The 115,343-nt window shown below is 38.9% G+C and carries 104 protein-coding genes (1 of these 104 running past the window's edge); 36 read left to right on the top strand and 68 right to left on the bottom strand.

From position 1 onward, the window contains the following. The 4 genes from mrcB to WNY98_RS10935 form a co-directional block, all read right to left on the bottom strand. A protein-coding gene (gene mrcB / locus WNY98_RS10950) for a penicillin-binding protein 1B (protein WP_197185383.1) crosses the window boundary here: on the bottom strand, positions 1-831 show its 5' end (the start). Its footprint begins 1,512 nt before the window's first position; only the first 831 of its 2,343 coding nucleotides appear in the window; it begins with the start codon at positions 829-831; its stop codon lies off the left edge, out of view. Between the two features lie 150 nt (positions 832-981). Next, the gene (locus WNY98_RS10945; RefSeq protein ID WP_024598297.1) at positions 982-2,211 is read right to left on the bottom strand and encodes an ammonium transporter; all 1,230 of its coding nucleotides are present in this window, start codon (positions 2,209-2,211) and stop codon (positions 982-984) included. 9 nt (positions 2,212-2,220) lie between these two features. Further along, positions 2,221-2,559 carry a P-II family nitrogen regulator gene (locus tag WNY98_RS10940; RefSeq protein WP_004587162.1) on the bottom strand — a complete coding sequence of 113 codons (339 nt, stop codon included), beginning with the start codon at positions 2,557-2,559 and terminating at the stop codon, positions 2,221-2,223. A gap of 219 nt (positions 2,560-2,778) precedes the next feature. Continuing rightward, positions 2,779-4,002, bottom strand: coding sequence for a response regulator (locus tag WNY98_RS10935; RefSeq protein WP_024598298.1), 1,224 nt, complete (start codon positions 4,000-4,002; stop codon positions 2,779-2,781). A 364-nt stretch (positions 4,003-4,366) separates the two neighbouring features. On the opposite strand from WNY98_RS10935, the gene WNY98_RS10930 reads away from it, so the two are divergent. Continuing rightward, complete coding sequence (locus WNY98_RS10930; protein WP_342877905.1) at positions 4,367-5,884, top strand: carboxypeptidase; 1,518 nt, start codon at positions 4,367-4,369, stop codon at positions 5,882-5,884. Positions 5,885-5,925: 41 nt separating this feature from the next. Here WNY98_RS10930 and WNY98_RS10925 read toward each other — a convergent pair whose 3' ends face one another. The 4 genes from WNY98_RS10925 to WNY98_RS10910 form a co-directional block, all read right to left on the bottom strand. After that, positions 5,926-8,157 carry an ATP-binding protein gene (locus WNY98_RS10925; protein ID WP_342877904.1) on the bottom strand — a complete coding sequence of 744 codons (2,232 nt, stop codon included), beginning with the start codon at positions 8,155-8,157 and terminating at the stop codon, positions 5,926-5,928. Further along, positions 8,144-8,953 carry a phosphate/phosphite/phosphonate ABC transporter substrate-binding protein gene (locus WNY98_RS10920; RefSeq protein ID WP_294123082.1) on the bottom strand — a complete coding sequence of 270 codons (810 nt, stop codon included), beginning with the start codon at positions 8,951-8,953 and terminating at the stop codon, positions 8,144-8,146. The genes WNY98_RS10925 and WNY98_RS10920 overlap by 14 nt, the downstream gene beginning before the upstream one ends. An 87-nt stretch (positions 8,954-9,040) precedes the next feature. Continuing rightward, positions 9,041-9,706, bottom strand: coding sequence for an START domain-containing protein (locus WNY98_RS10915; RefSeq protein WP_342877903.1), 666 nt, complete (start codon positions 9,704-9,706; stop codon positions 9,041-9,043). Continuing rightward, positions 9,707-11,230, bottom strand: coding sequence for a CYTH domain-containing protein (locus tag WNY98_RS10910; RefSeq protein ID WP_342877902.1), 1,524 nt, complete (start codon positions 11,228-11,230; stop codon positions 9,707-9,709). A gap of 213 nt (positions 11,231-11,443) precedes the next feature. On the opposite strand from WNY98_RS10910, the gene WNY98_RS10905 reads away from it, so the two are divergent. Next, on the top strand, positions 11,444-12,049 hold the full coding sequence (locus WNY98_RS10905) for a TIGR04211 family SH3 domain-containing protein (RefSeq protein ID WP_342877901.1): 606 nt from the start codon (positions 11,444-11,446) through the stop codon (positions 12,047-12,049). A 32-nt stretch (positions 12,050-12,081) separates the two neighbouring features. On the opposite strand, the gene WNY98_RS10900 is transcribed toward WNY98_RS10905, so the two are convergent. From WNY98_RS10900 to WNY98_RS10880, 5 genes are all read right to left on the bottom strand, one after another. Continuing rightward, the gene (locus WNY98_RS10900) at positions 12,082-13,143 is read right to left on the bottom strand and encodes a CNNM domain-containing protein (RefSeq protein ID WP_076925166.1); all 1,062 of its coding nucleotides are present in this window, start codon (positions 13,141-13,143) and stop codon (positions 12,082-12,084) included. Positions 13,144-13,198: 55 nt separating this feature from the next. Beyond that, entirely contained in the window at positions 13,199-14,551 is a 1,353-nt protein-coding gene (locus tag WNY98_RS10895; protein ID WP_342877900.1) for a magnesium transporter, read from the bottom strand. A 313-nt stretch (positions 14,552-14,864) separates the two neighbouring features. Then, positions 14,865-15,614, bottom strand: coding sequence for a serine/threonine protein kinase (locus tag WNY98_RS10890; protein ID WP_294122314.1), 750 nt, complete (start codon positions 15,612-15,614; stop codon positions 14,865-14,867). A 133-nt stretch (positions 15,615-15,747) separates the two neighbouring features. Beyond that, positions 15,748-16,236: a MarR family transcriptional regulator gene (locus WNY98_RS10885; protein WP_342877899.1), complete on the bottom strand. Its 489-nt coding sequence runs from the start codon at positions 16,234-16,236 to the stop codon at positions 15,748-15,750. Positions 16,237-16,387: 151 nt separating this feature from the next. Beyond that, on the bottom strand, positions 16,388-18,055 hold the full coding sequence (locus WNY98_RS10880) for a methyl-accepting chemotaxis protein (protein ID WP_342877898.1): 1,668 nt from the start codon (positions 18,053-18,055) through the stop codon (positions 16,388-16,390). Between the two features lie 491 nt (positions 18,056-18,546). Between WNY98_RS10880 and WNY98_RS10875 the strand changes: the two genes are divergently transcribed. From WNY98_RS10875 to WNY98_RS10840, 8 genes are all read left to right on the top strand, one after another. Then, complete coding sequence (locus tag WNY98_RS10875) at positions 18,547-21,255, top strand: endo alpha-1,4 polygalactosaminidase (protein WP_342877897.1); 2,709 nt, start codon at positions 18,547-18,549, stop codon at positions 21,253-21,255. Then, positions 21,255-24,536, top strand: a complete 3,282-nt coding sequence (locus WNY98_RS10870) for a tetratricopeptide repeat protein (RefSeq protein WP_342877896.1) — start codon at positions 21,255-21,257, stop codon at positions 24,534-24,536. The genes WNY98_RS10875 and WNY98_RS10870 overlap by 1 nt, the downstream gene beginning before the upstream one ends. Positions 24,537-24,550: 14 nt before the next feature. Further along, positions 24,551-25,066, top strand: coding sequence for a protein PelC (locus tag WNY98_RS10865; protein WP_170071993.1), 516 nt, complete (start codon positions 24,551-24,553; stop codon positions 25,064-25,066). Beyond that, entirely contained in the window at positions 25,063-26,361 is a 1,299-nt protein-coding gene (locus tag WNY98_RS10860) for a PelD GGDEF domain-containing protein (protein WP_170071992.1), read from the top strand. Before WNY98_RS10865 ends, WNY98_RS10860 begins: the two co-directional genes overlap by 4 nt. Beyond that, complete coding sequence (locus WNY98_RS10855) at positions 26,358-27,341, top strand: protein PelE (RefSeq protein WP_170071991.1); 984 nt, start codon at positions 26,358-26,360, stop codon at positions 27,339-27,341. Before WNY98_RS10860 ends, WNY98_RS10855 begins: the two co-directional genes overlap by 4 nt. Next, entirely contained in the window at positions 27,334-28,851 is a 1,518-nt protein-coding gene (gene pelF / locus WNY98_RS10850; RefSeq protein WP_342877895.1) for a GT4 family glycosyltransferase PelF, read from the top strand. The genes WNY98_RS10855 and pelF overlap by 8 nt, the downstream gene beginning before the upstream one ends. Continuing rightward, entirely contained in the window at positions 28,839-30,203 is a 1,365-nt protein-coding gene (pelG, locus tag WNY98_RS10845; RefSeq protein WP_342877894.1) for an exopolysaccharide Pel transporter PelG, read from the top strand. Before pelF ends, pelG begins: the two co-directional genes overlap by 13 nt. 86 nt (positions 30,204-30,289) lie before the next feature. Then, a complete protein-coding gene (locus WNY98_RS10840; RefSeq protein WP_294122351.1) occupies positions 30,290-30,607 on the top strand; it encodes a hypothetical protein in 318 nt (105 codons plus the stop codon). Positions 30,608-30,717: 110 nt separating this feature from the next. On the opposite strand, the gene WNY98_RS10835 is transcribed toward WNY98_RS10840, so the two are convergent. From WNY98_RS10835 to WNY98_RS10825, 3 genes are all read right to left on the bottom strand, one after another. Further along, positions 30,718-31,719, bottom strand: coding sequence for a D-Ala-D-Ala carboxypeptidase family metallohydrolase (locus WNY98_RS10835; RefSeq protein ID WP_342877893.1), 1,002 nt, complete (start codon positions 31,717-31,719; stop codon positions 30,718-30,720). 11 nt (positions 31,720-31,730) lie between these two features. Then, positions 31,731-33,056 (bottom strand): L,D-transpeptidase family protein, encoded by a 1,326-nt coding sequence (locus tag WNY98_RS10830; protein WP_342877892.1) that lies wholly within the window; start codon positions 33,054-33,056, stop codon positions 31,731-31,733. Between the two features lie 210 nt (positions 33,057-33,266). Beyond that, positions 33,267-34,244: a DNA topoisomerase IB gene (locus WNY98_RS10825; protein ID WP_342877891.1), complete on the bottom strand. Its 978-nt coding sequence runs from the start codon at positions 34,242-34,244 to the stop codon at positions 33,267-33,269. A gap of 313 nt (positions 34,245-34,557) precedes the next feature. Between WNY98_RS10825 and WNY98_RS10820 the strand changes: the two genes are divergently transcribed. After that, entirely contained in the window at positions 34,558-36,444 is a 1,887-nt protein-coding gene (locus tag WNY98_RS10820; protein ID WP_342877890.1) for a hypothetical protein, read from the top strand. Between the two features lie 205 nt (positions 36,445-36,649). Next, positions 36,650-37,480, top strand: coding sequence for a formyltetrahydrofolate deformylase (gene purU / locus WNY98_RS10815; protein ID WP_342876461.1), 831 nt, complete (start codon positions 36,650-36,652; stop codon positions 37,478-37,480). Positions 37,481-37,568: 88 nt separating this feature from the next. Here the strand turns inward: purU and WNY98_RS10810 are convergent, their stop codons facing one another. Further along, positions 37,569-38,219, bottom strand: a complete 651-nt coding sequence (locus tag WNY98_RS10810) for a response regulator transcription factor (RefSeq protein WP_007584799.1) — start codon at positions 38,217-38,219, stop codon at positions 37,569-37,571. Positions 38,220-38,323: 104 nt separating this feature from the next. Further along, positions 38,324-40,264, bottom strand: coding sequence for an acetate--CoA ligase (gene acs, locus WNY98_RS10805; RefSeq protein ID WP_342877889.1), 1,941 nt, complete (start codon positions 40,262-40,264; stop codon positions 38,324-38,326). A 440-nt stretch (positions 40,265-40,704) separates the two neighbouring features. Here acs and WNY98_RS10800 point away from each other — a divergent pair, with 440 nt between their 5' ends. Both WNY98_RS10800 and WNY98_RS10795 read left to right on the top strand, forming a co-directional pair. Continuing rightward, the gene (locus tag WNY98_RS10800; RefSeq protein WP_010554447.1) at positions 40,705-41,871 is read left to right on the top strand and encodes a DcaP family trimeric outer membrane transporter; all 1,167 of its coding nucleotides are present in this window, start codon (positions 40,705-40,707) and stop codon (positions 41,869-41,871) included. Between the two features lie 223 nt (positions 41,872-42,094). After that, a complete protein-coding gene (locus tag WNY98_RS10795) occupies positions 42,095-44,218 on the top strand; it encodes a TonB-dependent siderophore receptor (RefSeq protein ID WP_342877888.1) in 2,124 nt (707 codons plus the stop codon). A 376-nt stretch (positions 44,219-44,594) separates the two neighbouring features. Here the strand turns inward: WNY98_RS10795 and recA are convergent, their stop codons facing one another. Both recA and WNY98_RS10785 read right to left on the bottom strand, forming a co-directional pair. Further along, positions 44,595-45,638 (bottom strand): recombinase RecA, encoded by a 1,044-nt coding sequence (gene recA, locus WNY98_RS10790; protein WP_076925188.1) that lies wholly within the window; start codon positions 45,636-45,638, stop codon positions 44,595-44,597. A gap of 68 nt (positions 45,639-45,706) precedes the next feature. Further along, positions 45,707-46,195 carry a nicotinamide-nucleotide amidohydrolase family protein gene (locus tag WNY98_RS10785; protein ID WP_076925189.1) on the bottom strand — a complete coding sequence of 163 codons (489 nt, stop codon included), beginning with the start codon at positions 46,193-46,195 and terminating at the stop codon, positions 45,707-45,709. 21 nt (positions 46,196-46,216) lie between these two features. Here WNY98_RS10785 and mutS point away from each other — a divergent pair, with 21 nt between their 5' ends. Further along, positions 46,217-48,802 (top strand): DNA mismatch repair protein MutS, encoded by a 2,586-nt coding sequence (gene mutS, locus WNY98_RS10780; RefSeq protein WP_342877887.1) that lies wholly within the window; start codon positions 46,217-46,219, stop codon positions 48,800-48,802. Between the two features lie 290 nt (positions 48,803-49,092). Here mutS and rpoS read toward each other — a convergent pair whose 3' ends face one another. The 11 genes from rpoS to WNY98_RS10725 all read right to left on the bottom strand — a co-directional run bounded on the left by rpoS (position 49,093) and on the right by WNY98_RS10725 (position 56,679). Then, a complete protein-coding gene (gene rpoS, locus WNY98_RS10775) occupies positions 49,093-50,067 on the bottom strand; it encodes an RNA polymerase sigma factor RpoS (RefSeq protein ID WP_002958955.1) in 975 nt (324 codons plus the stop codon). 35 nt (positions 50,068-50,102) lie between these two features. Beyond that, the gene (locus tag WNY98_RS10770; RefSeq protein ID WP_342877886.1) at positions 50,103-50,927 is read right to left on the bottom strand and encodes a peptidoglycan DD-metalloendopeptidase family protein; all 825 of its coding nucleotides are present in this window, start codon (positions 50,925-50,927) and stop codon (positions 50,103-50,105) included. A 41-nt stretch (positions 50,928-50,968) separates the two neighbouring features. Further along, the gene (locus tag WNY98_RS10765) at positions 50,969-51,547 is read right to left on the bottom strand and encodes a YqaA family protein (protein WP_002958957.1); all 579 of its coding nucleotides are present in this window, start codon (positions 51,545-51,547) and stop codon (positions 50,969-50,971) included. A 9-nt stretch (positions 51,548-51,556) separates the two neighbouring features. Beyond that, positions 51,557-52,195, bottom strand: coding sequence for a protein-L-isoaspartate(D-aspartate) O-methyltransferase (locus tag WNY98_RS10760; protein ID WP_002958958.1), 639 nt, complete (start codon positions 52,193-52,195; stop codon positions 51,557-51,559). Next, positions 52,185-52,949, bottom strand: a complete 765-nt coding sequence (gene surE, locus WNY98_RS10755; RefSeq protein ID WP_342877885.1) for a 5'/3'-nucleotidase SurE — start codon at positions 52,947-52,949, stop codon at positions 52,185-52,187. The genes WNY98_RS10760 and surE overlap by 11 nt, the downstream gene beginning before the upstream one ends. Beyond that, the gene (locus WNY98_RS10750; protein ID WP_342877884.1) at positions 52,930-53,982 is read right to left on the bottom strand and encodes a tRNA pseudouridine(13) synthase TruD; all 1,053 of its coding nucleotides are present in this window, start codon (positions 53,980-53,982) and stop codon (positions 52,930-52,932) included. Before WNY98_RS10750 ends, surE begins: the two co-directional genes overlap by 20 nt. Next, entirely contained in the window at positions 53,979-54,476 is a 498-nt protein-coding gene (ispF, locus tag WNY98_RS10745; RefSeq protein ID WP_024604077.1) for a 2-C-methyl-D-erythritol 2,4-cyclodiphosphate synthase, read from the bottom strand. The genes WNY98_RS10750 and ispF overlap by 4 nt, the downstream gene beginning before the upstream one ends. Next, positions 54,473-55,174 (bottom strand): 2-C-methyl-D-erythritol 4-phosphate cytidylyltransferase, encoded by a 702-nt coding sequence (gene ispD, locus WNY98_RS10740; protein ID WP_342877883.1) that lies wholly within the window; start codon positions 55,172-55,174, stop codon positions 54,473-54,475. Before ispD ends, ispF begins: the two co-directional genes overlap by 4 nt. After that, positions 55,164-55,451, bottom strand: coding sequence for a cell division protein FtsB (gene ftsB / locus WNY98_RS10735; protein WP_024596337.1), 288 nt, complete (start codon positions 55,449-55,451; stop codon positions 55,164-55,166). Before ftsB ends, ispD begins: the two co-directional genes overlap by 11 nt. Before the next feature lie 37 nt (positions 55,452-55,488). Then, the gene (locus WNY98_RS10730) at positions 55,489-56,124 is read right to left on the bottom strand and encodes a hypothetical protein (protein ID WP_342877882.1); all 636 of its coding nucleotides are present in this window, start codon (positions 56,122-56,124) and stop codon (positions 55,489-55,491) included. Positions 56,125-56,199: 75 nt separating this feature from the next. Beyond that, the gene (locus WNY98_RS10725) at positions 56,200-56,679 is read right to left on the bottom strand and encodes a DUF2947 domain-containing protein (RefSeq protein ID WP_002958965.1); all 480 of its coding nucleotides are present in this window, start codon (positions 56,677-56,679) and stop codon (positions 56,200-56,202) included. Positions 56,680-56,739: 60 nt separating this feature from the next. Here WNY98_RS10725 and WNY98_RS10720 point away from each other — a divergent pair, with 60 nt between their 5' ends. The 3 genes from WNY98_RS10720 (at position 56,740) to WNY98_RS10710 (ending at position 59,313) form a co-directional block, all read left to right on the top strand. Then, a complete protein-coding gene (locus WNY98_RS10720) occupies positions 56,740-56,979 on the top strand; it encodes a DUF1653 domain-containing protein (protein WP_342877881.1) in 240 nt (79 codons plus the stop codon). A 53-nt stretch (positions 56,980-57,032) separates the two neighbouring features. Next, positions 57,033-57,881 (top strand): MoxR family ATPase, encoded by an 849-nt coding sequence (locus tag WNY98_RS10715; protein WP_024600605.1) that lies wholly within the window; start codon positions 57,033-57,035, stop codon positions 57,879-57,881. 244 nt (positions 57,882-58,125) lie between these two features. Further along, complete coding sequence (locus tag WNY98_RS10710; RefSeq protein ID WP_342877880.1) at positions 58,126-59,313, top strand: VWA domain-containing protein; 1,188 nt, start codon at positions 58,126-58,128, stop codon at positions 59,311-59,313. Positions 59,314-59,447: 134 nt separating this feature from the next. Here WNY98_RS10710 and WNY98_RS10705 read toward each other — a convergent pair whose 3' ends face one another. The 7 genes from WNY98_RS10705 to tkt form a co-directional block, all read right to left on the bottom strand. Next, the gene (locus WNY98_RS10705) at positions 59,448-61,316 is read right to left on the bottom strand and encodes an NACHT domain-containing protein (protein ID WP_342877879.1); all 1,869 of its coding nucleotides are present in this window, start codon (positions 61,314-61,316) and stop codon (positions 59,448-59,450) included. A 307-nt stretch (positions 61,317-61,623) separates the two neighbouring features. Beyond that, entirely contained in the window at positions 61,624-61,770 is a 147-nt protein-coding gene (locus WNY98_RS10700; protein WP_342877878.1) for a hypothetical protein, read from the bottom strand. Positions 61,771-61,860: 90 nt separating this feature from the next. Next, positions 61,861-62,316, bottom strand: a complete 456-nt coding sequence (locus WNY98_RS10695; protein ID WP_342877877.1) for a GNAT family N-acetyltransferase — start codon at positions 62,314-62,316, stop codon at positions 61,861-61,863. Positions 62,317-62,387: 71 nt separating this feature from the next. Beyond that, a complete protein-coding gene (locus WNY98_RS10690; protein WP_342877915.1) occupies positions 62,388-63,563 on the bottom strand; it encodes a divalent metal cation transporter in 1,176 nt (391 codons plus the stop codon). Between the two features lie 202 nt (positions 63,564-63,765). After that, positions 63,766-64,122, bottom strand: a complete 357-nt coding sequence (raiA, locus tag WNY98_RS10685; RefSeq protein ID WP_007376058.1) for a ribosome-associated translation inhibitor RaiA — start codon at positions 64,120-64,122, stop codon at positions 63,766-63,768. A 177-nt stretch (positions 64,123-64,299) separates the two neighbouring features. After that, a complete protein-coding gene (locus WNY98_RS10680) occupies positions 64,300-64,614 on the bottom strand; it encodes a pyrimidine/purine nucleoside phosphorylase (RefSeq protein WP_182720484.1) in 315 nt (104 codons plus the stop codon). 184 nt (positions 64,615-64,798) lie between these two features. Continuing rightward, positions 64,799-66,790, bottom strand: coding sequence for a transketolase (tkt, locus tag WNY98_RS10675; protein ID WP_170071969.1), 1,992 nt, complete (start codon positions 66,788-66,790; stop codon positions 64,799-64,801). 303 nt (positions 66,791-67,093) lie between these two features. Here tkt and metK point away from each other — a divergent pair, with 303 nt between their 5' ends. The 5 genes from metK (at position 67,094) to serA (ending at position 71,530) form a co-directional block, all read left to right on the top strand. Beyond that, positions 67,094-68,245, top strand: a complete 1,152-nt coding sequence (gene metK, locus WNY98_RS10670) for a methionine adenosyltransferase (protein WP_024600601.1) — start codon at positions 67,094-67,096, stop codon at positions 68,243-68,245. A gap of 175 nt (positions 68,246-68,420) precedes the next feature. Further along, positions 68,421-68,969: a hypothetical protein gene (locus WNY98_RS10665; protein ID WP_024595234.1), complete on the top strand. Its 549-nt coding sequence runs from the start codon at positions 68,421-68,423 to the stop codon at positions 68,967-68,969. A gap of 18 nt (positions 68,970-68,987) precedes the next feature. Then, positions 68,988-69,584, top strand: a complete 597-nt coding sequence (locus WNY98_RS10660) for a 5-formyltetrahydrofolate cyclo-ligase (RefSeq protein ID WP_342877876.1) — start codon at positions 68,988-68,990, stop codon at positions 69,582-69,584. A gap of 53 nt (positions 69,585-69,637) precedes the next feature. Next, complete coding sequence (gene rpiA, locus WNY98_RS10655) at positions 69,638-70,291, top strand: ribose-5-phosphate isomerase RpiA (RefSeq protein ID WP_342877875.1); 654 nt, start codon at positions 69,638-69,640, stop codon at positions 70,289-70,291. Positions 70,292-70,300: 9 nt separating this feature from the next. After that, positions 70,301-71,530, top strand: a complete 1,230-nt coding sequence (gene serA, locus WNY98_RS10650) for a phosphoglycerate dehydrogenase (protein WP_024600597.1) — start codon at positions 70,301-70,303, stop codon at positions 71,528-71,530. 65 nt (positions 71,531-71,595) lie between these two features. Here serA and panP read toward each other — a convergent pair whose 3' ends face one another. After that, on the bottom strand, positions 71,596-73,221 hold the full coding sequence (gene panP, locus WNY98_RS10645) for a pyridoxal-dependent aspartate 1-decarboxylase PanP (RefSeq protein ID WP_024594075.1): 1,626 nt from the start codon (positions 73,219-73,221) through the stop codon (positions 71,596-71,598). A 264-nt stretch (positions 73,222-73,485) separates the two neighbouring features. Between panP and WNY98_RS10640 the strand changes: the two genes are divergently transcribed. After that, complete coding sequence (locus WNY98_RS10640) at positions 73,486-75,366, top strand: GGDEF domain-containing protein (RefSeq protein WP_342877874.1); 1,881 nt, start codon at positions 73,486-73,488, stop codon at positions 75,364-75,366. A gap of 6 nt (positions 75,367-75,372) precedes the next feature. Here WNY98_RS10640 and WNY98_RS10635 read toward each other — a convergent pair whose 3' ends face one another. The 8 genes from WNY98_RS10635 to folB form a co-directional block, all read right to left on the bottom strand. Further along, on the bottom strand, positions 75,373-76,044 hold the full coding sequence (locus WNY98_RS10635) for an SAM-dependent methyltransferase (RefSeq protein WP_170071966.1): 672 nt from the start codon (positions 76,042-76,044) through the stop codon (positions 75,373-75,375). Beyond that, positions 76,044-76,811 carry an ABC transporter permease gene (locus WNY98_RS10630; RefSeq protein ID WP_007584748.1) on the bottom strand — a complete coding sequence of 256 codons (768 nt, stop codon included), beginning with the start codon at positions 76,809-76,811 and terminating at the stop codon, positions 76,044-76,046. Before WNY98_RS10630 ends, WNY98_RS10635 begins: the two co-directional genes overlap by 1 nt. Further along, positions 76,812-77,741 carry an ABC transporter ATP-binding protein gene (locus WNY98_RS10625; RefSeq protein ID WP_182196679.1) on the bottom strand — a complete coding sequence of 310 codons (930 nt, stop codon included), beginning with the start codon at positions 77,739-77,741 and terminating at the stop codon, positions 76,812-76,814. Continuing rightward, on the bottom strand, positions 77,741-78,361 hold the full coding sequence (locus WNY98_RS10620) for a flavin prenyltransferase UbiX (protein ID WP_024600592.1): 621 nt from the start codon (positions 78,359-78,361) through the stop codon (positions 77,741-77,743). Before WNY98_RS10620 ends, WNY98_RS10625 begins: the two co-directional genes overlap by 1 nt. Before the next feature lies 1 nt (position 78,362). Then, positions 78,363-79,718 carry a UDP-N-acetylmuramate:L-alanyl-gamma-D-glutamyl-meso-diaminopimelate ligase gene (gene mpl, locus WNY98_RS10615; RefSeq protein ID WP_342877873.1) on the bottom strand — a complete coding sequence of 452 codons (1,356 nt, stop codon included), beginning with the start codon at positions 79,716-79,718 and terminating at the stop codon, positions 78,363-78,365. A gap of 175 nt (positions 79,719-79,893) precedes the next feature. Beyond that, positions 79,894-80,694 (bottom strand): undecaprenyl-diphosphate phosphatase, encoded by an 801-nt coding sequence (locus tag WNY98_RS10610; RefSeq protein WP_182670780.1) that lies wholly within the window; start codon positions 80,692-80,694, stop codon positions 79,894-79,896. After that, positions 80,691-81,179, bottom strand: coding sequence for a 2-amino-4-hydroxy-6-hydroxymethyldihydropteridine diphosphokinase (gene folK, locus WNY98_RS10605; protein ID WP_024595488.1), 489 nt, complete (start codon positions 81,177-81,179; stop codon positions 80,691-80,693). Before folK ends, WNY98_RS10610 begins: the two co-directional genes overlap by 4 nt. Beyond that, on the bottom strand, positions 81,180-81,539 hold the full coding sequence (gene folB / locus WNY98_RS10600) for a dihydroneopterin aldolase (protein WP_342877872.1): 360 nt from the start codon (positions 81,537-81,539) through the stop codon (positions 81,180-81,182). It lies immediately after the preceding gene. A gap of 230 nt (positions 81,540-81,769) precedes the next feature. Here folB and plsY point away from each other — a divergent pair, with 230 nt between their 5' ends. After that, the gene (gene plsY, locus WNY98_RS10595; protein WP_002961038.1) at positions 81,770-82,381 is read left to right on the top strand and encodes a glycerol-3-phosphate 1-O-acyltransferase PlsY; all 612 of its coding nucleotides are present in this window, start codon (positions 81,770-81,772) and stop codon (positions 82,379-82,381) included. A gap of 11 nt (positions 82,382-82,392) precedes the next feature. Here the strand turns inward: plsY and tsaD are convergent, their stop codons facing one another. From tsaD to WNY98_RS10580, 3 genes are read right to left on the bottom strand one after another with little or no spacing between them, the layout of a single operon-like run. After that, positions 82,393-83,406 carry a tRNA (adenosine(37)-N6)-threonylcarbamoyltransferase complex transferase subunit TsaD gene (gene tsaD / locus WNY98_RS10590; protein WP_342876548.1) on the bottom strand — a complete coding sequence of 338 codons (1,014 nt, stop codon included), beginning with the start codon at positions 83,404-83,406 and terminating at the stop codon, positions 82,393-82,395. Between the two features lie 39 nt (positions 83,407-83,445). Continuing rightward, positions 83,446-84,036 (bottom strand): YjaG family protein, encoded by a 591-nt coding sequence (locus WNY98_RS10585; protein WP_007584732.1) that lies wholly within the window; start codon positions 84,034-84,036, stop codon positions 83,446-83,448. Continuing rightward, entirely contained in the window at positions 84,029-84,382 is a 354-nt protein-coding gene (locus WNY98_RS10580) for a DUF2007 domain-containing protein (protein ID WP_024598941.1), read from the bottom strand. The genes WNY98_RS10585 and WNY98_RS10580 overlap by 8 nt, the downstream gene beginning before the upstream one ends. Positions 84,383-84,457: 75 nt before the next feature. Here WNY98_RS10580 and WNY98_RS10575 point away from each other — a divergent pair, with 75 nt between their 5' ends. The 3 genes from WNY98_RS10575 to WNY98_RS10565 all read left to right on the top strand — a co-directional run bounded on the left by WNY98_RS10575 (position 84,458) and on the right by WNY98_RS10565 (position 86,854). Next, positions 84,458-84,880, top strand: a complete 423-nt coding sequence (locus WNY98_RS10575; protein ID WP_024598942.1) for a DUF2721 domain-containing protein — start codon at positions 84,458-84,460, stop codon at positions 84,878-84,880. A 377-nt stretch (positions 84,881-85,257) separates the two neighbouring features. After that, a complete protein-coding gene (locus tag WNY98_RS10570; RefSeq protein ID WP_342877871.1) occupies positions 85,258-86,142 on the top strand; it encodes a LysR substrate-binding domain-containing protein in 885 nt (294 codons plus the stop codon). Between the two features lie 91 nt (positions 86,143-86,233). Beyond that, entirely contained in the window at positions 86,234-86,854 is a 621-nt protein-coding gene (locus tag WNY98_RS10565) for a 2OG-Fe(II) oxygenase (protein WP_024598944.1), read from the top strand. 37 nt (positions 86,855-86,891) lie between these two features. Here the strand turns inward: WNY98_RS10565 and ubiA are convergent, their stop codons facing one another. After that, positions 86,892-87,770 carry a 4-hydroxybenzoate octaprenyltransferase gene (gene ubiA / locus WNY98_RS10560; RefSeq protein WP_076925215.1) on the bottom strand — a complete coding sequence of 293 codons (879 nt, stop codon included), beginning with the start codon at positions 87,768-87,770 and terminating at the stop codon, positions 86,892-86,894. Then, positions 87,767-88,306 carry a chorismate lyase gene (locus WNY98_RS10555; RefSeq protein WP_342877870.1) on the bottom strand — a complete coding sequence of 180 codons (540 nt, stop codon included), beginning with the start codon at positions 88,304-88,306 and terminating at the stop codon, positions 87,767-87,769. The genes ubiA and WNY98_RS10555 overlap by 4 nt, the downstream gene beginning before the upstream one ends. Positions 88,307-88,460: 154 nt before the next feature. Here WNY98_RS10555 and WNY98_RS10550 point away from each other — a divergent pair, with 154 nt between their 5' ends. Beyond that, positions 88,461-88,859 carry a flagellar basal body-associated protein FliL gene (locus tag WNY98_RS10550; RefSeq protein WP_002961049.1) on the top strand — a complete coding sequence of 133 codons (399 nt, stop codon included), beginning with the start codon at positions 88,461-88,463 and terminating at the stop codon, positions 88,857-88,859. Positions 88,860-88,862: 3 nt separating this feature from the next. Here the strand turns inward: WNY98_RS10550 and glpG are convergent, their stop codons facing one another. From glpG to WNY98_RS10520, 6 genes are all read right to left on the bottom strand, one after another. Beyond that, the gene (glpG, locus tag WNY98_RS10545; RefSeq protein WP_076925217.1) at positions 88,863-89,681 is read right to left on the bottom strand and encodes a rhomboid family intramembrane serine protease GlpG; all 819 of its coding nucleotides are present in this window, start codon (positions 89,679-89,681) and stop codon (positions 88,863-88,865) included. After that, positions 89,678-89,995 (bottom strand): thiosulfate sulfurtransferase GlpE, encoded by a 318-nt coding sequence (gene glpE / locus WNY98_RS10540; RefSeq protein WP_024598948.1) that lies wholly within the window; start codon positions 89,993-89,995, stop codon positions 89,678-89,680. The genes glpG and glpE overlap by 4 nt, the downstream gene beginning before the upstream one ends. A gap of 68 nt (positions 89,996-90,063) precedes the next feature. Beyond that, positions 90,064-91,089, bottom strand: a complete 1,026-nt coding sequence (gene tdh, locus WNY98_RS10535; RefSeq protein WP_024598949.1) for an L-threonine 3-dehydrogenase — start codon at positions 91,087-91,089, stop codon at positions 90,064-90,066. Between the two features lie 50 nt (positions 91,090-91,139). Then, entirely contained in the window at positions 91,140-92,333 is a 1,194-nt protein-coding gene (locus WNY98_RS10530) for a glycine C-acetyltransferase (RefSeq protein WP_342877869.1), read from the bottom strand. 169 nt (positions 92,334-92,502) lie between these two features. Continuing rightward, positions 92,503-93,066, bottom strand: coding sequence for a D-glycero-beta-D-manno-heptose 1,7-bisphosphate 7-phosphatase (gene gmhB, locus WNY98_RS10525; RefSeq protein ID WP_024598950.1), 564 nt, complete (start codon positions 93,064-93,066; stop codon positions 92,503-92,505). After that, on the bottom strand, positions 93,066-94,124 hold the full coding sequence (locus WNY98_RS10520) for a glycosyltransferase family 9 protein (RefSeq protein ID WP_342877868.1): 1,059 nt from the start codon (positions 94,122-94,124) through the stop codon (positions 93,066-93,068). Before WNY98_RS10520 ends, gmhB begins: the two co-directional genes overlap by 1 nt. Before the next feature lie 122 nt (positions 94,125-94,246). Here WNY98_RS10520 and WNY98_RS10515 point away from each other — a divergent pair, with 122 nt between their 5' ends. After that, positions 94,247-94,975, top strand: a complete 729-nt coding sequence (locus tag WNY98_RS10515; protein WP_342877867.1) for a 3-deoxy-D-manno-octulosonic acid kinase — start codon at positions 94,247-94,249, stop codon at positions 94,973-94,975. A 1-nt stretch (position 94,976) separates the two neighbouring features. Here the strand turns inward: WNY98_RS10515 and WNY98_RS10510 are convergent, their stop codons facing one another. Both WNY98_RS10510 and WNY98_RS10505 read right to left on the bottom strand, forming a co-directional pair. After that, on the bottom strand, positions 94,977-96,062 hold the full coding sequence (locus WNY98_RS10510) for a glycosyltransferase (protein ID WP_342877866.1): 1,086 nt from the start codon (positions 96,060-96,062) through the stop codon (positions 94,977-94,979). Beyond that, on the bottom strand, positions 96,062-97,132 hold the full coding sequence (locus WNY98_RS10505; RefSeq protein ID WP_342877865.1) for a glycosyltransferase family 1 protein: 1,071 nt from the start codon (positions 97,130-97,132) through the stop codon (positions 96,062-96,064). The genes WNY98_RS10510 and WNY98_RS10505 overlap by 1 nt, the downstream gene beginning before the upstream one ends. 211 nt (positions 97,133-97,343) lie before the next feature. On the opposite strand from WNY98_RS10505, the gene WNY98_RS10500 reads away from it, so the two are divergent. Further along, the gene (locus tag WNY98_RS10500) at positions 97,344-98,849 is read left to right on the top strand and encodes a capsule assembly Wzi family protein (protein ID WP_342877914.1); all 1,506 of its coding nucleotides are present in this window, start codon (positions 97,344-97,346) and stop codon (positions 98,847-98,849) included. 97 nt (positions 98,850-98,946) lie between these two features. On the opposite strand, the gene hldE is transcribed toward WNY98_RS10500, so the two are convergent. Both hldE and WNY98_RS10490 read right to left on the bottom strand, forming a co-directional pair. Next, positions 98,947-100,386, bottom strand: coding sequence for a bifunctional D-glycero-beta-D-manno-heptose-7-phosphate kinase/D-glycero-beta-D-manno-heptose 1-phosphate adenylyltransferase HldE (gene hldE / locus WNY98_RS10495; RefSeq protein WP_342877864.1), 1,440 nt, complete (start codon positions 100,384-100,386; stop codon positions 98,947-98,949). After that, positions 100,386-100,976: an SIS domain-containing protein gene (locus WNY98_RS10490; RefSeq protein ID WP_002961065.1), complete on the bottom strand. Its 591-nt coding sequence runs from the start codon at positions 100,974-100,976 to the stop codon at positions 100,386-100,388. Before WNY98_RS10490 ends, hldE begins: the two co-directional genes overlap by 1 nt. A 182-nt stretch (positions 100,977-101,158) precedes the next feature. Here WNY98_RS10490 and waaA point away from each other — a divergent pair, with 182 nt between their 5' ends. Further along, the gene (gene waaA, locus WNY98_RS10485; protein WP_342877863.1) at positions 101,159-102,472 is read left to right on the top strand and encodes a lipid IV(A) 3-deoxy-D-manno-octulosonic acid transferase; all 1,314 of its coding nucleotides are present in this window, start codon (positions 101,159-101,161) and stop codon (positions 102,470-102,472) included. Next, positions 102,469-103,017: a DUF1415 domain-containing protein gene (locus tag WNY98_RS10480; protein ID WP_342877862.1), complete on the top strand. Its 549-nt coding sequence runs from the start codon at positions 102,469-102,471 to the stop codon at positions 103,015-103,017. The genes waaA and WNY98_RS10480 overlap by 4 nt, the downstream gene beginning before the upstream one ends. A gap of 67 nt (positions 103,018-103,084) precedes the next feature. On the opposite strand, the gene WNY98_RS10475 is transcribed toward WNY98_RS10480, so the two are convergent. The 4 genes from WNY98_RS10475 to purL form a co-directional block, all read right to left on the bottom strand. Then, the gene (locus tag WNY98_RS10475; protein ID WP_007584701.1) at positions 103,085-103,414 is read right to left on the bottom strand and encodes a YdbL family protein; all 330 of its coding nucleotides are present in this window, start codon (positions 103,412-103,414) and stop codon (positions 103,085-103,087) included. 11 nt (positions 103,415-103,425) lie between these two features. Next, positions 103,426-103,623 carry a YnbE family lipoprotein gene (locus tag WNY98_RS10470; protein WP_024591450.1) on the bottom strand — a complete coding sequence of 66 codons (198 nt, stop codon included), beginning with the start codon at positions 103,621-103,623 and terminating at the stop codon, positions 103,426-103,428. Between the two features lie 2 nt (positions 103,624-103,625). Then, the gene (locus WNY98_RS10465) at positions 103,626-106,076 is read right to left on the bottom strand and encodes a YdbH domain-containing protein (RefSeq protein ID WP_342877861.1); all 2,451 of its coding nucleotides are present in this window, start codon (positions 106,074-106,076) and stop codon (positions 103,626-103,628) included. Positions 106,077-106,205: 129 nt separating this feature from the next. Continuing rightward, on the bottom strand, positions 106,206-110,096 hold the full coding sequence (gene purL / locus WNY98_RS10460; RefSeq protein WP_342877860.1) for a phosphoribosylformylglycinamidine synthase: 3,891 nt from the start codon (positions 110,094-110,096) through the stop codon (positions 106,206-106,208). Between the two features lie 211 nt (positions 110,097-110,307). Between purL and mltF the strand changes: the two genes are divergently transcribed. Beyond that, positions 110,308-111,816 (top strand): membrane-bound lytic murein transglycosylase MltF, encoded by a 1,509-nt coding sequence (gene mltF / locus WNY98_RS10455; protein WP_342877859.1) that lies wholly within the window; start codon positions 110,308-110,310, stop codon positions 111,814-111,816. A 164-nt stretch (positions 111,817-111,980) separates the two neighbouring features. Then, entirely contained in the window at positions 111,981-112,148 is a 168-nt protein-coding gene (locus tag WNY98_RS10450) for a hypothetical protein (RefSeq protein ID WP_002961076.1), read from the top strand. Between the two features lie 2 nt (positions 112,149-112,150). Here WNY98_RS10450 and tadA read toward each other — a convergent pair whose 3' ends face one another. Beyond that, the gene (gene tadA / locus WNY98_RS10445) at positions 112,151-112,666 is read right to left on the bottom strand and encodes a tRNA adenosine(34) deaminase TadA (RefSeq protein ID WP_002961078.1); all 516 of its coding nucleotides are present in this window, start codon (positions 112,664-112,666) and stop codon (positions 112,151-112,153) included. A gap of 178 nt (positions 112,667-112,844) precedes the next feature. Between tadA and WNY98_RS10440 the strand changes: the two genes are divergently transcribed. Then, positions 112,845-114,149 (top strand): inosine/guanosine kinase, encoded by a 1,305-nt coding sequence (locus tag WNY98_RS10440; RefSeq protein WP_033021433.1) that lies wholly within the window; start codon positions 112,845-112,847, stop codon positions 114,147-114,149. Between the two features lie 36 nt (positions 114,150-114,185). Here the strand turns inward: WNY98_RS10440 and glsB are convergent, their stop codons facing one another. Beyond that, positions 114,186-115,109: a glutaminase B gene (gene glsB / locus WNY98_RS10435; RefSeq protein ID WP_342877858.1), complete on the bottom strand. Its 924-nt coding sequence runs from the start codon at positions 115,107-115,109 to the stop codon at positions 114,186-114,188. Between the last annotated feature and the right edge of the window lie 234 nt (positions 115,110-115,343).

The raw sequence follows: 115,343 nt of genomic DNA, 5'->3' as shown, positions 1-115,343 counted from the left end.
AAGCGCAATAAAGGCCTCATTTATTTTTCGTACTAAAGAACGCTCGCGTGTTAGGTAAATATTTTTAGCTAATTGCTGAGTAAGCGTGCTGCCACCTTGAACGGTGCGCCCCGCTTTAATATTAGAATAAAGCGCGCGTAAAATAGAAAACACCGATACACCATGATGTTCGTAAAAATCACGGTCTTCAACGACCAATAGCGTATCTTTTAGCATTGCTGGAAACTTATCTAGTGGTACAAATTCTCTATCTTGTTTAGAGTCATTACCAATACGTGCTATTTGTACAGGCTCTAAACGAGCGGTGTTTAAACGTCTGCCAAACTTATCTTTAATAGTCGCAACTTTTTGTCCTGCAAAGCGAAGTTCAATAATATGTGATTCTTCAAGCCCATCATAAAATTCAAAATCACGACGATAAATCTTAATGCTATCTGCTGTTTTAACAAATTGCCCTGTTCGGCTTAATCTATTAACAGATGAATAATTTAAACGCTCAAGTTCAAACACAACCTCTTCACTTGATAAAAATTGCCCCGGATAAAACGCCATAGAACGAGCATACACTTGCGCAGGGAGCTGCCATTTATTCCCTTCAAATTGACGTGTTATTTTTGAATCTAAATAAATGAAGTACATTGCCATTGCAATAAAAACAGCCAAGCTTAATTTCCAAAACACTGACCATGTTTTTCTCATAAAAGAACGTTTAACAGTAGCTTTCACTGTTTTTTTACTGCCCTTTGAGGTGCTTTTTTTTGTCGTGCTTGACGATTTACTTGCACGTTTAGTTGCAGGTTTACTGGTAGGTGTTTTTTTATTGTCGGCCATTTAAGTGTAATTTATTCCAAGGGTTATTCACGAGTGTGAGCTTAGCATATTGGGCATACCCTAACATCCGAAAAGTTAACCCTCCCTGAAACAAAAAAAGCCCTACCGAAGTAGGGCTTTGTGTAAACATACTATTATTTAAATAAACTATTAGCTATTTCGAACAGAAACAAACTCTGGGTAGGCTTCAATACCACAATCGTGTTGATCCATACCGTTTAGTTCTTCTTCTTCGGTTACTCGTATACCCATTGTTTTGTTAAGCACAGTCCAAACAATAAATGATGCTACAAATACAAAGGCAAGAATACATACTAGACCAATTAACTGATTAACAAAGCTTGCGTCGCCATTTGTTAGCGGTACTAACATAATACCTAATGCGCCACACGTACCGTGAACAGAGATAGCGCCCACTGGATCGTCAATCTTAACTTTATCAAGTGCTATGATACTAAATATAACAAGTGCACCACCAAGTAGACCAAGTAGACATGCCATTAATGGTGATGGTGATAAAGGGTCTGCTGTAATAACAACTAAGCCAGCTAACGCACCATTTAATACCATGGTTAAATCTGATTTACCCCAAAGTACTTTGCACACAAACAGTGCTGCAATAGCACCCATTGCAGCGGCAGCATTAGTATTAAGTAATATTTGGCCTACTGCAGTTGCGTTTTCTTTATCAGAAAGTAGTAATTGAGAACCACCGTTAAAGCCAAACCAACCCATCCATAAAATAAATGTACCTAGTGTAGCAAGTGGTAAGTTTGAACCTGGAATCGGGTATATTTCACCGTTCTTACCGTATTTACCTTTACGAGCACCTAGAATTAACACACCTGCTAATGCAGCTGCTGCGCCTGCGCCATGTACAATTGCAGAACCTGCAAAATCAACAAAGCCCATTTCAGATAAGAAACCACCACCCCATGTCCAGTAACCTTCAATAGGGTAGATAAAACCAGTTAGTACTACAGCAAAACCTAGGAAAGCCCACAGTTTCATACGCTCAGCAACAGCACCCGATACAATCGACATAGCGGTTGCAACAAATACTACTTGGAAGAAAAAGTCAGATTCTAAAGAATGGTCAGCATCGGCAGCTTGCGTACCAATTAAAGCGCCTATTGAAGGAATGAAACCACCTTCGGCATTGTCTACATACATAATGTTGTAGCCAACTAATAAAAACATCGTACATGCAATTGAATATAGCGCGACATTTTTAGTTAAAATTTCAGCTGTGTTTTTAGAGCGAACTAAGCCCGCCTCTAACATGGCAAAACCTGCTGCCATCCACATTACTAATATACCTGATATTAAAAAATAGAAGGTATCGAGTGAAAACTTTAGTTCTATTATTGTATTTTCCATGAGACCCCCTTAAATTGCTTCTTCGTCAAGTTCGCCAGTACGGATACGAACAATTTGATCTAAGTCGTACACGAAAATTTTACCGTCACCAATTTTACCTGTTGATGCAATTTTAGTAATTGCTTCAACAACGCGTTGACAATTTTCAGTACGCGTTGCAATTTCAAGTTTGATCTTAGGAATAAAATCTACTTGGTATTCTGCACCACGATATAACTCAGTATGACCTCGTTGACGTCCAAAACCTTTAACATCAACTACTGTCATCCCCTCAATTCCTAAATCAGCGAGTGCTTCACGCACGTCATCTAATTTAAATGGTTTTATGATTGCACTAATCATTTTCATAGCGGCCCCCTCGGACTCTTTATTGTTATCTTATTGGGTTAAACAATCCAACCTTTGTGCCACTATTTTTATACTTTTAAAAACAACAAGTTAATACAAAACACAAACTCAAGATCAAAAAAAACGCACCAATTAGGTGCGTTAATTTAACAAGTCAGCTACATTGGTGCGTGGTATATCTCTATATATTTATCGCGTACCTAGCTTTATTAAGAAAGGTTATACCACACAGTTTCTGCCTTGGCTTTTAGCTTGATATAATGCTTTGTCAGCAACACGCATTGCCTGCGTTAAACTAGTGTCTTGAAAGTCAGCTAAGCCTATACTCGTGGTAATTTTAATCGATTTATCGCTAATAGAAAAATCGTAACTAGCCATCTTTTTCCTGAATGCTTCAAAGTATTCGCGACCGCGTTCTAACTCTATTTCAGGTAATATTATGGCAAACTCTTCTCCGCCAACGCGTGCAACCGTAAAGTTTGAAAATGTAGATCGTATTAAAGAACCAACCTGCTTTAAGGCCTGGTCGCCGCCTTCATGGCCGAACGTATCATTAATATTTTTGAAAAAATCGATATCAAGCAATGCAAGAGTATTTTTTTGATTTTTACCTTTAAGAAGCTTTTCTGCATATTGATAAAAATAGCGTCGGTTATGAAGCCCTGTTAAATGATCCCTATGTGCACTTTCCTTAATATCTGAAATTAACGACAGCTGCTCCATTGTTTGAAGTACACGACAATGAAACTCCTCATTCATAAATGGCTTTGTTAAAAAGTCATTAGCGCCGTATTTAATAAATCGCGCTGATAGCCCATGTTTCCCAGCGCCCGATAAACCAATAATTGCTAAATCGTCTCGGCCTCTAAAATTACGCACAGCTTTAACCAGCTCAAAACCATCCATAGAGGGCATAGCGTAATCAGTCATTAGTAGCTTTATATCAGGATTAGCTTTTAATATTTCGAGTGCTTGCTGACCGTCATGGGCATCTGTTACATCAAACAATTGCTTTTCAAGCATTTGCTTCATTAACGAGCGACTTAGTAATGAGTCATCTGCTATTAATGCCTTACACCCCTGGTTTCTTAGCAATTGCGCAACGAGTTTAACGGCGTAATGGTAAGAATCGCGGTTATCTTTAATGACATAATCAACCACACCCAATTCAAGCATTTGTTGGCGCTTGTACTCATCTATTTTTGAGGTTAAAACAACGGTAGGAATTTTTTTAGATAAAGTATATTTTGCTACTTCACCGTGCGGAGCATCTGGCAGAGTTAAGTCAACTAAGGCAAGCGTATAATCGTACTTTTCTACATAAGTCGCGCATTCAGCTAAAGACCAAGCAAAATCGACAGCTACATCGAGGTATTGTGCCGTTAAGTGGCGAAGCACCTGCTGCACGACTTTACTGTCTTCAACCACTAATACTCTTTGCATAAAGCTTCTCTTTACCTTTAATTAATTTTGTAATAAAACAAAAATACAATGCTATTACCGTAATAGCATTTATCAATAAACATCCAGTGTAGAGTGCACTTATGTGCTTGAAAGCGTAATCCATTAGGTTTTTTGGTGATAGCTTGTATATAAAATCAATACAAGCAGGCCCGCAATATACCTGAATTTTGTAATTAACTAAATAAAGAAACCCAACCCAAAATAACTATAGAAGTGATTAATACGCATCTACATGTGTATTAAACACTTACTTAACTAGTATTATCGGCCACTAGTCTCAATACTTTTGTTATTTAGCTCATTAATGTCTTTAATGGTGTATCAACAATAATAAGGATACCTAATGAAGCTTAGTCGTATTATCAGTTTACCGATAACCGTTATTGCATTAATAATCAGTACAAGCACGCTTGCCGATAACCAACGTCGTATTGATGTAGACAGCAAAGTTGTTACTCAACATAAAGCTAAAATCAACGGTCAACGTTTTAACTACACTGTTGCTACAGGTACACAACCTGTATGGGATGATAAAGGCGACGCGGTTGCTACACTGCAATACACCTACTACACCCGCGACAAAGTTGACGACAGAACAACCCGCCCATTACTTATTTCTTTTAATGGCGGGCCAGGTTCGGCTTCGGTATGGATGCACCTTGCTTATACAGGGCCTCGTGTATTAAAAATTGATGACGAAGGCTATCCAATTCAACCATACGGGGTAAAAGACAACCCATATTCTGTACTTGATATTGCCGATATTGTTTATGTAAACCCTGTAAATACAGGCTATTCTCGCGTACTTGAAAACGAAAAAGGCGAACTCCTTTCTAAAGCAAAACAAAAAGAAATGTTTTTTGGTGTTAATGCCGATATTAAATACCTTGCTGAGTGGTTAAATACCTTTGTAAATAGAGCTGAGCGCTGGCGCTCGCCTAAGTTTTTAATAGGTGAAAGCTACGGTACAACACGCGTGTCAGGTCTTGCTCATGAGCTTCAAAATAGTCAATGGATGTACATAAACGGTGTTGTACTAGTATCCCCTACCGATATTGGTATTAAACGCGATGGTCCGATTAAAGCCGCTAACCGCTTACCTTACTTTGCAGCCACTGCTTGGTATCACAAAGCACTTAAAGCCGATTTACAAGCTAAAGACCTAGACGAGTTATTACCTGAAGTTGAAGAGTTTACTGTAAACGAGTTAATCCCAGCGCTTGCTAAGGGTGGCTTTATTAATGCTGAAGAAAAACGTCGAATTATTACAAAAATGGCGCACTACGCTGGCTTATCAGAAAAATTTGTTGAACAAAATAACTTAGATGTTCCAACTCAATTTTTCTGGAAAGAGCTACTGCGTGATCGCGGTCAAACTGTGGGGCGCTTAGATTCTCGTTATTTAGGAATGGATAAAAGAGACGCGGGTGAATCCCCAGACTACTGGGCTGAACTTACCTCTTGGTTACACTCTTTCACTCCTGCAATTAATCACTACTTGCGTGAAGAGCTAAACTATAAAACGGATGTAAAATATAATTTATTTGGTAATGTTCACCCATGGGATAGAACCGGTAATAATACGGGCGAAAATCTACGTTTAGCTATGGCGCAAAACCCTTACTTAAACGTGATGATTCAATCAGGATACTTTGATGGTGCAACCAATTACTTTGACGCTAAATATACGTTATGGCAATTAGACCCAAGCGGTAAAATGAAAGACCGTTTGAGCTTTAAAGGCTACAGAAGTGGGCATATGATGTACCTTCGCCACGCTGACTTAGAAAGCTCTAACAACGATTTACGTGACTTTATACAAGACGCTTTACCTAAGGAAGGGGAAGCGGCTAAATACTAAAGTATTTAAAACATAAAGAATGGCTCTTTAGGAGCCATTTTTTATGTGCGTTTTTCATATCGTAAACAATAGCTTTTAAGTTGTGTTACTACATCGTTAAAGCAGAACTCGAGGCTTTGCATTTCATTGTCATCAATAGATTCATTTTCTGCATACGTTTCGATCTGCTGGCATATCTCAGCCAGTCTAATAGCCCCAACCGACTTTGAAGACGACTTTAAGGCATGGGCCTGAAAAGCTAAATCAACATAATTTTTACTCTTAGCATACGCATTAGCTAATTTAATTTGCTCCCCTGCCGTTTGTAAAAACGCATTAAACACCATGCAGTGCACAGTAGGATCATCACCAAGCATTGCTTTTAGCAGCGTAATATCGAGTTGATCAAAACTATCTAAAGCTATATTTTCAGCATCTGATTTTTCGGAACATGTATTAACTATTGTTTGAGAGTGCTCCATTAATAGCGACTTTAACTTAACAAGCTCAATGGGTTTGGTTAAAAAGCCATTCATTCCACAACTGTAACAATTATCTATATTGTTTTTGGTAATATTGGCAGTAATTGCAATTATGATCAGTTTATCAAAACGGGTGTTTTCGCGTATTTTTTTAGCTAACCCTAACCCATCGAGTAAAGGCATTTGAATATCGGTTAGTAAAATATCAAAGTGTTTATTTTGCAGACTTTCCCAAGCTTGTTCGCCATTACTTACAAAAGTAGAACACACTCCAAGCATGGTTAATTGCTGTTTTAATACTTGCTGATTTGTAACCTGATCTTCTGCAACTAAAACCTCAAGCGTAGGAAGAGTTACTGTATCTATGCTTTGCAGTGTTATTTGAGGAGATTGCACTTGTGCTGGCAAGTCAGCTTCATCAAAGCTGTTAAAGTTTAGTGTAAAACAAGAACCTTTGTGCTGCTCACTTTGCGCGCTTAAAGAACCCTGCATGCGCTCTACCAGTTGCTTAGTTATCACTAAACCAATACCCGTGCCATTTACTTTACTGGTTTCAGCTCCTAAACGGTCAAAAGGTTTAAATAAGCGAGAAATATCATCTGGAGCAAATCCACATCCGGTGTCTGTTACATCTATTTCGCATTGTTTATTACTTAACACTCGGCAATTTATATTAATGCTGCCATTTGGTTTGTTGTATTTAATCGCATTTGAAAGCAAGTTAAGCATCACTTGTTTAAAGCGGCGCTGGTCAATATAAACTCTCAACCCTTCTAAGGACTCTAAACCCTGGGTTTGCAGTGTTATTGAGTGCCCTTTAACAAGCTCAGTGACGAGTTCTACTGACTCCTCTAATATGCTTTTAATAGGCACATAAGAAAAACTAAACTGCATATTACCCGACTCAATAGCGGTCAAATCAAGTACATCGTCTATGAGTAATAGTAAATGTTCTCCAGCTTGATAAATGCTTTTCGCGTTTTCTTTTTGTATTTTATTAGCACTTTCATCATATCCATACAATTGGGCTAAGCCTAAAATTGCATTTAACGGGGTTCTTAATTCGTGGCTCATACTGGCCATAAAATCTGACTTTGCTTTACTTGCTGACTCAGCCTGAATTCGTAATACATTTAATTTTTGATGGTTATTAGCAACCTCATCAACCATGTTATTAAATGCACTTATTACGCTGCCTACTTCATTTTGTTGTTGCTTATCTATATGGCAATCAAAGTCACCTTTGGCTAAACGTGAAAACCCCTGTTTTAACGTCCTCAAAGGCGACGTAACCCTGTAATCCACCAGCCAAGCTAAACCTATAAAAACGATAACTAAAATAATAAATTGTATATATATTAGGGTGTAATGAAGTTTTGAAGATTCGTTTATTTCATTCGTAAAATTAACAACCAAGCTAATATTAGCCAGCGGTTTATCTAAAAATACCACCTGCTGAGATAACAGCATGTCACCATTTTCATTTGCTCCAACCCAGTTTTCAAGCGGGTATAATTGGTTATTTGAATCCACATCAACAATTTTAATACTTTTCCAATTAGGGCGAGTTTGTAGTTGGCTGTCTATTTCTTCATACAGCTCTGCATACTGCCTAGTTAACAATGGAGTCGTTATAGAAGTCGATAACTGCGCTAAAGAACGCTGTGCAGCCTTTGAAAGCCCATCGTTTACCCAACGCGCTTGCTCAGGTAAGGCGTAAAACATAAAAAGACAGGCCATAAGCAAGCCGCAAAGCAATACAACAATAAAGCTTTGTGCCCTTAGACTACGAAACCCTCTAATTTTCAACATAAAATGAGCGCAAGCCCCACTGAGTCAACTGCTGATACTCTGCTAAAGTTGCAATACTAGGTTTAATAATTGGGATACCTGCAAGTAAATGTTTATGCTCTGGGCTTTGCCCAATATCTAAAATAGCTTGTTGCACTTTTAACTGTATTGCAGGATCAACCCTAGGGTGGGCTACAATTGGATGGCGACTAATTTCACGCGTTTTATAAAGAATTTTAAGCTTATTTTGTAAGCTTTCTGGTTGCTGTTTAAATGTGCCCATTACACCACCACCCGCCATTGTTGAGTGCAGCGCTACATTTAAATATACCGATGGATGAGTTTGAACATATACAGGCTTTATTGTAAGCCCGTATAACAGTGCTAAATCAGCTCTCATTAATAATGATGCCCCTAATGCATTAGGAGCAGGGAATGCTATTTCGGCGCCCTCTAGTTGGCTTAAATTATCAATATTACTATTTTTATTTACGAGCAAAATACCTTGCAGCTTACGCCCTGCATCTTTTATTAGTGGTAAATATCCCTGTTTTTCGTACGCTACAACACTATGCCATGGGTTCATGTATGCAAAGTCGTACTCGCCTTCAGCAAAGGCTTTTTCAAATACCGGAATAGATTCAACTGTAATTAGCTTTATTGTTACCCCTGTTTGCTTACTTACTTGCTTTAACAAAGGTTGCCAAATAGCATTTAGCTTTTGCGGCTCATATTGCGGCACTACACCAAAGGTATATTCTTGAGCCAATAAGAATGAGCTGTGCATCAAACATAATATAGCCACTAAATACTTCATCAATTCTCCAATTAATAGCGTGTCATTATTGCTTAAGCGTAGTTAAAGACTACTCAACACACCATAAAATTATTATATATTCGATATTTAGCACTGACCGGCTTTGATTACAGGTAGTTTTGGAGTGTATTTTTTATGTGTGAGCATTTGGTGCAAATTCATAAATGTGTTGTAAGTACTTTTCAATCCAACCTTATTGCTTAGCCAAGTAGGTATTGCCCCATCAGGCAAAGCATATACTTGGTATTCAATATCAAGGCGGCCTTTGTCCTCACTGAGTAGCCAGCGTGCATTTAAAGTAGTAATTCTTATAACACCATCATTTTGGGGCAGCTCATTAGGGCGCGCATTAACAAGCAATTGGCTTTTATTTGCAGTTAACTGTGAATAACAAGAATGAGTAATGCTATCTCTATCTCTAACAGGCCAAGGAGAATTAAAATAACTGTACACTAAATTTTCTGATGGGCTTATGTGCTGAATAACCTCTACCTGAGATACATTTTCGAGCCATTGGGGTGCGGCATCGGTATCGCTAAGTAACTCTAAAAACTCATTGGTGGATACACCTTTCACGCTCATCTGCGCTTTCACTTCAAAGGTATTATCACTGTGGCTTTGATAATACACACTTACGCCATTTTTGTTTTTATACAAATGCCATGTTGGCTCAGCGTAAGTGTTAAAACTAACTAATAAAAGAATAACGAATAAGCACTTTTGCAACTGAATTTTATTACAAAAGTGCATCATTTATTTTTGCCAGTAAGGTTCTATATCAAATGAAGCAAGGCGACTTTGCTCCATGGCACTCACCAAATATTCAGACTTTTGCTCAAGCCATGATTGGATTTTAGCAAGCTGTTCGTCTTCTTGCCCTGCACATAGCTGCTTTAAATATTCAAGCGTACTTAACTCATAAATACCATGAGAAATATCAAGCCAAGGCAACCTAAACTCTAGGCGTTCTTCTTTATCAAATAACGATCCTAAGCAGTTACCGCTCAGTAAACTATTTTCAAGTTGAGTGCGCAGGTTTAAATACGAAGCGACATCGAGTGTTTGTTCTTTAGGGAGTAATTCGTGCAGGTTTTTCCAGTCTTTATTAAAAAGCCTACTCGCAATCGACGACACGTTTTGCTCAGCCGCTTGAAGCTCTATTTGCCCCCAATCTTTACGCCACTGTTTATCAATTAACCACGTAGTTAACGACAGTAACAAACGATTATAACGCGCACTATGAAACAGTGCATTTATATCGTCAATGCTTGGCTGTAACTCTTTTAAATCACCAATGACTTGAGTAAGTGCTGGAGCTGCATTAATTTTTTTATAAAAAGCATGGCGTTTAGACGTGTACGTTTTTAATTGAATCGCGTTTTCTACCCACGCTAATTCACTTAATAACCATTTAAGCTCTGTACGTAAATGCTCTGTACTTTCTTTGGATACTATATCGTCATACAACCAAAAAGTATGGCGTATTAGGCTAATGCCATCAGTTACGCGTTTAAGCGTTTTTAAACTTGGCTTATCGAAATAGCATTGCTCGTGCTTTTGCACAAAGCGAATGCCAAAATTCATGGCTTCAACTAAAGCACGTTCTTGGGTAGTCGACTTTGGTAATTGAACAAAACCAATAGATTTGCTTGGTGTTAAAGGTTTTTCATCAGCAAGGCGATAACCACGCGCAGCCTTAGAGTATAATCCTAAACGAATACAGTTTTGGCTAACCAGTACATCTGCAAACGCAAACAACTCATTACGACTGCCCTCAACAAGCTCAATTTCAAGCTCGCTAATAATTTCAATTTTACCCGAAGCCGCAATTTCACCTTTATCGAGTACGACTTCAATTTTAGCGCCACTTTCGGTTTCAATTAACCAAGTACGACGAATAAAGTTAGTACTAAATATTGGATACAAGTTTTTTGAAATGGCGCTTACTTGCATGCCATGAGGCCAAATATCAGCATCAAACGCCATTAAATTAGGGCGGCTTGATTCAATTGGTAAATTGTACTCAGGGCGTTGGTGTAGGCCACCTACAACTTCACCTGCAAGCTTTATAGTTTGCTCGCATTCGCTATCAGAACAACGCGTTCTAAAGCCTATATCAAGCGCTCTTAGCTCTCGACTTGGCGTGTCGTAGTATGCATTTTGTAAACTGCGTGACGGTTTATTCTTCACCGTTTTTGCAAATTGAGTAATTAATGAGGGGATCAGTGGAATAACGGCATCTGATACCAAAAATTTCAGTTCTATCTCAGTATCCATTCGGTTTGCGGATTACCTTTAAAATAAATAAGTGCTCAAAATAAACAAAGCGCCTTAACAATGCAAATTTTTTAGTCTTATTTCTCTTGTCATATCAGGGGCGAGTTACAATATCAGTCTTGCTATTGAGCTATATAATCCATACTATCTAACTACTTATGTAAAATAAAACCACGTTCATAACGGACACAGCTAGATCAACAAGGTAGATAAATGCTAAAACATTGTTTATTAGGGCTACTTTTAACAGCCGCCACATTTATGAGTTATGCACAAGAAGCACAACCTGCAAGTTCAACTAATGCAAACACCGCTTATATTATCGATAATCTATATACTTTTATGCGATCTGGTGCGAGTAAAAATTATCGACTACTCGGCTCTGTAGATGCTGGAACAAAGTTAACCTTGTTATCTGCTGAAGAAAACGGCTTTATAAAAATTAAAGATGATAAAGACCGTGAAGGTTGGATAGAAACTAAGTTTGTTACCAAAACAGCAGGCTTACACCAACAGTACAAAACACTAAGTAGCGAAATGAGCACTATGCAAGAAAACCTGCGCCAAGCTCAAATAGAACTTCCGCAGCTACAAGAGCAAAACCAAACTTTAACTGATCAAAACCTGCAGTTATCGGCCCAAATTACTAAGCTTAAAACAACGCTAGAACAAGAGCGCACCCAAAAAGAAGCTGCTAGCTCAAAAGAGAAACGCCAGCTACTCACTTACGGTGGTGCTATTGCGTTTTTAGGCCTATTTTTAGGTATTATATTAACGATAGTGTTGTCGCGTCGTAAGCGCTACGAAGGTTGGGCATAACCCTCCTTTCTATTGAATACAAAAAAGCCGCTTTATAGCGGCTTTTTATTCTCTGTATTTTCATGCAGTTCGAGTTTTGGTGCACTCATACCTTTGAGTAACCGACCAAATATATCAGCGCCGGTAATAATGCGCTTCACATCACTCCACACTAACACCACATCGTGATCAATGGCCCCATCAAACGATTTATCTAAAGAATGACTAGCCCGTATTTTTAAAATAACTTCACTCAGGCGCATCGCTTCATCAGCAACAATAATAGGTCTATGACAATAATGATAAGGGTCGAACGACTCTGGTTCAAACAAGGCTGAACGTAAAAAGCCGTCAGCATCTACCACTAATAAAGGCCAACCGTCTTCATTGGTAATGATCACCCAGTTATAACCTGACTTATGTAGTTTTCGTAAAAACTCATTATCAGTCGTTAATGTAAGGTCTGGGAAAATAGGTAAATCAAGCTTAGTCGGCAAAGAAATAATAGAGTCTGGGTCAATTATCTCCCCTTCTTTGGTTACGCTTATTTCATCTAAACTAAAAAAGTTAAGTGCGCCAATTCCCTCAACGTGCTGAACATCAGCCTCTTCCGCTTCTATGTGTTTGCGAATAATACCTCTGAGCTCACTTTCAGCAAAGTACGTAATCCCTTCTTTACCTAGCCATGCATCAAGTATTAAAGCCGTTGGCTTAGCAACTATATAAAACAGAATTTGATAAAACTTAATGAGTGGTGAAAGTAGGCTCGCCATTTTAAGTGCATTACGCGAAAAATAAGCTTGCGGCGTAATTTCACCAATAATAGTAATCGCGATAGTTGAGAATAAAAACGAACTAGCGCCCATTAAAACAGAATCAGAAAGTAGCGTAAGCAGTACGTTTATACCTACGTTACCCCATAAAATAGTCGATAATAAAAAGTTAGAGTCGTTTCGAAGTGCCATCACTTTTATGGCAGCTTCGTTCCCTTTTGTGCTTTCCATTTCGAGCTGGAGTCTGCTTAGCGAAAAAAACGCTAAGTTTAAGCCCGAAAATATTGCCGATTGTGAAATACACAAAGCAATTGCACACCAAATCATGACTTCAAAGGTCATTGTATTTTCCTGTAAGTAATACCAATCCGCTTAATTAAGCGAATTGGTATAAGGCTTATAAAAGCAGTAAACTGCCTAAACCTAAAAAGGTAACAAACCCAACAATATCAGTAACAGTAGTTAAAATTACCGAGCCAGATAACGCAGGATCAATTTTCATTTTGTCTAAAATAGACGGAATAACAACACCTGCTAGTGACGCCGCGACTAAATTCAATAAAATGGCTACCGTTATTGTAATGCTGAGCATTAAATCATTAAACCATAAGAATGTAAGCAGACCTATTACAAACGCCCATACCAAGCCATTTACAGCGCCAACACGTAGCTCTTTTTTTAGTAATGCATTACGGTTTGAGTCTGTAACCTGTCCAAGCGCTAAACCACGCACAATAACGGTTAATGTTTGACTACCTGCAATACCCCCCATAGAAGCAACAACTGGCATTAATACAGCTAGTGCTACAACCTGCTCTATAGTTGCGCCAAATAAACCGATGAACCAAGACGCTAAAAAGGCAGTAGCTAAGTTAATACCTAACCATATACCACGGTTTTTAGCACTTTTTCGCACACTTGCGAACAGGTCTTCGTCTTCACGTAAACCACCGGCTTTAGCGGCAGCTTCATCAGCAATTTCTTGGCGTAATTCATACGCTGAGGCAATGGTTAATCGTCCGAGTAATTTATTATCTGCGTTAACCACTGGCAATGCCATTTTTTCACTGTGGATAACCACTTCTGCTGCTTCATATAAATCATCATCAGCATGGAGCGATGAAAAGTCATGATTTGCCAATGTCATTAAGTTATCGGTGTCGCTGGCTTTTATTAAATCATTTACCGCAACCTCACCTATTAAGCTGCCCTTACGGCTTACTAAATAAATAACTTCACTGTATTGCGGTAAACCTTTATGTAGCAATTTTTTAGCGCCACCGGCGGTTAGCTTCTCTGATACTTTTAAAAAGTCAAAACCTAACCAGTGACCAAGCTGCTCTGGCGGGTATTGCTGCGCTAAGTCGTATTGTTTGGTTTGCGCTTCATCGAGTTGCCTTTTTGCATACTCAACAAATCGCTCTGGTATAACTTCTTCAAGTTCCAGTAACTCTTCTACATTCACTTCATCAAGAAGCTTAAAAGCCTCAGTGTCTTCTAGTGTTTGCAGTAACCACAGACAACTGTCGTCACTTAAATTAACAAAAATTTCGTGTTGCGTGTCTTCGTCAAGTAACTGCCAAATTTCAAGTCGCTGTTCTTTTGGTATCGCCTCAAAAAGTAATGACAGGTGCTCTGTAGAAAGCGTCAACTGCGCATCTGCTAATAATTTATTTTTACGTTCTGTTGTATCGCATTGCAATAAATCATTTATGAGTTGTGGAAGTTGGTCTACCGGATACTCAATCATCTTAAAACCTTAAATTTAAAAGCGTACATTACTCACAGTTTACTTGAACAATAAAAAATTGCAGAAAAAACGTGAACTTATTAAGCATGCGCATGCTATTTTTGCGCATTGTATGGGCAAACTAAATGCAGTACTAATATTTATTTTAAAAAATTAAAAAAACAGTAAAAGGAATTATTTTTAAGAGATTAAACGACAAGTAAGCAAACCAAAGGGATTACTTATAATAAAAAAAATCCCATATTAGCCAGGCTAATATGGGCAAAATCACACAATGAATTAGGTGTTTTTAAATTACGGTTTGTGCTTTAAATTAAAGTCTATCGGTAATATTTCGTACTAAATCAGAATCTACAAATTGAGTAATAAGTGCAGCGCCCCAGGCATAGCCACGCTGTATTGGGTAACCTTTAAAAATCCAGCGTTTACGCACGTGATTAAAGCGCTCTAAATAGTCTTGCTTAGATTGTGGCAAAGGTTGCTCGCCCAATTTATTCCATGCTTTATATACACCTGACATGTCAGACCCTCGCATAAAGCGTTGCAACCAGCGCGGAAAACGTGAAAAGCTAATGGTTGACTGAAAGTCGATAAAATAAGGCTTACCGTCTGCACCACATAAAATATTACCCATATTACGCAAATCTAAATGTACGATGCCTTTGCGGTGCATTTTTGCTACTTGACGCTCAAGCTCACTAAAAAAGTTAACAGGTAGAGTTTTGTCTTCATGAATTAAAGAACGCAGTGGCGTGCCTTCAATATAGTTATAAGCCACAGCTATCGGCGATAACCTACAAAAGCGATTAGCAACTGCGTCAAGCTCAGCTAATCGGCTCAATCCTTTATATTCTTGATTTACAGATAGTCGCGCAAATGTTTTGCGAATAAGCCACGGGCTTTGGCTAAAATCTTTTACGATTAAATCAAATTCATCATCTTTATATCGATACACAATCGCGTTAGCAAAACGCCCCTTATGAACAACACTTAAGTGATGTTGCATAAAAGTATGTTCTGGATATTGCTGCTGTAATTGTACTAACAAATTATTTTCAATCATAACAAACCTAACAAGATGATAACACTGATTGCCTAGGCAACTATATTATCAAAGTTAGATTCTACGCACAATCAGATCAGCTAATTTGCACGCTAACTTTCTATTGAAACAGTATCGCTATTTTATTGATAATCTATTTGTGAGGGGCTACTTCGGGTAATGAATCGAGGTTATTTATAGCTTTGAAGAGTAAGTCTATTATTTGGTTTTTTTCAGGTTCTGAAAAACCACTTAATGCTTGAGCATATACTTCATTTACTACTGGCATTATTTCTGGACAAAGGACTTTACCCTTTTCACTTAAACACAAAATAGTTGAGCGCTTATCAAGCTCACATTGTGTTTTAATAATGAGCCCTTTTTCTTCAAGTCGGTTTAGTAAACGGCTCATAGCGCCACGATCATAAACCATATACTCGCAAAGTCCTGCAAGCGTATTAACCGACTCTCTCGCAAGTAGTACTACCACAATATATTGCGCTGACGTTAAATCCATAGGGAGTAATTTAGCATCGACATGAGTGGCTAATCTCGAACGTAAAAAAGACACTAAACGCCCCAAGTCTTGCTCTGGCGCTAACTCTTCTCGAGTGCAGTGTTTAATTGATGGCATATTTTGCATGGCTATTTCACTATAGTAGATATATTTGCATGCAGATAGACCTTAGCACATACAAAAAATTCAATAATTTTTATAAAAATTAAGCAGCTAAAACTAAGCCAAAAAATAAAGCCGCAGTCTGCGGCTTTATTTTATATAGTTTAAAATTTCGCTAAATTTTAAACTGGCCAACAAGCTGGCCTAAGTTTTCACCACGCGCCGCTAAATGCTGACCAACAGTAGACGTGGTTTTACTTGAAATAGTTAACTCATTAACTATTTCTTGAATGGCAAATACATTACGATTTATTTCTTCTGTAACACTACTTTGCTCCAGGGCTGCCGTTGCAATTTGCGTACTCATATCGTTAATTGATCTAACCGAACTTGTTACTGCACCTAAACTTTCTGAAATAGCACGAGACGATTCAACAGAGCGATTACAGCTATTTTGACTCGCTTGCATTGCGGCCACGGCATCTGATACTAAATTATGCAGCTCACTCAACATTTCACTAATCTCTAGCGTACTAACTTGAGTACGACTAGCTAAACTTCTTACTTCATCAGCAACAACTGCAAATCCTCGGCCTTGCTCGCCCGCTCGCGCAGCCTCTATTGCAGCATTGAGTGCAAGTAAGTTTGTTTGTTCGGCTATTCCGCCTATTACACTTAATACGCTATTAATTTTTTTAGATTGATCACTTAGTGAATCAACTTGTTTAGCGGCTAAGTTTATCTCGCCCATTAAGTTAGATACTTCACTGAGTGAAATATCAACACACTCTTGCGCTTTAGCAACTTCTTGCGTTGCCGCTTGGGTTGACTCTGCTACTTGATTCGTATTTTGAGCCACCTCATGAGAAGTAGCCGACATTTCGGTAATTGCCGTCGCAACAAGGTCTGTTTCATGATTGTGATTAAGTAGCTTGTCTTCAATTAATCGTGTTTGTGTATTTATATCACTAGAGGCTGTTTTTACATCGTGTGTTACATCAACCACATTGGCAATAATGCCGTGAAGTTTACTTACAAACATATTAAATGCTTCGCCAAGTTGGCCTATTTCATCGTTAGTATCAATATCTAAACGTTTGGTTAAATCGCCCTCACCCTTTGCAATGTCGTCAAGGCTTTGCGCCATGCGTTGTATTGGTTTTACCATTGTATTTGCAGCAACTAACGCACATATAATTGTTAACACAACCCAAAACAAAGCAATTAGCAACAAGGTCATTACCTTATCATTCATGTGCTCTTGCATTGCCGTTTGGTATTTAAGTAGTTCAGCGTCTATATCATCCATATATGCGCCAGTACCAATCATCCAGTTTGTTCCTGGGATCATTGCTGCATAGCCCATCTTTTCAACTAAGCCTGTGGTATTTGGTTTTTGAAAATGATAGTTAAAAGCGCCGCCGCCATTTCGAGCCTGATCTAGTAAACCCACTATGATTTTTTTACCGTTAGGGTCAGTCATTCCTATTTTGTTTTGCCCTTCAATAGCATCACCTAATAATGCATGAAAAACACTAACGCCATTTGTGTCGTATATAAAAAAGTAACCACCTTGACCAAACGTTAAGTCTCTTAAAGCATTTTTAGCATCTTGCTCAGAGCCATTTGCTATTTGATAGCGAACAATTTTACTGGCAATTTCCACCTCGGTGCTTAGCAACGTTTGTTTGTCACTTATTAGTTTAGTTTGAAATGCTTCAAAATTTTGTTGCTGATTTTTATTCTCTAAATAATAAGAGCTCAGCATCAAGCTAATCAAAAGTAGCATTAAGGGCAATATAGCTAACAACAAAAGTTTGTTTTTCAAGCTTAAATTACTCATTGTTTCTCCGGGGTTTATAAATGCACATATAGCGACAATAGCCAAAAATTAAATTACGACTATTTACATCGTTTTATTGGGGTTTAAAAGCATAGTAATAAAAACAAAATTAGTGGGAGTAAACTCATACCATGTTCAATTAGCGAATATTATAGTCGCAAGGTAGGTATTTTGACACTAAAAACACTGAGACCTTCGTATTAATTAATGTATAATTTCCCACCCTTTAATAAGAGATTTAGAATTCTAACGGCTGTATTGATCTAAACTTAATTTGATGGCGTATTAAAGCGGCTAATTAATCCCTATGTAATGAGTTAGCGCATTACTCATGTTAGTATAGATTTTAGGTTCATATAAATAATGAACATATAGATATTAATATTTTATTAACATATAATAAGCCTATATCACTAATACCAAATAGCTAGAATGAAATCGGAACGCATCACTTTGAGTCACAGTTATAATCTAATAAAAATGAATTATTAATGAAATATATTTTATACCTTGCACTTTTAGTGTCTGCTCATGCATTCTCAGCACCTGTAAATAATAGTATCGCTTTTTACTACTCAGCGCCGATGCCATTAGCCGAAATGACCTTTTATTCTCGCGTTGTAGTCCAGCCTGATCTTGTGACCGAGCACGAGCTTAATTGGTTTAAAAAACGAAACATTGCTGTTTACGCTTATTTAAGTGTGGGTGAATCGTTTAATAAAAGTAAGTCTTCACTTTCAGTTAATCCTAACTGGAATAGCCATATTTCCGATTTAACATCTACGCATTGGCAACAACAAATGCAAGATAGCGCAGTTACTTTAAAAGCACGTGGTTTCAGTGGTTTATTTTTAGATACCCTAGACAGTTATCAACTTTTAGATGACAAGCACAGTAAATCAGATCAACAAGATGGCTTAGTCGCGATTATAAAAAACCTCTCTGATACGTTTAATAAGCATCTTATTCTTAATCGAGGCTTTGAGTTATTACCAAAGTTAACGGGTCTAGCTAATGACTTAGTTGCTGAAGGTTTATATAGCCATTACAACCCAACTAATAACAGCTACAAATTAACTACTGAAAACGATCAAGCTTGGCTAAGCGCACAATTAAAAACAGCACAAAACTTAGGTTTTAAAGTACAAGTTATTGATTATGCACAGCCTGACAACCGCCTTGCTATGGCGCAAAAAATAAAACAAGCTGGCTTTACTCCCTGGGTAACAGATGGGCACTTACAAACATGGGGTACATCAACTATATCACCAGTACCAAGACGCATCCTCATTCCGTACAATAGTAATGTAAAACCACTCATTTACACTACCGTACATTTAAAGCTTGCGACCATGATTGAGTATTTGGGGTACATACCTGATTACATAGATATGGCAAAGCGCGATTTACCTTTGGTTGATCCTAGCTTACATGCTGGTATTATTTCGTGGACATCAAGTGACGCATTTTACACGCCAACACTTACCAATTGGCTTGAAGCTAATTTAGGTGTTGTGCCAGAACTTATTTTAGGCGAGTTACCACAGTCAACTAAATTACTATTTAGCATGGGTATTGAGTCGTTAAACACACTACCTGAAGGTCCATATAAACAAGATAGCTTTGCACCTTGGCTCAAAGGAGAATCCACAACACCTCCCCCTATCGTCAAACCATATTTACTAAAATTAGCAACTGAAGCGACTCCTTTAATTACAATAAAATCATCGGATGACACAATAGTTGTACAAGCGGCTAAAACTAAATATGGCGCAGTCGTGGTTGCTCCTTGGCTAATTGATACCTTTCCGATGGAAGGCAGCAAATGGGTTATTGATCCACGTACACTACTAACTCAGGCTATGGAATTACCACCTATATTAGTGCCAGATACAACCACCGAAAGTGGCAGGCGAATGCTTACGCTGCATATTGATGGCGATGGATTTACAAGTGTTGCCCATTACGAAGGTAAGCCATATTCAGCAGAAGTGATTCGAGATGAAATAATTAAACGCTATAAACTGCCTTTGACGTCATCTGTGATCCAAGCTGACATTGAAGAAGGCGGTATTCACGCTAAACAAAGTGCCAAACTTGAAGGCATTGCACGTAGTATTTTTAAGCTGCCTTACGTAGAAGTTGCTTCACACACCTATAGCCACCCCTATTTTTGGACTGCTCTATCTGGGCGAAAAAAAATAGATGAAGACGACACTGATTACGGTTTTCATCTAGATGTACCTGGCTACAACACCATCAGCCTTAAAAAAGAAATTACAGATTCGATAAAATATATTGATGGAAAACTCACACCTAAAAATAAAAAAACAGTGATGATGTTATGGTCAGGCGATGCAACACCTGGTCCTAAAGCGCTTGAACTGGCTCGTGATGCTGGTGTGCTAAACGTCAATGGCGGCAACACTGATGTAAATTCCGATAACCCTAGCCTTACACATATATCACCTATTGGCCGCCCTGAAAGAGATTTGCTGTATCAAATTTATGCCCCCATATTAAATGAAAATGTTTACACTAACTTATGGCATGGCCCTTATTATGGCTTTAGACGCTTAACTGAAACTTTCGAAATTACAGAAAAGCCATATAGGTTAAAACCTTACACTATTTACTATCACTTTTATTCAGGTGAAGTTCTTGCGGGTTTAGACGCTCTTAAACACAACATAGATTATGTTTTAGCAAGACCAAATACGCCTGTGCATTTAAGCCATTATGCAAAAGTAGCAAAAGATTTTTATTTTTCTGCACTTGCAAAAAACAGTAATAATGAATGGCTATTTAGCTCAAAATACATTCGTACTTTACGAATTCCTACTGATTTTGATATGCCAAACATAGCTCAAAGTGAAGGTGTATCGGGTGTAACTGAAAAAGGTGACTATATACACATTATTAATAACGTAGCTCGTCTTAGCTTTGATCACAGTCAAAATAGTAAAAAACCTTATTTAGCGTCTGCAAATGTTGTTATTGATAACTGGCAAGTTAACGGACCTGTTAGCTTTAAAGCGTGGGTACCTGCTTCACTTGATTTAATAAATGCACGTTCTTGCGAGTTTGTATCTAGTTTGGGAGAGCACTTTAAAGGTATTTCACGCGCTAATGTGACGCACTTTAATCTGCCAAAAGGTCAATTTTATGGCTATCTTAACTGCAATGGAGTCGCTCCATAATGAATGCTAAAAAGCGCCCTCAGTTAATTTCTGTAAAAACAATATTAGCAATATTAGCTGTAAGTTGCTTTGCACTTTATGCATTATTTCCTCACACCTTATTTTTTGAAGATGATGAACTTTCACAAGACTATACCTTTGAGAAGTCTTACCTTAATGCAGCGCTCAATACAGAGCCCGACAACGAAAAGCTACGCGCAAAATTAGTTGAGCTACATATAGGGCTTAGTGAGTATTCACAAGCTACTAACGAGCTTGAAAAGCTACCTAGGGGTGAGCGCAAAGCAACACTTGAAATAAAGCTGCTCTACTCATTATGGCTAGCAAGCGGTGCTAAAGTTGACGACCGCTTTGAAGAACTATCTTTAAAAATTGGTGCTCATAAAAACTGGAACGAACAAATATTAACTATTGCAAAAGCAGTTGGGTTAAATGCAAAAGTTGCTCAGTACTATCAAAAAAATAAACAGCCTCTCCTTGCAGCCGATTACTGGTTAAGTGCAGGCGAACCAGACAAAGCATTCGCTATTTATAAAACAAATATAAATGCTGATATTGCAGCTAAAGCGATTGAAACTGCACTTGGTGCAAATAACCCGATACAAGCTTATGCATGGTGGAAAACCTATGGCGACCAAGCCAATATTAAACGCACACTTTATTTGGCTAACTTAGCAGGCAATACAGAAGATGCGGCTCAAGCCATTGAAAGTTTATTAAAAGCTGAGCCAAATAACACAGAGTACTTAACACAAGCGATGCACCTGCGTTTAGCAAATGCAAATGCAAAAGGGGCAGAGCAATTACTCGCAAAGTTATTACTACAAAGCCCAGCTGACAAAGAGCTACATTTATTAAATTGGAAGATAAAGCGCTGGCAAAACAAGCCTAAAGAAGCACTTCGAGAGTTTAAATGGCTAATGTCTAACAAAGCTGTAACTCCTGCGATGCTTACCGATAGTATTAACGATGCCACCGCTTTATATTTATACCAAGACGCTAATGATATATACGAATATAAAGCCCAAAATAGAAATCTAAAAGGTAATGGCTTTGCTAATTGGATGCAAGCTAACGAATTTATTGGTAACACAAAGCAAGAATTAAATAATATTGAACGCTTTGAGCAAATAAATGGTAAAAGTGCATTATCACAATATTGGAAAGCAAAAGTACTTCACGATACTGGTAATTTAAAAGCATTAAGAGCTTTGTGGCCTACATATAAAGGGCCTAAAAATGAAGAAGATTTACTTTGGATTGCCCGCGCATTTTGGCTAGATGATGACTTTTCTACAGCTCTGCAAGTACTAAAAAACAAACATGAAAGTTCTGACGATGAGTTTTGGAGCGCCAATGTTGACATGGCAATGCGAGTTAAGGACAAAGCTCATGAGGTATATGCATTAGAGAAGTTACAAAAAATAAGTCCTTTGAGCGTAGGCGACATGCTGCACTACCAACAACTGCGCTTTGAAGGTCGGCCTCAGGAGCTTCTTGATTATTTATGGAAAAGTGAGTCGCAAACTGACCGTCAATTGATTCAAATTGCATTATTAAGCACACAAGTAAATGATGCTAAATCAGTTGCACGTATTCATGCTGAACTTGATAAGCAGCGCTACAATAAAGCTCTCTACCCTGCTTGGTTAATTCTTTCAAATTGGTATCAAAACCAAAGTGATTTAAATTCAGCTTATACGACTTTAAACCGCGCCGCTAAATTAAGTGAATATGACTCTGATGTTTTGCTGGCACAAGGTTGGTTAGCGCTGCAAATGCACGACACCGTGATGATTAGCCGCATTTTAGCTCGCTATTCTCAAAGCGACCCTTCCTATGCGTGGACCCAGCTATTAGCAAGCTTATCTATTCACGAAAAGTCATATAACAGTGCTTACTTTTATTTGCGTAAATTAGCCATTGCAGATCCAAGCGATTTAACAACACTGGTTAACTTAGCCGATGTAATGAAGCAACTTGGTTATTATGCAAATGCTGCTGAACTTAATCACTATTTACTGCAACACTTACCTAAAGATAAATATGCATACAGAGGCTTAATGTTCCGCTGGGCGGGCGCGATGGCTGTTCCTCATTTAATGCAATTAAACACAATGGAAGAACTTGCCCCCGACACTATTGGTGAGCCCCAAACAAACTGGTGGTTAGCGCGCAGAGCTGCACAAAAATTAGAGCCATGGCAAAAACTACAACTTTATATGACCAACGGCGAATTTAATAAAGCGAAACAACTTTTAGCAGAAGGCTCACTAAGCAAATTAGATGAACTAAACGCCCTACTCTATCTAAAGCAGCCATACGCAACAATGCAGCGTTGGTATGAAGAACTGACTGGTGAGCTTGACGAATCACAATTGAGCTTACTTAGAAATGCACGTGCATCCTACTTTAGGGCGCTTGAAATTAACCTATCGCCAGAGGCTGGTTTAAACAGTAGCCAGTACGATGTAAACGTTTATTTTCCTTATGCTAATGGGCAATGGAAATTAAGTTTAAGTAATCAGCAAAATCTTGATAACAACGGATTACTGTTTGCGATAGAAGATAAAATGACATTTGGTCGTTGGTATTTTGATGCAAAAATAGATTCTCACCAAGGCAGCTTAGTTAGCCGCCAAGGTCTTAGCTTAGACTCTCGTTATCAATGGGATTCGCGTACACAGATAGGTTTAAAGCTTGAATATAATGTTGAAAACCGCCAATCAGAAGCGCTACTTAGTTATGCTCAACTAGATAAAGCCACGGCCTATGTTAACTACAACATTGATGGTAGACAAAACGTACAACTATCAGCAGCAGCGATGTCTTTTTCTCGAAGAGACGATGGCAGCTCACTCATTAATGGCCAAGAATATTATGCACGTTACCAGTACAGCATTTTAAAAGATCGCCCAATTTGGAACGCTTATTTTAGTGCACAATGGCAAGACTTTGAACGTGTAAATGCATTAATAAATACAGACACAAGACCTCTAAGAGTTGACCTTCAACCATTTAGGCGCTTTGCACTAGGTACCTCATTTGCCTCAACGGGTTCGTTAGAGCCGCCTTATTTAGGCGCAAACCCTTCATGGCTATTCGATATAAGTACTGGCTATCAAACACTTAACGATACAGTAGATGTATCTGTTTCGAGTGGCGCAGGTTGGTCTGTACTAGGCGATGATTTATTTAAATTACAGCTGGGTTACCAAAGTAGTAATAAAGTGGGTAACTCAGATACACAATTACAATTAGGTTATTACGTACATTTTTAATGTTAGGAGAGAGTATGTTTCGTTTAATTATACCGTGTTTGGTATTACTATTATCAGCATGTACCACCAGCAGAGTTGCTGATGATGTAGAGCTTAGCCCTTTAAAAACAGTGGCATTAATGCCACTTGTTAATCATGCTCAAACACCGCTTGCAGGTGAGCGTGCTGAAGATATTTTAGCCAGTATTTGGCAACAAAATAAATTACCAACTCTTATACGCGCACCTCGCGTTAACACCAAAGAGCTTCCACCACTGGACGATCAATACCGCTTAGACAATGCTATGCAGTGGTTAAACACTCAACAAGCTGACTATGTATTAACAGGCAGTATTGAAGAGTGGCGCTACAAAGCTGGCCTTGATGGCGAACCCGTTGTTGCACTTACATTATCACTCACTGTAAATGGACAAACAACACCGATTTGGACCGGTACTATTGCTAAAAGTGGTTGGGGCCGCGATAGCATTGCAGCAACAGCACAAGATGTGATTGCCGATTTAATTTCTTATATAGAGGTTAGTGAGTGAAAACACATTTCCTTAGACCAAGAGACGTTCCTGAGCTACAAATATGGGCTGAGGTATTTATATTTACCGCGCTTGCTTTAGGGCTGCCTGTATTATTTAACGCAGAGGACCCATTTTGGACTGAGGGAGGGTTTTCGTGGCCTGTACTTGGCCCACTTTTAGTTTCTCTACGTTATGGCTTTTCAAAAGGCTTTATTAGTATTTTATGTTTGCTTGTTGGCCAACTTTTTTTACTTCAAGCAAATATTTTATCACCACAAAGCGACTTCAATATTAACGCCATGATTGGCTACATTATTGTAATTATGATCACAGGTGAATTTAGGGATGTGTGGGAGCGCACTAATCAACAACAAAGTATTCAGCTTGAGTACGTAACCGACCGCCTTGAAACATTTACTCGTCAGTATCACTTAATTAATTCATCTCACGATAGAATAGAGCAAATGTTAGCTGGCCATACGTTAAGTTTGCGTGAATCGCTACAAGCAGTAAGAACCTCTATCGGGCTATTAAAAGAAAGAAGACTTGATAGCGCAGCGCAAAAAATAATCGACCTGTTCGTTGAATATGGTTTATTAGAAAGAGCGGGTTTATATAAAGTTGAAAATGACACTGTTTTAGAGCCACCACTTGCCTCTATTGGCAAAATGAGTCAAATAGCTGAAAACGATCCTCTTATATTAGCGATGATTGAAGAAAAAGAATTAGTATCAGTAAAAGACGCAAAAATGGCATCAGGTATAAGTAAATACCATATGGCGATTCCACTTATCGACGTAAATAACACAATTTATGGCGCTATTTTAGTTGAAAGAGTACAATTTTTTGCACTTAAAAATACCACTCTTACACTACTTGCAGTTATGGCTGGGCATATTGGCGACCTACTGCGTCATGAAATAACAAACCCAGTAATGACTTATGAAGAGTATCCATACTTTATTCGCCAAGTTAAACGTGCGAATAAAGAAGCAAAACGATACAACATTCCATCGCAGCTACTAAAAATAAAAGCTAATAATATTACTGATAAATCCACTCAACTTATGAGTTATTTAAGTGAAGCACGCCGTGGTTTAGACATTTATTTGTACGATAATCAAAATCAGGTATTACTGCTATTGATGCCATTAGCTGATGAACTTGAAAAAGCAGGGTTTATCGCCCGAATGAACACTTGGTGTAAAGAGCGCACTGGTAGCACTTTAGCTGAGCTCGATATTGTTATTGAGCAGCAACTTGCACTACCTATAAGCTCAGATGACATAAAGAGATTGGTTTCACTTTCATGATTATAATTATTGTAGCGGCTATATTAGGGTGTATTTGTCAGTACTTTGCACTAATAGAAGTACTGGAAACACCTAATTGGTTTTTAGCTATACTATTGCATGCTATTGCTAGCATCTTTTTTGCTATTGTTAGTTATGTTTTTATACCTAAAAAATACAAAACGACTCCTTATAGCTCTTTGCTACTCATGTTTTTATTATTGCTTACATTACCAGTACTTGGAATTATAGGTGTTGTAGTAGCACTTACATTTGCTCTTTGTAAACCTCTCAAGAATGACGAGATAGAAATAGAGGAGCATAAAATACCTGAGCTTCCTTTTGAAGCCAGAGCAATATCAGCAAATCCAACCTATTCAATTGGCGGACTCAAAGCAATTTTGAAGCACGCTAATGAGCCAAATAAGCGTTTAAGTGCTGTAATGGCGGCTCGTCACATGAGTGACTCACAAGCCATTCCTATTTTAAAGCTAGCACTTAAAGATTTAGAAGATGATATTCGACTACTCGCCTACTCAACCCTTGATGGTAAAGAAACCAAACTTAACGAAAAAATCAGTTTGTATCAGCAAGAAATAGCAGTTACAACTAAGCAGCCAAAATTGAGTCATTTACAAAAACAGCTAGCCGAACTTTATTGGGAACTGAGCTATTTAGGCTTAGCCCAAGGCGCACTGCGTAAATACGTTTTAGAAAAAGCAGAAGCACTTGCATTGCAAAGTATTGAGCACGTAAAAACACCCGCAACTTTTATATTTTTAGGGCGTATATCTTTAGCCTTAGACAAATACGAAATAGCCCATGAGTATCTACTTAAAGCAACTGAGTTTGGTATGGCAAGGCGCCATGTGTTGCCTTATAAAGCCGAAGTTGCCTTTTGTATGAACAAGTTTGACGACTGTAAACGCTACTTAAAAGAACTCCCAGAACAACCTAAGGGCAGTGAATTACGTCATTTGCAGGAGTATTGGCATGAGTAATAAAAATGCAGACATTTTACTGCTTTTAGAAGGCACTTACCCTTATGTACGTGGTGGCGTATCTAGCTGGGTTCATCAAATAATTGAAGGGTTACCTCATTATAACTTTGAGCTTGTTTTTATAGGTGGAGCACCAGAGCATTATGGCGAGATTCAATATACTTTGCCTAAAAATGTTACCAAGCTGCATGTACATTATTTAGTGGAAAATGACACTTCTGAAATAAAAGCCAAGCATGGCGTTAAATATAAAAAAGAACTCTTTGATTTTTGGCAGCAGCTACAAAATTATTTTAGAGATTGTGATGAGCCCATCCCAACTGATTTATTAAAGTTTGCATTTGAGACTTTGGCTAAAAAAGACGGTATTAACGAAGCCGACTTTTTATATAGTGAATCATCGTGGCAAGTACTCACCAATTACTATTCAACTTTTTGTGATGAATCCTCTTTTATTGACTTTTTTTGGTCATACCGCAATTTATATAAACCGCTATTTAAAATAGCCGAAATTGCACGCGGACTTCCAAAAGTTAAACTTATTCACTCAATATCTACCGGGTATGCTGGTATTTTAGGATCTGGTGCCAGTGTAATAAGCGATACTCCCTTTTTGTTGACCGAGCATGGTATTTACACCAAAGAGAGAAAAATAGATCTTATTCAAGCCAGTTGGATCAAAGAGTCTGAGCAAAGCCTAGGTAAAAACTTAAATACCGAAATGGGCTTTATTCGCCGTATGTGGATCAGCTTTTTTGAGCAAATCGGCCGAACAACATACCAAGAAGCAGATAAGGTCATTTCGCTATACGACGGTAACAGGCAGCGCCAAATAAAGGATGGTGCAGCGCCTGAAAAAGCATTTGTTGTACCTAATGGAATTAAAACAGTGCGCTTTATTGAAGCGCTTGAGCAGCGTCCAAAACAGATACCACCGGTTGTTGGATTAATTGGACGTGTAGTGCCTATAAAAGATATTAAAACCTTTATACGTGCGATTAAAGAGGCGCAATCGATGCTGCCTGAAGTAGAAGGCTGGATCATCGGCCCTTATGAAGAAGATCCGCAATATTACAAAGAGTGTGAACTACTTGTAGGCAGTCTTGATTTACAAAGCAGTGTAAAGTTTTTAGGTATGCAAGATATTACCAAAATTTTGCCTAAGCTCGGAATTGTAGCTTTAACCTCGATTTCCGAAGCGCAGCCTTTAGTACTTTTAGAAGCAATGGCGGCCGGTGTGCCTGTACTTGCTAGTGATGTTGGCTCGTGCCGCGAAATAATCGAAGGCGGAACCGATGAAGATAAAGCATTAGGTAAAGCCGGTGAAGTTGTCTCAATTGCTTCACCTAGCGAAACAGCACAACAAATATCAAACATGCTAACAAATGAGCAAGTTTGGCTTGAGTATCAAAAAAGTGGTTTAGACCGCGTACAAAAATTTTATGACGAGAGCCACATGTTTGCCCGTTACGATAAACTTTATAAGGATACAATGGCATGGCCGGAATAGGTTTTGAGATACGAAAAATTCTCAAAAAAAACACCCTGCTCTCAGTTTTTGAAGCATACGGCTACGCGGGCTTAATAGGCTCAGGTCCTTGGCTGCTCTCTATTGTAGCATTAATGCTAATTGGTATTTTAAGTTTAGGCGTTGTATTACCTAAAGTACTTATTATTCAGTTTTTAACGCTTGTTACCTACATGATGGCAGCTTCACTTATTTTAACGGGTGGCTTGCAGTTATTATTAACTCGATTTATTGCCGATTTGTTTTTTCAAAAAGAAGAGGAAAAAGTACTTCCTAATTTACTTGGTGCGCAACTTATAACAACAATAGCCGCATTATTGGTGGGCTTGGCTGTATGGCCTATGCTCCCTATGCCCGTTGTTACTAAGATTATAATTTTAGGTGCCTTTGTCAGCTTATGTAATCAGTGGCTTGGCGCTATTTTTCTATCGGGTATGAAAGAATACCGGTTGATTTTGATTACCATGCTAAGTGGTTACGCCTTTATGGTACTGCTTGCATATTTATTAAGAGACTGGCAGTTAGACGGCTTATTTTTTGCGTTTTTTGCAGGCGAAGCACTGCTCTTTTTTAGCTTTTTATTTATGATTATTCGCCGCTACCCGGGTGAAAAACTTATAAGCTTTGACTTTTTAAGCAATAAAAAAGTGTATTACAGCCTGTTCTTTTGTGGTCTGTTTTACAATATTGGCGTGTGGGCTGATAAAATCATTTTTTGGTATTCTCCAAGCACATCAATCCAAATTATTGGCACGTTAAGAGCCAGCCCAATTTATGACTTACCTATATTTTTGGCCTATTTATCTATTATTCCTGGTATGGCAGTATTTTTAGTAAAAATGGAAACCGACTTTGTAGAAGAGTACGACCGTTTTTACACCGCTATTCGTGGTGGCTCATCTCTTGAAGAGATATACATATTAAAAGACAGTATGATCCAAACTGCACGTGCTGGTTTATACGATATATTTAAAATTCAGGGTATTACCGTTGCCTGCTTATTATTATGGGGTGAGCAAATACTTACCTTTATTGGTATTGATCCAAACTACAAAACGCTGTTATTTATTGATGTAGTTGGTGTAGGTGTACAAGTTATATTTTTGTCTATTTTGAATATTTTGTTTTATTTAGATAAACGCTCAACAGTCCTATTTTTAGCTGGACTATTTTTGGTAATAAATGTGGTTTTAACTTTGCTATCAATAGCTTTTGGGCCGCAGTTTTATGGTTACGGCTTTGCTCTCTCAACTATTATTACCTCTGTTGTTGGCTTATTTTGGCTTTCTAAACAATTTGAAGATTTAGAATACGAAACGTTTATGCTGCAATAGCGCATTGTGCATTTAACGGGAACAATATAGACTAAATTAAGTACAATATCTGTGTAATAAAAACATATTATCAAAGGAAGTATTTTATGGAAAAGGGAATTACAATACATTTTAATATATTAGCAACGATAGCTTTATGGACTATAAGCTTAGTTTTTGCGTTAACTAATTTTGAAGTAGGAAGTACATACGAATCAAAAGCCCTCATAGATACGTATATTGACTCTTTAATTGTAAAAATGACATTACTTTTAGCGACATGGATCGCTAGTGCGTTAGTTTTGTCGAAGTTATTTAACGAAATTTGGAATCGCTTGCTTTCAGATATTTTTAATGTTCGTCAAATTAACTTTAGCGAATCGTACGCATTTAGCATCTTAATGACATGGGCGTTATTATCTTAATACTATTAGCTTTTGCTAAGCTTGTCTCAAAAAGTGTTAGTAATATGAGTTTTACCAACACTTTTTAAACATGCTAATTGATAATTGCGCTAATATATTTATTAATATAACTATTTACTTACCCAACGCGCTTTAAAACCACGCGTATCAACATGTATAAATGCGCCCCTGTGCGACTTAGGGCCATAAATACCTAAACCACCTAGCAAACCTTTAAATGATTCACGTCTAGCTAACGACTCCACTATATCAGCCATAGCTTTAGCGTCACCAATTGAATGGTTCCCGTCATTATTTATGTCATCCATGCGGTAGTTGCCATCGTTATCTATAAAAATATCGGCAGCATCACCAAATACGTGTCGGCTAAGTTTTACATTGCCAATTGATTTATTGTAGTACGGAGTTCGGTAACCGCTCATAACCACCATATTACTGACAGGTATGTTTTTTAAAATGAGCTCTTTGCGTATTTTTTCTAGTTTAAGTAGCAACTTGTTTTGTAAAAATAAATACTTTGGGTGCTTACTTCGCTGCTTACTAACAAACTCTTTTAGTGAAAAGTGAGGTGATATTTTTACGTTTTCATTTTCAGGCGTTACCTCAACAAATCCATCGGGCACTATGTAATGTGCAGTGTCTTTAATCTGTGAAGGCTTAGGGTAGTGGCCAATGTGGTAATACTTGAGCTTTCCTCCTTCAACGTGGTCTGCGGGTACTTTTACAAAAACGTTAATTTTCATACGCTGTTTTTTATCGGGCGACTCAATAATTACCGTTGTTAAACCAGGCTCTTTGGGTGCTTGCCATTGCCAGCGGTTAGTGTCCGTAAGCTCGGACTTTCCTTGAGTATTAATTAAATTGTAGGCTTTTTTTGATTGCGCAAAAAGCACTTCAAACTCAACCTGCTCTTGGGGCATTACAAACACCGAAAACACCGAGTATGGCATAACTATATCGTTAATTTTCAAGCTAAATTCTGCATCTTCAAAGTTAGCTTTATTTTTTATATCAACCACCTGATGCGCAGCTTTTGTGGGCGCTGCAGCAAATACATTATTGCTAAATATAAGTGTGGATATGGCGATAGAAATATAATGAATAAATTGCATAAACCCTCTCATTATTTATTTTTTAACAAAGCGGCAATCACCGATTGTTCATCATTTTTTAATAATGCTTTTTTATCGCGTTGATAAATGTCATCTCTAAAGTTAACCAGCTTATTTTCATCAACCCATGCAGTCCAATAAACTAAATGAATAGGAAGAGGCTCGTCTAAATGAAACGTTTGAGTACTGTTTTGAGTACGTGCGCTGTCTATATGATTGAGTGTTTGTGCCTCTCCTTCGTGCTTAATAATTTCACGCGCTAACGAAAAGGGTTGCTCTATCCTTATACAGCCATGCGATAAAGCACGATTTGATTGGCTAAAACGCTGTTTTGCTGGTGTATCGTGAACATAAATTGCTTCGGCGTTAGGAAATAAATACTTAACCTCTCCTAGAGGGTTTTCTTCACCAGCACGTTTAACTAAAAAGTGATCAAATTGATATGGCTTAATAGAATCCCAATCAATATTACTAGGATTAACAGTTTGTGAGTCTAGGTAGCTGTTTTTTCTAATTTCAATATTATTTTTTACAAGGTAGTCAGGATCCTCGGCTACCTTTGGAGCAATTTCTTTAGTAGCGATTGAGGTGGGTATACGCCATTCAGGGTTAACTACAAACTTTTCTATTTCGTCGCTAAATGCAGGTGTTTCCCAACTTGGTTTACCTACAATTACGTTATTTTTTAATTTTACATCGCCCGCTTTTACAAACCGTAAGCTATATTCAGGAATATTTACATACACATATTGCTCATCACTTGCGCCTTCAAAGTTAGTTATTCTATAAAAGTTAAGTTTTAATTTATCGAGTTTTTGCTTTGCGGGCACATTAAGTGAAGCAAAAGTGCGCTTACCCACTCGTCCATCCACTGTTAAACCATGGCGGCTTTGAAATTGCTTAACAGCTTGCTCTATATGTTTATCAAACGTACATATAGACTCGTCGCACACATTATTTTTTAAGTCACGTTCTTGGTATAAACGCTGTGCAAGTAAGTTTACCTCTTTATTATTGCTGCCTAGTTCAAGCAATTTATCGTTATATAAGTGTGTAAAACCTCCTTTATTAACTATTTCTTGATACCAATTAATGGCCTTTTCTGTACGTTCAATTAACTGCGATGAATATTGATCAAAGTAGTAGCTGTCATCAGCTTGTATGTACTTTTGTGAGTTGTAAGTAGTTAGTGAAGAGTTAGCGAGCACTACACTCTCAAGCTCATTAGCAGCGAGAGTAGGTGCTGAGCATAAGCCGCTCATGCTAATAAACAATGCAGTTTTTAAAGTAAAACGCTTTGCTTTAGTAAACGCTTGATTTGAAAATGACCCCTTCACTGTGTACCTCCTCGCTAAGTATCGTTGATAAATGCTTTTGTACTTACCACTAAGTAGTACACTGGAGGTGCAACGGTGATGCCAAATTAAAATTTCATAGTAAACAATTGAAATTTAATGACTTTTTAAAAAGTCGTTTTTTAAACGTTAATAAATTAGATTAGTGAATATGTAATTAGTATGCTTAAGTGTGTAAAGTTGCTATGGCAATTAATCTTTTAAAAAAGCTAAAAAACCACGTTCATAACGACTCAAGTACTTCGTTTTTCGTGGTAATGAAAGTGACTCTCTCCACGCAGTTTGAGTATCTTCATCTTCTTTGCACAGCGTAATTAAATGGGGATGCACATAAGATTTACGTGCTATAGCTGGAGTATTACCCAGTTGCTGGGAGACACTATCAAGCATACTTTTTAAAGTAAGCGCTCCTTTCGCTTTAGCTAATTGTTTAAATGCAATTACGCTTGCTCGCCAGGTTCTAAAGTGTTTTGCACTAAACTCCTCACCCATTATTTGCTGAATATATTGATTTATTTCACTTGATGTAACATTAGTGCGCTCACCCTCATTTATATACTGAAACAAATGCTGGCCGGGTAAATATTGTAAGTCTTTTATTACATGGCTAAGCACCCTATCGGTTATATTTACTTCACGCTCCTTGCCTGATTTAGCACGATACTTTAGCTGAATGTTTTTACCCGTGAGTTTTGCATGGCGTGTGCGTAATGTTGTAGCACCAAAACTTTTATTTTGCTTTACGTTACGTTCGTTACCTACCCTCAGCGCACCTAAATCCATAAGCCTTACAACTGCCGCTAAAGTACGTTCAATATTAAGCTCATCACCTTGTAAGTCTGTTTCTAAACGTGCTCTTAACAAAGGAAGTTTATTACCAAATACTCCACATGCTTGGTATTTTTTAGCCTCTTGTTGCGCTCTAAATTCAGGATGATAGCGGTATTGTTTTCGCCCTTTACTATCAAACCCTGTCGCTAAAATATGCCCATTTTCTTCTGGGCAAAACCAGGCGTTTTTATAGGCAGGCGGAAATGCCAATCCATTTAAACGATCAATCACATTTTGCTCTTTTATTTGCTTTCCTATTGGATCGAAGTAAAGCCAACTTTTGTGCTTAAGTTTACGAGTGATCCCTGGCAAATTATCGTCTACATAAATTAGTTTCATTTACCCTCCAGTTATATTTAAGCATGCGTCGAAATATAAAATGTATCACTTTAAAATAACCTTAAACTGAACAAGATTATTGATATATAATAAAAAACTAACAACAACTATAAATACTTAATATATATTAATAATTCTATTTAGGTTTTTGTAAAAGTAGGACGCACTTACGCGCAAGCAACAAGTCTATTACGCTTAAACTCAATGCACTTCGCGCTAAAAATAACTACTTGAGATAGATTTATTATCCTAAGTTCAGATTAATTACACTTTTGTCCCCCGTAATTGGGGTGCTGTTTAAATGGAGAATTCAATGGCTTTTGATTATGGATCGATTGATCTTGGACTAAAAAACCCCTTCAAACTGGAAGGTAAAGTAACAGCGCTAAGAGGACTCATTGAGTCTATAGCGGGTATTAGTTTACTTGTTATTGCTGCGGGCTCAGTGAAAGAAGATACAACTGCTGGATGGATTTTAATGGTGTTTGGCATGCTTATTTTAGCATTCGGCATTCGCTCACTTTCAAGTGGTATTTATGCAACTCTTAAGTATTTTGTAGGCAGAAACCACCCTACTTCACTTGCTTATAACTACAGCAAATCACAAGCATCAACCGCTCAAGAAGAACAAAAAGAAGTAGCCTATACAGCGCAATCACTTGAAGAAATGCTGGTTGGTCGTAAAAATAGTACATTTAAAGAGCCTAATGGTTTTTTATCACGTTTACTACACAGTTTAATCCCTAAGTTATTATTCCTACCTTATCCTATTCGTAATGTTGCTCAGCGCTTATTTGGCTCATGGGTAAGTACCCTTGTTGCACTTATTGCTTATGGCCTTGTAGCATTTGTATCTTTATCGGGTTTTACCGGTGAAGCAGGCGAATTAGCATTTCCTGTTTATAGTGCCATATTAATGTTCTACGTGCTTTTTTCGTGGCGCTCTACGGGTAAACCTATTTCTAGAAACGCTGAAAAAAATATTGAAGCACTTGGTACCGGTGCACTCGCTAAAATTATTTCTTTATCTTTTATTCTACCAATCGCTATTGGTCTTTCTATGTCATGGCTGATGAAAGAACAACACATTAGCAAACAAGAAATAGATGGCTGGATTGAGCAACTACCTAGTCTTCATGCTGGCATGTACTTAGTTGCGATTATTGTATTAGCTACTCTGAGCTGCGCAATTGCTTTTATTATGATTAAAGCGCGTTTAAATGCAGTTACACCTTCGGCTGAAGTATCAGAACTACGTGAAAACTGGCAAGAGTCTGTTCATCCTGACGAAATTTTTATAAACCTAGATAACTTAGTAATGGCTAATCGTCGTTATAAAGAGGTACCTAACAGAGTTTACAGAGAATTAGACCCTAAACTTCAAGAACAAATTGAAGGTAAAGGCGGTTTTAAAGGTGAAATGATCCAAGAAATTCAGCCTAAACTGCACTCAATGGATTTAGGTAAAAACTTCTCGTTAGCAAGGCTAATTTCTTTAGTGAGCGGTAACTTACTTTACATTGTAGCGTTGGCGTTTACTGTATTTTTAGCGTATTCGTTTATCAATATTTATCATTACGTTGACGCGGCAAATATTAGTAGCTTTAAACAAGCATTTAATAACCAACATGTTGTTCAATTTAGTGAACTATTAATGACAAGCTTTCACTTATTGCTAATAGTTATACTTATTAAAGCATTTGCGCAATTGCTAACAAACACAGCTCATTTGTTCTTTGCTGAAATGCAGTTTGAATCACTATTGGTATATTTTAAATGTGAAGGCACATTTACTGAGTCTAAAATATCAACTGGTACGGGTATTCATGATAGTACCCGCTCAGAAAATACGTTAGTACGCAGTAGCATAACGCCTTGGATTATTGTTTCTCGTGTTGTTTCTACTACGTTTGCAGCAACAGGCATGAAAAACCTTGAACATCCTCGCCATATTATGGAAATGCATAAAGACGAAGGTCAATTACAAGCAATCAAAAAAGACGTTATCGCGTTCTTGAAAGACCGTGAATCTATCGCCTCAATCACCAGTGAGCGTGATTTAGGTAATGCGTCACAAATACATCAATTAAACCAACAAACGCGCGCGATACCTACTCAGCAAGCGATAGCGAAAGATGACGAAGAAGCTGCTGGGTATTTAAGACAAGAAGAAAACTTATCTCCTGAACCTAAGGGTTAATTAACCTAAACTCTGGATAAGTAGTATTAATGCCACCTTGTTAAATTAGGTGGCATTTTTTTTAACCTCTATTCAATACTTTTTAACTTTATTACCTCTTTTATACTCAACAACATGATTAATATTGGATTAGTCCATAAAGCCCTTGCTTTATATGCCAAAACACAAATAATGAGGTATTAATCACGGGGTAAGAATGAGGACAATGAGCTATATATTAACCACCCAATGTGCTGACGACGTAGGCTTAATAGCTAAAATCACAGGGCTTTGTCATAAAAACAATTTAAACATTACGCGTAACAACGAGTTTGTAGATAAAGACGCGCAGCGATTTTTCATGCGTACAGAGCTTACAGGTGAGCCACAAAGCGACTTTTTAGACCAACTGCGTGCATTGCTACCACAAGGCGCTAAACTTGCTCTGCATTGCGGCGCAAAAACTAAAGTAGTTTTACTGGCAACTAAAGAAGCCCATTGTTTAGGTGGCATGTTATTAAAGCAATTTGAACAAACTCTTAATATTGAAGTATTAGCTGTAATTGCTAACTATGTTGACTTAGAGCCACTAGCTAAAGGGTTTGATGTGCCGTTTCATGTTGTATCGCACGAAGGACTCACTCGCAGCGAGCACGATCAGAAAGTAGGTGATTTAATTGCCAGCTACAACCCTGATATTATTGGCCTTGCCAAATACATGCGTATTTTGAGCCCTGAATTTGTCGGTCGCTTTGAAGGCAAAATAATTAATATTCATCACTCATTTTTACCAGCATTTATTGGTGCTAAACCTTATCATCAAGCATTTGAGCGCGGCGTAAAGATCATTGGCGCCACCGCTCACTTTGTTAATAATGAGCTTGATGAAGGCCCTATTATTTTGCAGGATGTAACCAGCGTTACACATGCCAATACCGCAGAAATAATGGCTAAAATGGGTAAAGATGTTGAGAAAACAGTGTTTTGTAAAGCACTGCAACTTGCCTCAGAGCATAAGCTATTTATTAATGGTAATAAAACCGTAGTGTTTTCTTAGCATTAATTATTCTACACATAAAAATATGCCAGCATTGTTGCTGGCATTTTTTTTGCTCATAAATAAGCAAGTGACTTTTAAATGTAAATTATGCCTGCTCTATTGGCTCGAGTTTTAATTTAGCGGCAATTAAAACGGCTTGAGTACGATTGTACACGCCGAGTTTTCTAAATATGGCTGTAATATGTGCTTTTACTGTCGCTTCTGATATGTGCAGTTCATAAGCAATTTGCTTATTAAGTAAACCTTCGTGCAGGTATTGCAGTACTCGGTATTGTTGAGGTGTTAATGAGGCAACTTGCGCTGCTATTTCTCGGTCTTCACCTTCAATTTCAGCTACTTTGTTTTTTAGCTCTTTTGGTAGCCATGTATCGCCTTCAAGTATTTGGTTAATTGCACTGGCAATATCATCAGACGATGACGATTTAGGAATAAAACCCATAGCGCCGTAACCCATTACTTTTGAAACTATATTAGCGTCTTCACTACCCGAAACAACGGCAATTGGTAAGCTTGGGTATTCTTCTCTAATACGAATAAGACCATATAAATCACCATTACCTGGCATGTGAAGGTCTAGCAGTAATATATCAAGATCCTCTTGCTCGCTTAACACTTGCAGTGTGCTGTCAAAATCGGATGATTCAAAAACCTCTAAACCTTCAAATTTTGCGCTCAATGCGCCCTTTAGTGCTTCACGAAATAACGGATGATCGTCCGCTATTAAAAACTGACTCATGGTTCACTCCTAATAAATTCGGCTGCCAGTTAGGTATAAAACCCTTACTGACAGCCGATATACTACGTTTAGAATCAACTTGTAATCAAGTTTTTAACGCACATTTAACGATTTAATCTGTTCTCGATTAGTTCATCGACAACTGAAGGATCGGCAAGCGTTGACGTATCACCGAGTTGTTGGTGCTCATTTGCAGCGATTTTACGTAAAATACGACGCATAATCTTGCCTGAACGTGTTTTTGGCAAACCCGGTGACCATTGAATCATATCTGGAGATGCAATTGGGCTGAGCTCTTTACGAACCCAATTACGTACCTCTTTAGTTAATTCATCGCTTACAGTTACACCTTCGTTAGGCGTAATGTAAACATAAATACCTTGGCCTTTAATATCATGCGGGTAACCTACAACAGCAGCTTCTGCTACCGCTTCATGCGCAACTAACGCACTTTCAATTTCGGCAGTACCAAGGCGGTGCCCAGACACATTAAGTACATCGTCCACACGGCCTGTGATCCAGTAATAACCATCTTCATCACGACGACAACCATCGCCTGTAAAGTAAACTCCTGGGTAGGCGCTAAAATAAGTTTGTTCAAAACGTTCATGGTCGCCATAAACAGTTCGAGCTTGCGATGGCCAACTATCTAAAATAACTAAATTACCATCTACGGCACCTTCGAGTGTTTTACCTTCAGCATCAAATAATGCAGGCGCAATACCAAAAAATGGATGTGTTGCAGAACCTGGTTTTGTATCAGTAGCGCCCGGAAGTGGTGTGATCATAATGCCACCGGTTTCTGTTTGCCACCATGTATCAACAATCGGACAATTAGATTTACCAATACTCTCGTAATACCACGTCCATGCTTCTGGATTTATTGGCTCACCAACCGAACCTAAAATACGTAAACTATCACGGTTTGATGAAGCAATTGGCTCATCACCTTTCGCCATTAATGCACGAATTGCTGTAGGCGCAGTATATAAAATAGTTACACCGTGTTTATCAACAATTTCACCCATACGCCCGGCTGTTGGGTATGTAGGTACACCTTCAAATAATACTTGTGTACAACCGTTTACTAATGGCCCGTATGCAATGTAACTGTGGCCTGTGATCCAACCTACATCGGCACTACACCAATACACATCGTCTTCTTTTAAATCAAACACGTATTCATGTGTCATTGATGAGTAAACTAAGTAGCCTCCTGTGGTATGCACAACACCCTTCGGCTGACCTGTTGAACCTGATGTATACAAAATAAACAATGGATCTTCAGCATTCATTGGCTCTGGCTCGCACTGCGCTGGTAAATCAGCAACTAAGTCATGCCACCATATATCGTGTTCATTCCAATCAACTTCGCCGCCTGTTAATTGATGTACTATAACGTGTTCAATTGAAGTCACTGTATCTTGTGCAACAGCTTCATCAACGTTTGCTTTTAGTGGTACACAATTACCTGCTCTGCGCCCCTCATCAGAAGTAATTACAATCTTAGCACCCGAATCTCGAATACGATCGGCAATCGCTGAAGGTGAAAAGCCACCAAATACAACTGAATGAATAGCACCAATACGTGCACAGGCCTGCATTGCATACACAGCTTGAGGCGTCATAGGCATATAAATCGCTACGCGATCACCTTTTTGCACACCTAGCTTTTTTAAACCATTGGCAAACTTAGCTACTTCATCATGTAGTTGCTGATAAGTAATATTCTCGCTTTGAGATGGACTATCACCTTCCCAAATAAGCGCAACCTTATCGGCTTTGGTTTTTAGATGACGGTCAATACAATTGTACGAAGCATTAAGGTAGCCATCTTCATACCATTTAATATTTATGTGACCTTTATCAAAAGACGTATTTTTAACTTTGGTATAAGGAGTAGACCAATCAAGACGTTTGCCATGCTCACGCCAAAAACTTTCTGGGTCATCAATAGATTGCTTGTAAAGCGTATTATATTTATTTTTATCAATGAGAGTCGCATCTTTAATATGCGCAGGAACTGGATAGATACTTTGTGACATCTTAGTCTCCATTTAAATTACTTGCCTTAAGCTTTTATCAAGGATTACTCAGCAGTGCTACATTAAGTATTAGACCTTAGTTGTACACCCCTTCAATTTCCTCATTTGTAGTTTATAATCCTTCTGCTTTCAATTTTTTTACATAAATAATACAACGCGTTAAATGTAAGTGAATACAAACTAATCGGTTCTCAAACCTTAGTCTTATAGACCAATAGGTAATTGAGTAAATATTGCACATATTCAACAGTGTTCTCGTACTCTAAATAAAGATATTTTGTTGTACTTACTAAAATGCTTTATTTAACGAATGAAAATAGAAAGTGAATTGAAAGCCAAATTAACAACCCTTTTTATTCGTAAGTAATACTCGTAGCAAGTAATACAACCTTACATGAAAAAAAGTAACAAATAACAAGTAGCCTATAAAGGACACCACAATGAAATTTACCCCATTAAAAACATTGGCAGCAAGCGCTGTACTATGTGCACTATCAAGTACTGCTTATGCAGCGACTGCCGCAAAAATTGGTGATACGGAATTTACTTACGGTGGATACATTAAGCTCGACTCTATGTGGAGTGATTATTCAGCGGGTGCGCCTGCAGGCTCAAACGTAGGTCGTGACTTTTACGTACCAAGTACACTTACAGTTGGCGACGATAACAGCTCAGATGCCGTGTTTGATATGCATGCTCGCGAGTCACGCTTTAACTTTGGCACAGCCACTGTTATGGATAACGGTAAGACCGTTAACACTAAAATTGAGATTGATTTTTTAGCCTCAGCTGCTGGCGGTAATGAACGTGTATCAAACTCTTATGCTCCACGTATTCGCCATGCGTTTGTGACATACGACGGTTGGTTATTTGGTCAAACATGGTCTAACTTTCAAAACGTGGGTGCTCTTGCTGAAACGCTTGATTTTGTAGGCCCAGCTGAAGGCACTATATTTGTTCGCCAATCGCAAATTAAATATACCACTGGCGCATGGTCTTTCTCATTAGAAAACCCAGAAAGTACAATTTCTACTACTAGCGGTATGGTAGTAACTGACGATGCATCATTGCCTGACTTTACAGCTCGTTACACGCATAAAGCTGATTGGGGTAACATTGTTGTTGCAGCGCTTGCTCGCCAACTAACTTATAAAGTAGGCAGTGTTGATGCAGATGAAACATCTTTTGGTATTAGCGCATCAGGTAAAATAAACCTTGGTGAAGACAACCTTAAATTTATGCTTACTCAAGGTAAAGGCTTAGGCCGTTACGTAGGCTTAAACGTTGCTCACGGCGCAGTACTTAATGGCGATGAACTAGATGCCATTGATTCGACTTCTGGTTTTGTTGCTTACCAGCACAAGTGGACAAGCCAATGGCGTTCAACGTTCTTATACTCATTCTTCTCTGCTGATAACAACACTGATCTATTAGCTATTTCTGGCGATCCGACAGAATCAAGCCAAAGCTATAGCGCTAACATTTTATATTCCCCTGTTAAACGCCTAACATTTGGAGCTGAGCTAAAACATGCTGAGCGTGAAACTGAAAGCGGCGTAGATGGCGATTTAGATCGTTTACAGTTCTCTGTTAAATACTCTTTTTAATAACTAAAAAGCTAACTACTTAAAAAAAAGCGGCCTTGGCCGCTTTTTTTATAAGCGATATTAAGTTCTATATAATTCATCAATTCGTACCCATAATCTCTATATATGACGCTAAAATCCAACAAAATAGAATAATAATAGGTAAAAAACACACAACTCAATTGCAAATCGATATCATTTAGATTAAGTTACGCACTTCTTTTTGAACTAACTGGAAAAACTTATGTCGTCCCCTCAAGTTTTGCGTTTATCTAAACTAAGCTTTGCTACTTCTTTAATCCTATCTGGTTATGCACTTGCTGATGAAGCAACTGTAAAAAATGAACCTCTCGAAAAAATTGCGGTATATGGTCAGCATCACAAAAACTACATAACAGAAGAGGCACAATCAGCTACCAAACTTGGTTTAACAATTAAAGAAACACCACAGTCAATCTCGGTAGTATCACGCGCACTCATGGACGACTTTTCATTAGACGATATAAACTCAGTACTTGAGAGCACGCCAGGCGTAACAGTAGAGCAAATAGAAACCGACCGTACTTACTTTAAAGCTCGTGGTTTTGAAATTACGAACTTTCAAGTTGATGGCTTAGGTATTCCACAAAGCTCAGGGTCAATTCAAGGCAGTCTTGATACTTCAATTTACGACCGTGTAGAAATTGTTCGTGGCGCTAATGGCTTAATGACCGGCGCGGGTAATCCTTCTGCAACTGTAAATATGGTTTTAAAGAAACCAACATATAACACACAAGCTAATGCGTCTGTGTCATATGGTTCGTGGAATAAAAAACGATTAGATTTAGATGTATCTACGCCAATAAATGAAGAACACGCCGTACGTGCTGTATTTACAAAACAAAAAGCTGATTCATACTTAGATCGTTACGAAACAGATAAAACAATTATTTACTTAGCCTACGAAGGTAAATTAACGGACAGCACACTATTAAGTGTTAACTACGTTAATCAGCAAAAAGATGCTGACAGCCCGCTTTGGGGAGCGCTGCCTCTTTATTATACTGACGGCACACCAACTGACTACGATGAGTCAACAAGCACGGCTTCTGATTGGTCATACTGGAATAACAGTGCAGAGCAAGTATATGTAACGCTTGAACAAAACTTATCAGCAACATGGGTGGCTAGAGCACGCTATGCTCACATCGAAAACGAGCAAGACTCAGAGTTGTTTTACGTATACGGTACACCAGATAGAGAAACAGAGCTTGGCTTAACCGGTTATGCAAGCCGTTATGACTACGAAGATAAGCACGACTTATTTGATTTGTATGCGAGCGGGAAGTTTGATTTATTTGGCCAAGAGCATGACTTGGCATTTGGTGTTAGCCAAGCAAAAATGGATTACACCGAGCAGTCTCTTTACGATTACACCACAGGCAATGGCTTTCCGGCAATGCCATCACTTAAAACGTGGGATGGGGTAATGCCACAAGCAACACTTGCTGATGGCGTAAATGGAAGCGATATAACGAATGAGCAAAAGTCGGCGTATATATCAACTCGTATCAGATTAAGTGAGCCACTAAGTATACTTGCTGGCGCGCGTTATACGGATTGGGAAACAAAAGGTACAGCGTACGGTGTTGCTCAAACTCGCAATGACTCAGAGCTAATACCTTACATTGGTACTGTATACGACTTTACCGAGTCTTTCTCTGCTTACGCTAGCTACACTGAAACATTTGTCCCGCAAAAAGAACTTGATATAAATGCAAATCAACTCCCGGCAATTACAGGGAAAAGTAGTGAAATAGGGATTAAAGCGCAGCTTCTTGACGATCAACTATTTGTGACATTCGCTTATTTTGATGCAAAACAAGACGGCCTTGCTATTGCTATACCTAACTCATTACCAGATGATACTCGCTACTACGCCGCAGATGGAATTAATAGTGATGGCTTTGAAGTAGAGCTAAGCGGTAAATTTACAGATGATTTAAGTGCAAGTATTAGCTTTAGTAATTTAAATATTGATGGTGATGATTTAGTAAAAGATTACACACCAGAAAACCAACTTAAACTGGCCGCAACCTACCAAGTACCTTTAGTTGATGGTTTATCATTTGGTGCAAACTATCGCTGGCAGGATTCAACTAGCCGAGTCCAAGTCGAAGATGAAAATGGTATTGCAAGCGTAACTACTCACCAAGATGCATACGGTTTACTTGATTTAATGGCCACTTACGAAATTACAGAAAACGTAGGCGTTACATTTAATGTGAATAACACCACCGGTGAAAAATATTTGCACAGCCTATACTGGGCTCAAGGCTACTATGGTGCACCTCGTAACTACGCGCTATCAGTTAACTGGCAACTATAAAATTAATTAAAAAAATTTTAATTAATTTAAAAAACGACACATACTATGTGTCGTTTTTATTTTTATGGCTGTAATACCAACCCGCAATAATACTTTATCAATTAGAAGGGTTAAACCTGACGCTAATTGCGTTAAAGTTTCGAATTTACTAATGCATAGCAGTACAGAAAAAATTGCCGATATTAACTAAATAACGAAGTTTTTCTCTCGTTATCAACAAGGTTTTCTTTTCTTAAAGTAGATTACTTAATTAAGCTGATTGGTATAATTATTATCAACTTAATAAAAGCTTAAAAACAAAAAAGCGCTAATCATTACTGATTAGCGCTTTTTAAAGCTCGGGTCAAATCAAGCTTAAAAACTCATTTTTAGGCTGTTAAAGGTCAGCGTCATCGCCTAACTTATCTTCACCATCTTCTGGTTCAATAGTTGCTTTTAGTAAAAGCATTTCGCGTAACTTGCCTTCAATCTCATCTGCAATTTCTGGATTTTCTTTCAAAAACTTAATTGAGTTAGATTTACCTTGGCCAACTTTGTTGCCACAGTAGCTATACCAAGCACCTGCTTTTTCAACAATTTTGTGCTTAACACCTAAGTCAATTAACTCGCCTTGCTTAGAAATACCTTCACCATACATGATGATAAATTCAGCTTGTTTAAACGGCGGAGCAACTTTGTTTTTAACAATTTTAACGCGAGTTTCGTTACCAACAACCTCGTCACCTTCTTTTACAGAACCAATACGACGAATATCAATACGTACCGATGCGTAAAACTTAAGCGCATTACCACCCGTTGTTGTTTCTGGGTTACCAAACATAACACCAATTTTCATACGGATTTGGTTAATGAAAATACATAACGTGTTAGAGCGTTTAATGTTACCAGTAAGCTTACGTAATGCCTGTGACATTAAACGTGCTTGTAAGCCCATGTGCGAGTCGCCCATGTCGCCTTCAATTTCAGCTTTTGGTGTAAGTGCAGCAACCGAGTCAATAATAACAACGTCTACCGCGCTTGAGCGTACTAACATGTCACAAATTTCTAGTGCTTGCTCACCAGTATCTGGCTGCGATACAAAAAGCTCGTCAATATTAACACCAAGCTTTTGTGCATAAATTGGATCTAGAGCATGCTCAGCATCGATAAAGGCACATGTTTTGCCTTCTTTTTGAGCTTCTGCGATAACTTGTAAAGTAAGTGTTGTTTTACCTGATGATTCAGGACCATACACTTCAACAATACGTCCCATAGGTAAACCACCTATGCCTAAGGCAATATCGATGCCTAATGAACCTGTAGATACAGATTCAATATTTAACGCTTTGTTATCACCCAATTTCATAATTGAGCCTTTACCAAATTGACGTTCAATTTGTGATAGTGCAGCGTCCAACGCCTTTTGTTTGTTATCGTTCATTTTATTCTCCAAATCCAGCTAATGGAACCAAGTATACTGTATGAAATCACAGTATCAAGCTAATTTTTTCATTTTATCTCATCAATTACACTTTTTAATGAAAATACAATAGCTTGCAGTCTAACTTGAGCCCTATCACCGGTAAATACTTGCTTTAAAGCAAGTTGCTTGTCGTTAATTTGTATACCAAACCACACTAAACCAACTGGTTTATCTTCGGTGGCACCACCGGGCCCTGCAATACCCGATATAGCTATAGCTATATTGGCGTTCGCAGCCTTAATTGCACCTAATGCCATTTCGCGCACGGTTTGCTCGCTCACAGCACCAAATTGCGTTAATGTACTGGCACTTACATTTAGCAAATCCTGCTTTGCTTGGTTGCTGTAAGTGACAAATGCACGGTCAATATAAGCAGAGCTTCCAGGGGTATCTGTAAGGGCATAACTCACTCCGCCACCAGTACATGACTCAGCACTAGTGATCCATAAGCATTTATCCGTTAAAATAGCGCCTAATTGCGCAGCAAGTGTTTTAATCTCTTGATGTAATTCCATATTCAGCCTTTGGGTAAATACATGTCGTTTGATCTTTATGCACCACACACTATAAAACAACAAACCCCTATGATGCAGCAGTATCTAAAAATAAAATCAGAGCATCGCGATATTTTATTGTTTTATCGTATGGGCGATTTTTACGAACTTTTTTTTGATGACGCTAAACGCGCCGCTCAATTACTCGATATTTCGCAAACTCATCGCGGCAAAGCCGGTGGCGATCCTATCCCTATGGCGGGCGTACCTTATCATGCAGTAGAAAACTACCTAGCACGTCTAGTTCAAATGGGCGAATCAGTGGCTATTTGTGAACAAGTTGGGGATCCCGCAACGAGTAAAGGTCCTGTCGATCGTAAAGTTGTTCGTATTGTAACGCCAGGTACTATTTCAGATGAAGCCTTGCTACAAGAACGACAAGACAACCTACTTACCAGCGTTTGGCAAAGTAAAAAAGGTTTATACGGTATTGCGTACCTTGATATTAACTCTGGTCGCTTTAACGTTGTAGAGGTTAGCACCGATGAAGCTTTTAGCTCAACTATTCAACGCTTAGCTCCGGCAGAATTGCTATATAGCGAAAGCTTTGAAAACTTCCATTTAATTGAGCATATAAAAGGTGCTCGTCGTCGCCCAGAGTGGGAGTTCGACTTAGATACGGCTCAGCACTTATTATGCGATCAGTTTGGTACTAAAGATTTAGTTGGCTTTGGTGTTGATAAAGCTCACAGCGCACTTGTTGCTGCTGGTTGTTTAATGCAATACGTAAAAGATACACAACGTATTGCACTGCCACATATTCGTGCAATTACACTTGAGCACAACGAACACGCTGTTATTTTAGATGCCGCAACCCGTAAGAATTTAGAACTTACCGTTAATTTATCAGGCGGGTTTGAAAATACACTTGCCCAGGTACTTGATAAAACAGCAACGCCAATGGGTTCTCGTTTACTTAAGCGCCGTATTCATACACCTGTACGTAATAAAGACGAGCTAAATTCACGCTTAAATGCAATTAGTGCCATTTTAGATGTACAACTGTTCGGTGAATTACACGAATCATTAAAAGAGATTGGTGATGTAGAGCGTGTTATTGCACGCCTAGCTTTATGCACAGCTCGCCCGCGCGATTTAACTCGCCTGCGCAGTGCATTACAAGCACTTGCACCACTGCATTCTTTGTTAGGTGATGCTAACGATCCTCGTATAGCGGGTATTATCAAGCACTCGCCTGAGCTCCCTGATTTACAAGAGTTATTAGAACGTGCAGTGATAGAAAACCCACCGGTACTAATTCGTGACGGTGGCGTTATTGCCCCTGGTTACAACAGCGAACTAGATGAGTGGCGTAACTTAAGTAAAGGTGCAACCGACGTACTTGATCAACTAGAGTTGCGTGAACGCGAACGCACGGGTATTAGTACGCTTAAAATTGGTTATAACCGCGTACATGGCTTTTTTATTGAAGTAAGCCGCGCCAATGCTCACTTAGTGCCAGCCGACTACATTCGTCGTCAAACACTTAAAAATAACGAACGCTATATTATTCCTGAGCTTAAAGAGCACGAAGATAAAGTACTTGGTAGCCAATCAAAAGCCTTAGCGCTTGAAAAGCAACTATACGAAGAGTTGTTTAGATTTATTGCTCCACACATAGAGCAACTTCAAATGATGGCAGCAGCACTGGCCGATTTAGACGTGTTAAATAACTTGGCCGAACGTGCACTTGCACTCAATTATGCAAAACCAGAACTGTGCGATAACGACAATATAAGCATTAAGCAAGGTCGTCACCCTGTTGTTGAGCAAGTAATGAAAGAACCATTTATTGCCAACCCTGTTGAATTAAACAGCCAACGTAAAATGTTGATTATTACGGGTCCAAACATGGGCGGTAAATCAACCTATATGCGCCAAACAGCACTTATTGTATTAATGGCTCACATTGGCAGTTATGTACCTGCAGACAGCGCTAAAATAGGCAATATCGATCGCATATTTACACGTATTGGTGCTAGCGATGATTTAGCATCAGGTCGCTCAACCTTCATGGTAGAAATGACCGAAACAGCAACTATTTTAAATAATGCCACGGCGCAGTCTTTAGTGTTAATGGATGAAATTGGTCGCGGTACAAGTACCTACGATGGGCTCTCGCTTGCGTATGCAACAGCCGATCATTTAGCGTCAAAAATATCAGCTAAAACATTATTTGCTACTCACTACTTTGAGTTAACAGAACTTGCTGAACAAACAACAGGTCTTGTAAACGTGCACCTTGATGCAATAGAACATAACGATACAATCGCCTTTATGCATACAGTATTTGATGGCGCAGCAAGTAAGAGCTTTGGCTTACAGGTAGCTGCTCTTGCGGGTGTGCCAAAAGCTGTAATAGCACAAGCAAAGCAAAAACTTAAGTTACTTGAAAATCATCAAAGCGTTACTGCACCAAGTACAGAGCAACAAGCCTTTACTTTTAATAACGAAGCTGCGCAAAGTGCCCCTTCTGAAGTGGAAGAGCAGTTAAGCGCTATTGACCCTGATAATTTATCGCCACGCCAAGCGCACGATTTATTATATAAACTAAAAGCATTGTTGTAATTTATATCATCTAATTTACAAGCATAAAAAAAGCCGAAGAATAAATTCTTCGGCTTTTTAACACACATAGTCTTTTAAGTTATTTAACTAACCTGAACTCTGGATAATAAATCTATCTCAAGCAGCTATTTTCAGCGCTCACTGCGTTGAATTTACTTGCAATAGGCCAGCTATTGACGCGTAAATTCGCCTTGTTTTCACTGAAAATCTCTGGCTAGAGAAAATAAATTTAAATATCACTATAATTCAATACTTTGGTAAATCTCTTAACCAAAGATCAGGTTAACTAGTTACGAAAACTGATTAAACAAGCTATCCGTACTTAAACCTTCTTGTTGCAAAATGTCTTTCAAACGACGTAATGCCTCTACCTGAATTTGTCTTACACGCTCACGTGTTAAGCCTATTTCACGACCTACATCTTCAAGTGTAGATGGCTCATAGCCAAGCAATCCAAATCGACGTGCTAACACTTCACGTTGTTTAGGGTTTAATTCACCTAACCAATCAACAATATGTTTATTAATATCATTATTTTGTACTTCGCCTTCAGGACCAGCACTTTTTTCATCAGGGATGATATCAAGTAGTACACTGTCGTTTTCGCCACCAATAGGCATGTCTACTGATGCAATTCTTTCGTTTAAACGTAGCATTTTAGTAACGTCTTCAACGGGTCTATCTAGGCAAGCTGCAATTTCGTCAGCTGTTGGCTCATGGTCAAGCTTTTGAGTTAATTCACGCGCTGTACGTAAATAAACATTAAGCTCTTTAACTACATGGATAGGTAAGCGAATGGTACGCGTTTGGTTCATAATGGCACGTTCAATTGTTTGACGTATCCACCATGTAGCGTAAGTAGAGAATCTAAATCCACGCTCAGGGTCAAATTTTTCAACTGCGCGAATTAAGCCTAAGTTACCCTCTTCAATTAAATCAAGCAGAGCAAGGCCGCGATTATTATAACGACGTGCTATTTTAACAACCAAACGTAGATTACTTTCAATCATACGTTTACGTGAGGCTTCACACCCTCGAAGTGATTTGCGAGAAAAAAACACTTCTTCTTCAGCACTAAGCAAAGGAGAAAAACCAATTTCGCCTAAATAAAGTTGAGTTGCGTCAAGATTTTTAGTTACTTCTTCTTTAGCAAAGATTTCATCGTCGTCTACTTTATCTAGTAGAGCTGTGCTTTCATCAACATCGATGTCATCGAACTTTTCGTCAGTCGTAGTATGTTTGTCAAGTTTTGCTGCGCTAGCCATAAGCCTTCTCCCGAGCAATTATCAATACCTAAAAATTAGGGTAGGTATTTAGCAGGATTGACAGCTTGCCCTCGGTAGCGGATTTCAAAGCGAAGCGCGGTGACCGGAGATTCTGAATTACCAATTTCTGCTATTTTTTGTCCTGCCTTAACTTTCTGCTTTTCTTTAACAAGTAATTTCGAGTTATGTGCATAAGCACTTAGGTAATCATCATTATGTTTCAATATGATTAAACTACCATAACCTCGAAGGGCGTTACCCGCGTATACCACTGTTCCTTGTGCCGCAGCTAAGACTGAAGCCCCTTTGCGATTAGTAATCTGTAAACCTTTATAACCGTTTTCCTTATTAGAAAAGCGTTTGGTAATTTTGCCCTGTGCAGGCCAAAACCACTTAACTTTACTGCTCGACAAACGTTTAGTATTACTAATTTTGTTACTGGCTTGTTTCTGAACATACTCTCGTTGTTTTGGGGGATCAAGCTCTTTCTTTAAAATTTTGTTATTTTTTTGTAATTTTTTTATAGACTTTTTACTCGAATTCGTATAATTTCCATCCCTTTTTGTTTTTTCGTGCTTAGGGAGTAAGGAGATGTTTTGCCCAGGGAAAATTGTGTAAGGTGATGGAATTGAATTGTTTTTTGCCAACTCCCTAAAGTCTTGCCCAGCACTAAAGGCAATAGAGTAGAGCGTATCTCCTTTTTGTACTTTATAGCTAACCCCATTAATGTTAACAGTATGACCTAAATCATTAACATTATTATTTAAGCTACTAACAGGTGCAGGAACATGGCGAGAAGAGCAACCAAAGAGAAAAATACTAATAAATATAGTTACATACAGTAAACACTGTTTATTCATTGTATTTTTCCCCTAAATTAGAAAATTGATATTTTTAACGCTTAACGCAATAAAAAGTAAGCTAGCGCAATTAATACCACTAATCCCCAACCAAGTATTTCAATATACTGACGTAATTTTCGCTCCATTTGAGCTCCGCCCCACTTCATTAAGGCTGAAACTAAAAAGAATCGCGCACCGCGCCCAATGGCTGATGCTATTAAAAATGGCAAAAATGCCATTTGTAAAACGCCTGCGCCAATCGTAAATACTTTATATGGTATAGGCGAAAAACCGGCTAAAAACACAACCCAAACACCGTAATCTTTAAACCAGTTTAGTGCTATATCAAACTTTTCTTGCCAGTGCATTTGTGCAATCAATGGCTCTACAACGGGTTCAAATAGCCAAAAACCAAGTAAGTAACCAACCACTCCACCAATAACCGATGCTATTGTGGCAAAGCTTGCAAATCGCCATGCTTTGTTTGGTTGCGCAAGCGACATAGGTGCAAGCATTACATCGGGTGGTATCGGGAAAAAAACTGATTCTGCAAAGCTCATAGCAGCTAAGTAACGTTCCGCATGACGGTGTTTTGCCCACACTAGGGCCATATCGTATAACTTGGTAAACAACTTCAAAATGAATTCCTATTCAATATCGCCAGGTACTAACGGCACAAATCTAACGGGAGCAATAACATGCTCTTTATAATTATCGCCTTTGCGGATAACCATTACTAATTTTTGATCGCTCTCACCAATTGGGGCTAATAACACGCCACCATCGGCCAACTGAGCAAGTAAGTCTTGCGGAACTTTAGAGGCCGCAGCAGTCACTATAATACCATCAAACGGCGCTTGTGATTGCCAGCCTTGCCAACCATCGCCATGCTTCATGGTTACATTATATAAATCGAGTTGCTGCAAACGTCTTTTTGCCTGCCACTGAAGTGTTTTAATACGCTCTACCGAGTAAACCTTTGTAAACGTTTTGGCCAATATTGCAGTTTGATACCCAGATCCCGTACCTATTTCTAGCACTTTATTGCGCACACCAGCTAAACGAAGTAGCTCTGTCATGCGCGCTACTATGTAAGGCTGAGAAATTGTTTGCCCTTGCCCAATAGGGAGCGCTGTATTTTCATAGGCTTTGTGTTTTAGCACATCATCTATAAAAATATGGCGCGGAATATCAGCTATAGCACTAAGTACTTGCGTATCTTCAACACCTTCACGCTTTAGTAAGTCAGAAAGCGCTTTAGCACTGCGGGTATAATTAGCGAGCACGATTAATCTCCAAATCGGCTAACCATTCTCCTACTGCCTTTAAGCTATCTTTAGCTGTCATATCAACACTCAGTGGCGTAACTGAGGCATAGCCATTATTGATTGCGTAAAAGTCGGTGCCTTCACCAGCATCGCTTTCGGTGCCAAGCGATCCGTACCAATAAATATCACGGCCCCAAGGATCGGTTTGTTTAGTCATAGTTTCGGCTTTATGACGAGCGCCTAAACGTGTTACTTGCACCCCTTTTAATTCACTTAATGGAACATCTGGCACATTAATATTTATTATTTGATCTTTTGGAAGCGGATGCGAAGCCAAGCCTTTAATAATATTTACGGTAACAGCAGCGGCTGTTTCAAAATGATCGCCATTATGTGAGCAAAGCGATACCGCAATTGCAGGCAGACCTAAATGGCGACCTTCAGTTGCAGCGGCAACAGTACCGGAATAAAGCGTGTCATCACCCAAATTGGCACCATGGTTAATACCTGCAACAACAAGGTCGGGCTTTTCATCAGCTAGCTGATTTACACCTAAATGTACACAATCAGTGGGTGTGCCATTAACTGACATAAAACCATTTTCGAGTGTAGTCGCTCGTAGCGGGTTCATAAGTGTTAAAGAATTACTCGCACCACTACAGTTGCGATCAGGTGCAACAAGGGTTACATCTGCAATTTGTATAAGCGCCTGATATAAAACCGCAATGCCTTTGGCATTTACGCCATCATCGTTACTTAACAGTATCTTCATTTATGCCATTATCCTTTTCTTTGCGCTCTCGAGGGCTAGCATCAGTGTAATCCACCAGCTCACGTAATAATGCGGTTGCAAAACACCCTTTTGGCAAACCAAAGCTTAGTTTTAGTGTGGTTTCATCAAGTGTTTCAACGGTTAAGTTTTGTGGAATTAAGCGCAGCATTCGGCGCTCATTTTTAAGGCCTAACTCACCTAAACCATCACACCATGTTTGGAAAGGTGCAAGCCATATTTTTTCTTGCTCGGTTAAGCCTTTTTCACTTTTACCCACCATAGGTGCCGACATCATAATATCGCCAGTGGCTAATCGCTCTATGTTTTCGTCATTAATTGCATCTTCAAAAAATGCATTGCTGCCGCTAAGCATAAATACTTCACGATGCATTGTTTTAGCTAAACCATGCTCTTTTACACGCAGGCTCACTAACTGATTAAATACATGCGATCGTGCTGCTGAAATAATAATACCGCGCAACTTTTTATCGCGAATACGCTCACCGGCAAACATTTTTTCAGCCATAACTAAGTTATGACCACCATGACCAAAGCGCTGCTCGCCAAAGTAATTAGGCACACCTGCGCGCACGGCATTAATACGGCATAGGATATCAAGAGGCTTGGTTACGTTACGAAGCGTAATAGTAAATTTATTACCTTTGTGGCAGCCCGTACGTAACTTACGGTCGTGGCGCTGTTGCGACACAATAAAAATACTCTCACTATTTAAATCGCTAAAATCGATAGGCTTTTTAATCGGTACTTTTACACTAAACCACTGTGAGCACACGCCGTGGCGATCTTTCATGCCTGCATAGCTTACGTCTCGCGGTGAAACACCCGCACGCTGCGCAATTAGCTTTGCAACGTATTGCGTGTTTTCGCCTTTTTTAACCACCTGCAAACACACGTGTTCGCCACTGCCGGTAAATTCTATACCTAAGTCTTCATCAACCATAAAGTCTTCAGCTGTGGTTTTAAAATCAGCTTTAGAAAGCGGTGCACCGTATAAATAATTTAAATCGCTCATGCGTTTTTTGTACTCGCAAGCTCTTTACTCATAATAACCACCGCATGGCTCGAAATACCTTCTTTGCGCCCTTCAAAGCCTAGCTTTTCGGTAGTAGTGGCTTTAACGTTAATTTGGCTAAGGTCGCAATTTAAATCGCTGGCTAAATTAGCGCGCATAGCTTGAATATGTGGCAACATTTTTGGTGCCTGAGCAACAATAGTCACATCGCCATTACCAAGTACATAACCTTGTTCTTTAGCTAAGCCCACCACATGGCGAAGTAAAATACGGCTATCGATATTTTCATACTCGCTTGCCGTATCGGGAAAGTGCTTACCAATATCACCCATTGCAAGTGAGCCTAAAATAGCATCGCATAATGCATGAATAGCAACATCACCATCTGAGTGCGCTAAAAAGCCCTGTGGGTAATCAATTTTTTCACCACAAATAGTTAACGGGCCTTCGCCGCCAAATTTATGTACGTCAAAACCATGGCCAATTCGTATCATAATCCACTCTCGTTTTGTTGTTTATGTAATAAAAACCCAGCCAAATCTAAATCCTCTGGCGTGGTTATTTTAATATTATCGCTGCGACCTGCTACAAGCTTTACCGGTTTACCCGCCCATTCAATTGCACTTGCTTCGTCTGTAATAGTTACCCCACTTGCTAATGCGTTTTGAAGCGCACTTTTAAGCTCGTTATATTTAAAAAACTGGGGGGTAAGTGCTTGCCATAAATCGTCTCGTGGCACAGTTTGTTCGCTGTACTCGTGGCCACGTTTTATGGTGTCTTTTACTTTGCTAGCTAAAATACCGCCTTCATCAGCGCTTACGCATTCATCAATCAAACGTTCTATATCACTGATATTAACTAGCGGACGGGCAGCATCGTGCACCAATACCCATGTAGGCGGATTAGGCGCTAAAAAAAGTAAACTATTGAGCACAGAATCTGCTCGCTCTTTACCGCCACTGGCTCGCACAATGCGCTTGTCAAGCAGTGGGAGTTCATCAAAATAAGGGTCGCTGTCGCTAAGAGCAACAACAATAGTACGTAATTGAGATAATTGGGAAAGTTTAGCTAAGGTGTGTTCTAAAATGGTTTTACCGGCTAATTGTATATATTGCTTAGGCGCATTGTGCTGCATTCTACTGCCAACACCCGCTGCAGGTACAATTGCTGCAATAGTCTGTTTATTTGTCATATTGTTTGCCCGGTAAAACACGAATAAATGTTTCGTCCGGTTTAATCATTCCCAATTCGTTGCGTGCACGCTCTTCAATGCCTTCTTGGCCAAGCTTTAAGTCTTCAATATCTGCTTTAAGTACTTTATTACGTTTAATGAGCTTTTCGTTAGTTACTTGATGCGACGCTACAGCACCTTTTAGCCGTGTGTAGTCTTGTAAACCATTATGACCAAACCATAATCTGTATTGTACAAACAGTGCTAAGCACAGTAAGCCAACTTGAAAAATACGCATTTAACACTCCTTATTTTAAATTCCAAATACCTTAACTTTAATACGCTAAGGGGCGCTTTAAATTGCGCCAATTAATACTACCCGCTAAAAGCATTTCGCGTAGTGATAAAACCCGTGGCATGCAACGCTTCGAAAATTGCCACTGATGCCCGCAACATGCCCCCGTTAAACTCACTTTACTTGGCTTTATTAGCTGAGCATTTTGCTGCTCTAGCCCATTTCCTAAAAAATCAAACCAACCAAGCTCGTTACAATGCAGCTTATTTTCGCCTAACTGATCGATACTGTCTATTCTAAGACGCACCTGATCGTAGCCATGCAATATAACGGGCACAATAAGCCCCACTTTGGCATACGTTTGATAAAAAAGTTCATTAGCTTGAACATTCACATCGGGTGGGGTCGGTTTTTGCTTTTCAAGCCACGTACCATTTTGTGCATCAAGCGTAAAAGGCGTGTCACCATTGGCAACTAACGTTGCCGCTCGCTCAATATGATAAGGTAGGCTTTTTAACTGGCGGCGCAGTTTATCGGCATTAGGCTCTGCAACTAATCGCTGAACCTCACGCTGATAAAACGCATTGCACAATTGTGCATACAACACTTTTTGTGCATCAGTTTGCCAAATTTCAACTTGCTGTTGAGCACCAAGTGACTGATTTTTAGCGACCAAAAGCTGTACTCAAAAATATTCAGGTAAATGTTTTATAACACAGTATTGAATGTTTTTTAAGCGCAGCGCACTATTTTAAGCGCTTGGCTTTTCACCTAATTTTGCTTTACCTGATTCTAAAAATTGCACAACCGTATTACGCTTTTTACCAATCAATAAACTGCCATCAGCTAAAAACATAAAGTTTTGCCAATTGCGTTTAAATACATCAAACGTCGTTTCGATAATATTATCGCGTGCCATACAAAAATAAACCGTGGTGTTAGCTTCCCAATCTAAAAACGTTAAGATTGCTTCTGGTGGTAACGCATCGCCATTTTCCCACGCATCTTGCCAATCTACTTCTTGGCTAAAGCTTTTTTCTTGACCACACCAATCGGTGTCTTCAAAAAAATCAGGGTGATCAAACTCACGGCTCACCATGGTTGTCCAAAGTACGGCTGCGCGCTCGTCGCTCATAGGCTTTATTTTTGCTGCGTCTTCATCAGATACAGGTAAATCTTTGTGGCGAAAAACCCACGCCTTTTTGTAATCATCTAAAGAAATATAGTTCATAGTATTGGCAAATTAGTTAACATTAAAAGTGCAAAGCCAAATTATACAAGAGATCAAAACATGACTACAGCAATAAAACCACTTTCCCTAAAACCAGGCATATACCAACACTACAAAGGCCCGCAATATAAAGTTATTCATGTTGCCACCCATAGCGAAACCGAGGAACAGCTTGTTATTTATCAGGCTCTTTACGGTGAATTTGGTATTTGGGCACGTCCACTTAGTATGTTTAACGAAACTATAGAAAAAGGCGGCAACACCATACCGCGTTTTGCCTATATTGGTGAAATAGATTAACTATGGCATCATGAATACATTCAATACTGCTCTGACCAGATAGAGGCTAACTCGTGCAATTTAATTCAACCGATAATTACATAGCTAGCAGCTCGCTTAAACAAGCTGTAAATGCTGCCATTATGCTCGAAAAACCACTTTTAATTAAAGGCGAACCCGGCACTGGTAAAACTATGCTGGCTGAAGAACTTGCTAAAAGTTTAGACACCACGCTTATTCAGTGGCATATAAAATCGACCACCAAAGCGCAGCAAGGCTTGTACGAGTACGATGCGGTTTCGCGCCTGCGCGACAGCCAATTAGGTGACGAGCGCGTACATAATATTAGTAACTACATTGTTAAAGGTAAGCTGTGGCAGGCATTTACGTATGCAGAGCTTAACGGTAAACGCCCTGTACTATTAATTGATGAAATAGACAAAGCCGACATAGAGTTCCCAAACGACTTACTGCTTGAGCTCGATAAAATGGAGTTTCATGTTTATGAAACTAATGAGCGTATTGTCGCAAAAGAGCGCCCAATTGTGATCATCACTTCCAATAATGAAAAGGAATTACCGGACGCATTTTTACGCCGCTGCTTTTTTCATTACATTGATTTTCCTAGCAGTGACGAAATGCAGCAAATTATTGACGTGCACTACCCTAACGTTAAACAAGATTTAGTACGCCAAGCACTCGAAGTGTTTTTTAATCTACGCGAAGCTAACGGCCTTAAAAAGAAGCCCTCCACCAGCGAATTGCTTGATTGGCTTAAACTACTTATGGCAGAAGACATAGACGCTAAAACACTGCACGACAAAGCTAAAAAAGGCGGATTAATGCCCATGTTTGGCGCACTGCTTAAAAATGAGCAAGACATAAGCCTAATCGAAAAACTTGCGTTTATGAGCCGTCGCTAGGGCCTGTTGACCTTTCAGGATTAAAATTTGTTCTAACTAGGGACGATTTAATCGTGGCGCGAGGTTTGTAACCTAGTGGGCTAAGTAAAAGCCGAGCAACAAAGAGTTAATCGTCCCTAGAACGAACCTTCAGGCAGCGCGTGTTTGGTATTTATGCTGTGTTATCGCCTATTTATGGGGAATAATGCCTAAATACCAAACACACTGCTGCAAATTTAACCTCGAAAGATAAACAGGCCCTTATATGTTAGTACAGTTTTTCTTCAAACTGCGTGAATACCGCTTACCGGTAAGCCTGCGTGAGTTACTCGATTTAATTAACGCCTTAAAAAAAGGCGTTATATTTGCCGACGTAGACGCGTTTTACCATTTAGCGCGCACCATAATGGTAAAAGACGAAACGCACTTTGACCGTTTCGACAAAGCCTTTAGTGACTACTTTAGCGGTATTGCCGATCTTGATTTGCTCGAGAGTTTAAAGCAACAGCACAACTTACCTGAAGATTGGCTACGTAAAGAGTTTGAAAAAAACCTAAGCGATGAAGAAAAAGCCCAACTTAAAGCCATGGGCGGGCTCGACGAGCTTATGAAAACCCTAAAAGAGCGTTTAGAAGAGCAACAAAAACGCCACGCTGGCGGCAATAAATGGGTGGGCACTGGCGGCACATCACCTTTTGGTGCATACGGCTATAACCCAGAAGGCGTGCGTATAGGTCAAGACGGCAATCGTAACCGCCAAGCTGTAAAAGTGTGGGATAAACGAGAATACAAAAACCTCGACACCGACAGAGAAATTAGTTCGCGCACAGTTAAACTCGCCCTTAAAAAGTTACGAAAGTTTGCCCGCACGGGCGCAAGCGACACGCTTGATTTAAACGAGACTATTCGCGCTACTGCAAAACAAGGCGGCATGCTTGATGTAAAAATGGCACCCGAGCGCCACAATGCAGTAAAAGTACTCATGCTGTTTGATATTGGCGGCTCAATGGATGACTACATTCATACCTGCGAAGAGTTATTTAGCGCCGCCCACAGCGAATTTAAACACTTAGAGTTTTACTACTTTCATAACTGTTTATACGAGCACGTTTGGCAAGACAATGCGCGGCGCCATTCAAATGTAATCGACACCATGACGCTGATTAATAAATTTACCAGCGACTATAAAGTAATATTTGTGGGCGATGCCACTATGGGCCCATACGAAATAGCTTATGCGGGCGGCTCGGTAGAGCACTACAATGAAGAGCCCGGCAGTGCCTGGTTATCACGAGTCACCAACCACTTTGATAAAGTCGCCTGGCTCAACCCACAACCCGTTGAACACTGGCCGTACTATCAATCTATTGGCTTTATAAAAGAGTTAATGAACAATCGCATGTATGCACTGAGTTTAGATGGGATAAGTAAAGCGATAAAAGAGTTGAGTTAGTACCAATAAATTATAATTTCAACTTTGAATCAAAAGATTAAAGTGAAAATAAAAAAAAGAGTTATCCCAATAGCACACAGATAAAATTGAGTGTGCTATTAACATGCTCTAAAATATAAATACATTTCAAAAAATCATGTTAACCTCCTGATTAAACTAGTTATCTTACTCTCTGAATCATTTAGAAAATTAGAACAAAGGCTTTTAACATCAGGTAATTCTTTAATATAATCTTTTGTTGGTAGACTGCCAGCGTAAATCTCTGCAAGCAGGCTAAGACTAAGCCGATATTTACCTTCTTTGCTATAATTTAGATCAGTAAAAGTAAGAAGCTCTAATTCACTCATTTCAATACGCACCTGAATAATAGCTTTTTGGATATCTTGCTGGTAGTTCCAAAAACAAATAGCTGGGTTATCGTTTTCAAATTTTGATTTATCGTAATTAAATACAGCATCGTGGAAAGTTACGTAATCCTCTGCATCTTTATAGTTAATTACTTTTCTTTGCAAATCAATTGGGAGCTCATTTAACTTAATTTTTTGTCTTATATGTCCATACTGCACAACCAAAAAACAGTTTTTTAAGTATTTATCAACTGCAAGCCCCATGTCAGTATTCTCTTTGCAATCCGCAGCTAACATATTTAAAAATAAGATTTTATATAGCGGACATAAATAACTCTCAGCAATATTACTTGAACTAAAGTCCTTGAGCGCGAAAGTTATTATTTGTTTGTTCCAAATGCTGTTTTTAAAGCCATATTTCAAGTTTTCCTTAAAAAATTTCGGTAGCAATCCATTGTCTAAAATATACTTGTAGGCATAGAATTCTTGAATGCTTCTATGAACATAACTATAGGTATCATATTCCGTTTCCATAATTATATTTGTTACATCAACTAGGTCTTCTAAAAAAAGCTCTGGATCGACCGTGCCCCCCTTATCAACTGATTTACTAATATAATCAACAAGTTCGAATCTATTAAATTCTATATCTCTATTAGAAAATGAAAGGAAACTACACTTTCTAAAGATAGTTTCAGCATCTGAATAACTTAGATTTGCTTTAAAAGCTCTCTTAACGCCTCCTTTCCTATCATCGTGATTTCTATACAGCGCAAGAAAAATCCCACCATAAAAATCTATCTCATTTTCAGGAAAAGATTTTTTAGACTTAAAAATCACAAACAGTAAAGCAATCAAGAGAGGATTAACTATTAGTTCGTCAAGATAGCTTATTTTTTCTAACTTTCTATTTATGTCGTAATCAATTTTCGTAGCTAATTTATATTTTTCAATTAACAGCTTTCTTTGAGAGTTGTCTATTCTAAGGATCGAAAACTCGTATGAATACTCCATTTTCGTTATCAATGTATCTGGACGAGTTGTAACAACTAAATTACATTTATTGTTACATGAAATAGAGTAAATATCCTGAGCCACACTATCAATATTATTGGCATTAATTTCATCAAAACCATCTAATAATAAAGTAACACCTTTAAAGTTTAAAAAACCTTTAAGCTCTAAAGAACTAAGTGATATGCCCCATTGTTCTAACTGCCTTACTAAAAAATCTGAAAATAATTCCCCTGTCCGCATTTCTTTTAATGAAATAAAAAAAGGAACTTTACCATGTGTATTAGCAAGAATACTTAACAATCTTTTCAAAGCTGTAGTTTTACCTAAACCAGCCTCACCTACTAATAATTGAAGCCCCTCATATACAAATGGACTTGAGTCATCAAGCTCATAGGTACTCGAACCAATTAAACTCCTAATTTTAGCGGGAACGTATAATTTATCTAATTCAATAGATTGCTTATCTAGGAATGTTTGCAGACGAACATCATTATCAAGCCTTTGAATATATTTTTTAGTGGCTGACTTCAACTTTGCTGTATTAAGAGACTTTTTCACACTGGAAAATACTTTTTCTACAGATTTCCCAACAACTTTTGAAGTGGCAGCTTTTACGGCAATAACACCAAGTATGCTCATGTTTATAACTTCCAACTAAATATACTGAGTATATACTGAACATTCATACCTGTTTTTCCTTAGACAGTGAGTTGCAAATCTATTAAGGGAGTCGGTCTAGTTATTCTTTTTCGTTCGCACTAGTCATCACGTCAATATATGAATTATTGTGGAAAAGCCTAACGATTTCTATCCCATTTCTCTAATTAAAGGACTATAACACAGCTCTATAACTTCGTATTTCAAGATATCGTATACGCTTACTCCGGCTTTCTTGTCGATATAAGTAAACTTCTTTGAATACCAAATCGGACATATTACCTGTTTCTCACACATCCACTATTTCATCAGGTGAGATAGCAAGATCGTTGATATCATTTACTGTATGAGTACGCAATGTAAGCTTATCTTGTGAATGCGCTTTAGCATCATCAAGCGCTGTAGTTAATTCTGAAAATAAATCACGTTTACTCATTGCCCCGTCCCCTAAAAACTTTTTAATTGCTTTTATACTTTGCGACAAATATATCTTTTCGTTTCGCTATAAATAATGAGCGCATACAACTTAAAGCCCTTTACTCATAAACAAGCTGTAAGGATCTAGCTCATAATCACCAAACGGCTCGCACTCTTTAAAACCAAACTGAGTATAGAGCTTTTGTGCGGGCAAGAACGCATCAGCAGTGCCGGTCTCTAAACTTAATTTTTTATAACCTCGCAAGGTCGCTTGCTCAATAATATGCGTGAGTAACTTAGCCGCTATGCCTTGGCGTAAATAGCTGCTTGATGTGCGCATTGATTTAATTTCGCCTTCGGTCGCATTTAGTGCTTTTAAAGCGCCAACACCCGCTAAATTATTATCAATCCATAAGCTATAAAAGGTTATGTTGGGCTGGGTGAGTTTACTCACATCAAGTGCATGTACGCTCTCAACAGGTGAGTGCTTTAGCATATCGTTATGATGCGCCTGTAGTAACTTTATAACGTGTGGGTTTGAAAGCTCACCTACTCGAATATCCATTTATACCTCGTTTAATCCTAGAATTTAATGCTTTAGGGCTTTAATTAAAACCCTAAAGTAAGTGGCTATATTTAGGTTGCTAGTTTCCACACTACAAACGCAACAGCAAAGCCTACTAAATACACTAGCCCTAACCACGTTAAGCTACGTAATAGCACGCTGTGCTTTATAGCAGGCTCTGAGCGCACAAGGCTAAAGTTAAGCCATGCAAAAACAGGTGTTGTAACAAACGAAAGTGTCATTGCAAACGTAAGCATTGGACCAAGGGCTGATTTAAAAAATAAAATAACCGCCATACCGGCAAGTGCTTGTAGTATTAACCAAATATTTAGGCTGTGTTTTGATTGCTTAAAGCCAAGTAGTTTATGAGACTCGTTAAGCGTGCGGGCGTAGCCATCAAGCACGGTGAGTGTGGTGCCAAACATACATAAAAAGGCGATTGCTGATACCAGCGGTCTTGCCCACTCGCCTATTGTTAACGCGTACATATCAATAAGCTGCTTGGCAAACGCGACACCGCCGAGTTCTATACTGCTAGTTTGCCCATACTGTACCAATACACCTAAGCAAAAAAATACCAAGGCTAAGCCAGCTGTAAGCCAGTAACCTACGTTAAAATCGAACAAGCCTTGGCTTTTAGTTACTGTTTGCTGCGCTTGCTTTTCTTTTAGCCATAAAGAACTTAATGCAGATATTTCGATAGGGGCTGGCATCCAGCCCATTAAAGCGACCATAAAGCTAAGCATGGCAAGTTCATACGGTGAAGGACCCAGATAATCAGCAGGTGCCATTGGACCGTTACTAAATGCAATGGCAAGGGCAATCAAAGTAGCGAGCGTAAGCAGCCCCATAATACCTTTGGCAACGTTATCGAGCGCTTTAAAATGCCCTAGTAGCAATATAACTAAACATACACCCAGCAGCATCCAACAAAGCAAGGTTACTTCAATAACAATAGGTAAGGCGTAATGCAGTAAGCTTGCGGTAAGTAGTAGTACGCCGGCGGTATTAACAACGGCGGCTACAATGTTTAAACCAATAAAGCTGTAAAAATAAAACGGGCCTTTGCTTTTATAGCCCTCTACTAAGCTATTTTTAGTGGCAAGTGTGTATTCCATACCAAAACGAAAAAATGGATACTTCAAAACATTAACAACAAGTATTAGCCAAAATAGTTGCCAGCCAAATATTGCTCCAGCCTGTGTAGACGCAACTAAGTGAGAACCGCCAATAGCGGCCGTTGCCATTAAGATCCCAGGCCCAAGCGCACCTAGTCGAGATTTCCATACTGCTTTTGTTTTGTGCATTAATTTCTCAAAATATGTGTGTTGTGTGTTCTTTTTATCAATTTTTATAATCAATAAACTGCAAGAACGCATAACTTACCTAAATTACAGGCAATAAAAAAGAGCCATACGGCTCTTTTTTACAATACTTTGTGACTAAATTTTATTTAAGATCCATCTCTTGGATGATCTCGTGTGCGATTTCAGGTGTTGTACTTACAGGCTTTTCGTGTAGGTTTGCTTTTATCTGCCCTTTTCGATGTTTTAGTGCCGCATCGAGTTTTTTAGCTGCGCTTGCAATGGCTGGGTACATAACTTCGTTTTCCCCTTTTACCGATATGCGCGTGCCTTCGTAATTAGTGCTAATTTCAGCTTGGATTTTATGATGCTCTTTAGACAAAATAATATCGAGTGCAATAAGCGATGGAAAATGGCTCTCGATTTTTGAAAATTTTTCGTTGATGTGCTCTCTAATAGAGTCAGTAACTTCAACATGGTGACCAGAAAGATTAATTTTCATAGGGTATCCTTTTATTTGTTACCTCATAAATAGTATTGGGGGCTATTTAGATTAACACAAGGAAAAAAGAGAGATATTTGAGGTTTATTTGCGGTTTTTGGTGATTTAAATCATGCGTTGCGCAAAGTTTATGCAAAGCCCATAGTGCATGGGCTTTCAGACGTCTAGCTGTACTGATTAATCTGTGTACGAACAACAGTAGTCAGCAAAATCAGATACTTTTACTTTAAAGCTTACATTTGCATCAACATTAAACGATTCACCTGCGTTAAATGTTTTCCACTCACTCGCCTCTGGTAATAAAATATCCCATTGGCCAGCTAAAAGCTCCATGCATTCTTTTTGGTTTGTATCAAAAACAAACTCACCTGGTTGCATAAAGCCTAACGTTTTCGCTTCGCCATCACCTAAAATAACGGTACGGCTTGACACTTTTCCGTCAAAATATACATTGGCTTTTTTTACTACACTTACGTTATCGAACTTTGGCATTTTTAGCTCCTGCTATTAATTTAAGATTATTATTTATAAATTTTATCGCACTACCTTGCCTGATAGCTTACTTTCTTGCAAGGAAAGCAGCGTTGATAAAGGTGAAGTTGCTTCATGTAAGGGCATAAAAAAACCCGCAACATGTGCGGGTTTTTCAATTACTTACTTTATTTAATCAAAGCGATTAAAAAAGTTCGTTTGCTTTGCTTACAATGTTTGCCACTGTAAAACCAAAGTGCTCAAACAGCTCGCCTGCAGGTGCTGACTCACCAAAGGTAGTCATACCTACTACTGCGCCGTTTAGGCCTACGTACTTGTACCAGTAGTCAGCAATACCTGCTTCTACTGCTACGCGGCGTGAAACAGATGCCGGTAATACGCTTTCTTTGTATGCTGCGCTTTGATCTTCAAAGGCATCAGTACATGGCATAGATACAACACGTACCTTTTTACCTTGGCTGCGTAGTTCGCTTGCTGAATCTTGTGCTAGTTGCACTTCAGAACCTGTTGCAATAAAGATAATCTCTGGGTTGCCGTCACAGCTAAGGATGTAACCACCCTTCTTAACATCTGCTAATTGCTTTGCGTCACGGGCTTGTTGCTCAAGACCTTGGCGAGTAAAGATTAACGATGTAGGACCGTCTTTACGCTCAATAGCTTGTTGCCATGCAATTGCCGACTCAACTTGGTCACATGGGCGCCAGTTGTATAAGTTAGGCGTTAAACGCATGCTTGCAATTTGCTCTACTGGTTGGTGAGTTGGACCATCTTCACCTAGGCCGATTGAATCGTGCGTGTATACAAAAATGCTTGGTTGCTTCATTAATGCAGCCATACGTACGGCATTTTTTGCATATTCAACAAACATTAAGAACGTAGCACCGTAAGGAATAAAACCTTTATGAAGGGCAATACCATTCATAATTGCCGACATACCAAACTCACGTACACCGTAGTAAATGTAGTTACCGCTTGCGTCGTCGTGCGTTAAACCTTTAGAGCCATCCCAAATTGTTAAGTTTGAGCCTGCTAAATCGGCTGAGCCACCCATGAATTCTGGTAATAACGGACCAAATGCGTTTAATGCATTTTGCGATGCTTTACGAGACGCTGGGTTTGCAGGGTTTGCTTGAAGTTGCTCAATGTACGCTTGAGATTTTTCAGCCCAATCGCCAGGAAGTTCATTGTTAATACGACGCTTGTATTCTGACGCTAGCTCTGGGTATGCTTTTGCGTATGCTGCAAATTTTTCGTCCCAGCTTGATTCAAGCTGTTGACCTTTTTCTTTGCTATCCCATTGTGCGTAAATATCGTCAGGAATTTCGAACGCATCGCCAGTCCAACCTAAGAATTCGCGAGACGCTTTAATTTCGTCATCACCTAGTGGTGCACCGTGACAATCGTGGCTACCAGATTTATTAGGTGAGCCGTAACCAATAATTGTCTTACAACAAATTAGTGATGGCTTATCGGTAATGCTTTTAGCTTCTGCGATTGCAGCACTTATAGCATCGCTATCGTGGCCATCAACACCACTAATTACATGCCAACCGTATGCTTTAAAGCGAGCTGGCGTATCATCGGTAAACCAACCTTCTACTTCACCATCTATTGAAATGCCGTTGTCATCCCAAAATGCAACAAGTTTACCCAGACCTAATGTGCCTGCAAGTGAACCCGCTTCATGAGAAATACCTTCCATAAGGCAGCCATCGCCCATAAATGCATAGGTAAAGTGATCAACAATATCGTGGCCTTCACGGTTAAACTGCGCAGCAAGTGCTTTTTCGGCAATTGCCATACCTACGGCATTTGTGATCCCTTGACCTAATGGACCCGTAGTAGTTTCGATTCCTGGTGCATAGCCGTATTCTGGATGACCTGGTGTTTTAGAATGCATTTGACGGAAGTTTTTAATTTCGTCTAGTGGTAAGTCGTAACCACTTAGGTGCAATAGAGAATAGATAAGCATTGAACCGTGGCCGTTTGAAAGAATAAATCTGTCACGGTCAGCCCACTCTGGATTCGTTGGGTTATGTTTTAGATAATCGCGCCATAATACTTCTGCGATATCAGCCATGCCCATAGGGGCTCCAGGGTGGCCAGATTTGGCCTTTTGTACTGCGTCCATTGACAAGACGCGAATAGCATTTGCAAGTTCTTTGCGAGATGGCATGAATTCTCCTACCTTATATGTGTATTTGCGCGGGTATTTATGTGTTTGTTTATGTAACCAAATAACTTGGATACTGTTATACATCCATTCTTACTTATTGTGGGGGCGGTGTGCAATTAAAAACCCCAGAAAAGGCAGCATTATGAATTTTTTTTGAGACTAGAACGACATTCGTAATTTTATTTAGACGTCTAGGCGTAAAAAAACTATGCAATGCGTTTTGTTTTCGATAAAATACGCCCCTTAATTTTTTAGCGCTAATACCGACATTTGTGAAGCGCAATATTTGTGAGCAGAAATACAATGGCAAAACATTTATTTACTTCTGAATCTGTTTCTGAAGGTCATCCGGATAAAATCGCCGATCAAATCTCTGATGCGGTACTTGATGCAATCCTAGAGCAAGACTCTCAGGCTCGCGTAGCGTGTGAAACTTACGTTAAAACCGGTATGGTTATGGTTGGTGGTGAAATCACTACTAGCGCATGGGTTGATATCGAAGAAATTACACGTAAAACAATTCGTGACATTGGCTACACAAATTCAGACATGGGCTTTGATGCCGATTCATGTGCAATTTTAAACACTATTGGTAAACAGTCTCCAGACATTAACCAAGGTGTTGACCGTACTAGCCCAGAAGAGCAAGGCGCGGGCGATCAAGGCTTAATGTTTGGTTACGCATGTAACGAAACAGAAGTACTAATGCCTGCTCCAATTACTTACTCACACCGTTTAGTACAGCGCCAAGCGCAAGTGCGTAAGAGCGGCGAGCTTAACTGGTTACGTCCAGATGCAAAATCTCAAGTTACTTTTGCATACGAAAACGGCAAACCAGTAGGTATTGATGCTGTTGTACTTTCTACTCAGCACAGCGAAGACATTTCACAAAAAGATTTAGTAGAAGCTGTGATGGAAACAATCATCAAGCCTGTACTTCCTGCAGAGCTTATTACAAGCGCAACTAAGTTTTTCATTAACCCAACAGGTCGTTTTGTAATTGGCGGACCAATGGGCGATTGTGGTTTAACTGGTCGTAAAATCATTGTAGATACATACGGTGGTATGGCTCGTCACGGTGGTGGTGCTTTCTCTGGTAAAGATCCATCAAAAGTTGACCGCTCAGCAGCATATGCAGCACGTTACGTTGCTAAAAACATTGTTGCTGCTGGTCTTGCTGACAAGTGTGAGCTACAAGTTTCTTACGCAATAGGTGTTGCAGAACCTACTTCTATCAGCGTTGAAACATTTGGTACAAGCAAGCTAGAAGAAAGCCGTTTAATCGAGCTTATTCGTGAACACTTTGACCTACGCCCTTACGGCTTAATTCAAATGCTTGATTTAGAGCGCCCTATCTACCTTCCTACAGCGGCTTACGGCCACTTTGGTCGTGACGAATTCCCTTGGGAACGTACAGATAAAGCAGACGCACTTCGCGCAGCTGCTGGCCTTTAAGCCAAAAGTTTTGTAATAAATTAAAAACGGCCCTTTTAAGGGTCGTTTTTGCATCTAAAACTTATTCGCTATATTGTTTGTAGAGCGTCTACAAAATAACTATAAAATCGACCTCGAATTCTTTTGTACTTTAGGTATATACTCATTTCATTATAAAAGCTTTAGGGATAGTTAAATGGCCGATAACTTTCGCGTTATATTTGCAGGACTTGCCGATAACGTTGACATAAAAACAGCGTGCGCAAACTTAGCTGCAAAATTAAAAACGTCAGATGAAAAAGTAGCTCTTTTTTTTAAAGGTAAGCCGCTGTTTGCGCCAAGCGATAAAGACAAAGCGTTAAAACAGACTAAGTTATTAGCAAGCCTAGGTATTAAAAGTAAGCTGCAAGCTGTTTCAAATGCGATTCAAAATAGCTCCCCCGCAGCTGCAAATAACAACCAACGTGATGAACGTATTTTTGATGCACTTGATTACATCACTAGCAGCTTAATACGCCTTGAAGAAAAGCTAGATGAGTTAGAGCAACGCCTTCCTGAAGCTCAATTAAATACACCAGACGAAAGTGTAGACGAATGGCAAAATGACGACCTAATGCTAGATGAGGATTTAGCGACTCCTAAAAAACGCAGTAACTTACTTTTATATTCATTGATTGCAACTGCCACCATTTTGCTAGTCGTACTGGCTGTTTTTTTAATTTTTCCCGATTTATTCTCTTTTTAAAAATGGCTAATTAGTTTAATGAGCAATAAACGCGCACAAATAAGAGCTGAAATTCGTAACACCCGTAACAACTTGTCAAATAATCAGCAAATAATTGCTGCGCAATCGCTAAAAATGAATTTTATTCAACACTTAAAAAGCGAAAACACAACGAATTCAAAGCATATTGCCATTTATTTAAGTAACGACGGAGAACTAGACACTTCATTGTTAATTAAAGAATTATGGAACTTACACCATGCTGTTTATCTACCTATAATACACCCATTCAATGGCGCTAATTTACTATTTCAGCGCTATGAGAAAAACTCACCCATGAGGGCAAATCGCTATGGTATCTTGGAGCCTAAGCTGAACTGCTCTCAAATATGCCCATTACCAGCGCTTGATTACCTCCTTATGCCATTAGTGGCATTTGATAAACAAGGTAATCGCCTAGGAATGGGAGGTGGGTTTTACGACCGGACATTGGCGCGTTTACACGAACAAAATTGGCAAAAACCACAACTAATTGGCCTTGCACATGAATGCCAAAAAGTTGATGCTCTACCAATCGAGTCATGGGACGTACCTCTTAAAACCATTATCACCCCAGATAAAACATACTGTTGGTAACATTTAATTTTGGTTACTAACCGCATATTTCTGACATACATGAGCACAAAGCAATGACACAAGACGAATTAAAAAAAGCAGCTGCTTGGGCAGCACTCGAGTTTGTAAAAGAAAACACCATTGTAGGTGTCGGTACAGGCTCTACTGTTAATCACTTTATTGATGCCCTTGGCTCAGTAAAGGACACTATTGTAGGCGCTGTATCAAGCTCAGAAGCCTCAACCGCGCGCCTACAAACGTTGGGTATTGAAGTATTTGAGCTTAATAACGTTGCTACTTTAGATGTATACGTTGACGGCGCAGACGAAATAAACGCTCAAAACGAAATGATTAAAGGCGGCGGCGCAGCGCTAACACGTGAAAAAATAGTAGCGGCAGTTGCAAAACAGTTTGTGTGTATTGTTGATGACACAAAACTGGTAGATACATTGGGCGACTTCCCGCTTCCGGTAGAAGTTATTCCAATGGCGCGCAGCTACGTTGCACGAGAATTATTAAAACTTGGTGGAGACCCTGTTTATCGCCAAGGCGTAGTTACCGATAATGGTAACGTTATATTAGATGTATTTAACTTAAAAATTACCAATGCCAAACAACTTGAAACACAAATAAATTCAATTGTTGGCGTAGTTACCAACGGCCTATTTGCGATGCGAGGTGCTGATAAAGTGATTATCGGTACCAAAAATGGGCCACAAATTAAATAGGATGAGGTTATGAGTAAGGTATCGTTAGCAAAAGACAAAATTAAAATTCTCTTGCTTGAAGGTGTTCACCAAAGCGCTGTTGAAACGCTAAAACGTAACGGTTACAGCAATATCGATTACGTTAAAACATCCTTACCTGAGGACGAGCTTAAAGAGCGCATTAAAGATGTTCACTTTGTAGGACTTCGTTCTCGTACTCATATTAACCAAGCCGTATTAGACTCAGCTGACAAACTAGTTGCTGTTGGGTGTTTTTGTATTGGTACAAACCAAGTTGATTTAGATGCAGCACGCGAACGCGGTATTGCTGTGTTCAACGCACCGTTTTCTAATACTCGTTCAGTTGCTGAACTTGTACTTGGTGAAATTCTACTTTTATTACGCGGTATTCCAGAGCGTAATGCAGCGGCTCATCGTGGTGGCTGGTTAAAAACAGCAAATGGTTCGTTTGAAGCACGTGGTAAAACTTTGGGTATTATTGGCTACGGTCACATTGGTACTCAGCTAGGTATTATGGCTGAAAATATCGGTATGAACGTTGAATATTACGATATCGAAGATAAGCTATCTCTTGGTAATGCAACACAAGTTCATAACCTAACTCAGCTGTTACAACGCTCTGATATTATTAGCTTACATGTACCAGAAACACCGCAAACTAAAAACCTTATTGGTAGCGCAGAACTTGCTGTTATGAAGCAGGGGTCTATTTTGATCAATGCCTCACGCGGAACTGTGGTTGATATTGATGCTCTTGCAGAAGCGCTTACAGAGAAAAAACTAAGTGGTGCAGCAATCGATGTGTTCCCTACTGAGCCAAAATCTAACGATGAAGAATTTGTATCGCCACTGCGCCAATTCGACAATGTTATTTTAACGCCGCACATTGGTGGTTCTACACAAGAAGCACAAGAAAACATTGGTATTGAAGTAGCGGGTAAACTGGCTAAATACTCAGATAATGGCTCAACTATTACTGCGGTTAACTTCCCTGAAGTATCGCTGCCTGAGCTTGCTAATCGTAGCCGTTTATTACACGTACACCACAACCGCCCTGGTGTACTAACGCAAATTAACCAAGCGTTTGCACAGCACGGTATTAATATTGCTGCGCAATACCTACAAACAGACGCATCTATTGGTTATGTAGTTATTGATGTAGATACAGATCAATCTGAAGTAGCACTTAAAGAACTAAGCGCTGTTGAGGGTACAATTAGAGCACGTATTCTGCATTAGTAATTAATCAACTATTCTAATATCAAAAAGGGTCACTTCAAAGTGACCCTTTTTTTGTATTTAGTTTACATGTACTTTCTTAAGTATTTTTTGAATACCGGATCTGTTGCAGCCAACTCTTTTTGCTCAGCCAATATCTCTTTTAAAATAGCGCCTGAGGTAAGCGGGTTTGCAAGTACCACTCTAAATACAACGGTAGGTTGATTGTCGTATTTAGAAGGCGTTAAACGAGTACGTGATACAAATGAGCGACCAGACTCTCGTTGACGCTTTTGCATACTGGCAGTAAAACGGTTCAGTGAAGCAAAAATATCTAACCGAGTTGCAGCATCTGCATCGGCTATTGCTTGTTTAATTTGCTTAGGTACATAACGATACGTTAATAGGCACAACTCAGGTTCTGAGATAAGCTCAAAGTCTTCATCAGCTTTGATTAAGTCAGCAAAGTAATGTGCTTTTTTGATGCTTCGATCAATCAGCATTTCGTAACCTTTACGACCAATAACACGTAAGCAAGCATGTACTAACATTGCCATACCAGGTCGGCTGCCTTCAAGCGTGTGGCTACCTAAGTCTTTTGAACCTTTACGTAATATGTACTCAGCGTGATGCTCTATTGCATCTGTGGCCGCGGGATCTTTAAATAAAACTAAGCCCGCTCCCATTGGTACATACATTTGTTTATGTGCATCGATGGTAATTGAATCTGCTCGCTCAATCCCTTTTAGTAAAGGGCGATGCGTGTTCGATAAAAGGGTCGCTCCTCCCCATGCAGCATCTACATGAAAATGGCAGTTAATGTCTTGTGCTAAGTCGGCCATTTCATCAAGTGGGTCAATATTACCGGTTTCGGTTGTACCCGCCACACCAATAATCGCCATTACTTTAATGCCTTGCGATTCAAGCTCACGTGCTTTTTCGCGCATAGCTCCTACATCAACTTTATTATTTTCGCAGGTTTTAATACCAATTAAGTTATCGCGACCAATACCGAGTAAATCAACTGATTTACCTAATGAGTAATGTCCGCGTTCTGATATTAATACTGCTAAACCTTTATAGCCGTAATGCAGCATACCGGCAATTAGGCCTTGTGCGCCAATACCTCTAAAATCACCATCGGGTTTTAATAAGCGGTTTCGCGCAATCCAAAGCGCAGTAATATTAGCAACCGTTCCACCTGAGCAAAATGCACCTAATGAGGTTTTAGCACTGTGCATCCATTTAGAATAAAACGAATCTTCTTGCCCATAAGCTAAATGATGCATCATTCCAAGCACTTGACGCTCAAGAGGCGTAAACGCTTTAGACGTTTCTATTTTTACTAGATTTTGATTTAGCCCTACCATCAATTTTGATAGCGGTAATAAAAAATGCGGCAAGGCAGAGGTCATATGACCAATAAAGCTAGGCGCAGCTGTATGCACAGAATGCGCAACAAGTTGCTCCATTATGTCTTGAGCATAAGCAGATACAAACGTTGGATCCTCTGGGATCACTGCCGACTGAAAATCTTTTTCGATTTCATGTAATGGTTTTTCAATTGCCGCTATATTTTCGTTTAGAAAACCTGCTAAATTACTCGAAATTTCAAGCTCGATTTTGCTTAAAGTTGAGTCTGGCGCTTCAGGTACAGTAAATATACGCTTAAGGCTTTCTTTAGAGGCGACGGCACAACGCTTTTGATCCATCTCAATACCTAGTGTGTGTAGCTAAAACACGCGCTTACCCATCAAAAACGCCTATTTTTTAGGACATTTAGAGCAATCGTGTTTCTTTAAAAATTGCGCTAACTTTACTGCAATATAACTAAAATGTCTCGTTTAAACCTATAAAAGCAATCAAAGCGATGACAAAAAAATGATAATTTAATTAAAATTTGACTAAACCTAATTATTTATTGGGCATTTACTTATTTTGGGTATAATAAATTTGATAACAAAAAAGGGACACATATGCCAGAAGGAAGAGTCAAAGTTAGTTGGATAGTGGCAGGCTTTAGCTTGTTTTTAATAAGCTTGCTTACCTACGTTTACTACACTTACCAAACTACGCGTGCTGAAATAATGCAGTCGGTTGATAATCGCTTACTTAATGCAGCCACCAGCGTTAAACATATCTTAGGTGAAAATTACCTAAGTGCGGTTAATCAAGGCGACAACATAAGTTTTTCTTACTATCAAAATAAGAGTAAACAGCTCTCTGAGTTCGCTCAAGCACTTGATATTGCTTATGTGTATTCAATGATTTTAAAAGACGGAAAGGTTCTTTTTAGCTCATCAAGCTACACGCAAGACGATCAGAATAATGGCAAAGTAACTCAATTTTTAGATCTTTACCCTGAAGCTACCGATGCCAATATAAGTGCTTTTTATTCAACAGAACCTGTATTTGAAATATCGAGCGATCAGTGGGGCCACTTTAAAACTATTTTTATTCCTTACGTTGACCCTATTAACGGCAATACCTATTTAATGGGTGCCGATATAACTATTTACAATTTAAACGAACAACTTAAAGAAAGTGTGTCGAAAGCTGCTGCAATGGCTAGCTTCTTCTTTTTTATCGCGATACTTGTTGCCGCTATATATATTTATTTACTAAAGCGCTCTTTAGCAACTGACTCTAGTACTGGTTTTTCAAATCATATTGCTCTTGAGTACTTTATTAAAAAAAGTAATGCACATCACATGCAGTTAGCCGTTATTTGGGTTAACGAAATAGAAGATATAAACAGTTTCTACGGCACTGAAGTGGGTGATAAAGTAATGAAAAACTTACTTATTCACTTTAAGCTCAGAAGCTCTGCGCATTGCCATATATACAGGCTAGCAACCAATAAAATAGTATTACTCGCGCCAAAAGAAATGAGTAATGACGAATTTACCGAGCTCGTAAAAACATATAACTTTAATACCCCAGTGTTAACTGATCCTTTTATTTATATAACCCTATGTGCAGGTATTGCCAGTGGTAATAAATCGCTACTACTTGAAAACGCTCATATAGCGGCGCTGCAAGCAAAACAAGGCAGACATAGCGTAGTTAACTACTCAAAAGCGCTACACGATGTAAAAACGCAATATCAATACAATGTTGAAATGGCTAAAGAGGTGCGTGAAGCGTTTGATAACAACCGTATAGTGCCTTACTTTCAACCTATTATTGATACTAATACCAATAAAGTTGTTCAATACGAATGTTTAGCTCGAATGGTAACAGCGCAAGGTGAAGTATTAAAACCTGATGCATTTTTAAATGTTGTTACTCGCTCAAGAATGGACGGCATACTGACCCGTACTATATTTTCACAATGTGTTAGTCGCTTTAGAAAAACAGATATTTGCTGGAGTTTAAATATAACTGCACAAGATATGCTCGACCCTAATTTAAGTGAGTTTATTGCGGACGAACTTAAGCGTTATCCGCATCCTGGTAATATCACACTAGAGCTTTTAGAAACCCAAGCTATTGCTAACTTTTCTGAGGTAAAAGCATTTATTGGAATGGTTAAAACGAAAGGCGTTAAGGTTATTATTGATGACTTTGGTAGTGGTTATTCAAATATATCAAACGTACTTAAGCTTGAAGTAGATGGTATTAAGCTCGATGGCGCACTAATAAAGCAAATAGTGAATGACAAAGACATCTACTTGTTTATTGAACATATAGCCAGTTTTGCTAATCAACTTGGTTTACAATTAATGGCAGAATCCGTAGAAAATGCAACCATAGTAACCGCACTTAAAAAGGCGAATGTGACACTAATGCAAGGCAACTATTTTGCCCACCCAGTGCCACATGTTAATACGGTTACAGAGGAATTAGCACTTTAATTTACTTTAGCAAGGTAAGTTTATAACGAGTCGGTGGCTTTGCTGGCCACTGGCCCAGTATTTACGCTCAAAAGGCGTAATTGCATCGTTTGACTCATAAAGTGTTACATCGCAAGGGTTGCCTGTTAATTCAAGCGCCCGAGCAAACTCCTTAACGTAAATATCCCAATTGCTGCGCACTTCTAATTTTCCACCTAACTTAACGATAAATGGAAAAATAGCTGCGCCATGCCAGCGCCTACGAATATGCTTAGATTTAGGCCACGGGTTTGGATACAACAAATAATGGTGCGTAGGTTGCCAATTAGCAGCAACCGCTAAACGCCAAAAGTCATTTAAGTCTGCTTGCACTAAGATGTACTGACCACTGTCGGTTTGCTTATATTCAACATCGTGCTTATCTAAGCGGTGCGACGATTTATCAATACCGATTACAAGTGCATCAGGATGGCGCTTAGCTAAGTTAGCTGAGCTTTCACCTACGCCACAACACGAGTCTAAAATAAGCGGACCACTAAAGGCTTGTACTTTGGCATTAACCTCGTCAAATGCGGCTTGGGTATGAGCTGCAATTGGCTTTTTAAATTCAGCATCTAAGTGCTTATTTACTATTTCATCAAGCTTCTCGTGAATGCCCGCTTGATTAGATACAATACTACGTGAATTTGCATCACTCATTAGTGTCTTAGCCCCACACCTTTTTTGATCAATGTAAGCGCCAATGTAAATAACGCTGTTATAAATACTAAAATAACCCCAAGAGCCACGCTCAAATCAACATCCGACACACCTAAAAAGCCATAACGAAATGCGTTAACCATATAAATTATAGGGTTGATTTGTGATACATTCTGCCAAAACTCAGGCAGCAACGTAATTGAATAAAATACACCGCCTAAGTAAGTTAATGGCGTTAGTATAAAGGTGGGGATAATGCTTATATCGTCAAAACTATTTGCGTAAATTGCATTAATTAAACCACCTAAAGCAAACACAGCTGAGGTTAAAATAACCGTCGCCATAATTACAAAAATATTATGAATTTGGATATCAACAAATAATAACGACACACAGGTCACTATAAAGCCCACCATAATACCGCGTGTCATACCGCCACCCATATAACCTAGAACAATGATGTAGTTAGGTACAGGTGCAACTAAAAGCTCTTCAATACTTTTTTGAAACTTTGTTGAGTAAAAACTAGAGGCTACGTTGGAATAGGAATTAGTAATAACCGACATCATTATAAGGCCAGGTACAATAAACTCCATATAACTAAAGCCGCCCATATCACCAATACGTGAACCAATTAAGTTACCAAAAATAACAAAATATAAGCTCATCGTAATTGCTGGCGGTACTAAAGTTTGCACCCAAATACGTAAAAAACGGATACACTCTTTAATCCATAAACTCTTTAAGGCTACACCATATTTAAACATTTATTCGCCCCGCCCTTGCTCTAGTAATCCTACAAATAACTCTTCTAATCTGTTTGCTTTATTTCGCATACTCAACACAGTATTACCTTGAGCTGTTAATGCACTAAATACAGCATTTAGCCCTTGAGATTTAGCGACTTCCACTTCAACAGTATGATCGTCCGTCATCGTAAACTTATAACCTTCAAGCGTGACAGGGCTTGCTGGCACTTTTAAGTCTAAAATAAAGGTTTCTTTATCAAGTTTTGCAAGCAATGCTTTAATAGTAGTGTTTTCAACAATTCGGCCATTATCGATTATGGCGATGTTTTTACACAGTAACTCTGCTTCTTCAAGGTAGTGTGTAGTTAAAATAATAGTAACGCCTTGCTCATTTATTTGGCGTAAAAAATCCCACATTGAACGACGAAGTTCTATGTCTACCCCCGCTGTTGGCTCATCAAGTATAAGCAACTTAGGTTCGTGCATAAGGGCACGCGCAATCATTAATCGGCGTTTCATACCGCCTGAAAGCGTACGTGCTTGTTTGTCTTTTTTCTCAAGTAAGCCAAGCTGCGCTAAGTACTTATCAGCACGTTTGTGGGCTTCGCCACGTGGCACACCATAATAACCGGCTTGGTTAACAAGTATTTGGCTAAGTGTTTCAAACTGACTAAAGTTAAACTCTTGCGGCACTAAGCCTAAATGCGCTTTTGCAGCTTCTAAATCAGTATCAATATTACAACCAAATACTTCTACCTTGCCTTTTGTTTTATTAACAAGTGACGAAATAACACCAATAGTGGTTGATTTACCTGCTCCGTTTGGACCAAGTAAAGCGAAAAAGTCGCCCTCTTTAACTTGTAAATCAACGCCTTTAATAGCCTCAACACCATTTTTGTAAACCTTGGTAAGGCCTTCTATATTTAAAGCAATATTTTGCTTATTCATTACTTACCCTCACCATAACCCCAACGTTTTGTTAGGTTATGTTCAATGTTTAAATGATCTAAAATTCTTGCCACCATAAAATCAACTAAGTCTTCAATACTTTGTGGCTTATGATAAAAACCAGGCGCTGCTGGCATTATGGTCACACCTAAACGAGATAACTTAAGCATGTTTTCTAAATGAATTTCGTTAAATGGTGTTTCGCGCGGCACTAAAATTAACTGTCCGCGTTCTTTAATAACGACATCAGCGGCGCGCTCTAATAAGTTATCTGACGCCCCTACTGCAATTGCAGAAACCGACCCAGCACTGCATGGACATACCACCATTTTTTTAGGTGCAGCAGAGCCCGAAGCCACAGGGCTAAACCAGTTATCTTTACCGTATACTTTTAACTGCTCAGATTTAGCATTAAACAGCGTACTTAACTGCTCAGTGGCTTTATCTTCGTTACCAGAGAGCTTAATATTTGATTCTGTATCAAGCACCACTCGTGCTGCACTTGAGATAAGTACGTAAACTTGAAATTGCTGCTCAAGCAATACTTCAAGCAACCTTAAACCATAAGGTGCACCTGATGCACCGCTAAAAGCGAGCGTAATTCTATCTTTAAATTGCACACTATTCTCCGCTGTATTTATCAGCTAAACCATCAACAAGGTGTTGATGAAGGCCATTAAAACCACCATTGCTCATAATTAAAATATGTTGATTAGGCTCAATATTTTCAAGCACCGTATCAATAATTGTTTGTGTGCTGCTAAAGCACTGCATACCCGCTTTATCTGCTTGCTCTTTTAGCGACCAATTTAGATTCTCTGGTTCAAAAAGTAGTACGTCATCAGCATCACGCAGTGAATCTAATAATGTATATTGATGCACACCCATTTTCATGGTGTTTGAGCGCGGCTCTAAAATAGCGATAATTTTTTCATCGCCTACTTTCGCGCGCAGTCCTGCAAGCGTAGTTTTAATTGCTGTTGGGTGATGCGCAAAATCGTCATACACCTTAATATTATTTATATCAGCCTTTAGCTCCATACGCCTCTTAGGGCTAATAAACTCACTTAAGGCATCAATACTATGATCAACAGCTATACCCACATGGCGCGCTGCTGCGATAGTCATAATTGCATTTTTAACGTTATGTTCGCCTATTGCTTGCCAGCAAACAGTGCCCTGCTTTTCGTTATTTAAAAGTACATTAAACTCACTACCATCGGCTTTTATTAATTCATAGCTCCAATCATCGCCTAGCGTTTCGCTTTCGCTCCAAAGCCCTTGTGCTATTACGTCATTAAGCGCTACGTCTTGCTTAGGCCAAATTACCTTGCCGCTTTGAGGTAATGTACGCATTAAGTGATGAAATTGTTTTTTTATTGCGTTTAAATCTTCGAAAATATCAGCGTGATCGAATTCAAGATTGTTTAAAATAAGCGTACGCGGAAGGTAGTGTACAAACTTACTGCGCTTATCAAAAAAAGCAGTGTCGTATTCATCGGCTTCAATAACAAAAAATGGCGTTTCGCCGACTTTGGCCGATACACCAAAATTTTGGACTATGCCGCCAATTAAAAACCCTGGTTTTAAACCTGCGTACTCTAACACCCACGCAAGCATACTTGCTGTGGTTGTTTTACCATGCGTACCAGCAACCGCAAGCACCCAAGAATCTTGCAGTAAGTTATGCTTAAGCCACTCAGGGCCTGAAGTATAAGGCAGGCCTTTATCAAGCACATATTCAACACATGGGTTACCCCGGCTCATTGCATTACCAATAACGACCATATCTGGCCTTGGCTCTAACTGAGATACCGCATAGCCTTGAGTTAGTTCAATGCCAAGCTCTTCAAGTTGCGTACTCATTGGTGGGTATACGTTCTGATCAGAACCCGTTACTTTATGACCTAATGACTTAGCAATGGCTGCAATGCCACCCATAAACGTGCCACAAATGCCCAAAATATGTATATGCATATACTTTCCTTAAATCGTATGCTCACTTTACAGCTATGCAAAGTTTAATGGCGCTATAATGCCAAAATTCGTGCTTAGTTACCATTGCGAGTAAGCACTTCACTCGTGCCAAAATGACCACTTGATAATAAAAAAGCCTTCTTAATTAGAAGGCTTTTTTATTAGTCATTATTTGCTACATCATTAAAAATACTATTAAACCTACACCGAGCAATAAACGATATATCACAAATGGCAACATGCCCATTCGCTCTATTACTTTTAAAAACATAAATATACATGCATAAGCCGATAAGAACGATAGCACCACACCTAGTAATAATGTATTCCAATCAACCACATGGTCACCCAAAGCAAGCTCTGCAGTATAATAAAGCCCCATCATAGAAATAATTGGAATTGCCAGTAAGAACGAAAAACGCGCTGCGCTTTGCTTATTCATTCCAAGCATTAAACCAGCAGTCATCGTGATACCTGAGCGAGAAGTTCCCGGGATCATTGCAACAGCTTGTGCAAAACCAATAATAAGTGCTGTTTTCCAATTAAGCTGATAAATAGTTTTAATTTGCTTACCTTTTGCATCCGCGTACCAAAGCAATAAACCAAACACAATTGTGGTAGTAGCAATTACCCAAGCGCTTCGTAGGTACAACTCTATAAAGTCTTTTAAAAGTAAGCCTAAAATAGCGGCAGGCACAGTGCCTAAAATTATCCACCAACCTAGCTTACTATCATCACTAGTACCCTGTGCTCCAAAGGATTTAAACCACGCACTGAGTATGTCGACGACCTCTTTGCGAAAATAAATAACAACAGCAATTAAAGTACCAACATGGACTGCCACGTCAAACGCAAGCCCTTGATCTTCCCAGCCTAAAATTTGCGATGGGAGAATTAAGTGCGCAGAACTAGAAATTGGTAAAAACTCAGTAAATCCCTGTATGAGGGCTAAAATAATTATTTCGATGATACTCATGGGTTAGAAAACTCCACCTTCCATAGCTTTTGTTGAGGGTTATTATATTCATTCCATAACTGCGCAATCGTTTGTTTAGCTACAGGATGATAGAAATCTGGGGCAACCTCGCTAAGAGGTTGTAATACAAATGCGTTTTTAGTTATTTCATCTCGTGGTAATTGCGCTGGGGAGTCGCAAATTACATCATCATAAAACAGTAAATCTAAATCGAGCGTTCGTGGACTAAACTTTTTATCGTTCGCTGTGCGTCCATTATCACGCTCTATTTGTTTTAATAAAGCGCATACATCAACAAGCGACATATCAGTTGTAGCGCCAACGACTGAATTATAAAAATTATTGCCAGCAAACCCTACTGCTTCACTTTCAAAAACAGACGAGTGTACAATATGTTCAAAGTGCTGCTTAAGTGCAATTAATGCACATTGTATATAATGCGCTTTATTTATATTTGACCCTAGGCTGATATAAATTTGAGCCATTTAGTCAGTTGCCTTAACACGTGTAATTTCAACACCTACAGTTTGCGCTTGTGCTACTGCTGCTGGTTTACTTACTCTTATAGTAACTTGTGGAGTATTAAACTCGCTTAAAATAATATGCGCTAATTGTTCAACTAAAGTTTCTAGCAACTCTACAGGTTTTAAAGTGCAGTGCTTAATAACTCGCTCACTTACTTTTGAGTAATCCAGTGCTAAATTAATATCGTCATTTTCAGCTGCAGGCTTAATATCGCTTAGCATTTCAATATCAAAATAAAGGCTCTGTTTACTTTCTTTTTCAAAGTCGTACACTCCAATAATAGTGTCGACGTGCAATTGAGATATAAAAACCTTATCCATTGATACTCCAAATAACAACAAACTACTAAGCAACTATACTAAGCATCAATAAAATTAATACTGTATATGGTTTAGCCAGTGTTTAAATATGTAAAAATAACTTCTACAATAGCAAAATAACTAAACTAGCTATTAAATAGCCTGTTAATAATTTTTACGATAAATTTTGCTGTCAATAATAGCCTAAAAGCACTATCAATTGGTATAGCAATTAAAAAATAAGGAAGCGCGTGTTAGCCACTATAATGTTTGTTTTAGCTTATTTACTTGGGTCGATTTCGTCGGCTATTTTAGTGTCGCGGTTGTTCAAACTCCCAGACCCTCGTAATAGTGGTTCTAATAACCCAGGAGCTACAAATGTTTATAGATTAGGCGGAGCATTTCCGGCTTGCTTGGTTCTAGTGTTTGATATTTTAAAAGGCACTATTCCGGTATGGGGGGCTTATTTTTTAGAAGTTGAACCTTTAGAGCTTGGTTTAGTCGCAGTAGCTGCTTGTTTAGGCCATATGTACCCACTGTTTTTTAGCTTCAAAGGCGGTAAAGCCGTAGCAACGGCATTTGGCTCATTATTACCTATTGGCTTATCATTGGCAGGTTTACTTGTGTGTACTTGGTTAGTTATAGTGGCAATAACACGCTATTCATCACTGGCGGCGCTTGTTGCTGTATCTCTAGCGCCCTTGTATACATGGCTAATAAAGCCACTTTATACTCTTCCCGTTACTTTTATCACGCTGTTAATTATATTTCGTCACCGTACTAATATTATTCGATTATTTAGTGGGGAAGAACCAAAAGTGGGTGCTAAAAAAGCACCCACCGATGAAAACAAAAATATCTAAAATATGAGTCATTAAATCGGCTCAAGGCTATCTATAGGCCAACGAGGTTTTGTTTTCATATCAAGCGTGGCAAATTGCCCTGCTTTTAAACGTTGCATTCCGGCATAAGCAATCATTGCACCATTGTCGGTACAAAATTCAGTACGCGGATAAAACACTTCGCCTTTCATACCCTTCATTACGCGTTCAAGCTGCAGTCGAAGCTGTGTATTTGCACTCACACCACCGGCGATTACTAAACGCTTAATACCTGTTTGTTTAAGCGCTCGCTTGCACTTAATAACCAGCGTATCAATAACCGCTGTTTGAAATGCATGCGCTATATCAGCTTTAGTTTGATCGTCGTCGTCATTTTCACGAATAGTGATTGATGCAGCAGTTTTTAAACCACTAAAACTAAAATCAAGACCTGGTTTGTCGGTCATCGGGCGAGGAAAAATAAAACGCTTCGCAACGCCTTGTTCGGCCATTTTAGCTAATCGCGGACCTCCAGGGTAGTCAAGACCAAGTAACTTAGCCGTTTTATCAAAGGCTTCGCCTGCGGCATCATCAACTGACTCACCTAATACTTCGTATTGTCCAATACCCGCTACTTTAACCATCATGGTATGACCGCCCGATACAAGCAATGCAATAAACGGAAACTCAGGAATATTGTCTTCAAGCATCGGAGCAAGTAAATGCCCTTCCATATGATGAACAGCAACAGCTGGAATATCCCAACCGTATGCTAATGAACGACCAATAGAAGTACCTACCAATAATGCACCAACTAAACCTGGGCCTGCAGTATAAGCAATACCATCTAAATCTTCTGGGCCACAACCCGCTTGCTCAAATGCTGCGTCTATAAGTGGTAGCGTTTTACGAACATGATCGCGCGATGCAAGTTCCGGTACAACGCCGCCATAATCAGCGTGTACTTTTACCTGGCTGTATAATTGATGAGCTAACAAGCCTTTTTCGTCATCGTATATTGCAATACCTGTTTCATCACATGACGATTCAATGCCTAAAATTCGCACTGTACTTCTCCTGCCTTTAAAGTTTTTACTTCGCTGTTTTTATAACGTAAGACCAATATTTGTTTGACCATCTTCTAGGGCAAACTTTTTAAGTGCTTTTACGCTATCAGAGGTGATACGCCCCATATTTTCTACAAAATCAATTAGCTCACCTAATACTTCAATTTCGTATTGCATTAATGGGTGTTCTCTTACAGCGGTGTTATCTGCAACCTCACCTTCAACCGTCATTTGATATTCAATAAAGCGTGCCACTGTTGCTTGAGATATTTTACTGACACTAATGAACTCTTGTTCATCTTGCGCCATTAGACCGTGCATTAAGCTAAGTAAAGACGTTGCGGCATCAATAGCAGGGTAAGTACCAAACATATCAAAATCAGCAAGTTCAGGAACATTCGGTTCTATTTTTTCAACTTGTTTTTCGAGATCTATTTTACTTTTAGGCAGTAATATTTTTTCCCAACAAACATTAAGCGAATTGCGTAATAAGGTTTCATCACCAAACCCCGTTGCTTCACTAAATAAACCGTAATTTGGCAGCATTCGCTCTATTAGAGCACTCGCTAAAACGGCTTTTTGTAAATAGTTAAGCTCTCTAATACGCTGAAAATTATTTGCTTTAGTCATTCTTTAACGTCTCACACGACCAACAAAAATCAAATGTTGATCCATTATGCTCATTACAGTTAGGGCATACCCAATCTGGAGCGGATTGTTTTACTTGTTGATAGTTTACCAATATTTGGCGCGCATGGCGCTCTTTTATCGCATAAACCTGCACACTAACTTGTGCTTGATCAAATGGAATTTCTCCCATTGCGCCTTGGAGCATCTCACCTTTTATTTTGCATTCAATACCACTGGTTTGTATTAAACCTTTAATAATATTAGCTTCAAGGGTGTTTTCGGCTTTATAAATTGTAACCCATTGAAAGGAGCTATCTGTTGAGTTTTTATTATTAATATTTTGCAATATTCACCTCATTTATTTTGTGTTAACAATATCCTGCGCTAGATTACTAGCATGCTGCACTTTTAAGGAATAAACATGACACTTACAACCCCGGGCCTACTTTTCCCGGCCATATCGCTGCTATTATTAGCCTATACAAACCGATTTTTAGTTTTAGCGCAATTAATTAGGGAGTTAAATGCACGCGAGGGTGAATCTATACGCCCCGTTGTAGTGGCTCAAATCACCAACTTACGTAAACGAATAAACTTAATCAGAACAATGCAAGTTTATGGGGTAGCCTCTTTTTTACTGTGTACATTTTCGATGTTTGCTTTATTTATTGAATTTAATACCACGGGGATTATTTTATTCGGCATTAGCTTAGCCTGCTTAAGTTTATCGTTGTTAACGTCTTTATTTGAAATACATATCTCCTGTGATGCAATTGAAATAGAACTGCAAAGCATTGAAAACAAACCATTAAGCAACCGAATAAATAGAAATTTTGTAAAATAAACTCCTATAGATAAAACACCCTATTATTTGTCACAATCATGTTGTAAGTACACCCCATTTTGGGGCGTACTTTTTTATTAATTAGAACAATTGAATCCCAACCGGCTATCTAACCCACTGAGTTAAAATAACTTTGCCTAGATAGTTAATTGCAAAAATACAGACAAAACACAATAAACAACTAGTTATCAATTAAAAAAGTAATACTATTTGGTCGCTTTCCTCTTTAATTAATACTAAAAGGGGGGTATCCTGCTGGAAACACGTATGAACTTGCAACCGTATTTCAATATAGAATTTTACTAAACTTTAGAATAAAAATTAATATATTTGATGTCCGTGGTATCTGCGACTTACTTATAAAAAGGGACTATAAAGTGAGATTTGAACAATTAGAGCAATTTGTAGCACTTGGTGTATTACGTCATTTTAGACAAGCAGCTGAACAAACCCAGATTAGTACTTCAGCGCTGACGCGCAGCATTCAAACACTTGAAAATGAAATGGGATATGAGTTAGTAAAACGCTCAACACGTTCAGTTAAATTAACGCCAGAAGGCGAACTTTTTCTTGAATATGCTAAAACGACTTTATCGGAACTTGAGCTAACGAAAAAACGGATTTTTCAATCAGTAAACGGTAATGCTAATGAGAAACTGGTTATTGGTTATACCAACAAGGCAAGTGGCATAGTTCCTATCTCTTGTGGACAGTTTTTAGCTCAATATCCTCATATAAAAATTGAAATGCAGTTACAAGATCAGCAAGAGCTAACACGCAGACTTCAACAAGGTGAAATAGACATAAGTGTATACTCTCAAGCTATTAATAGTATTGGCAGTGACATTCACTTACCTGATCAGCTTGTATTATTTGTTTCAAAAAACCACCCTCTTGCACATAAAAACGATATAAGTAAGCAAAACCTTGATAACTACCCTATGTTTGGCTGTTTCTCTCAATCTAAACAAGTGCAAACTATGCTTAATGAAGCAATCGATTCTTTAAATAAATCATCAAGTATTAAAGTGGGCAGTATTGAGCAAGTAATGGCCGGTGTAGTTAAATCAGATCACTTTGCTATTGCGAGCATTGAGCATGCAAACACAATCGCAGAGAACTCTGAACTCGTGCAACTAAAAACAAATAAAGATCTAAATCACGAACAACTCGTTGTACAAACAAGCCAGCAAACCTCTATTACTGAACATGTAGAGCATTTACTATCGCTTATAAAGAAAGCGGGAGCTACATTTAGCTAATCCAATATTTGAAAAAGTGCGGCGCAATAAACAGTAGCTTTAAATCGCTTTTCGGCTACACTGTCGCACCTTTTTTAAACAGCTGATGTGAATGAACACACTTTTTGGTCCTGATGTCTATTTAGATGATATAGAACGCCAAGGATACACCGTAATTCATAACGCGCTTATTGCCGATTTAGTTGCAGATTTAGTTGCAGATTGTCACCGTATAAACCCCCACTTTAGCCTTGCTGGTATTGGTCGACTAAATAGCTTACAAATAGATAAAACTATTCGTACTGACAAAACTTATTGGTTTGACGGCAGCTCTCAAGCACAGCTTACGTATCAAGCAATAATGCAAAGTATAAAAACCACGTTAAATCGTAGCTTTTTTATGGGGCTATTTGATTACGAATGCCATTATGCAAAATATACACAGGGTGATTTTTACAAAAAACACTTAGATGCATTCAAAGGTCGATCTAATCGTGTATTTACAACGGTGCTTTATTTAAATACGCCAGAGCAAGGTGGCGAACTTGTTATTTATAAACCTAAAAGTAAAGAAGTAGAAATAACGATTAAACCAACTGCTGGCACATTGGTTATGTTTGAAAGCGAACGTTTTGCTCACGAAGTACTTCCCGCAGTTGACGAACGCTACTCTATTGCAGGGTGGTTTAGAAAAAACGCCTCTATTAGCGGCATTATTGATCCGCCCAGGTAGCTCTAAATAGCGAATTTTAACAGCCTTTATTAAGGCTTTAAAATGCTATTGGGTATGAAAGTAATAACCCTATAAAGATAGCCAAACCCACATAATGGTTATTTAAAAACGCTTTAAAGCAGGCTTCTCTTTCACGTTTATGAATAAGCGTTTGTTGATATGCCAATAAACCAGCTGCTACACTCAAACCAATGCCAAACGCGACACTTAAATGATTGCTTATACCAATAAACGCAACCAGCGCTATAAATACAGCATTAAGTAAAAAGATAATATGGCGATCGTATTTACCAAATAAAATAGCGGTTGATTTTACCCCTATTTTTAAATCGTCATCTCTATCAACCATCGCATACATAGTGTCGTAAGCAACTGTCCAACAAATATTGGCTATAAATAATAACCATGCCTGCTGCGGTAATGCATTTATTGAAGCCATATAGGCCATTGGAATAGCCCAACCAAATGCAGCCCCTAAAACAACTTGTGGTAATTGTGTATAGCGTTTCATAAAAGGGTAGCAAAAGGCTAAAGCCAACGCCCCAAAAGAAAGTAAAATAGTATTAAAGCTAAGCATTAATACTAAAATGAACGCAATAACTATGAGCAATAAAAATAGACTAAGAGCTTCACCACTACTAACCAGCCCTGAAGCTAGCGGCCGTTGAGCTGTGCGTTTTACCGAGCCGTCTATTTTTCTATCAGCAAAATCATTAATTACACACCCTGCGCTTCGCATAACAACAACGCCCAGTGTAAATACAATAAAGTTGAGCAAGCTCGGCATCCCGCTATTAGCAAGCCATAAAGCCCAGTATGTTGGCCAAAGTAATAACAAGGTACCAATGGGCTTATCTATACGCATTAGCTGTATATAGTAAGAAATATGTTTTGGCTTTAAAGCGGCTAATTTCATGAGTATAAATATGCTCCTGGTAAAAACACTTCACACACTAAAAATTTATATTCTTTGAGGGAAAATACACTTCGACGCCCTAGTAAGTTTTTCTCGGGTAGGTTTAATTTTGCAACTAATTGCTGAACGGGGTGCTTGGCATCAAAATAAGCAATTTCTATATCCGTGCGGTTTAGTGCTGGGTCTTGAAAAATCACATCACCAAGAGGTCGTTCACCCATATTGTGCAAAGGATTGCTCGAATCATTTTTAGGAAGCCAGCTTTGTGCGTACACCATAGGTTTATTATCGCACAATAAGAGTACTTCTCGATTAATCGCTGTTTTAGCTGCGCTGTTTAGTAGTAACTTTTGCTCTAGGCTTAAAGTAAATAACTGCTCACTTAATACTCTTACACTAAAAATTTGTGATTTACTTTTTAATTTAGCAGTTAAAGAATTAGGTTCAAAAAGCCATTCTTGCTCTAGAGGAGATAAATCACTTACATATGAAGTGGGCTGCCAATTAGCAGATATAGACAGAGGATAAGTAATCACAATAGCTCAACAAAATAAAAAACAACGAGATGATACCATTGCCAAAGCTTTTGAAAAAGTGATGTTTTATAACCATAAATAATTGCTTGGCGCTGTTTATTACCCACTATTAAGTATAAACTATTTGTAACAAGTTTTAAGAAACGCTTTAAATATGAAAAAAATAGTATACGCAGGTCTTTTTACGTTCTTTGTAAGCGTCATAAGCTTTACAGCCCGTGCTGAATCTACAGTTGGTTATTTTGGTTTTGAGCCAGATATAATCACCAACTACATTGGCGCATCAAGTAAAAAAATGGGCTATGTGCGTGTAACTATTGATTTAATGCTTACTGATACTTCTGATATTGCAGTCGTTGAACATCACACGCCATTACTTCGTGATGCCCTAGTAGAGATTTTATCTAAAGAGCCTGAAGAAAAAATAAAATCCCTTACTGGCCGTGAAGAAATACGCGCAAAGTGCGCCGAAAAACTAAAAAGCCTTTTAAAAGAAGAAACAGGGCAAGAGATCATCCGTGAAGTCTTGTTCACTAAATATTTATATCATTAGTATTTAACGTTTTACGTTAAATACTTTGGCGGTATAAGCAAAAGCCATACCGCTAACTAATCCGCCTAAGTGCGCCCAATTAGCCATACCTACAAACAATACATCTGCAAACCCTAGCACTAACCAAATCAACATAAAACCAACAATAGCCGTACTAACCAACGCAGGTTTGTTCGGATTTAAAAAGCTATGAATCCAACAAAAACCAAGTAACCCATATACTACGCCACTCAAACCGCCAAAGTTGGGACCAACCATTAGGTATTGCGCCCAATTACTAATAAGTGCAGTCACTAAAAACAAACCTATTAAGCTGAGTTTTCCGCATTGCTTTTCTATATTGTCGCCAAGCGACATCCACCAAATTAAATTAAACACAATATGCATCGCACTAAAGTGTACGAGCGCGGGCGTTAACCAACTTAAAGGCTGCGAAGGTTTAAACTGCATCATAGTGTAAATGGTCTCAAAACCACCTAGTAAAAAAGCAAAATAAATTATAACGCTTACAATACTTACGGTTTGATTTAACCAGCTGAGTGCTTTAAAACGGGCTATTAGATTAAGTGATTGCCCTTGATATTTAAGCGGCGATTGCGTGCTGCCTACATCCCAAGATGCTTGCAGGTATTTTTCATGATTAGGGTTTTGTGTAAATTCAGCCCATAGAGGCTGAACTTGATGAAAGTCCTCTTCAAGCACACTAACAATAACATTACTGCCATCTGCTGAATCTAATTGCCCTTTCAAACCTTGGCTTTTTAAATAATCTATAAAGCCCTGTGCGGCGCGCGGGTTATTTAAACTGCCAAGCTCTATCATCGCTCTACTTTCTCGCTGTAAGCTACTTCCCAAGCGGTAAAACCACCATCCATGCTATAAACATCTTCAAAGCCTTGCTCAACTAAATAACTAGCTGCGCCCTGAGAGCTCATACCGTGGTAACACACAATAATAATTGGCTGATCGAATTCTTTTTCCATCATAAATTGTGCAATATTACCGTTAGAAAGTGCTTCTGAGCCTGGAATACGACCAGCTTGATACGAATTAGGATCGCGAATATCTGCAATTACAACGTCTTCTTTATCTAGAAGCTCTAACGTTTGCGCTATAGAAATGTGTTTAAATGCCATTGAAGTCTCTTTAATTAATAGTATAAAAAAGGCGGCTAAAGCCGCCCTTCTTGTAATTTAGTGAGGAACTAATCCCAGTTTAAAATTACTTTACCTGACTGACCTGAAATCATCATATCAAAGCCAGCTTGGAAGTCATCCACAGAATACTGATGTGTAATGATTGGGTTCAAATCAAGACCAGATTGAATCAAGCTTGCCATTTTGTACCACGTTTCGAACATTTCGCGACCGTAAATACCTTTAATCACTAAACCTTTAAAAATAACTTGGTTCCAGTCAACTGCCATATCTGATGGTGGAATACCTAGCATGGCAATTTTACCGCCGTGGTTCATGTTATTAAGCATTGAATTAAACGCGCTTGGCACACCTGACATTTCAAGGCCAATATCAAAGCCCTCTGTCATACCTAAGTCTTTTATTACGTCTTCAAGCTTTTCGCTTGCCACGTTTACAGCACGTGAAGCACCCATTTTACGTGCTAAATCTAGGCGATATTCGTTTACGTCGGTAATAACAACGTGGCGAGCACCCACGTGTTTTGCTACAGCTGCTGCCATAATACCAATTGGGCCTGCACCAGTAATAAGTACATCTTCGCCAACTAAGTCGAATGATAATGCGGTATGAACTGCATTACCAAACGGGTCAAAAATAGAAGCCAGTTCATCAGAAATATTATCTGGAATTTTAAATGCGTTAAATGCAGGAATAACTAAATATTCGGCAAACGCGCCTTCACGGTTTACACCCACACCCGTTGTATTACGGCATAAATGTACGCGCCCTGCACGACAGTTACGACAATGACCACACGTAATATGACCTTCACCCGATACGCGGTCGCCAACATTAAAGCCACGAACTTCCTGGCCCATATCAACGACTTCACCTACATATTCGTGACCAACAACCATTGGAGTAGGAATAGTTTTACTTGCCCACTCATCCCACTTGTAAATATGTACGTCGGTACCACAAATAGCTGTTTTGCGAATTTTAATTAGTAAGTCGTTATGACCCACTTCTGGCTTTGGTGCATCTGTCATCCAAATGCCCGGTTCTGCTTTTAATTTAGATAATGCTTTCATAATCCACACTCAACTAAAAAACCGAAGCAAGGCTTCGGTTTAAAATAAAATTAAATAACGCCCATTTCTTTACCAATACGGGTAAATGCATCAATAGCTGTATCGAGTTGCTCAATGCTATGCGCCGCTGAAATTTGTGTACGAATGCGGGCTTGCCCTTTTGGTACTACAGGGAATGAAAAACCAGTAACATAAATACCTTCAGCAAGTAGCTTATCAGCCATTAACGAGGCTACTTTTGCATCTCCTAGCATTACTGGGATGATTGCATGATCTTTACCTGCACACGTAAAGCCAGCAGCTTCCATTTGCTCACGGAAATATTTAGCATTTGACCAAAGTTTAGCGCGAAGCTCGCCGCCATTTTCTAGCATTTCAAGTACTTTAATTGACGCAGTAACAATTGAAGGCGCTAATGAGTTTGAGAATAAGTATGGACGTGAACGTTGGCGTAACCATTCAACAATTTCTTTTTTACCCGATGTATAACCACCTGATGCGCCGCCTAACGCTTTACCTAATGTACCGGTGATAATATCTACACGATCTAATACATTACAGTACTCTGGTGTACCTTTACCGTTTTCGCCAACAAAGCCAACAGCATGAGAGTCATCAACCATAACAAGTGCATCGTATTTATCAGCTAGGTCACACACAGCTTCTAAATTACAGATAACGCCATCCATCGAAAACACGCCATCGGTAGCAATTAGTTTTGTTTTAGCGCCAGCTTCATCAGCTGCAATAAGCTGCTTTTCAAGATCAGCCATGTCGTTATTTGCATAACGAAAACGCTTAGCTTTACATAAACGTACACCATCAATAATTGATGCATGGTTTAATGAATCAGAAATGATAGCGTCTTCTGCGCCTAAAATAGTTTCAAACAAACCTGTGTTTGCATCAAAACATGAAGAATATAAAATGGTGTCTTCAGTTTCTAAAAACTCACTGACTTTTTTCTCTAGTATTTTATGAATATCTTGCGTGCCACAAATAAAACGAACAGACGCAACACCAAAACCATGATTATTTAAACCGTTTTGCGCAGCTTCAATTAGCTCTGGGCTATTAGCTAAACCTAAGTAGTTATTAGCACAAAAGTTGATTACTTTACCTGACGCAACTTCGATTTGAGCCTGCTGCTGAGATTTAATAATACGTTCGCTTTTATACAAACCTTCGGTTTTTACGTCTTCAATTTGCTGTTGTAGCTGGCTAAAAAAAGCAGATGCTCTCATCTGTGTTCTCCATTTATTTGAACGGGTAAACAACCACATTTAAGCGACTGTTTATTATGGGGGGTATTGTAAAAGTTTAATGGGGAAAATGCACGGTTTGCAGTTCGTCGCAAACGCCCTAAACTGGAAGGAATTCCTGCCAGTTTACAGGCTAATCTGTTTAGTTTATTTATGTATTTAAAAGTGCAGGTAAACTGTTTATAGAATCGATAATTAAATCAGCCTCTTGTTTAGCACTTTCATCAAAGCTTTGACCCGAACGCACTAAAACGCGGGTAGTGATGCCCGCTTTTTTTGCAGCCTGCATATCACTGAGTTTATCGCCCACCATTATACTGCAAGCAGGGTCGATATTATGCTCTTGCATGCCTTGCAATAACATCCCTGGCGCAGGCTTTCTGCAACTGCACTCTTTCAAATATTCAGGGTGCGCTTTTTTAGGGTGATGAGGGCAAAAGTACACATCGGTAACTTCAATACTGTGATCGCTAAATTGGGTTTTCATCCAATCAGTTAGTGCTAAAAAATCAGCTTCGGTGTAATAACCTCGGCCAATTCCAGATTGATTAGTGACGATTATGATTTTATAGCCCGCATCATAAAATGTTTTACAAGTGCTAAAAACACCATCAATAAATTCAAATTTATCGCTTTGATACACATAACCATGATCAACATTTACCACGCCATCTCGGTCTAAAAAAAGCGCTTTATTTTTTTGTTGTGCATTCATTACAAAGACTCTTTTTGTACAACATGGTCAAACATCGCTTTTACATCATCAACTGTAATTTGGCTCATTAAATCATCGCCTTTTACACGCGTACCCCACGAGACTTGTTTTGCTGTTTTACCTGTTTGCTTAAGCAAGTTTTGGTGATAAACCTCAACCACGTAATCTTGATATAAGTAAGGGCCTGTTCGTGCTGGGTTTGAATGTGCATATAAACCAATAACCGGCGTACCCACCGTTACCGCCATATGCGCAGGGCCTGTATCGGGCGCAAGCACTAAACTGCCACGCTTTAACACGCACAACAACTCTTTGAGCTTAGTTTTGCCCACTAAATTTAAAATAGGTGTTTTGCTATACTCAACAATGCTATTTGCTAGGTTAATTTCAAGCTCTGTTGGACCACCCGTTAATACCACCTTAAAGCCTTGCTCACAGGCGTAGTCGGCAAGCGCTGCATAACGATCAGCGAGCCAATTACGCTGTGCTTTACTTGCCGCTGGCGATATTACTAATAGTTTATTAGTTAGGTATTCTGGTGTGAGTAGTTCATCGGCAATCGCTTGGTCTTGCTCTGTATATGGCATGTTCCACTTTGGTTTATAATCAGCTACACCAATGGCTTTTGCAAAACCTTTAAAGCCCTCAAGCACATGCGCCTGAGCTTGTGGCTCTATTCGTTTATTAATAAATAAGCTGTGCAATTCTTTTGAACGCGCCCAATCAAAGCCTATTTTTACTTTTGCCGGAATACAGCGCGCTACAAACCCAGCCCTAAGTGCAACTTGCATGTTAAGTAACACATCAAACTTTTGATCTTTAAAGCGTTGTTTTAAGCTTTTAAGCGCTGCTTTGCCTTGTTTTTTATCAAATACCACCAGCTCAACGCCAGGTAAGTCGGCAAGTAGCATGGCTTCTATTTTGCCAATAACCCACGTAATTTTTGCATTAGGGTGTGCTTTTTGAATAGCTTGTACAGCACTCACACCATGACATACGTCACCAATGGCTGAGAGTCTTAATATACAAATAGATGAATAATTAGGAGCTTGAGTCACGCATTCCCTTAGGTATTAAATACAAAAGCCGATCTTAAATTATAATCACGCTATTGCAAGCACTTATCCTGCGCTTTAAAACGCGCTAATATAGACACATTATTTAGTAATTACACAGAGCTATGTTTAAACAACACGTGCAAGGCAACCACACTGTATTAAGCCACCCTAAATACACAAGCCAAATTACCCTCGATTGGTTTGATGCAAATTATTGGCAACAACAAAATAAAATTGTGGGCGCTAAAAAAGGTCGAGCAACTGCGTGGTTTTTTAAGCAAGACGAATTAACAGCCGTACTTAGACATTATTGGCGCGGTGGCTTAGTGGGTAAATTGCTAAGCGATCAGTATTTATACCCAGGACTTGAACAAACCCGTGTGTATAAAGAGTTTAGCTTAATGAGTAAACTTAAAGAACTTGGTTTAAATGTACCAACCCCTATTGCAGCTAAAGTAACACGTAGCGGATTAATTTATCGTGGTGATATTATTACCGAGGCTGTTAAAGGCGCTAAAAGTGTACTCGATGTATTAATTGAACGCCCATTGAGCGAAGAAGAGTTAGAGCGCATAGCTAAAACAATCGCGCTATTTCATTCAAAAGGTGTGTATCACGCCGATTTAAACATTAATAACATTTTGTTTGATGATACTGGTGATGTTTATATTATCGACTTTGATAGAGGTGAAATAAAAATACCTAATCTGCAGTGGCAACAAAGTAATATGGCACGTCTTGAGCGCTCATTTTTAAAAGAGCAAGGTCGAAACGAGCTATTCTATTGGCACGCGAGTGACTGGCAAACCCTACACGGCAACTACCTTAAAGCGCTAGCTAATATAAGTTAACTTAGTTAGCCAATGCTAAATACTGCAGAGCAACCTGCTCTGCCTGTACTTGTTTTAGAATATCTGCGTTTTCTACATTTGGCTTGTCTGCTAGTACGTGCTTAACAACATTGGCTAATGCCTCACTTTGTTGAATGGGTACTAAATATTTACTCAGCTCGCCTGTTAATATCTCGCTTGGACCAAATGTACAATTAGTGCTAACTACCGGAGTCCCCACCGCTAAAGCCTCAATTAATACCGTTGGAAGCCCTTCAAAATCAGAACTCAACACTAAAGCCTCAGCCTGCTTAATCCAGTTGTACGGGTTTTGTTGAAATCCAGGCACTACTAACTGTTTTTCTATGCCATATTGCTGTGCAAGCTTAAACGCTTTTGCAGGTTTATTACATAAAAGGACTAGCTTGTATTTTTTATCAAGCTTTGCAAAGGCTGCAAACAATATATCGTGGCGTTTTTGTTTGGCGAGCCTTCCTACATGAATTAAGTAGGGCTCATTTGGGATATTGTTATTTTGCTCATTTGCTTGTTGGTTTATTTTTTCAAAATCGAACGGGTTATAAATAGTCGCAATTGCACTTGGGTTAATTAAATCCCCTTGTGTTATTTCTTTTTCAACACCCTTTGATACGCAAATAAGTGATTTACCATTTAAATTTTGCTTACTCTTTTTAAGATATAAGTATGAAAATGGACCTAACTTTTTTTGACGTGCAAGTTCTGCGTTAACGGAGTTATGAATAACAAAGTGAACATTTTTGATATTACTTTTTGAGAGTAAATTATTACTTCTATCAAGATTAGAAAGTACTAAATCAATATCACCTATCTCGCTCTGTTTTTTTTCAAACCACGCTTCTAGTTTCAATACACTATTTTTACGCTGCCAAAATCGATCTACTTTTGATGCCCTATGTGTGAATAAACTCTCCACGTAAAGTACTTCAGGAATATTATATTCAATAGAGTTAGCAAGAGACAAAATAGTAATTCTGTGCTGTAACTTGGCCATTTCCTCAGCAAGGGTAAGCATTACTTTTTCAGCACCACCACCCACTAGGGAATCAATTACAATCACTATATTCATTAGCGATCCCCTGTAAGCATATTTTTTATACCGTCAGTGATCACTTCGAAGCTATGTGTATTATCAAGTTGATTATATTTAGAAACGAATTCACTATAAAAGGGCTCTGTAATAACTTGAGCTACTTTCGTAGTAATTTCATCAATATCAAGATTTGCTTTTATGACAACACCTGCATTAACACAATGATCCAAACGTGTATTTTGATCTTTTGAGATAGCACATGCCACAACGGGGGTTTGAACTGCAATTGCTTGTAGTAGGGTATCGCCGCCACTCAGTAATGCAACTTTAGCTTGGCTCATTAATGCCAAAAAATCAGTACTTTGAAGACTTGCTAAACAAGTAACCTCATCACTTTCAGGAATGGATTTCTTATAATTGGGACCAAACACAACAACTGCTTTTAAACCAGTGTGTTTAGTAATTTTAAGCGCGGCTTTAAAGTAAACATCAGCACAATTAATATTATTTAATATATGCCCGCCTGAGCCAGCATTAACAATGAAATAGCCTTCCGGTACTAAGTTATAGCGATTTAAGACATCACGTTTTTGCACACAAGACGCAAATGTAACAAAAGGACCTACATTACGAGGATGTGCCAAGGGAAACATGTCTAACTTCGTACTTTCAGCCCATGTAAGTGGCTCAATACAATAATCAGACTGTACAACCCAATGTGTATCAATTAAATTAATTCTGTTAAGTTTTAAACCTTTAGCACGTTTTTTTGCATGCTGAGAAATAAATATAACTTTAGCGCCTACCTTTTTAGCCGCCTTCATATGCCCTGCACGTCCTGCGCAATCAAAAACAACGACGTCAGGTTTAAATTGCTCTATAAAGTCGCAAACAGAATCCAGCTCTTTCGTAGCTGAGTGTTCAAGTAATGTGGCTTCAAAAGGACAATCTTTTGCGTAACTTGTATGCTTATTTAATATGAAGTGAATATCGAGAGAATCAGTAAGTTCTGCCTTTAAACTTTGAGCCAACAACAACGAGCGCATATATTCACCAATGCCTTCTGGTGATGATACGGGAATAAATAAAAGTCGTTTGTTGCTCATTACATTCTCAATTTCCTATTTGAACTCAAGTATACCAATCAGATACTTATTTCGATAGCTAGGTTACGTTTTAATATATTAAATTAGCTCTATAAATTTGATTATTTACTGCAATAACATGCTTAGGTTGATAAACTTAGCCGCAATCTAAATCACAAGGATCTGAACTTTGCGAAACAGAATTTTTCTACTTTCTACTCTTTTTTGCGCTATGAGCGCGTCAGTTAATGCTGAGCCTTGGGTAAAACCCGATGATTACGGTCTTAGAGCTGATATTCAACAATTAGCTGATGCCGGTGTTATTTTAGCTCCTGTAACTACCTATCCGCTTATGTGGAAAAGTTTTATAAGTGATGTGCAAAGCATGCCGCTAGAGCAATTATCTCCAAGCTTACAAGATGCTTTACTTCGCGTTAAACATCGATATAAATCAGAAAATAGTAGCTCACATAGTCTTCAATTATCAGCTTTTGCAGCCACAGATCCAATCATAGCAACAAGCTTTGGTGCAACAAATACTCAAGAAACAGAGCTTTCAGCAGCTTACGCTTATTTAGGTGATAACTTTGCAGCTAAAGTAGCTATAAATTATAGAAAAGACGGTAAAAAATGTTTAGTTGATGGAAAAACGACTGACGATATAGTTACCGATGAGCAAGCTTTAACCGATTGTAATGATACCTCACTTGACGATAGTTACTTAGCTTACCGTTTAGGTAATTGGATTTTTAGAGCCGGTGCTGTTGAACAATTTTGGGGACCTGGTGTTGATAACAGCTTAATTATGTCTGGTAATGCGAAACCTTTACCTGCACTAAGTATTACTAGAGAGAAAAGTACCGCTTTCGAGACACCATGGCTGAGCTGGATTGGTCAATGGAGCTTTACTGCACAAATGGCTAAACTTGAGTCTACACGTGTTATACCTGATGCTTTACTGTGGAGTACTCGTGTTAATTTTCGCCCTATTCAGCAGTTAGAAATTGCACTTAGCTGGTCTGCACAATGGGCAGGTGACGGACAACCGAGCTCTGCGGGTGATTTTATTGATGTCATAACAGGGCAAACTGCATGTATCGATGGCAATGAGAGTTGTGATAGCCAGTTAGAGTCGAAAATAGGTAATCAATTGGCTGGTATTGATATTCGTTGGTCAGATACCTTATTTGATCAACCATATGCGGTTTATGCCAGTACTATAGGTGAAGATGCTAGCTCACAGTTTAAACCCGCTGATAGAGCTTACTTATTTGGTGTGCAAACAACACAGCGCATTTATGCTCAAAACATATTAGTAAATGTTGAATATATAGATACTGGTGTTTCATGCCAAGCTGAATCAATAGTTGAAAATTGTTACTATGAGCATGATACTTATAAGTCTGGCTATCGCTACCATGGACGCACTATTGGTTCGACGTATGATAATGATTCGCAATCAGTCGTTTTAACTCTGCTAGGTCAGTTATCTAATGGTGATGATTGGCAGGTGAAATTACGCAGTGTTGATTACAATAGTGACAATAGCGATTGGTACCCTAGCAATCCAGATTTAGGTAACAGCATAACTAAAACAGGGTTTAACTCTAAGCAATTAGAACTTCGTTACAGAATGCTTTCTATGGGTGGCAGAGTTACTTTAGGCGCTTTTGCATCTAACAATGATGAAGCTGAGAATGATACTTCTGCATTTGCTAAGTACGAATATAACTTTTAATACGTTACTTTCTTAAAAGTAACGTATTAAAAGTAAAACAGGGATGAAAACAGTGTTTTCATCCCTTTTTTGTATTTTTAGTAACTTAAATCAGTAATTACTGTTTAATTTTACTAATTACTTTTGATGTTGAGCACCCATCTAAAAATTCAAGCACTTCAACTTTTCCGCCATGGCGAAGCACATGCTCAGCACCCGCTATTTGCTCTACGGTGTAGTCGCCGCCCTTAACTAAAATATCAGGGCTTATTTGCTCAATTAATTTAGCGGGAGTATCGTTTTCATCTAAACGGCCAAACGGAATAACCCAATCAACTGATGAAAGTGCACTAAGTACCATTGCACGCTCATCTAGCGGATTTATTGGACGATCTGCCCCTTTTAAACGCGTAATAGATTCATCATTATTTAATCCAACAACGAGTCTATCGCCTCGCGCTTTAGCTTGCGCTAAATAACGTACATGCCCTGCGTGTAAAATATCAAAGCAGCCATTGGTAAATACAATGGTTTCGCCGTTTTGTTTTGCAAATTCAATATGCTGAAGTACATCATCAAATGGTGTTTGGTAATGCTCACCGGTAGTATGTAAATACTGACCTAGCTTGCGGCTTAGCTCTTCTGGAGAGACAGTTGCTGCACCAAATTTACTAACCGCTATACCAGCAGCTAAATTAGCAACTTCTACAGCATCTTTAGGTTCCATACCTGCGCCAAGCATAACCGCGAGTGTAGCTATAACCGTATCACCCGCGCCAGTTACATCGCTTACTTCAAGTTCTTGCGCTGCAAAATCAAACTTTTCATCTGCATTAATCAGCGACATACCTTGCTCAGAACGCGTAAGTAACATGGCTTTAATGCCATTTTTGCTAATTAAGTCGCGCGCACTTGCTGCTAAAGCTTCTTCTGAATCGGTTTGACCACCCGCTAACTTAAACTCATGTAAATTAGGCGTAATGTAATCAGCACCTTCATATAAATGTAAATCTGGCGATTTAGGGTCGATTAAAACCGTCTTTCCGGCGCCCTTAGCAAGGCTTACCATTTCTTTAATTAAGCTTAAAGATCCTTTGCTGTAATCAGAGAACACAATAAAGTCGTATTCATCGAGCACAAGCTCTAAGCGGTTTAGTAGTAATTGACTATGTTGCTCAGTAAACGTTTCTTCTAAATCAAGGCGAACTAGTTGCTGATGGCGACTAATAACGCGCATTTTAGAAATAGTCGGTAAATCACATACACTAACTAACTGTGAGCTTATTTTTTCACCTTTTAAAATGGTCTCTAAAATCTGCCCGCTTTCGTCTTCGCCAATTAAGCCCAGTAAGCCGACTTTTGCATCTAACCGTGCTATATTTTTTGCAACATTAGCTGCACCGCCCGCTTTGTCTTCAAATTTACTTACTTTAACAACAGGTACTGGCGCTTCTGGCGAAATACGCCCTGTGTCGCCATACCAATAACGGTCTAGCATTACGTCGCCAACAACTAATATACGTGCTGCCGATAAGTTTTTTAATAACGATAAATCCATTACTGCTGCTCCGCAACAACCATATCCATGGCTTCACATAACCAGTGACCTATAAACATGTGAGCTTCTTGAATACGTGCTGTTTCGTCATTTTTTATAATAATAGGTAACTTAGCAATATCTTTTACTTTGCCGCCATCACGCCCTGTTAAAGCGACTGTAAAAGCACCTAGTTTATTTGCGGCTTCTAATGCTAAATTAATATTGTTGCTAGTACCTGATGTAGTTAAACCAATTACTAAGTCTTCTGGTTTACACAGCGCTTGAACTTGACGTTCAAACACCGTATCAAAGTGATAATCGTTGCTGTGTGCTGTTAAAATTGATGTGTCGGTGGTCAATGCCATAGAGGCAAGCGGACCACGTTCTAATTTGTAACGCACTACAAATTCTGCTGCTAAATGCTGCGCATCGGCTGCACTACCGCCGTTACCAAACCAAACAATCTTGCCACCAGCTTGTAATGCACTGTGGCATGCTTCCAACAGTTGCATAGATTCTTGATGATAAGCTTCCATCGTTTCAAATAATGCTTGATGACGGTTTAATGTTTCAACGTAGCTAGTTGCCACTGAATCGATAATTGACATGAAAAATTCCTCTAGGAACTGAAATAGCAGGGAAAAATTAAATCCATTATTCCATAATTTTATTTAATTGTGTTCATTTTATCGGGTTATAACTGAACCCAGACCATATTTTATTGCGAGTATGTTTAGAAAACGACTATTTCACGGTAAACTAACGCCACTTCCCTTTAAGAAAGATCAGTATGGCACGTATTTTTTACTCCCTTGCATTAATTTTTATCAGCCCACTGATTGTATTTTACCTTTATGTTTTACGAGGTAAAAAAAACCAAGGCTATCGTACACACTTTAAAGAGCGCTTTGGGTTTGTCAGTAAGTCTTTATTTACGACTAAAACCAAACCTTTAGTTTTTCATTGTGCTTCTGTTGGTGAGGTACTTGCCGCAACGCCACTTATTAAAGCTCTTCAAAAAGCGCATCCAAATTTAAATATACTTATAACCTGTAATACTCCAACAGGCAGAGAGCAAATACTTAACCAGTTTAAAAATACTGTGGCATGTAGCTACTTACCAATCGATTTTCCGTTTGCGACAGCCCGATTTTTAAAGCGTATAAAGCCACAAGCATTATGTATTTTAGAAACAGAGCTATGGCCAAATTTAATGGCGATAAGTCACAAAAAAAATATACCGGTACTTGTCATCAATGCAAGACTCTCTGAAAAGTCGCAGCAAGGCTATCAAAAGGTCGCTAAATTAACGCACATTATTATGCGCTCAATTACAGTACTTGCGAGTCATAACAAGGCAGATGCGGAGCGTTTTATAGAGCTTGGTCTCGAAACTTCAAAAAGCCATGTAACAGGCTCTATAAAATTTGATATAACACCAAGTGACGAGCAATTAGCCAACGTACTTAATCTTAAACAGCTTTATAGCAGTAATAAACACAGCAATAATGAGCATAATACTGACGAGCGTTTTATATGGGTCGCAGGCTCAACACATCCTTTAGAGCATGAGTTGGTACTTTCAGCCCATCAAGAGTTACTAAAAAAGCAACCTAATGCATTACTTATAATTGCACCGCGCCATCCAGAGCAGTTTGATAAAATGGCAGAGCTTTTAACGCAAAGCCCACTTAGTTTTAGCCGTCGTAGTCAAAATAGCTATAGCAATGAGCAAGTCCTCCTTGCTGATACGCTTGGTGAACTACAGTGTTTGTATGGCGCTGCAAATATCAGCTTTATTGGCGGCAGCTTAATACGTAGAGGTGGGCATAACCCACTGGAATCAGCTGCGTTTTCGGTAGGTGTAATAACAGGTCCACACACATATAATTTTGATCATGTTTATCCCGAGCTTATAAAGTTTAAAGGCGCTGTAGTGGTTGATAACAACGACGAACTGGCAAAACAGCTTATAACGTTTAGCCAAAACACAAAAGCATGCCAAACCTTAGGTATTAAAGCTGCTCAATGCGTTGCTAAAAACCAAGGTGCAATACAAAAAACACTTACCATTATTAATCAATATTTAGAGCCAAAACCGTGACCAACATAGCTATAAGCCAAACCCGCGAATGGGTATCATCTGTTATTGTTAAATATAACTTTTGCCCGTTTGCTCGAAAAGAAGTAGAAAACAACTGTATTCATTATGTTGTAAGCCCAGCAACGAGTATGGATGATGCTGTAATGGATATGCTTGAGCAATGTATTGAGCTTGACCGCGAACCAGAGCGCGAAACCACCCTAATCATGTTTAACAACGGCTTCAGTGACTTTGAAGATTATTTAGACTTGGTCGATTTAGCCAATGCACTGTTAGTAGCGCAGGGGTTTGAAGGTAAGTATCAAATTGCTAACTTTCACCCTGATTACGTATTTGCCGATAGCGATGAAGCCGATGCCGCAAACTACACAAATAGAGCACCCTTTCCTACTTTGCATTTAATTCGCGAAGTAAGTATGAGTGAAGCGCTCGATAGTTATAACGAGCCTGAATCTATTCCAGAGCATAATATAAACCTAGCAAGGCGTAAGGGGATTGATTTTTGGCAGCAGTTACTTGAAGGCTGTAAAAAACCGAGCGCTTAAATGCTCGGTTTTATTTTTATTTGTGCAAACTTTGTGCAAACTTTTGCAAAACAAGTAATACTTAAGCTTATTTTTTAACCCAGTTACCATTTACTTCAACGTAATGACCACTTTGGGTTTTTTCAATTGTTTTTGCGGCAGCAAGTGCTTCTACTTGTGAAAGTGACAAGTTATTCTTTTTAGCCAGCTTTAAGTACTGCGCTTTACGCTTTGCATTTATGTCATCAACAACTGCTTTTGCTTCTGCGTTTTGTACAACAAGCCCTAAATAACCAGAGCTATCTTCACCTACAAAACCTTGATTTTTAGCATCATCAAGGCTAATAGCCCACGCAGAGAACGACATACATACTGCACTAACTAACGTAATAATATTTAATTTTTTCTTCGTATTCATGTTTTAGCTCCTTAAAATAACTCACTGTCGTCACTAAACAAACTGTCGAGTTCTTTATCTACTTTTACGCGAATTTCGTGATCGACCTTCACATTTAAATTAATCGTAATGGGCTCTTTAGCAGACACCTCAACTCGGTGCGTGCAGGCACTTAGTGCACTAATAACACCTAGCCCGAGCAGTACTTTTATCAATAACGACTGTCTCATTATTAGTTTCCTTTTTGTGAGTATTGTTGCTCAACTTTTTGTGTAATTTCGTCACTTAAACGCAGTGCGCGTAAAAGTGTAAATACGTTTTCTTCGTGGTTATAATTAAAGTTAACTTGCTGCTGCTCTGCTTTATTATAGCCTTGTAAATTAACCCCAAGCTTTAACCAGCCATCGTTTTTTAATGCCACACTGCTATTAAGTTTTTGAATATCCAAATTAGTTAATAGCCCTAATACAGGTTGCAACTCTTGCTGTTGCTGCATCACTGAATCAAACGCGGCATTATTGGTGATTTTTAAATTACCTGTTCCTTGGCTAAATAAACTACCGTCAATTATTTCAATTTTTCCACTATCAAAATGGACAGGTAAAGACCCCGCCAAGCGCCCCGTTAATACAATGCCCGACTTATCGTCGAGTGTAACGAGTTTACTTGCATCAATATTTTCAAACTTAACATTAGCAACTTGGTTTGGCTTCCCTACTGTGTAGCTATCTAGCGAAAACTCGCCACCAAACACACTTCCTTTTACATCATTTATAAGCGTGGTATTGCCACTCACTTGCCATTGCCCTTTAATCGTTTTAACTACGGCACCCGCTCTAAATTCATTTAAATTAAAGGTAGTTGGTTTTACATTAAGCTTACCTGAATTATATTCCCCGCTAAATGCACTATTTAAATCATTTGCAAGGTAGTCGTTATACAGTGCACTTGCGTGACTTACATTCATATTGAACGATGCATTTTGCAAGTTTACATCGCCACTGATATAACCATTAAATTCGCCCTCAGTTAGCTGTGCAAGTGGCTCAAATTGATTAATAAAAGTATTTAATGACAGTACACTTTGCTCAGGAATAATCACTTCAAACGGATGAGCTTGCGACGATACATGATGATTTACCACTAACTCAACATCGTTTACAAATACATGATGCGTGGCTTTTAGCGCACGGCTTTGCAAGCCTGTAGACTCTACTTTTATATTATTAAGTTTTATGTCGGGGCTATTAACAGCTTTTATATTCGTTTTTGCTATTAGCTCGGCAAATAACTCGCCCACGCCTAAATTAGCGTTTGCTGTTAATGTGTTACTTATATCCGTTGCTTTAAATTCTTTATATTCCGCGTTTTTTAATTGCTGAGTTAATGTTACTTCTGCATTTAACTGCTTATCCATTTTTGCAGTTAAATCACCTTGGTATTGCACTGCACTTATATCAAACGCATCTACACTTTTAAGCGTTAATTTAGCATTTATAAGCCCAACTGGTTTTGAGCCTATAAACTCACTTAAATCAAAGTAACCACTAAGACTAAGCCCATTCGCCGTTGCAGGAACAAATTCAGGCAAGCTTTCAAGCGCAACCGCGTAATCGCCTTTAATTGCAGTGCCCACTAACTGAGCATTAACGCTGAAATTATTTATATCGGGTGTGCTTATTCTCGCTGATAAATTTGTCTGTAAGTTTTCAAGTGGCGATTTAATATTAAGTGCTGTATCGGTTATTAAAATATTGAATTGCTTATCGCCTTCACTCACCAAATTAATTGCAGGTACATTCAGGTCGCTCCCCTCTAATCGAATTGATTGAGGAAGTTTAAGTTGCCAATCTAAAGGAACTTGATTGCTCACAAAACCTGCGTATTCACTCGGTGGAATTAACTCGGTACAGCTTGATGTTAAAGTAATATTGTTATTAAGCAGGTCAGTATTAAGCATTAACACTTGGCTATTTAAATTAAAATGAGTTACCAATTTGCCTGTCGTTAATACGTTAAACTGGCATTGCTCAAAAGTATGAGCAAACTGGGAACTGATATCGCCATTTAACTCAAGATCTATACCGTCAAAGCTAAATGCTTGCTGGGTATTAAAGTTAACATCTGCTATTGAGGTGTTTTCAGTATTTAGAAACTGCTTTAAAAAAGTGTCATTAATCGTGAACTGACCACTTATTTTATTAGCAGCCAAAGTTGCAATCGCGTTTATATCACCCGTGACATTAAATTTATTTAGCTCGGGTTCTAATATACTTATTTTTACTGGCTTATTGAGTTCATCACTTTTTACTACAAGCTGTTTAATGCTAATTAATGGGCGATTTAAGGGAAGCGCTAAATCGAGATTTTTAGCAAGTTGATTAGCATTATCACTTTTAGGGAGTGAATTAACCGTTAGCACTGCATTTTTAATATCTACACGCTTTGTATTTGCAGTTATATCCGTCAGTTGTAACTGTTGATTTTGATAATTTACACACACTTTATCAGCATGAATATTTAGCTCAGACGTAATTGAAAAATCAAGGCAGTTTAATGTGACACCCGCTTTTTTAAGCTCAGGCGCTATAGCCCACTGTAATAAAGGTAAACGAAATACATAACCAAGCAGCAAGATGCTTAGCAATACAGCTCCAACAATTAAACCAACTCGTTTAAACATACTATCCTTAAATGCTTTGTGCTTTTAACTAAAACTATACTGATTCAGGAATCAAAAAAGGCTGCACAATGCAGCCTTTTTTATTTTACAGTAAGATTATGAATCTAACTTGTATAAACACAAATGTAATTAACCTACATTTTTACGTGCATTACGGAACATACGCATCCACGGGCTATCCTCGATCCACTCATCAGGATGCCAAGAGTTGGCAACGCTTCTGAATACACGTTCTGGATGCGGCATCATTACAGTGGCGCGACCATCAGTTGACGTAATACCTGTAATACCTTCTGGAGAACCATTAGGGTTAGCTGGGTACTGCGTTGTAGGGTTACCGTAGTTATCTACAAATTTAACCGCTACAGTACCGCTATCAAGCGCCGCTTTAGTGGCTGCATCGTTTGCAAACTCAGCATGACCTTCACCATGAGAAACCGCTATAGGCATACGCGAGCCAGCCATTCCATTAAAGAACACAGACGGATTTTCTTGTATTTCTACTAAACTAAAGCGTGCTTCAAAACGCTCTGATTTATTAGTTACAAAGCGTGGCCAATGTTCAGTACCAGGGATCAACTCTTTTAACGTTGATAACATTTGGCAACCGTTACATACACCTAAGCTAAAGGTATCTTCGCGGTGGAAGAAGTTTTGGAACTGGTCGCGTGCCATGTCGTTAAACAAAATAGACTTAGCCCAACCTTCACCAGCACCTAATACGTCACCGTATGAGAAACCACCACAGGCCACTAAACCTTTAAATTGCTCTAGTGTTAAACGACCTTCTAAAATGTCGCTCATGTGTACATCAACAGCTGCAAAACCTGCACGGTTAAACGCTGCCGCCATTTCTAAATGAGAGTTAACACCTTGCTCACGTAAAATAGCCATTTGCGGTTTAGCACCGGTTGCAATATATGGCGCTGCTATGTCTTCGTTTAAATCAAAGTTAAGTTTTACATTTAAGCCTGGATCTTTTGCATCAAATTTAGCATCAAACTCTTGCTTAGCACATTCAGGGTTATCACGGCGTGCTTGCATTTGATACGTTGTTTCAGCCCAAATAGTACGAAGCTCAGTACGCGTATGATTAAGTACCGTATTTTCGCCACGGTTAAATATAATCGTATCGTCACTATTAAGCGTACCAATGTTGTGACTAATTGCTGCTATATCATGTTGTTCAAACACCGTATTTACTGCATCTAAATCAGCATTTGCAACTTGAATTACTGCACCTAGCTCTTCGTTATAAAGCGCTTCAATGTCAGAGCCTGTTAAACCAGCTAAATCAACCGTTACACCGGTATGACCTGTAAACGCCATTTCAGCTACTGTGGTAAATAAACCACCGTCTGAGCGGTCATGATAAGCAAGTAACTTACTATCAGCCACAAGCGCTTGCATTGCGTTATAAAAGCCTTTTAATAACTCTGGGCTATCAACATCAGGTGTTACATCACCTAATTGCTTATAAACTTGCGCAAGGCTTGATGCGCCCATGCGGTTTTTACCCGCACCTAAATCAACTAATATAAGCGATGTATCGCCTTTATCTGTGCGCAGTTGTGGCGTTACTGTTTTACGTACGTCGTCAACACGACCAAACGCAGTTATAACCAGTGAAAGCGGCGATGTTACTGACTTCTCTTGTGAGTCACCTTCATCTTTCCATGTCGTTTTCATTGACATAGAATCTTTACCCACTGGAATCGTTAAACCAAGCGCAGGACAAAGCTCTTCGCCTACGGCTTTAACAGCTTCGTATAAACCAGCATCTTCACCTGGGTGACCCGCTGCTGCCATCCAGTTTGCCGATAACTTAATGTTTTCAAGGCTACCAATGTTTGCACAGGCAATATTAGTTAACGACTCAGCTACCGCTAAACGAGCAGATGCACCGTAATTAAGTAACGCAGCCGGAGTACGCTCACCAAGTGACATAGCTTCACCGTGGTAAGTATCATACGTTGCCGCAGTTACAGCACAGTTAGCAACAGGTACTTGCCAAGGACCAACCATTTGATCGCGCGCTACTAAACCCGTAACAGATCGATCGCCAATTGTTATTAGGAATGTTTTTTCTGCAATGGCTGGTAAACGCATTAAGCGCTGCGCTGCATCTGCTGCATTTATTAGTGTAGTATCAAGCGATTTACCAACAACTTGCTTTGACGTTACATCGCGGTGCATTTTGGGTGCTTTTCCTAGTAATACGTCCAGCGGTAAATCAACAGGGTTATTTTCAAAATGGCTGTCTGACACTGTTAAGTGAGGTTCAGCTGTTGCTTCACCAATAACAGCGTACTGGGCACGTTCACGCTTACAAATTGCTTCAAAGCGGTCAAAATCTTCGATACCAACAGCGAGTACATAACGCTCTTGTGATTCATTACACCAAATTTCGTGTGGTGCCATGCCTGGTTCATCATTAGGGATGCTACGTAATTGGAACTTACCACCACGTCCGCCATCATTAACAAGCTCAGGAAACGCATTTGATAAACCGCCAGCACCTACATCGTGGATGAATGCAATTGGATTTTCGTCACCTAGCTGCCAACATTTATCGATAACTTCTTGGCAACGACGTTCCATTTCTGGGTTTTCGCGCTGTACTGAAGCAAAATCTAAATCTTCGTTTGATTGACCTGAAGCCATGCTTGATGCAGCACCACCGCCTAAACCAATGTTCATTGCAGGTCCACCTAGCGCAATTAATTTAGCGCCAACAGGAATATCGCCTTTTTGAACATGATCAGAGCGAATATTACCCAAACCACCGGCAAGCATAATTGGTTTATGATAACCACGTACTTCTTCGCCATTATGGCTTGTTACTTTTTCTTCGTAAGTACGGAAGTAGCCTAATAAGTTAGGACGACCAAACTCATTATTAAATGCAGCACCACCTAGTGGACCTTCTGTCATTATATCAAGCGCGTTAACAATGCGACTCGGCTTACCAAAATCGCTTTCCCATGGTTGCTCGTAACCTGGAATACGTAAGTTTGATACAGTAAAGCCAACTAAACCTGCTTTTGGCTTAGAGCCACGACCAGTTGCGCCTTCATCGCGAATTTCACCACCAGAACCTGTAGCCGCACCAGAGAATGGCGCAATAGCTGTTGGGTGGTTATGCGTTTCAACTTTCATTAGTATTTCAATGTCTTCTTGATGATACGCATATTCACCTTGCGCATTTGGGAAGAAGCGACCCGCTTTTGAGCCTTTCATTACTGCCGCGTTATCTTTATACGCCGACAATACATTTTCAGGATTTAGCTCAAACGTATTTTTAATCATTTTAAACAGCGATTTTGGCTGCTCTTTTCCATCGATCGTCCAGTCAGCATTAAATATTTTATGACGACAATGCTCTGAGTTCGCTTGTGCAAACATAAACAATTCGATGTCGTTAGGGTTACGTCCTAACTTTGTAAAATTTTCTACTAAGTAGTCTATTTCGTCATCAGCAAGCGCAAAGCCTTGCTCAACATTGGCTGTTGCTAGTGCTTCGCGTCCACCACCTAAAATATCGACAGACGACATTTGGCGTGGGGCATCACTGCGAAACAGCTGAGCCGCATCTTCAAGTTCATTGTGTGTGGCTTCAGTCATGCGGTCGTGCAATAACGCAGTTACTTGTGCAAGTTGTTCTGCGTTTAAATCACCTTCAACATAATAAGCAATACCGCGTTCAACACGGTGAACCTGCTTTAAACCACAGTTGTGGGCGATGTCGGTAGCTTTAGATGCCCAAGGTGAAATGGTACCTGGGCGAGGTGTAACAAGTACAAGTTTGCCAGCTGGGGTATGCTCAGCAATAGTTGGACCGTAAGTTAATAGTTTTTCAAGCTTGGTTTGCTCAGAGCTACTCAACGGCGATGTTAAATCGGCAAAGTGAGTATACTCGGCGTATACGTTAGTGACTGGAAGTTGCGATTGTTGGCAACGCGCTAAAATTTTATTAACTCTGAACTCTGAAAGTGCTGGTGCACCACGAAGGATCAACATAGGTAATTTCATCCGGGGTTAGGGATTGAACGATATTTTAGGCACGCATTATAGTCCAATTAGCATTCAGATTTAACTCAAAATTACGCTTTTCATAAAATTAACTTTTTAGCTTTATTTATAGCCTCTTTTGGTTAATAAAATAAAAGGTAAAGTGACGCGATGGCTTAGTTTTGCTATAACGGTGGCTGGCGAGCTTAAGGGGCACTCAATGTTCAAAGAAAAACTAATAATAATCATTACTTTAGTTATGCTGTTATGTGCATGCGATATGCAAGAGCAGCCAACTCAACTCGCCCAAATAAAAAAACAGAATAAAATTCGTGTGGGCACCCTTGCGAGTGCTAGTAATTATTATCAAGCCGTTCAAGGTGAACAAGGCTTTGAATATGAGTTATCTCAAGCCTTCGCCGAATATTTAGGTGTAGAGCTTGAAATAGTCCCTTTCTTTAACTTATCTGACATGTTTGAACGCCTTGAAAAGGGGGATTTAGACTTAATAGCCTCAGGCCTTACCTATAATAAAACCCGTGCAGAGCAATACCGCTATGGTCCGACTTACAGAACAATCAGTCAAAAATTAGTTTATAAGCAAGGACGTGTTCGTCCTCGAGAGTTTGCCGACTTAGATGGCAACTTTACTGTTATCGCTAAAAGTAGTCATTCGCTTACTTTGCAAAAAATGAAAAAAAACAATCCAGATCTTACTTGGATAGAAAGCGAAGAGTTTGATGAAGAAGAACTACTTCAAGCAGTTATTGATGGCGAGATTGATTACACACTCACTGATACACATACGCTATCGTTATTTCGCCGTTATCATCCAAATTTAAGTATCGGTTTTTCTGTTAGTCATAACGACCCGATTGCATGGATACTTAATAAATCAAAAGATGATTCTTTATATTCCTTATTAGTGCCATTTTTTGGCGATATAAAACAGAGTAATCAGCTCTACGTACTTGAAGAAAAATACTTTGGCCACGTACGCCAATTTAACTATGTAAATACCCTTGCTTATATCGAAGCTATCAAAGAAACCTTACCAACATACCAACCATGGTTTGAACAATATGCTGGTAGCCTTGATTGGCGTTTATTAGCGGCACTTAGCTATCAAGAATCTATGTGGAATCCTCGTGCTAAATCGCCAACAGGCGTTCGCGGTATTATGATGCTAACCCGCAGTACAGCAAAACAAGTAGGTGTTACCAACCGCTTAGAGCCAGAGCAAAATATTCGCGGTGGTGGTAAGTATTTAAGTAAACTGATTAAGCGTATACCTGATAGAATTCCTCAACCTGATAGAACATGGCTTGCACTAGCGGCTTACAATGTAGGTTGGGGGCACGTTAACGACGCGCGTATAATTACCGAGCAGCAAGGCGCAAGCCCTGATAAATGGGCTGATGTAAAAAAACGCTTACCGCTGTTAATTAAAAAGCGCTATTACCGTAAAACTCGCTATGGTTATGCGCGTGGCGATGTAGCGGTTAAATATGTTGATAATATTCGTCGCTATTACGATGCACTTGTTTGGCTAGATGAGAATAATGCTATTGCTGTAGAGTCTGAGCCAGAACCAATCACAGAGCAGAGCACTGATACCGAGCCAAACTTAAATGAAGAAAGTGACGATAAAAGTAACAAAGATGAAGCGCAAACAGAAAAACAACAGCCTATAATTGAGCCCGAACTACCAAGTGAAAACAATAACTAAGATTTATATAGGTATCAGTTTTTTGAGCAAACCAGTAAGCAAAATTTAAGTAAATTAAATATCTGTTTACTTGTCATCAAATGATCACTAATGTGTATTACTTGTATATTATTATTTTATAAGATATACCCTGCGCCTTTCTCACTCTTGCATTAGGAGAAAACATGCTAAAACGTAGACGCACACAAAAATTAAAACGCAATGTGATTTATTCAACAGCCACACGTCGTCGTGTTATGCTAAGAAAACTGCACAAAAAAATCATCTGGCGCCGCCGAATGTTTGCTATGCAGCAAATGGCTGAAACAGAAATAGAGCCAATCGCTAGTTAACTCTAGCTAGGTTTATTTATTTGTTCATCACGAGCAGCTTTCTTAGCTGCTTTAATTTGCGCTCTTCTACGCTTAAAAAAATTCGAAATAGTATCACCGCATTGCTGTGCCAAAACACCACCGCACACCTCAACTTGATGATTTAACCTCGGCTCTTGTAATAAGTTCATAATTGAACCTGCAGACCCTGTTTTAGCATCGAGGGCACCAAATACTAAACGCTTTATTCTGCTATGCACCAACAGTCCTGCACACATAGAGCAAGGCTCTAACGTTACATATAGTGTGCAATCAATTAAGCGGTAATTATTAAGTACTTTTCCAGCTTCTCGCACTGCAATCATTTCCGCATGGGCTGATGGGTCGTTATCCGTTATTGAGCGGTTGTACCCCACTGAAATTAGCTGGTTATCTTTTACTACAATTGCTCCAACCGGAATTTCATCAAGCAACTCTGCTTGCTTTGCATACAAAAGCGCTTGCTCCATCCAGTAGGAATCATTAAATGGCTCGTTCATTCTTTCTACTTAAATAACTTTTTATGCTGTAATTATACCTAGTTAGCACTCTAAAGTGCGTCATTCATTACTTTATTGCAAAAATAAAACGATATTTACCTGTTTGTAATGGCTCACTAGTGTGGATTTACGCTATAATCTCACGCTTTTTTTATTTAGCTCACAACACGGGTAGCAAATGAAATTTCCTGGACGCCGCAGGCATAAACATTATTTTCCAGTGGAAGCCAAAGATCCACTTACTAATCAACTTAACGCAACAGAGCGATTACAACGTAGTTATATTACGGGTATCGATCAGATCGTTGTTGATATAGAGGCAAAAGTTGATCAAGCTTTCCTTGACGAATTTCAACTACGTAGAGGTATGTCACAAGTTATTGATAGCGACATAACGAACGCCTTATACGATCGTTTAAAATTAAACGATATGGTTGATTTTGAGTTTGCCGGTGGGACCATTGGTAACACTATGCACAACTACTCTGTACTTGCAGATGATCGCTCAGTTTTATTAGGCGTAATGAGCGAAAATATAAAAATAGGTAGCTATGCTTACCGCTTTTTATGTAATACCTCAAGCCGTGTAGATTTAAACTATCTCCAACCAGTAGATGGGCCTATAGGTCGTTGTTTTACATTAATTGATGAAACCGGTGAGCGTACTTTTGCGATAAGTGCGGGCCTAATGAATCACTTACGTCCTGAATCTATCGATAAAAACCTTATTGAAAATTCATCAGCATTAGTGATCAGTGCCTACCTCATGCGTACGCAAGGTAGTGAAACGATGACTGAAGCGACTATGCAAGCGGTAAAATACGCTAATGATGCAGGTGTGCCAGTTGTTCTTACACTCGGAACTAAATTCTTAATTGAACAAGACCCGACCTGGTGGGCAAACTTTGTTGAAAAGCATGTTGATATTCTTGCTATGAACGAAGAAGAAGGGTTAGCTATTACAGGTTTTGAAGACCCTCTTCTAGCTGCCGATAAAGCACTTGATTGGGTAGATTTGGTAATTTGCACCGCTGGCGAAAAAGGCTTATTTATGGCCGGCTACGTAGACGAAAGCTTAAAGCGTGAAACCGAATATCCGTTATTACCAGGCGCCATACCTGATTTTAATCGATACGAATTTTCACGTGCTATGCGTAAAACCGAGTGTGATGAGCCTATCAGAGCATATAGCCATACAGCCCCATTTATGGGTGGACCTGATTCAATCAAAAACACCAATGGTGCAGGCGATTGTGCTTTAGCGGCTGTGCTACATGACTTATCAGCAAATGTTTATCATAAACTTAATGTGGCAAACTCTGCTAAGCATCAGCAACAAGCTATTACTTACTCGTCACTATCGCAAATTAGTAAATATGCTAACCGAGCGAGCTATGAAGTATTAGTTCAGCACTCTCCTCGTTTATCTCGCGGTTTACCAGAACGCGAAGACTGCTTAGAACAGGTTTATTGGGAACAATAATAACGGTGGGAGCAATCATTGCTCCCTATCAACTTCCTAAAAAATAGAAATATCGAGCTTTTTAGATAGCAGTTCCAACGCTGCAATTCCTGCAACCGAATTACCAAACGAATTAAGTCCCGGAGAATAAACAGCTACCGTAAACTTATTTGGTAACACGGCTAAAATAGTCCCTGACACTCCCGATTTACCTGGCATACCTACTCTGTAACCAAAATCCCCCGCAGCATCGTATAAGCCACTGGTAAATAATAGCGAATTAAGCTGCTTATTTTGACGGCTACTTAAAACACGATCGCCCGATCGATTATCAACACCTTTATTTGCTAAAAAATTATAAGCTTTGGCTAATTCAATACAGTTGAGCTCAATAGAACAAAAGTTAAAGTAAGACCATAAAACATCATCGACTTCATTTTCAAAATTACCAAACGACTTCATTAAATGTGCCATAGCCGCATTACGATGCCTAAATTCATACTCAGAATTAGCGACTTTTTTATCAATCACTATCCCTCTATTACCAGCTAAAAACCTAAAGGTCTCGAGCATAGAGTGCATTGGTGCAGATAAGCGGCTGTATAACGCATCACACGTTACAATTGCGCCTGCATTTATAAAAGGGTTACGAGGAATCCCTTTTTCAAACTCAAGCTGTGTAAGCGAATTAAAGGCAGTACCTGAAGGCTCCTTTCCAACTCGATGCCAAAGTTCATCACCATAACGTTGCAGTGCCATAGTAAGTGTCATAACTTTTGAAACAGACTGAATGGTAAAACGTTGAGAGCAATCCCCCGCACATACAGTCTTACCATCAGTTGTATAAATAGCGATAGAAAATTGCTCAGGATCGACCTCTGCAAGGGCCGGTATATAATCAGCTACTGTTCCTTGTGATAATAAAGGGCGTACTTCATGTGCTATTTCATCAAGCACCTTTTGGTAATCAGCTGTAGGCAAACTAGACCTCTATATCATCATTCATAAAAATTGGATTTTAGCACGCGCGAATAGACGCAACTAGTTTTGTTGTTGAATTTAAAGGGGGGATGTTTTTCTTAATTTAAAAAAGCAAAAAACCCGTCACATTACTGTAACGGGTTTCTCTTAATTAAATCCTGGTAATGTCCTACTTTCACATAGCAAATGCTACACTATCATCGGCGCTGTTTCGTTTCACTACTGAGTTCGGCA

Source organism: Pseudoalteromonas sp. AS71, from assembly GCF_038900275.1.
Taxonomy (GTDB): domain Bacteria; phylum Pseudomonadota; class Gammaproteobacteria; order Enterobacterales; family Alteromonadaceae; genus Pseudoalteromonas.
Note: the sequence above shows the minus strand (reverse complement) of the source record. Positions and strands in the feature narration are given on the sequence as shown.

Bases quoted from the DNA above. Each gene is read 5' to 3' on its own strand.
- WNY98_RS10880 (WP_342877898.1), bottom strand. From the start codon at position 18,055: ATGAGTAATTTAAGCTTGAAAAACAAACTTTTGTTGTTAGCTATATTG.
- surE (WP_342877885.1), bottom strand. From the start codon at position 52,949: ATGAAGATACTGTTAAGTAACGATGATGGCGTAAATGCCAAAGGCATT.
- WNY98_RS10550 (WP_002961049.1), top strand. From the start codon at position 88,461: ATGAAAAAAATAGTATACGCAGGTCTTTTTACGTTCTTTGTAAGCGTC.
- metK (WP_024600601.1), top strand. From the start codon at position 67,094: ATGGCAAAACATTTATTTACTTCTGAATCTGTTTCTGAAGGTCATCCG.
- WNY98_RS10680 (WP_182720484.1), bottom strand. From the start codon at position 64,614: ATGCCAAAGTTCGATAACGTAAGTGTAGTAAAAAAAGCCAATGTATAT.
- folK (WP_024595488.1), bottom strand. From the start codon at position 81,179: ATGGCTCAAATTTATATCAGCCTAGGGTCAAATATAAATAAAGCGCAT.
- WNY98_RS10695 (WP_342877877.1), bottom strand. From the start codon at position 62,316: ATGGATATTCGAGTAGGTGAGCTTTCAAACCCACACGTTATAAAGTTA.
- WNY98_RS10855 (WP_170071991.1), top strand. From the start codon at position 26,358: ATGATTATAATTATTGTAGCGGCTATATTAGGGTGTATTTGTCAGTAC.
- WNY98_RS10935 (WP_024598298.1), bottom strand. From the start codon at position 4,002: ATGCAAAGAGTATTAGTGGTTGAAGACAGTAAAGTCGTGCAGCAGGTG.
- tadA (WP_002961078.1), bottom strand. From the start codon at position 112,666: ATGAACGAGCCATTTAATGATTCCTACTGGATGGAGCAAGCGCTTTTG.
- WNY98_RS10630 (WP_007584748.1), bottom strand. From the start codon at position 76,811: ATGTTTAAATATGGTGTAGCCTTAAAGAGTTTATGGATTAAAGAGTGT.
- WNY98_RS10665 (WP_024595234.1), top strand. From the start codon at position 68,421: ATGGCCGATAACTTTCGCGTTATATTTGCAGGACTTGCCGATAACGTT.
- WNY98_RS10530 (WP_342877869.1), bottom strand. From the start codon at position 92,333: ATGAGAGCATCTGCTTTTTTTAGCCAGCTACAACAGCAAATTGAAGAC.
- WNY98_RS10575 (WP_024598942.1), top strand. From the start codon at position 84,458: ATGACACTTACAACCCCGGGCCTACTTTTCCCGGCCATATCGCTGCTA.
- WNY98_RS10610 (WP_182670780.1), bottom strand. From the start codon at position 80,694: ATGAGTATCATCGAAATAATTATTTTAGCCCTCATACAGGGATTTACT.
- WNY98_RS10500 (WP_342877914.1), top strand. From the start codon at position 97,344: ATGAGCGCGTCAGTTAATGCTGAGCCTTGGGTAAAACCCGATGATTAC.
- WNY98_RS10865 (WP_170071993.1), top strand. From the start codon at position 24,551: ATGTTTCGTTTAATTATACCGTGTTTGGTATTACTATTATCAGCATGT.
- WNY98_RS10440 (WP_033021433.1), top strand. From the start codon at position 112,845: ATGAAATTTCCTGGACGCCGCAGGCATAAACATTATTTTCCAGTGGAA.
- WNY98_RS10910 (WP_342877902.1), bottom strand. From the start codon at position 11,230: ATGGATACTGAGATAGAACTGAAATTTTTGGTATCAGATGCCGTTATT.
- WNY98_RS10820 (WP_342877890.1), top strand. From the start codon at position 34,558: ATGGCTTTTGATTATGGATCGATTGATCTTGGACTAAAAAACCCCTTC.
- rpiA (WP_342877875.1), top strand. From the start codon at position 69,638: ATGACACAAGACGAATTAAAAAAAGCAGCTGCTTGGGCAGCACTCGAG.
- WNY98_RS10585 (WP_007584732.1), bottom strand. From the start codon at position 84,036: ATGACTAAAGCAAATAATTTTCAGCGTATTAGAGAGCTTAACTATTTA.
- WNY98_RS10895 (WP_342877900.1), bottom strand. From the start codon at position 14,551: ATGATTGAGTATCCGGTAGACCAACTTCCACAACTCATAAATGATTTA.
- WNY98_RS10470 (WP_024591450.1), bottom strand. From the start codon at position 103,623: ATGAGACAGTCGTTATTGATAAAAGTACTGCTCGGGCTAGGTGTTATT.
- WNY98_RS10710 (WP_342877880.1), top strand. From the start codon at position 58,126: ATGTTAGTACAGTTTTTCTTCAAACTGCGTGAATACCGCTTACCGGTA.
- WNY98_RS10900 (WP_076925166.1), bottom strand. From the start codon at position 13,143: ATGACCTTTGAAGTCATGATTTGGTGTGCAATTGCTTTGTGTATTTCA.
- glpG (WP_076925217.1), bottom strand. From the start codon at position 89,681: ATGATAGAGCTTGGCAGTTTAAATAACCCGCGCGCCGCACAGGGCTTT.
- purL (WP_342877860.1), bottom strand. From the start codon at position 110,096: ATGTTGATCCTTCGTGGTGCACCAGCACTTTCAGAGTTCAGAGTTAAT.
- pelF (WP_342877895.1), top strand. From the start codon at position 27,334: ATGAGTAATAAAAATGCAGACATTTTACTGCTTTTAGAAGGCACTTAC.
- WNY98_RS10640 (WP_342877874.1), top strand. From the start codon at position 73,486: ATGCCAGAAGGAAGAGTCAAAGTTAGTTGGATAGTGGCAGGCTTTAGC.
- ubiA (WP_076925215.1), bottom strand. From the start codon at position 87,770: ATGAAATTAGCCGCTTTAAAGCCAAAACATATTTCTTACTATATACAG.
- ftsB (WP_024596337.1), bottom strand. From the start codon at position 55,451: ATGCGTATTTTTCAAGTTGGCTTACTGTGCTTAGCACTGTTTGTACAA.
- ispD (WP_342877883.1), bottom strand. From the start codon at position 55,174: ATGACAAATAAACAGACTATTGCAGCAATTGTACCTGCAGCGGGTGTT.
- tkt (WP_170071969.1), bottom strand. From the start codon at position 66,790: ATGCCATCTCGCAAAGAACTTGCAAATGCTATTCGCGTCTTGTCAATG.
- WNY98_RS10725 (WP_002958965.1), bottom strand. From the start codon at position 56,679: ATGAACTATATTTCTTTAGATGATTACAAAAAGGCGTGGGTTTTTCGC.
- WNY98_RS10925 (WP_342877904.1), bottom strand. From the start codon at position 8,157: ATGTTGAAAATTAGAGGGTTTCGTAGTCTAAGGGCACAAAGCTTTATT.
- WNY98_RS10870 (WP_342877896.1), top strand. From the start codon at position 21,255: ATGAATGCTAAAAAGCGCCCTCAGTTAATTTCTGTAAAAACAATATTA.
- gmhB (WP_024598950.1), bottom strand. From the start codon at position 93,066: ATGAATGCACAACAAAAAAATAAAGCGCTTTTTTTAGACCGAGATGGC.
- WNY98_RS10750 (WP_342877884.1), bottom strand. From the start codon at position 53,982: ATGAGCGATTTAAATTATTTATACGGTGCACCGCTTTCTAAAGCTGAT.
- hldE (WP_342877864.1), bottom strand. From the start codon at position 100,386: ATGGATTTATCGTTATTAAAAAACTTATCGGCAGCACGTATATTAGTT.
- WNY98_RS10810 (WP_007584799.1), bottom strand. From the start codon at position 38,219: ATGAGTCAGTTTTTAATAGCGGACGATCATCCGTTATTTCGTGAAGCA.
- purU (WP_342876461.1), top strand. From the start codon at position 36,650: ATGAGCTATATATTAACCACCCAATGTGCTGACGACGTAGGCTTAATA.
- raiA (WP_007376058.1), bottom strand. From the start codon at position 64,122: ATGAAAATTAATCTTTCTGGTCACCATGTTGAAGTTACTGACTCTATT.
- acs (WP_342877889.1), bottom strand. From the start codon at position 40,264: ATGTCACAAAGTATCTATCCAGTTCCTGCGCATATTAAAGATGCGACT.
- WNY98_RS10565 (WP_024598944.1), top strand. From the start codon at position 86,234: ATGAACACACTTTTTGGTCCTGATGTCTATTTAGATGATATAGAACGC.
- WNY98_RS10825 (WP_342877891.1), bottom strand. From the start codon at position 34,244: ATGAAACTAATTTATGTAGACGATAATTTGCCAGGGATCACTCGTAAA.
- mutS (WP_342877887.1), top strand. From the start codon at position 46,217: ATGTCGTTTGATCTTTATGCACCACACACTATAAAACAACAAACCCCT.
- pelG (WP_342877894.1), top strand. From the start codon at position 28,839: ATGGCCGGAATAGGTTTTGAGATACGAAAAATTCTCAAAAAAAACACC.
- WNY98_RS10785 (WP_076925189.1), bottom strand. From the start codon at position 46,195: ATGGAATTACATCAAGAGATTAAAACACTTGCTGCGCAATTAGGCGCT.
- WNY98_RS10635 (WP_170071966.1), bottom strand. From the start codon at position 76,044: ATGAGTGATGCAAATTCACGTAGTATTGTATCTAATCAAGCGGGCATT.
- WNY98_RS10515 (WP_342877867.1), top strand. From the start codon at position 94,247: ATGTTTAAACAACACGTGCAAGGCAACCACACTGTATTAAGCCACCCT.
- WNY98_RS10690 (WP_342877915.1), bottom strand. From the start codon at position 63,563: ATGGCAACGGCCGCTATTGGCGGTTCTCACTTAGTTGCGTCTACACAG.
- waaA (WP_342877863.1), top strand. From the start codon at position 101,159: ATGGCACGTATTTTTTACTCCCTTGCATTAATTTTTATCAGCCCACTG.
- WNY98_RS10945 (WP_024598297.1), bottom strand. From the start codon at position 2,211: ATGGAAAATACAATAATAGAACTAAAGTTTTCACTCGATACCTTCTAT.
- mpl (WP_342877873.1), bottom strand. From the start codon at position 79,718: ATGCATATACATATTTTGGGCATTTGTGGCACGTTTATGGGTGGCATT.
- glpE (WP_024598948.1), bottom strand. From the start codon at position 89,995: ATGGCATTTAAACACATTTCTATAGCGCAAACGTTAGAGCTTCTAGAT.
- WNY98_RS10930 (WP_342877905.1), top strand. From the start codon at position 4,367: ATGAAGCTTAGTCGTATTATCAGTTTACCGATAACCGTTATTGCATTA.
- WNY98_RS10505 (WP_342877865.1), bottom strand. From the start codon at position 97,132: ATGAGCAACAAACGACTTTTATTTATTCCCGTATCATCACCAGAAGGC.
- WNY98_RS10800 (WP_010554447.1), top strand. From the start codon at position 40,705: ATGAAATTTACCCCATTAAAAACATTGGCAGCAAGCGCTGTACTATGT.
- WNY98_RS10720 (WP_342877881.1), top strand. From the start codon at position 56,740: ATGACTACAGCAATAAAACCACTTTCCCTAAAACCAGGCATATACCAA.
- WNY98_RS10795 (WP_342877888.1), top strand. From the start codon at position 42,095: ATGTCGTCCCCTCAAGTTTTGCGTTTATCTAAACTAAGCTTTGCTACT.
- folB (WP_342877872.1), bottom strand. From the start codon at position 81,539: ATGGATAAGGTTTTTATATCTCAATTGCACGTCGACACTATTATTGGA.
- WNY98_RS10875 (WP_342877897.1), top strand. From the start codon at position 18,547: ATGAAATATATTTTATACCTTGCACTTTTAGTGTCTGCTCATGCATTC.
- recA (WP_076925188.1), bottom strand. From the start codon at position 45,638: ATGAACGATAACAAACAAAAGGCGTTGGACGCTGCACTATCACAAATT.
- WNY98_RS10465 (WP_342877861.1), bottom strand. From the start codon at position 106,076: ATGTTTAAACGAGTTGGTTTAATTGTTGGAGCTGTATTGCTAAGCATC.
- WNY98_RS10700 (WP_342877878.1), bottom strand. From the start codon at position 61,770: ATGAGTAAACGTGATTTATTTTCAGAATTAACTACAGCGCTTGATGAT.
- WNY98_RS10490 (WP_002961065.1), bottom strand. From the start codon at position 100,976: ATGTCAATTATCGATTCAGTGGCAACTAGCTACGTTGAAACATTAAAC.
- WNY98_RS10705 (WP_342877879.1), bottom strand. From the start codon at position 61,316: ATGAGCATACTTGGTGTTATTGCCGTAAAAGCTGCCACTTCAAAAGTT.
- WNY98_RS10660 (WP_342877876.1), top strand. From the start codon at position 68,988: ATGAGCAATAAACGCGCACAAATAAGAGCTGAAATTCGTAACACCCGT.
- mltF (WP_342877859.1), top strand. From the start codon at position 110,308: ATGTTCAAAGAAAAACTAATAATAATCATTACTTTAGTTATGCTGTTA.
- WNY98_RS10625 (WP_182196679.1), bottom strand. From the start codon at position 77,741: ATGAATAAGCAAAATATTGCTTTAAATATAGAAGGCCTTACCAAGGTT.
- WNY98_RS10475 (WP_007584701.1), bottom strand. From the start codon at position 103,414: ATGAATACGAAGAAAAAATTAAATATTATTACGTTAGTTAGTGCAGTA.
- WNY98_RS10885 (WP_342877899.1), bottom strand. From the start codon at position 16,236: ATGCAAAATATGCCATCAATTAAACACTGCACTCGAGAAGAGTTAGCG.
- WNY98_RS10450 (WP_002961076.1), top strand. From the start codon at position 111,981: ATGCTAAAACGTAGACGCACACAAAAATTAAAACGCAATGTGATTTAT.
- WNY98_RS10940 (WP_004587162.1), bottom strand. From the start codon at position 2,559: ATGAAAATGATTAGTGCAATCATAAAACCATTTAAATTAGATGACGTG.
- panP (WP_024594075.1), bottom strand. From the start codon at position 73,221: ATGGATCAAAAGCGTTGTGCCGTCGCCTCTAAAGAAAGCCTTAAGCGT.
- WNY98_RS10905 (WP_342877901.1), top strand. From the start codon at position 11,444: ATGCTAAAACATTGTTTATTAGGGCTACTTTTAACAGCCGCCACATTT.
- WNY98_RS10915 (WP_342877903.1), bottom strand. From the start codon at position 9,706: ATGATGCACTTTTGTAATAAAATTCAGTTGCAAAAGTGCTTATTCGTT.
- WNY98_RS10890 (WP_294122314.1), bottom strand. From the start codon at position 15,614: ATGATTGAAAATAATTTGTTAGTACAATTACAGCAGCAATATCCAGAA.
- WNY98_RS10510 (WP_342877866.1), bottom strand. From the start codon at position 96,062: ATGAATATAGTGATTGTAATTGATTCCCTAGTGGGTGGTGGTGCTGAA.
- WNY98_RS10840 (WP_294122351.1), top strand. From the start codon at position 30,290: ATGGAAAAGGGAATTACAATACATTTTAATATATTAGCAACGATAGCT.
- WNY98_RS10835 (WP_342877893.1), bottom strand. From the start codon at position 31,719: ATGCAATTTATTCATTATATTTCTATCGCCATATCCACACTTATATTT.
- rpoS (WP_002958955.1), bottom strand. From the start codon at position 50,067: ATGGCTAGCGCAGCAAAACTTGACAAACATACTACGACTGACGAAAAG.
- serA (WP_024600597.1), top strand. From the start codon at position 70,301: ATGAGTAAGGTATCGTTAGCAAAAGACAAAATTAAAATTCTCTTGCTT.
- ispF (WP_024604077.1), bottom strand. From the start codon at position 54,476: ATGATACGAATTGGCCATGGTTTTGACGTACATAAATTTGGCGGCGAA.
- WNY98_RS10920 (WP_294123082.1), bottom strand. From the start codon at position 8,953: ATGAAGTATTTAGTGGCTATATTATGTTTGATGCACAGCTCATTCTTA.
- WNY98_RS10770 (WP_342877886.1), bottom strand. From the start codon at position 50,927: ATGAATAAACAGTGTTTACTGTATGTAACTATATTTATTAGTATTTTT.
- tdh (WP_024598949.1), bottom strand. From the start codon at position 91,089: ATGAAAGCATTATCTAAATTAAAAGCAGAACCGGGCATTTGGATGACA.